At 70.1% G+C, this 115343-nt stretch carries 88 protein-coding genes (2 of these 88 only partly in view); 45 read left to right on the top strand and 43 right to left on the bottom strand.

Going from position 1 to position 115343, the window contains the following annotated elements; all coding sequences use genetic code 11:
* Both EBN03_RS02160 and EBN03_RS02155 read left to right on the top strand, forming a co-directional pair.
* Window positions 1–634, top strand: the 3' end of a protein-coding gene (locus EBN03_RS02160) for an MDR family MFS transporter (protein ID WP_122186743.1). Its footprint begins 1019 nt before the window's first position; the window shows 634 of its 1653 coding nt (coding positions 1020–1653); its start codon lies off the left edge, out of view; its stop codon occupies window positions 632–634.
* Window positions 635–778: 144 nt separating this feature from the next.
* Window positions 779–1033: a hypothetical protein gene (locus EBN03_RS02155; RefSeq protein WP_122186110.1), complete on the top strand. Its 255-nt coding sequence runs from the start codon at window positions 779–781 to the stop codon at window positions 1031–1033.
* A gap of 43 nt (window positions 1034–1076) precedes the next feature.
* On the opposite strand, the gene EBN03_RS02150 is transcribed toward EBN03_RS02155, so the two are convergent.
* Entirely contained in the window at window positions 1077–1871 is a 795-nt protein-coding gene (locus EBN03_RS02150; RefSeq protein WP_122186109.1) for an SOS response-associated peptidase, read from the bottom strand.
* Window positions 1872–1987: 116 nt separating this feature from the next.
* Here EBN03_RS02150 and aroA point away from each other — a divergent pair, with 116 nt between their 5' ends.
* From aroA to EBN03_RS02120, 6 genes are all read left to right on the top strand, one after another.
* Window positions 1988–3277 (top strand): 3-phosphoshikimate 1-carboxyvinyltransferase, encoded by a 1290-nt coding sequence (aroA, locus tag EBN03_RS02145; RefSeq protein WP_122186108.1) that lies wholly within the window; start codon window positions 1988–1990, stop codon window positions 3275–3277.
* On the top strand, window positions 3232–4278 hold the full coding sequence (gene rsgA / locus EBN03_RS02140; RefSeq protein WP_233608051.1) for a ribosome small subunit-dependent GTPase A: 1047 nt from the start codon (window positions 3232–3234) through the stop codon (window positions 4276–4278). Before aroA ends, rsgA begins: the two co-directional genes overlap by 46 nt.
* Window positions 4279–4906: 628 nt before the next feature.
* Window positions 4907–5566, top strand: a complete 660-nt coding sequence (locus EBN03_RS02135; RefSeq protein WP_122186107.1) for a transglycosylase SLT domain-containing protein — start codon at window positions 4907–4909, stop codon at window positions 5564–5566.
* A 117-nt stretch (window positions 5567–5683) separates the two neighbouring features.
* Window positions 5684–6001 carry a hypothetical protein gene (locus EBN03_RS02130; RefSeq protein ID WP_122186106.1) on the top strand — a complete coding sequence of 106 codons (318 nt, stop codon included), beginning with the start codon at window positions 5684–5686 and terminating at the stop codon, window positions 5999–6001.
* Between the two features lie 92 nt (window positions 6002–6093).
* Window positions 6094–6585 (top strand): transglycosylase SLT domain-containing protein, encoded by a 492-nt coding sequence (locus EBN03_RS02125; RefSeq protein ID WP_122186105.1) that lies wholly within the window; start codon window positions 6094–6096, stop codon window positions 6583–6585.
* A gap of 263 nt (window positions 6586–6848) precedes the next feature.
* Window positions 6849–7637: an SDR family NAD(P)-dependent oxidoreductase gene (locus EBN03_RS02120; protein WP_122186741.1), complete on the top strand. Its 789-nt coding sequence runs from the start codon at window positions 6849–6851 to the stop codon at window positions 7635–7637.
* A gap of 69 nt (window positions 7638–7706) precedes the next feature.
* Here the strand turns inward: EBN03_RS02120 and secA are convergent, their stop codons facing one another.
* Window positions 7707–10460: a preprotein translocase subunit SecA gene (secA, locus tag EBN03_RS02115; RefSeq protein ID WP_122186104.1), complete on the bottom strand. Its 2754-nt coding sequence runs from the start codon at window positions 10458–10460 to the stop codon at window positions 7707–7709.
* 113 nt (window positions 10461–10573) lie between these two features.
* Complete coding sequence (locus EBN03_RS02110) at window positions 10574–11095, bottom strand: Rv3235 family protein (protein ID WP_122186103.1); 522 nt, start codon at window positions 11093–11095, stop codon at window positions 10574–10576.
* A 172-nt stretch (window positions 11096–11267) separates the two neighbouring features.
* On the opposite strand from EBN03_RS02110, the gene EBN03_RS02105 reads away from it, so the two are divergent.
* The 6 genes from EBN03_RS02105 to bluB all read left to right on the top strand — a co-directional run bounded on the left by EBN03_RS02105 (window position 11268) and on the right by bluB (window position 18038).
* Window positions 11268–12686 (top strand): WS/DGAT/MGAT family O-acyltransferase, encoded by a 1419-nt coding sequence (locus EBN03_RS02105; RefSeq protein WP_122186102.1) that lies wholly within the window; start codon window positions 11268–11270, stop codon window positions 12684–12686.
* A gap of 13 nt (window positions 12687–12699) precedes the next feature.
* Window positions 12700–13281, top strand: a complete 582-nt coding sequence (locus EBN03_RS02100; RefSeq protein WP_122186740.1) for a DUF6912 family protein — start codon at window positions 12700–12702, stop codon at window positions 13279–13281.
* A gap of 118 nt (window positions 13282–13399) precedes the next feature.
* Window positions 13400–14548 carry a ferredoxin reductase gene (locus EBN03_RS02095; protein WP_122186101.1) on the top strand — a complete coding sequence of 383 codons (1149 nt, stop codon included), beginning with the start codon at window positions 13400–13402 and terminating at the stop codon, window positions 14546–14548.
* A 123-nt stretch (window positions 14549–14671) separates the two neighbouring features.
* Window positions 14672–15961, top strand: coding sequence for a fatty acid desaturase family protein (locus EBN03_RS02090; protein ID WP_122186100.1), 1290 nt, complete (start codon window positions 14672–14674; stop codon window positions 15959–15961).
* A 65-nt stretch (window positions 15962–16026) separates the two neighbouring features.
* On the top strand, window positions 16027–17289 hold the full coding sequence (locus EBN03_RS02085; protein WP_122186099.1) for a fatty acid desaturase family protein: 1263 nt from the start codon (window positions 16027–16029) through the stop codon (window positions 17287–17289).
* 110 nt (window positions 17290–17399) lie between these two features.
* The gene (gene bluB, locus EBN03_RS02080) at window positions 17400–18038 is read left to right on the top strand and encodes a 5,6-dimethylbenzimidazole synthase (RefSeq protein WP_407671067.1); all 639 of its coding nucleotides are present in this window, start codon (window positions 17400–17402) and stop codon (window positions 18036–18038) included.
* Window positions 18039–18047: 9 nt separating this feature from the next.
* On the opposite strand, the gene EBN03_RS02075 is transcribed toward bluB, so the two are convergent.
* Complete coding sequence (locus EBN03_RS02075; RefSeq protein ID WP_233608049.1) at window positions 18048–18437, bottom strand: winged helix-turn-helix transcriptional regulator; 390 nt, start codon at window positions 18435–18437, stop codon at window positions 18048–18050.
* Between the two features lie 115 nt (window positions 18438–18552).
* Between EBN03_RS02075 and EBN03_RS02070 the strand changes: the two genes are divergently transcribed.
* Complete coding sequence (locus EBN03_RS02070; protein WP_122186097.1) at window positions 18553–19494, top strand: zinc-binding dehydrogenase; 942 nt, start codon at window positions 18553–18555, stop codon at window positions 19492–19494.
* A 157-nt stretch (window positions 19495–19651) separates the two neighbouring features.
* Here EBN03_RS02070 and EBN03_RS02065 read toward each other — a convergent pair whose 3' ends face one another.
* The 7 genes from EBN03_RS02065 to EBN03_RS02035 form a co-directional block, all read right to left on the bottom strand.
* Window positions 19652–20950, bottom strand: a complete 1299-nt coding sequence (locus tag EBN03_RS02065; protein ID WP_122186096.1) for an acetyl-CoA C-acyltransferase — start codon at window positions 20948–20950, stop codon at window positions 19652–19654.
* 175 nt (window positions 20951–21125) lie between these two features.
* Window positions 21126–21851, bottom strand: a complete 726-nt coding sequence (hpf, locus tag EBN03_RS02060; RefSeq protein ID WP_407671066.1) for a ribosome hibernation-promoting factor, HPF/YfiA family — start codon at window positions 21849–21851, stop codon at window positions 21126–21128.
* A 211-nt stretch (window positions 21852–22062) separates the two neighbouring features.
* Window positions 22063–22707 carry a ComF family protein gene (locus EBN03_RS02055; protein ID WP_122186094.1) on the bottom strand — a complete coding sequence of 215 codons (645 nt, stop codon included), beginning with the start codon at window positions 22705–22707 and terminating at the stop codon, window positions 22063–22065.
* 137 nt (window positions 22708–22844) lie between these two features.
* Window positions 22845–24629: an MtrAB system accessory lipoprotein LpqB gene (gene lpqB / locus EBN03_RS02050; RefSeq protein ID WP_122186738.1), complete on the bottom strand. Its 1785-nt coding sequence runs from the start codon at window positions 24627–24629 to the stop codon at window positions 22845–22847.
* Between the two features lie 101 nt (window positions 24630–24730).
* Window positions 24731–26656, bottom strand: coding sequence for an MtrAB system histidine kinase MtrB (mtrB, locus tag EBN03_RS02045; RefSeq protein WP_122186093.1), 1926 nt, complete (start codon window positions 26654–26656; stop codon window positions 24731–24733).
* A 103-nt stretch (window positions 26657–26759) separates the two neighbouring features.
* On the bottom strand, window positions 26760–27437 hold the full coding sequence (mtrA, locus tag EBN03_RS02040; protein ID WP_122186092.1) for an MtrAB system response regulator MtrA: 678 nt from the start codon (window positions 27435–27437) through the stop codon (window positions 26760–26762).
* Between the two features lie 79 nt (window positions 27438–27516).
* Window positions 27517–28161: a dTMP kinase gene (locus EBN03_RS02035; RefSeq protein WP_122186091.1), complete on the bottom strand. Its 645-nt coding sequence runs from the start codon at window positions 28159–28161 to the stop codon at window positions 27517–27519.
* A gap of 137 nt (window positions 28162–28298) precedes the next feature.
* Here EBN03_RS02035 and EBN03_RS02030 point away from each other — a divergent pair, with 137 nt between their 5' ends.
* From EBN03_RS02030 to EBN03_RS02020, 4 genes are all read left to right on the top strand, one after another.
* Complete coding sequence (locus EBN03_RS02030) at window positions 28299–28763, top strand: hypothetical protein (protein ID WP_147471433.1); 465 nt, start codon at window positions 28299–28301, stop codon at window positions 28761–28763.
* 46 nt (window positions 28764–28809) lie between these two features.
* A complete protein-coding gene (locus tag EBN03_RS02025) occupies window positions 28810–29103 on the top strand; it encodes a hypothetical protein (RefSeq protein ID WP_122186089.1) in 294 nt (97 codons plus the stop codon).
* 142 nt (window positions 29104–29245) lie between these two features.
* A complete protein-coding gene (locus EBN03_RS35430) occupies window positions 29246–29380 on the top strand; it encodes a hypothetical protein (RefSeq protein ID WP_267899247.1) in 135 nt (44 codons plus the stop codon).
* A 111-nt stretch (window positions 29381–29491) separates the two neighbouring features.
* Complete coding sequence (locus EBN03_RS02020) at window positions 29492–29860, top strand: hypothetical protein (RefSeq protein ID WP_122186088.1); 369 nt, start codon at window positions 29492–29494, stop codon at window positions 29858–29860.
* A 137-nt stretch (window positions 29861–29997) separates the two neighbouring features.
* Here the strand turns inward: EBN03_RS02020 and ahcY are convergent, their stop codons facing one another.
* From ahcY to cofD, 9 genes are all read right to left on the bottom strand, one after another.
* Entirely contained in the window at window positions 29998–31473 is a 1476-nt protein-coding gene (gene ahcY / locus EBN03_RS02015; RefSeq protein WP_122186087.1) for an adenosylhomocysteinase, read from the bottom strand.
* A 101-nt stretch (window positions 31474–31574) separates the two neighbouring features.
* Window positions 31575–32645: an alkane 1-monooxygenase gene (locus tag EBN03_RS02010; protein WP_122186737.1), complete on the bottom strand. Its 1071-nt coding sequence runs from the start codon at window positions 32643–32645 to the stop codon at window positions 31575–31577.
* A gap of 370 nt (window positions 32646–33015) precedes the next feature.
* Entirely contained in the window at window positions 33016–33633 is a 618-nt protein-coding gene (locus EBN03_RS02005; RefSeq protein WP_233608048.1) for a TetR/AcrR family transcriptional regulator, read from the bottom strand.
* A complete protein-coding gene (locus tag EBN03_RS02000; protein ID WP_122186086.1) occupies window positions 33630–33812 on the bottom strand; it encodes a rubredoxin in 183 nt (60 codons plus the stop codon). Before EBN03_RS02000 ends, EBN03_RS02005 begins: the two co-directional genes overlap by 4 nt.
* A gap of 3 nt (window positions 33813–33815) precedes the next feature.
* Window positions 33816–33980: a rubredoxin gene (locus EBN03_RS01995; RefSeq protein WP_122186085.1), complete on the bottom strand. Its 165-nt coding sequence runs from the start codon at window positions 33978–33980 to the stop codon at window positions 33816–33818.
* Window positions 33980–35206, bottom strand: coding sequence for an alkane 1-monooxygenase (locus EBN03_RS01990; RefSeq protein WP_122186084.1), 1227 nt, complete (start codon window positions 35204–35206; stop codon window positions 33980–33982). The genes EBN03_RS01995 and EBN03_RS01990 overlap by 1 nt, the downstream gene beginning before the upstream one ends.
* A 132-nt stretch (window positions 35207–35338) precedes the next feature.
* Window positions 35339–35857, bottom strand: coding sequence for an NUDIX hydrolase (locus EBN03_RS01985; protein WP_122186083.1), 519 nt, complete (start codon window positions 35855–35857; stop codon window positions 35339–35341).
* Window positions 35858–35936: 79 nt separating this feature from the next.
* On the bottom strand, window positions 35937–37286 hold the full coding sequence (locus tag EBN03_RS01980) for a coenzyme F420-0:L-glutamate ligase (RefSeq protein WP_122186082.1): 1350 nt from the start codon (window positions 37284–37286) through the stop codon (window positions 35937–35939).
* Entirely contained in the window at window positions 37283–38281 is a 999-nt protein-coding gene (cofD, locus tag EBN03_RS01975) for a 2-phospho-L-lactate transferase (RefSeq protein ID WP_407671083.1), read from the bottom strand. Before cofD ends, EBN03_RS01980 begins: the two co-directional genes overlap by 4 nt.
* A gap of 698 nt (window positions 38282–38979) precedes the next feature.
* Here cofD and EBN03_RS01970 point away from each other — a divergent pair.
* Entirely contained in the window at window positions 38980–39231 is a 252-nt protein-coding gene (locus EBN03_RS01970) for a WhiB family transcriptional regulator (protein WP_122186734.1), read from the top strand.
* 115 nt (window positions 39232–39346) lie between these two features.
* On the opposite strand, the gene EBN03_RS01965 is transcribed toward EBN03_RS01970, so the two are convergent.
* Window positions 39347–39823, bottom strand: coding sequence for a metallopeptidase family protein (locus EBN03_RS01965; protein ID WP_199742564.1), 477 nt, complete (start codon window positions 39821–39823; stop codon window positions 39347–39349).
* A gap of 128 nt (window positions 39824–39951) precedes the next feature.
* Here EBN03_RS01965 and EBN03_RS01960 point away from each other — a divergent pair, with 128 nt between their 5' ends.
* From EBN03_RS01960 to EBN03_RS01925, 8 genes are all read left to right on the top strand, one after another.
* A complete protein-coding gene (locus EBN03_RS01960; RefSeq protein ID WP_122186732.1) occupies window positions 39952–40338 on the top strand; it encodes a DUF3499 domain-containing protein in 387 nt (128 codons plus the stop codon).
* 112 nt (window positions 40339–40450) lie between these two features.
* A complete protein-coding gene (locus tag EBN03_RS01955) occupies window positions 40451–41821 on the top strand; it encodes a phosphomannomutase/phosphoglucomutase (RefSeq protein WP_199742608.1) in 1371 nt (456 codons plus the stop codon).
* 91 nt (window positions 41822–41912) lie between these two features.
* A complete protein-coding gene (locus EBN03_RS01950) occupies window positions 41913–43121 on the top strand; it encodes a tobH protein (RefSeq protein ID WP_122186080.1) in 1209 nt (402 codons plus the stop codon).
* Window positions 43121–44347 (top strand): mannose-6-phosphate isomerase, class I, encoded by a 1227-nt coding sequence (gene manA, locus EBN03_RS01945; protein WP_122186079.1) that lies wholly within the window; start codon window positions 43121–43123, stop codon window positions 44345–44347. Before EBN03_RS01950 ends, manA begins: the two co-directional genes overlap by 1 nt.
* Before the next feature lie 74 nt (window positions 44348–44421).
* Window positions 44422–45351, top strand: coding sequence for a cation diffusion facilitator family transporter (locus EBN03_RS01940; protein WP_122186078.1), 930 nt, complete (start codon window positions 44422–44424; stop codon window positions 45349–45351).
* Between the two features lie 99 nt (window positions 45352–45450).
* A complete protein-coding gene (locus EBN03_RS01935) occupies window positions 45451–46032 on the top strand; it encodes a dihydrofolate reductase family protein (protein ID WP_199742562.1) in 582 nt (193 codons plus the stop codon).
* Window positions 46029–46391 (top strand): YciI family protein, encoded by a 363-nt coding sequence (locus EBN03_RS01930; protein ID WP_233608047.1) that lies wholly within the window; start codon window positions 46029–46031, stop codon window positions 46389–46391. Before EBN03_RS01935 ends, EBN03_RS01930 begins: the two co-directional genes overlap by 4 nt.
* Before the next feature lie 7 nt (window positions 46392–46398).
* Window positions 46399–47736 (top strand): RNA polymerase sigma factor, encoded by a 1338-nt coding sequence (locus EBN03_RS01925; protein ID WP_122186077.1) that lies wholly within the window; start codon window positions 46399–46401, stop codon window positions 47734–47736.
* A 283-nt stretch (window positions 47737–48019) separates the two neighbouring features.
* On the opposite strand, the gene EBN03_RS01915 is transcribed toward EBN03_RS01925, so the two are convergent.
* The 5 genes from EBN03_RS01915 to rfbD form a co-directional block, all read right to left on the bottom strand.
* Entirely contained in the window at window positions 48020–49471 is a 1452-nt protein-coding gene (locus tag EBN03_RS01915; RefSeq protein WP_122186076.1) for a phytoene desaturase family protein, read from the bottom strand.
* A 183-nt stretch (window positions 49472–49654) separates the two neighbouring features.
* The gene (locus tag EBN03_RS01910) at window positions 49655–50473 is read right to left on the bottom strand and encodes a hypothetical protein (protein WP_147471432.1); all 819 of its coding nucleotides are present in this window, start codon (window positions 50471–50473) and stop codon (window positions 49655–49657) included.
* A gap of 134 nt (window positions 50474–50607) precedes the next feature.
* A complete protein-coding gene (gene manB, locus EBN03_RS01905; protein ID WP_122186074.1) occupies window positions 50608–51693 on the bottom strand; it encodes a mannose-1-phosphate guanylyltransferase in 1086 nt (361 codons plus the stop codon).
* A 26-nt stretch (window positions 51694–51719) separates the two neighbouring features.
* Window positions 51720–52610 (bottom strand): glycosyltransferase family 2 protein, encoded by an 891-nt coding sequence (locus EBN03_RS01900; RefSeq protein WP_233608046.1) that lies wholly within the window; start codon window positions 52608–52610, stop codon window positions 51720–51722.
* A gap of 11 nt (window positions 52611–52621) precedes the next feature.
* The gene (rfbD, locus tag EBN03_RS01895; protein ID WP_407671082.1) at window positions 52622–53518 is read right to left on the bottom strand and encodes a dTDP-4-dehydrorhamnose reductase; all 897 of its coding nucleotides are present in this window, start codon (window positions 53516–53518) and stop codon (window positions 52622–52624) included.
* Between the two features lie 423 nt (window positions 53519–53941).
* Here rfbD and EBN03_RS01890 point away from each other — a divergent pair, with 423 nt between their 5' ends.
* Together EBN03_RS01890 and EBN03_RS01885 are read left to right on the top strand one after the other, a co-directional pair.
* Window positions 53942–55405: an LCP family protein gene (locus tag EBN03_RS01890; RefSeq protein ID WP_407671081.1), complete on the top strand. Its 1464-nt coding sequence runs from the start codon at window positions 53942–53944 to the stop codon at window positions 55403–55405.
* On the top strand, window positions 55393–56109 hold the full coding sequence (locus EBN03_RS01885) for a TIGR03089 family protein (protein ID WP_122186072.1): 717 nt from the start codon (window positions 55393–55395) through the stop codon (window positions 56107–56109). Before EBN03_RS01890 ends, EBN03_RS01885 begins: the two co-directional genes overlap by 13 nt.
* Window positions 56110–56173: 64 nt before the next feature.
* On the opposite strand, the gene EBN03_RS01880 is transcribed toward EBN03_RS01885, so the two are convergent.
* The 5 genes from EBN03_RS01880 to EBN03_RS01860 form a co-directional block, all read right to left on the bottom strand.
* A complete protein-coding gene (locus tag EBN03_RS01880; RefSeq protein WP_122186071.1) occupies window positions 56174–57781 on the bottom strand; it encodes a carboxylesterase/lipase family protein in 1608 nt (535 codons plus the stop codon).
* Window positions 57782–57888: 107 nt separating this feature from the next.
* Entirely contained in the window at window positions 57889–58158 is a 270-nt protein-coding gene (locus EBN03_RS01875; protein WP_122186070.1) for a SelT/SelW/SelH family protein, read from the bottom strand.
* 23 nt (window positions 58159–58181) lie between these two features.
* Window positions 58182–58577: a YchJ family protein gene (locus tag EBN03_RS01870; RefSeq protein WP_122186069.1), complete on the bottom strand. Its 396-nt coding sequence runs from the start codon at window positions 58575–58577 to the stop codon at window positions 58182–58184.
* 269 nt (window positions 58578–58846) lie between these two features.
* A complete protein-coding gene (locus tag EBN03_RS01865; protein ID WP_122186068.1) occupies window positions 58847–59227 on the bottom strand; it encodes a hypothetical protein in 381 nt (126 codons plus the stop codon).
* Window positions 59224–61605: an AAA family ATPase gene (locus EBN03_RS01860; RefSeq protein ID WP_233608044.1), complete on the bottom strand. Its 2382-nt coding sequence runs from the start codon at window positions 61603–61605 to the stop codon at window positions 59224–59226. Before EBN03_RS01860 ends, EBN03_RS01865 begins: the two co-directional genes overlap by 4 nt.
* Before the next feature lie 377 nt (window positions 61606–61982).
* On the opposite strand from EBN03_RS01860, the gene EBN03_RS34435 reads away from it, so the two are divergent.
* Complete coding sequence (locus EBN03_RS34435; RefSeq protein WP_199742561.1) at window positions 61983–64016, top strand: ADP-ribosylglycohydrolase family protein; 2034 nt, start codon at window positions 61983–61985, stop codon at window positions 64014–64016.
* Here EBN03_RS34435 and EBN03_RS01845 read toward each other — a convergent pair.
* Window positions 64013–66535, bottom strand: coding sequence for an ABC transporter permease (locus tag EBN03_RS01845; protein ID WP_122186724.1), 2523 nt, complete (start codon window positions 66533–66535; stop codon window positions 64013–64015). The genes EBN03_RS34435 and EBN03_RS01845 overlap by 4 nt on opposite strands.
* A gap of 203 nt (window positions 66536–66738) precedes the next feature.
* The gene (locus EBN03_RS01840) at window positions 66739–67536 is read right to left on the bottom strand and encodes an ABC transporter ATP-binding protein (RefSeq protein WP_122186067.1); all 798 of its coding nucleotides are present in this window, start codon (window positions 67534–67536) and stop codon (window positions 66739–66741) included.
* Between the two features lie 246 nt (window positions 67537–67782).
* Here EBN03_RS01840 and EBN03_RS01835 point away from each other — a divergent pair, with 246 nt between their 5' ends.
* On the top strand, window positions 67783–68508 hold the full coding sequence (locus EBN03_RS01835) for a phosphatase PAP2 family protein (RefSeq protein ID WP_158675506.1): 726 nt from the start codon (window positions 67783–67785) through the stop codon (window positions 68506–68508).
* Here the strand turns inward: EBN03_RS01835 and EBN03_RS01830 are convergent.
* Window positions 68496–69881 (bottom strand): serine/threonine-protein kinase, encoded by a 1386-nt coding sequence (locus tag EBN03_RS01830; RefSeq protein WP_122186065.1) that lies wholly within the window; start codon window positions 69879–69881, stop codon window positions 68496–68498. The genes EBN03_RS01835 and EBN03_RS01830 overlap by 13 nt on opposite strands.
* Before the next feature lie 153 nt (window positions 69882–70034).
* Between EBN03_RS01830 and EBN03_RS01825 the strand changes: the two genes are divergently transcribed.
* The 5 genes from EBN03_RS01825 to EBN03_RS01805 all read left to right on the top strand — a co-directional run bounded on the left by EBN03_RS01825 (window position 70035) and on the right by EBN03_RS01805 (window position 74680).
* Window positions 70035–70805, top strand: a complete 771-nt coding sequence (locus EBN03_RS01825) for a deoxyribonuclease IV (protein WP_122186064.1) — start codon at window positions 70035–70037, stop codon at window positions 70803–70805.
* A 37-nt stretch (window positions 70806–70842) separates the two neighbouring features.
* Window positions 70843–71409, top strand: coding sequence for a hypothetical protein (locus EBN03_RS01820; protein WP_122186063.1), 567 nt, complete (start codon window positions 70843–70845; stop codon window positions 71407–71409).
* Between the two features lie 96 nt (window positions 71410–71505).
* Entirely contained in the window at window positions 71506–72444 is a 939-nt protein-coding gene (locus EBN03_RS01815; RefSeq protein WP_122186062.1) for a TauD/TfdA dioxygenase family protein, read from the top strand.
* Window positions 72445–72530: 86 nt separating this feature from the next.
* Window positions 72531–73742 (top strand): CaiB/BaiF CoA transferase family protein, encoded by a 1212-nt coding sequence (locus tag EBN03_RS01810; protein ID WP_122186061.1) that lies wholly within the window; start codon window positions 72531–72533, stop codon window positions 73740–73742.
* Entirely contained in the window at window positions 73739–74680 is a 942-nt protein-coding gene (locus tag EBN03_RS01805) for a beta/alpha barrel domain-containing protein (RefSeq protein ID WP_199742560.1), read from the top strand. The genes EBN03_RS01810 and EBN03_RS01805 overlap by 4 nt, the downstream gene beginning before the upstream one ends.
* A gap of 10 nt (window positions 74681–74690) precedes the next feature.
* Here the strand turns inward: EBN03_RS01805 and EBN03_RS01800 are convergent, their stop codons facing one another.
* Both EBN03_RS01800 and EBN03_RS01795 read right to left on the bottom strand, forming a co-directional pair.
* Window positions 74691–75101, bottom strand: a complete 411-nt coding sequence (locus tag EBN03_RS01800) for a pyridoxamine 5'-phosphate oxidase family protein (RefSeq protein WP_122186060.1) — start codon at window positions 75099–75101, stop codon at window positions 74691–74693.
* A gap of 99 nt (window positions 75102–75200) precedes the next feature.
* Window positions 75201–75446, bottom strand: a complete 246-nt coding sequence (locus EBN03_RS01795; RefSeq protein ID WP_147471431.1) for a hypothetical protein — start codon at window positions 75444–75446, stop codon at window positions 75201–75203.
* Window positions 75447–75760: 314 nt separating this feature from the next.
* Between EBN03_RS01795 and EBN03_RS01790 the strand changes: the two genes are divergently transcribed.
* A complete protein-coding gene (locus EBN03_RS01790; RefSeq protein WP_122186058.1) occupies window positions 75761–76369 on the top strand; it encodes a hypothetical protein in 609 nt (202 codons plus the stop codon).
* A gap of 45 nt (window positions 76370–76414) precedes the next feature.
* Here EBN03_RS01790 and EBN03_RS01785 read toward each other — a convergent pair whose 3' ends face one another.
* From EBN03_RS01785 to EBN03_RS01775, 3 genes are all read right to left on the bottom strand, one after another.
* Entirely contained in the window at window positions 76415–77191 is a 777-nt protein-coding gene (locus EBN03_RS01785) for an FkbM family methyltransferase (RefSeq protein WP_122186057.1), read from the bottom strand.
* Complete coding sequence (locus tag EBN03_RS01780; RefSeq protein WP_122186056.1) at window positions 77188–101694, bottom strand: non-ribosomal peptide synthetase; 24507 nt, start codon at window positions 101692–101694, stop codon at window positions 77188–77190. Before EBN03_RS01780 ends, EBN03_RS01785 begins: the two co-directional genes overlap by 4 nt.
* A 629-nt stretch (window positions 101695–102323) precedes the next feature.
* A complete protein-coding gene (locus tag EBN03_RS01775) occupies window positions 102324–104135 on the bottom strand; it encodes a DEAD/DEAH box helicase (RefSeq protein WP_122186055.1) in 1812 nt (603 codons plus the stop codon).
* A gap of 62 nt (window positions 104136–104197) precedes the next feature.
* On the opposite strand from EBN03_RS01775, the gene EBN03_RS01770 reads away from it, so the two are divergent.
* Window positions 104198–105187 carry a carbon-nitrogen hydrolase family protein gene (locus EBN03_RS01770; RefSeq protein WP_122186054.1) on the top strand — a complete coding sequence of 330 codons (990 nt, stop codon included), beginning with the start codon at window positions 104198–104200 and terminating at the stop codon, window positions 105185–105187.
* Between the two features lie 23 nt (window positions 105188–105210).
* Window positions 105211–105852, top strand: a complete 642-nt coding sequence (locus EBN03_RS01765; protein ID WP_122186053.1) for a phosphoribosyltransferase — start codon at window positions 105211–105213, stop codon at window positions 105850–105852.
* A 6-nt stretch (window positions 105853–105858) separates the two neighbouring features.
* On the opposite strand, the gene EBN03_RS01760 is transcribed toward EBN03_RS01765, so the two are convergent.
* From EBN03_RS01760 to EBN03_RS01750, 4 genes are read right to left on the bottom strand one after another with little or no spacing between them, the layout of a single operon-like run.
* Window positions 105859–106788: an ESX secretion-associated protein EspG gene (locus EBN03_RS01760; protein ID WP_122186052.1), complete on the bottom strand. Its 930-nt coding sequence runs from the start codon at window positions 106786–106788 to the stop codon at window positions 105859–105861.
* Complete coding sequence (locus EBN03_RS33960) at window positions 106788–106925, bottom strand: hypothetical protein (RefSeq protein ID WP_158675505.1); 138 nt, start codon at window positions 106923–106925, stop codon at window positions 106788–106790. The genes EBN03_RS01760 and EBN03_RS33960 overlap by 1 nt, the downstream gene beginning before the upstream one ends.
* Window positions 106918–108186, bottom strand: a complete 1269-nt coding sequence (locus EBN03_RS01755; RefSeq protein WP_122186051.1) for a WXG100 family type VII secretion target — start codon at window positions 108184–108186, stop codon at window positions 106918–106920. The genes EBN03_RS33960 and EBN03_RS01755 overlap by 8 nt, the downstream gene beginning before the upstream one ends.
* On the bottom strand, window positions 108179–108607 hold the full coding sequence (locus tag EBN03_RS01750) for a hypothetical protein (RefSeq protein WP_122186050.1): 429 nt from the start codon (window positions 108605–108607) through the stop codon (window positions 108179–108181). The genes EBN03_RS01755 and EBN03_RS01750 overlap by 8 nt, the downstream gene beginning before the upstream one ends.
* Window positions 108608–108844: 237 nt before the next feature.
* On the opposite strand from EBN03_RS01750, the gene EBN03_RS01745 reads away from it, so the two are divergent.
* The 5 genes from EBN03_RS01745 to EBN03_RS01725 form a co-directional block, all read left to right on the top strand.
* Entirely contained in the window at window positions 108845–112258 is a 3414-nt protein-coding gene (locus EBN03_RS01745; protein ID WP_122186049.1) for a bifunctional RecB family nuclease/DEAD/DEAH box helicase, read from the top strand.
* A gap of 151 nt (window positions 112259–112409) precedes the next feature.
* A complete protein-coding gene (locus EBN03_RS01740; protein WP_122186048.1) occupies window positions 112410–112982 on the top strand; it encodes a DUF3558 domain-containing protein in 573 nt (190 codons plus the stop codon).
* Between the two features lie 49 nt (window positions 112983–113031).
* Window positions 113032–113547, top strand: a complete 516-nt coding sequence (locus EBN03_RS01735) for a hypothetical protein (RefSeq protein WP_122186047.1) — start codon at window positions 113032–113034, stop codon at window positions 113545–113547.
* A complete protein-coding gene (locus tag EBN03_RS01730) occupies window positions 113547–114695 on the top strand; it encodes a hypothetical protein (RefSeq protein ID WP_122186046.1) in 1149 nt (382 codons plus the stop codon). Before EBN03_RS01735 ends, EBN03_RS01730 begins: the two co-directional genes overlap by 1 nt.
* Window positions 114688–115343: the 5' portion of an ESX secretion-associated protein EspG gene (locus EBN03_RS01725; protein WP_122186045.1), read on the top strand. It continues 91 nt past the right edge of the window; only the first 656 of its 747 coding nucleotides appear in the window; its start codon is at window positions 114688–114690; the stop codon falls past the right edge of the window. The genes EBN03_RS01730 and EBN03_RS01725 overlap by 8 nt, the downstream gene beginning before the upstream one ends.

The raw sequence follows: 115343 nt of genomic DNA, 5'->3' as shown, positions 1-115343 counted from the left end.
CCTGCTGCACCTGCTCACCCCCGACACCCACATGTGGCTGGTGATGGTCTTCATGTGGATCACCGGTCTGGGCCTGGGCTGCATCATGCAGCCGATGACGGTGGCCATGCAGAACGCGTTGCCGCCCAAGGACATGGGCGTCTCGACCGCCGCGGCGACGTTCTTCCGGCAGATCGGTGGCACCCTCGGTGTGGCGGTGTTCCTGTCGATCCTGTTCGCGCAGCTGACCCCGAACATCACCGACGAGATGCACGCGGCCGCGAAGAACCCCGAGTACGTGCACTCGCTGGCCACCTCGACCAACCCGGCCGATATGGCGCTGGCGAAGTCGCTCGTGCCGCAGCCGGGCCAGGCGCCCGGGCAGGCCGCCGCGTCGGCCGGGCACGTGCTCAACGACAGCTCGATCATCCAGCAGCTGAGCTCTACCGTGGCACGGCCGTTCAAGGTCGGGTTCGCCGAATCGCTGTCGACGGTGTTCCTGTCCGCCATGGGCGCGGCGGCGCTGGCTTTCGTGCTGGTGCTGTTCTGGAAGGAAGTGCCGCTGCGCGCCGCCGGTGGGCTGCAGGCACAGGACAAGAAGAAAGACGACGAGGAAGAGGAGATCGGCTCGGCCGCGGCCGCGCATCTCGCCTGATCAGGTAACGAAAAGCCCGGCCCGTCCACGACACGCAGATACCACCGGAACCTCACACGGTTCTCTCAGGAAAGTGCGTTTACTGGACGGGCCAGCTTTCGTTCCGACCCCGAGGATGTGATGCGAATGTTCCGATCCCCGCGAGTGCGGACCCTGCTAGTCGCCGGTTGCGCCGGCGTGGCCCTGACCTTCGGCGCCGGGCCGGTGGCCCTCGGCGCACCCGACCCCGCCTATCCGTGGGGCACCCAGTCACCCGGCCAGGCGCCCAAGGACCGGACGCCGGAGAAGGCACAGGGCCTGGCCGGCGGAATCATCGGCACCGTCATCGATCTCGGCACCAACATGCTCAAATGTGGCCTGAACATGGCACTTCCGACGGTCAAGTGCCCCACCCCCTGATCGCCGGCGACCGGGCGGGATCGCTCCCGCCCGGCTCGCGGCCTCACAGCAGGCCGAGCTGCCCGCTCTGTTCGTCCACCCGGCCCAGTAGTTCGGGCCCGTTGTTGCGGACGCTGTTCACCAGCGTCGGCACCGGCCGCGCCACGATGGAGGACACCACCGCCGGATCGGGTGTTGCCAGCAGGCTCGCCGGCGCCGGATGGTCCGGATCCAGCCAGGCCGACCAGTGTTCACGCGGCATCGGCAGCGGCATCCGGTCGTGGATCCGGGTCAACTCCTCCCCCACCGCGTCGGTGGTCAGGATCGTGCACGACAGCAGCGGCGGCCGGTCGGGGGTGGCCGGATCGCGCCACACCGACCACAGGCCGGCCATGAACAGCGTGCCGCCGTCGGCGTCGGACATGTAATACGGCTGCTTGACCGTCTTCCCCGCGCCGGCCGGTTCGGTGAGCCACTCGTACCAGCCGTCCATCGGCACCAGGCAGCGCCGCTTCTTCACCGCGTCCCGGAACGACGCCGTGGTGGCGGCCTTGTCCGCACGGGCGTTGAACAGCGGCTTCCCCTTCGCGGGCAATCCCGGTTCACCGGGTTTGGTCCAGGACGGGACCAGGCCCCAGCGCATCCGGCGCAGCCGTAGGCGCGGGTCGTCGCCGGGGTGGTCGCGGTCGTGGCGTTCCACCACGGTGAGCACCTGGTTGGTGGGAGCGACGTTGTAGTCGGGGGCGCTCACCGCGTCGGCGCCCGCGGCCGCCGGTTCGGGCACGTCGGTCTCGTCGATCGCGTCGAGTTCGGCGGCCAGTCGGCCGGGGTCGACCGTGGTCGCGTATCTGCCGCACATATCTCCATCCCAGCACAGGGGTACGACACAAATCACGTACAAGATTCACGTATAGGCCAGTTGCCTGCCGACCGGCTCGGGGCCGACATGTCCCTCACTCGTGACAAGATGTTCGCGTGAACTTCTGGCCTGCCCCGCACTCCGACCGCCCAGTGGCCGCGACCGTCACCCTGCCCGGGTCGAAGTCCATCACCAACCGGGCCTTGATCCTGGCTGCCCTCGCCGATCGCCCGTCGACCGTCACCGGTGCGCTGCGCAGCCGCGACACCGAGCTGATGATCGCCGCCCTGCGTGCCATGGGCGTCGAGATCAGCGGTGACGGCGAGACTCTCACCGTCACCCCGGCCCAGGAACTGACCAGCGCGAGCATCGACTGCGGCCTGGCCGGCACGGTCATGCGCTTCGTGCCCCCGATCGCCGCGCTGGCCCACGGTGACGTGGCCTTCTTCGGTGACGAGCAGGCCCGCAGCCGCCCGCTGAGCACCGTCCTCGACGCGCTGCGCGCGCTCGGCGTCGACATCGACGGCGGCACACTGCCGTTCGTGGTGCACGGCAACGGCGCGCTCGACGGTGGCGAGGTCGTGATCGACGCCTCCGGTTCGTCGCAGTTCGTGTCCGGGCTGCTGCTGTCGGCGGCCCGGTTCCGCCGCGGCGTGACGGTGCGCCACCAGGGCGGCCGGCTGCCGTCCCAGCCGCACATCGACATGACGGTGCGGATGCTGCGCGAGGCCGACGTCGTGGTGCACACCCCCGCCGGCCCGCAGTCCGAGCAGACCTGGGTGGTGGAGCCGGGCCCGATCCACGGTGTCGACTGGATGGTCGAGCCGGATCTGTCCAACGCCACCCCGTTCCTGGCCGCGGCCGCCGTCACCGGCGGTGTGGTGACCGTGCCGCACTGGCCGTCGCCGACCGACCAGCCGGGCGACGTGATCCGCGAGATCCTGGTCCGGATGGGCGCGGAAGCCCGTCGCGCGCACGGCAAGCTGACCGTCACCGGCCCGAAGCGGTTGCACGGCATCGACATCGATCTGCACGATGTCGGCGAACTCACACCGACCGTGGCAGCCCTTGCGGCACTGGCGGATTCGCCGTCGCGCCTGCGCGGTATCGCGCATCTGCGCGGGCACGAGACCGACCGGCTGGCCGCGCTCGCCACCGAGATCAACCGGCTCGGCGGCAAGGTGACCGAGCTGGACGACGGCCTCGCCATCGACCCGGCGCCGCTGCAGGGCGGGCGCTGGCACTCCTACGCCGACCACCGGATGGCCACCGCGGGTGCCATCATCGGCCTGGCCGTGCCCGGCGTGGAGATCGAGGACATCGGCACCACCGCCAAGACACTGCCGAACTTCGTCGAACTGTGGGAGGCCATGCTCGCCGCGGACTCCACCGGAGCCGCGTCCTGAAACGGCGCGAATACGACGAGTCCGACGTCCGGGTCCGACCCGGGCGCCGCGGCTCCCGTCCCCGCACCAAGAACCGGCCCGAACATCTCGACGCGCAGAGCGCGATGGTCACCGCGGTCGACCGCGGCCGCTGGGGATGTGTGCTGGACGGCGACCCGGACCGCCGGATCGTGGCCATGCGGGCCCGGGAGCTGGGCCGCACGCCGATCGTCGTGGGCGATCAGGTGGACGTGGTCGGTGATCTGACGGGCAAGCCGGACTCGCTGGCCCGCATCGTGCGGGTGGCCGAGCGCACGACCGTGCTGCGGCGGACCGCCGACGACACCGACCCGTTCGAGCGGGTGGTGGTCGCGAACGCCGAGCAGCTGTTCATCGTGGTGGCGCTCGCCGACCCGCCCCCGCGCACCGGTTTCGTCGAGCGCGCGATGGTGGCCGCCTACGTCGGCGGCCTGCGGCCCGTGCTGTGCCTGACCAAGGACGACCTGGTGGCCGGTTCGGATTTCGCGGCCGAGTTCGCCGATCTGGACCTGACCATCGTGCACGGGGGTCGCGACGACCCGCTGGAACCGGTGCGGGAGCTGCTGCACGACTCACTGTCCTGCCTGATCGGTCATTCCGGGGTCGGCAAATCCACCCTGGTGAACCGCCTGGTCCCGGACGCGCTGCGGGCCACGGGCGAGGTCTCGGGCGTCGGCAAGGGCCGGCACACCTCCACCCAGTCGGTGGCGTTCCCGCTGCCCGATGGGGGCTGGATCATCGACACCCCGGGTGTGCGCTCGTTCGGTCTCGCCCACATCACGCCCGACGACGTGATCATGGCCTTCGCCGACCTGGCCGAGGCCATCGACGACTGCCCGCGCGGCTGCACCCACCTGGGCCCGCCGGCCGACCCGGAGTGCGCGCTGGACGGCCTGGAGGGGCGGCAGCGGCGGGTCGAGGCGGTCCGGCTGCTGCTGGTCGCGCTCAAATCCAACGATCCGTGGATGACCGGACACTCCTGACGCGGTCGCTGTCCAGTCCCCCGATCGACAGTCGACGGCTGCGTCGGATGGGCCGACACGGGAGCGTTACGAACGCCCTTCGAAGCACGCCTGCCGCGCCCCCGCAGACGCCGTTTTGCGGCAGGATTTTGCTCCAATCGTGATGTTGAAACATCTTTTTAGGTGATCCGAGTCACTCTGTAACGCTCATAAGAGCCCCCGGTAGCGACCAGGAGTTTGTTTTATTCGGAAGTAGCTGGGGGGTTTCCCTGCTCTTCGAACGGTGTTCGTTCACCTTCTGTTAACCTTCGGTGACCAACCTGTGATCTGTTGCCCCAACGGACAACGTTCGAAACAACGAGGAGTCGCTGAAGCAATGCGGAACACAGCCCGGAACGCAACGCCGCGAGGCGCCGCAGTCTCCGGTGCGCCCTCCGCAACGGCCGCGCACGCATCCAGCTGCGCCGCCGAACGACCCGGCAACTACTGAGTCCGGGCCCAGGGGAAATTTTCCACCCCTGCCAGCTCCGAACAATACATCCCAGCGCATCCGGCACATACCGGAGGTGAGCGCCGCTGTGCGCGCACCAGGAGTTTGTGTTCTCGCGCCGGCCGTCCGGCCGCAACATCAAGAAAGCGTTTATCTCTCATGGCGAATGCCCGTTCCACCACCCGAAAAACCTCGCGTCGCGCCGGCAAGGCCACGATGGCGACCGCCGCCCTGGCCGCTCTGGCCACGGTCGGCGTGGCGGGTGCTCAGCACAACTCCTCCTCGTCGCAGCAGGTCGCGTCCGCTTCGAAGATCTCGGTCGGCGCCGCCGCGACGATCGCGCCGAAGGACGCGCCGAAGCAGCAGGTCGCCCTGGCCGCCGACGTCCACAAGCAGGCCGCCCCGGCGCAGGACGCCGCGCAGCCGGTCGTCCCGCCGATGGCGCCCGCCCCGGCCCCGGCCCCCGCTCCCGCCCCGGCCCCCGAGGCGCCCCAGTACGCGGACAACCTGGACGGCTGGATCCGGCACTCGCTCGACATCCTGGGTGCCCACGGCATCCCGGCCAGCTACGACGGCATCTACCGCAACATCATCCGTGAGTCCTCGGGTGACACGCAGGCCATCAACCTCTACGACATCAACGCCATGAACGGCATCCCGTCGAAGGGCCTGCTGCAGGTCATCGACCCGACGTTCAACGCGTACCACGTCGACGGCACCTCCTGGAACATCTGGGACCCGGTCGCCAACATCACCGCGGCCTGCAACTACGCCGCCGCGCGCTACGGCTCGATGGACAACGTCTACTCGGCCTACTGACCCGGTCGTACTCGACCCCCCTGCCGGGATACGGCGCGGCGCGGCAACCCATGCCGCGCCGTATCTCGTTGGACACCAGAACAATTCGGCCTATCAGAGCGAACGAGGAGGTCCGCCGTGCACGAGCACACCGACGGTGAGATCCAGGGCCGCCCCTGCCGCCCCCAGCTGCGCTCGCCCGGCAGCACTCCCCCGGCCCGCGCCGCCGACCCGGCGCCGCCGCGGTCGCGGGAATGCCATCCCGATTTCGGCGCCCGCCTCGGCCGCAGCTTCGACGACGGCGGCGTAGACCTGCTCTCCGCGCTGATCGAACTGCTGACCGGAATCTGGAATCCGGACGAGGAAGTCCTCGAAGCTCCCCGCCCCCTCGAGGGCACCCGCCTGCGCCCGCGCATCGTCGCCAAGCAGGTCATCCACGGAAGCAACCCTTCCTGACCGGTCGGATCGTGTGCCACACGCCGTCATCTGCCTCGGCCTACCGGCCGAAACCTTGAGAAAGCGAAAGACGCGCCCAGAAAGCGAAACCCATGTCGAGTACCCAGACCCCGGTTCGGAAGTCCATCAAGCGTGATGCCGCCCTGGCGGCCGGCTTCGCGCTGACCGCGCTCGTGACCGTCGGCGTCGTCGGCGCGCACGGCGAGCCGGCCGCGCCGCAGATCGAGCCGGTGGCGATGTCCTCCAGCACGGCGCCGCAGTACCCGAACAACCTCGACGGGTGGATCCGGCACTCGCTGGACATCCTGCACGCCAAGGGGATTCCGGCCAGCTACGACGGCATCCACCGCAACGTCATCCGGGAGTCCTCGGGCGACACCCGGGCGATCAACCTGTACGACATCAACGCGCAGAACGGCATCCCGTCGAAGGGCTTGCTGCAGGTGATCGACCCGACGTTCAAGGCCTACCACGTCGACGGCACCTCGTGGGACATCTGGGACCCGGTCGCCAACATCACCGCCGCGTGCAACTACGCCCACGCCCGCTACGGCTCGATGGACAACGTCAACTCGGCCTACTGACCCCTCTCGTTCTCTTTCCCCCTGCCGACACGGCCCCGAATGGATTCCCGCACAAGGGATTTCATCTCGGGGCCGCTGTCGTTCGCCGTACCGGTCACCCGACGTGGACCCCACGCGCGTCGGCCACGCGAGGTCGCCGACACTGCGCCGGCACCGCGAAACGACCACCGGCGGTCGCGGGCACGCCGATCCGCGCTCATCGCAAATCCGGCTGCCGAGTTGTAGCGTCCGCTGTGCCGCAACCGTATCGGGAGGAGATCGTCGTGCTGATCGATCTGACCGGAAAGACCGCACTCGTGACCGGCTCCACCCAGGGCATCGGGCTGGCGATCGCCGATCGCCTGGCCGACAGCGGCGCCCGCGTGATCGTCAACGGCCGCACCGCCGAACGCGTCGACCGGGCCGTCGCCGATCTGCGTAGCACCGGCGCCGACGTCGCCGGGATCACCGCGGACGTCACGACCGAAGCCGGCGTCGCCGACCTGGTGCGCGAATTCCCCGCCGTGGACATCCTGGTCAACAACCTCGGCATCTTCGGCGCGGTACCCGCGCAGGAGATCACCGACGACCAGTGGCGGTCGATGTTCGAGGTCAATGTGCTGGCGGCGGCCCGGCTCATCCGCACCTACCTGCCCGGCATGATCGGGCGCGGTTGGGGCCGGGCGATCCAGATCGCCAGCGACTCGGCGGTGGTGATCCCAGTCGAGATGATCCACTACGGCGTATCGAAGACCGCGCTGCTGGCCGTGTCCCGCGGTTTCGCCAAGGAGGCCGCCGGTACCGGTGTCACCGTCAACTCGGTGATCGCCGGGCCGACCCACACCGGCGGCGTCGAGGATTTCGTCTACCAGCTCGTCGACCGTTCGCTGCCCTGGGACGAAGCGCAACGCGAATTCATGCGCACACACCGCCCGCAGTCGCTGATCCAGCGCCTGATCGAACCCGAGGAGATCGCCGACCTGGTCGTCTACCTCAGCTCACCCCAGGCCTCCGCCACCACCGGCGGCGCGCTGCGCGTCGACGGCGGCTATGTCGACTCGATCCTGCCCTGACCGCGAGGTGAGCGGAAACGACTGCGCCGCACCCCGATTCGGGGTGCGGCGCAGTCGTGGTACCGGGGACTACCGGCGGCGGCGGTCGCGGCGGTTACCGCCCTCGTCGCCGTACTCCTGACGGTCGTTGCGGACCGCGGCCTGGCCGCCCTCGTCCGGACCCGAGTAGGAGAACCCGGCCGGCTGCGGGCTGCTGTTCAGACCGCGCCCCTGCAACGCACCGTTGGCGGGCGCGTCCTGCGGGGTGGTGCGGCCGACCGGCGACTGCAGGCCCGGCGCCACCTGGACGCCCTCGGGCTGCGGCGGCTGGACCTCGACCTGCAGGTTGAACAGGAAGCCGACCGACTCCTCCTTCAACCCGTCGAGCATGCCGGCGAACATATCGAAGCCCTCACGCTGGTACTCGACCAGCGGGTCGCGCTGCGCCATCGCCCGCAGGCCGATGCCTTCCTTGAGGTAGTCCATTTCGTAGAGGTGCTCGCGCCACTTGCGGTCCAGCACGCTCAGCAGCACCTGACGCTCCAGGTTGCGCATGCTGCCCGGCCCGGCCAGCCCGTCGATCTCGGCTTCCCGTGCGGCATAAGCCTTGTGGGCGTCGTCGAGGATGGCCTCGGCCAGCTCGTGCTTGGACAGGTCGCCGATCTCGCCGTTCTTCTTCTCGCCGGTGAGTTCGCGGTAGTCGATGCTGACCGGGTACAGCGTCTTGAGCGCTCCCCACAGCTTGGCCAGGTCCCAGTCCTCGACATAACCCTCGGCGGTGGCGCCGTCGACGTAGGCGTTGACCACGTCGGAGATCATGTTCTGGACCTGGCCCTCCATGTCCTCACCGGCCAGGATGCGCTGGCGCTCGTCGTAGATGACGGTGCGCTGCTGGTTCATCACCTCGTCGTACTTCAGCACGTTCTTGCGGATCTCGAAGTTCTGCTGCTCGACCTGGGTCTGCGCGCCCTTGATGGCCCGCGACACCATCCCGGCCTCGATCGGCACGTCGTCGGGCAGGTTCAACCGGGTCATGATCGACTCCAGCGCGGCACCGTTGAAGCGCCGCATGAGCTCGTCACCCAGCGACAGGTAGAACCGGGACTCGCCCGGGTCGCCCTGACGGCCGGAACGACCGCGCAGCTGGTTGTCGATACGCCGCGACTCGTGCCGCTCGGTGCCCAGCACGTACAGGCCGCCGGCCTCGCGGACCGACTCCCCGTCCTCCTCGACCTGCGCCTTAACCTGGGTCAGCATCGGCATCCACGCCGCCTGGTACTCGTCCGGGGTCTCCACCGGGTCGAGCCCGCGCTGGCGCAGCGCCAGGTCGGCGATGATGTCGGGGTTACCACCCAGCACGATGTCGGTACCACGACCGGCCATGTTGGTGGCGACGGTGACCGCGCCGGGGCGGCCGGCGGTGGCCACGATCTCGGCTTCCTTGTCGTGGAACTTGGCGTTCAGCACGTTGTGCGGGATACCGCGCTTGGTGAGCAGCTTGGACAGATACTCCGAGCGCTCGACCGAGGTGGTGCCGACCAGCACCGGCTGGCCCTTCTCGTGCTTCTCGGCGATGTCGTCGGCGACCGCCGCGAACTTCGCCTCCTCGGTCTTGTAGATCAGGTCCGCCTGGTCGACGCGCTGCATCGGCCGGTTGGTCGGGATCGGCACCACGCCCAGGCTGTAGGTCTGGTGCAGCTCGGCCGCCTCGGTCTCGGCGGTACCGGTCATGCCGGACAGCTTGTCGTAGAGGCGGAAGTAGTTCTGCAGCGTGATCGTGGCCAGGGTCTGGTTCTCCGGCTGGATCTCGACGCCTTCCTTGGCCTCGATCGCCTGGTGCATGCCCTCGTTGTAGCGGCGCCCCACCAGGATTCGGCCGGTGAACTCGTCGACGATGATCACTTCGCCGTTGCGGACGATGTAGTCCTTGTCGCGGGCGAACAGCTCCTTGGCCTTGATCGCGTTCATCAGGTAGCTGATCAGCGGCGAGTTCGCGGTCTCGTACAGGTTGTCGATGCCGAGCTGGTCCTCGACGAAGTCGACACCGGCCTCGTGGATACCCACGGTGCGCTTCTTGATGTCGACCTCGTAGTGCAGGTCCTTCTTCAACAGCGGTGCGATGCGCGCGAATTCGGCGTACCACTTCGAGGAAGCGTCGGCCGGGCCGGAGATGATCAGCGGGGTGCGGGCCTCGTCGATGAGGATCGAGTCGACCTCGTCGACGATGGCGAAGTTGTGCCCGCGCTGGACCAGGTCGTCCAGCGAGTGGGTCATGTTGTCGCGCAGGTAGTCGAAGCCGAACTCGTTGTTGGTGCCGTAGGTGATGTCGGAGCCGTAGGCGACGCGGCGCTCGGCCGGGCTCATCCCACCGAGGATCGAGCCGACGCTCAGACCGAGGAAGCGGTGCACACGGCCCATCCACTCCGCGTCGCGCTTGGCCAGATAGTCGTTGACGGTGACCACGTGCACGCCGTCGCCGGAGATGGCGTTCAGGTACGCGGGGAGCACACAGGTCAGGGTCTTGCCCTCACCGGTCTTCATCTCCGCGACATTGCCGATGTGCAGGGCGGCGCCACCCATGATCTGCACCTTGTAGTGCTTCTGGCCGAGCACGCGCCAGGACGCCTCGCGCGCGGTGGCGAAGGCCTCCAGCAGCAGCTCGTCCAGCGATTCGCCGTCGGCGTAGCGCGCCTTGAACTCGTCGGTCTTGGCGATGAGCTCGGCGTCCGACAGCGCCGCGTACTCGTCGTCGAGGGCGATGACCTCGTCGGCCAGATGCGCGAGCCGCTTGACGGTGCGACCCTCACCAAAACGTAGCAACCTCGACAGTGTCAGCGCAGGCACGGGTCTCGTCAGTCCTCTGGTCGGTGGTGGTCGAACTTGTTGTCCATCCTAATGTCGCCACCATGGTAGGCGCGGGGGACTACCACATGGCCAGGAGTGCCCGCACATCTCGTTCACCGCAAGCGCAACGCGGTCAGCCGATGCCCGCCGCGACGGGCCACGATGCGCCCGGCGAGCGCGAACCGGCGGCCACCGCGCTCGTAACTCCCGCACACCTCGCAGACCCCTACCGCCACGGGCAGCACCCGCACCCCGGCCAATTGGGCCGGCCCGAGCCGCCGGGCCGGTGCTCCGGTACGCAGCAGTGTCTCCAGCGCCGCGACCACGGTGGGTTCGGCCAGCGGGCGCAACTGCGGTGCCGGGCGGCGGCCGTCGAGGACCTCCAGCACCATGCGCAGCGACCGCTCGGCGAATGCGATTGCTGCGGCGTCCGATTCGACGCCGTTGCCGTACGATGAGGAACGACCGTCGTGTGGCGTCCGGCGCCGCGTGGTAACCGCGTGCCGGCGGCCCGTACCGCTGCGGTCGAGCAGCGCTGCTCCGGGTGTCGTATCCGTTCCGGCCCGGGTCAGGGGTGGCTCGCAACTGGGTGCCGGCGACAACGACCGGCGCGTTCCGCCGCCGCGTTCGGACATGACAACCCCCTGCTCTCGGCTTTCTCCCGGGTCTCGATCGGCCCGAGCATGGCACGCCGGGCACCACGCGCGCAGCTCCCACCTGCGGTATCGGGCCAAAAGTCGCGCCGCGACGGCCACGCGGCCGCGCGGACCGCACAATAGCGAGATATCGGAAGGAGTACCGGCCAGCGTGATCATGAGACTCACACCGCAGGACGCGGCGTTCTACCGGCTCGAGTCGAGCAGCAATCCGATGCACATCGGTGCGCTGGCGATCGTGGGTGATCCCGAACCCGGCGCCGAAGGTCACGCACTGGACTACGACACCCTCGTCGACTTGGTCGAGAGCCGGTTGCCGCTGGTTCCCCGGTACCGCCGCAAGGTCCGTGAGATCCCGTTCATGTTGGGCCGCCCGGTCTGGGTGGAGGACAGCCGGTTCGACATCACCTATCACGTGCGCCGGTCCGCGCTGCCCGCCCCGGGTTCCGACGCACAGTTGCAGGAGCTGGTGGCGCGGCTGGCGTCGCGGCCGCTGGATCACACCCGGCCGCTGTGGGAGATGTATCTGATCGAGGGCCTGTCCGGTGGCCGGCGGGCGGTGTTCACCAAGTCGCATTCGGCGCTGGTGGACGGTGACGCCGCGCTCGAGATCGGTCATGTGATCCTGGACACATCACCCCAGCCGCGCATCGTGGCCACCGATTCCTGGACCGCGCACAAGGAACCCAGCGAGGTCGAACTGCTCGGCGGCGCCCTGCTCTACCTGGCCTCGCAACCCCGCGAAGCCGTCGACGTACTGCGCCGGGCCGGCACCAGCGCCTCCGCCATCGCCGGCGCCACCGGCAAGGTCGTCGAATCGGTGGTCTCGGCCGTGCGCAGCGCGACCCTCGGCGCACCGGACAGCACGCTCAACGCGCCCACCTCACGCAACCGCCGGTTCGACGTCGTGCGCACCGATCTCGACGACTACCGCCGGATCCGGCGCTGCTTCGACTGCTCCATCAACGACGCCATCCTCGCGGTGACCACCGGCGCGCTGCGCAACTTCCTGCAGGCACGCGGCGAAGTGCTCACCCAGTCGTCGGTGCTGCGGGCCGTGGTCCCGATGTCGGTGTACGTGGAGAGCCCGAACGGCGACCAGCTCACCGCGCCCAGCGAGGTGTCCTCGTTCCTCATCGATCTGCCGGTGGGCGAACCGAATCCGGTGCTGCGGCTCTCCCACATCAAGCACGCCAACGCCGAGCAGACCCGGCACCGCCGCAGCGTGCAGGCGCGCACCCTCGTGCACATGGCCGGATTCGCACCGGCGAGCCTGCACGCCATGAGCATGCGCGCGGCGAGTACCTTCGCAGAACACACGTTCAATCTGGTGATCACCAACGCTCCGGGCCCACAACAGCCGATGTACATCGGCGGGGCGCGCATGCTGGAGATGTACCCGGTGTCACCGCTACTGCGCAACCAGACCTCGAGCATCGGCATCACGTCCTACGACGGACAGGTGTTCTACGGGCTCAACGCCGATCGCGACGGCCTGTCCGACGTGGGCGTGCTGGCGGCGGCGGTACACGAATCGATGGAGGAGATGCTCGGTGCCTGCAGCCAGTGAATCGTCCGGCAAGATGCGCGTCTACGTTCCGGCGACGGTACCGATGCTGCGCGGCCTGGTCGACCACCGCGAGATCCGCGCCATGAACGACACCGCGTTCGCGGTGACCCCGGCGCTGCGCGAGGCGTACGCGGCCGGCGACGACGACGAACTGTCCGAGGTCGCCATGGCCGAAGCCGCGCGCGCGTCGCTGCGGCTGCTGGCCGACGAGCGCGAGCAGGCGCTGCGGTCCGGCGACGGCGACACCCCCGCCGAGGCGCCCGAGCCCGATCCGGACGCGCCCGCGCCGCCGGACACCTATCAGGCGCCGGTGTACCGCCGTGCGGTGATCGCCGCCGACGTCACCGGCGTGACGCTGCGGCCCGATCTCGACGACGCCGTGGTGCGGCTGTCGGCGCCGATCACCTTCCGGCAACTCGCCTCGGTGCACGTGGATCTCGCCGATGCCGAACCGGCCGTGGCGAAGGCGGTCGACGTGATCGACGAGGCCGATCTGGGCGACCCGGATGCCGAGTTCGTCCTGGGTGACGCCGAGGACCATCAGCTCGCCTGGTATGCCCCGCAGGAGCTCGCATTCCTGCTCGACCTGCTCTGACCGGGGTACGCCGCAAACCTACGGCACCGTTGGCCCCGAAACCTACGATGTCGTAACCTGGGCGGCAATGGCGCGGCACACTGCGCCCCGGAATTACAGGAAACGGGCGTCCTCGACAATGGTTCAGAAATCGGTTCAGGGCATCAAGGCGTGGCTGGAAGCGCCGGTCGCCGAGGCCAAGATGGCCGGGAAGACCCGGCTCGACGCCCTGCGTGGCGCGGCGGCACGGGTCACCACCCCGCTGCTGCCCGACGACTACCTGCACCTGGTGAATCCGCTGTGGTCGGCGCGTGAGCTGCGCGGCCGCATCGTCGAGGTGCGGCCGGAGACCGCGGATTCGGTGACCCTGGTGATCCGGCCGGGCTGGGGCTTCGACTTCAAGTTCACTCCCGGTCAGTACATCGGCATCGGTGTGCTGGTGGACGGCCGCTGGCACTGGCGCTCGTATTCGCTGACCTGCCCGCCGGACTGGACCGACGCCGGCAACCGCCGCAAGCGGCTGATCTCCATCGCGGTGAAGGCGATGCCGGAGGGCTTCCTGTCCAGCCACCTGGTCAACGGTGTTCCGGCCGGCACGATCGTGCGGCTGGCCGCGCCGCAGGGCGGTTTCGTGCTTCCCGAGCCGGCACCGGCGAAGGTGCTCTTCGTGACCGCGGGCAGCGGTATCACGCCGGTGATGGCGATGCTGCGCACCCTGGACCGGCGCGGCCAGTGGCCCGATGTCGTGCACATCCATTCGGCGCGCGCCGCCGAGGACGTCATGTTCGGCGACGAGTTGAAGGCGCTGTCCGCGGCGCACCCCAACTTCACCTCGCATCTGCACCTGACCGGCACCCAGGGCAAGTTCTCCCTCGCCGAGCTGGACACCCTGTACCCGGATTGGCGGGAGCGCGAGACCTGGGCCTGCGGTCCGGCCGCCCTGCTCACCGACATCGAAAATCATTGGGCCGCAGCAGGTGTCAGCGACAAGCTGCACGTCGAGCGGTTCGAGGTGGAGCGGGCGGCGAGCGGCGAGGGCGGCACCGTCACCTTCGCGCGCGCCGGTCGCTCGGTCGAGATCGACGGCGCCACCAGCCTGCTGCAGGCCGGTGAGCAGGCCGGTGTGCAGATGCCGTTCGGCTGCCGGATGGGCATCTGCCAGACTTGTGTGGTCACCCTCACCGAAGGCCACACCCGCGATCTCCGCAACGGTGCGGAACGGCAGGCCGGAGAAAAGATCCAGACCTGCATCTCGGTCGCGGCGGGCGACTGCACCCTCGACGTCTGACACTGCCGCGGCGCGTACGAGTCGCACCCTGCAGCGCGGTCGGCGCAGGTCAGCTACCCTCGAACTCAATCCCTCACGTCCACATCGGCCGTGCGTATCGCACCGAAATCGGAGAACAAAGTCATGGCCATCGCCGATATCGGTGCGTACGCGCACCTGACCGAGGCCGATATCGAAGCTCTCGGCCGGGAGCTCGACGTGATCCGCCGCGACGTCGAACATTCACTGGGGGCGCGCGACGCCAAATACATTCGCCGCAGCATCCGCGCGCAGCGGCTGCTGGAGGCGACGGCTCGCGCCACCCTGTTCGGCAGCCGCAACAAGTGGGCCTGGCTGGCGGGGACCGGCATGCTCGCGGTCGCCAAGATCATCGAGAACATGGAGCTCGGGCACAACATCAGCCACGGGCAGTGGGACTGGATGAACGACCCGGAGATCCACTCCACCACGTGGGAGTGGGACATGACGGGCACGTCGGGGCAGTGGAAGCGGGCGCACAACTACTCGCACCACACCTACACCAACATCATGGACATGGACGACGACCTCGGGTTCGGCATCCTGCGCATGACCCGGGACATGGAGTGGCGTCCGATCAATCTGGCGCAGCCGGTGGCGAACCTGATCCTGGCGGCCACCTTCGAGTGGGGTATCGCCCTGCACGACCTCAGTATCGAGAAGCAGCTGTCCGGCGTCCCGTCGGCGCAGTTGCTCTCCGAGCCGAACAAGCGGTTCTTCCGCAAGGCCGGCCGTCAGGTCGCGAAGGACTTCGTCATCCACCCGCTGCTGACCGGTCCGGCCTGGAAGCGGACGCTGCAGGCGAACCTCGCCGCGAATCTGATCCGCAACCTGTGGGCCTACGCGGTGATCTTCTGCGGCCACTTCCCCGACGGCGCCGAGAAGTTCACCAAGGATCAGTTCACCGACGAGACCCGGGCCGAGTGGTACCTGCGCCAGATGCTGGGCAGCGCCAACTTCGAGGCGGGTCCGGCCATGGCGTTCATGAGCGGCAACCTCTGCTACCAGATCGAGCACCACCTGTTCCCGGATCTGCCCAGCAACCGGTACCCGGAGATCTCGGAGCGGGTCCGGCAGCTGTGCGACAAGTACGACCTGCCCTACACCACCGGTTCGCTGGGTAAGCAGTATCTGCTCGCCTTCCGGACCATCCACAAGCTCGCGCTGCCGGACCGGTTCCTCAAGCGCACCGCCGACGATGCGCCGGAGACGGCGTCGGAACGCAAGTTCGCGGACCGGTTCCCGGCGGCGGCCGGCTTCTTCGCCGAGTACGAGCGTGGTCCGGTGGTCGATCCGGTCACCGGCCGGCGCCGCGGATTGCGGTCCGCGCTGGCCGAGGCCAAGGTCGCGCTGCGCGAGAAGGCACGGCACGCCCGAGATGCCCGAGTGATGTAGATCACCCGAATTTCCTTGCCGGGACCGTAACCTACACTTCCGTAACCTACGGTAGGGTAGCCGCCATGGCGATCTCGGACGTGAAGGAATACGCACACCTCACTCCGGAGGACGTCGAGGCGATCGGCATCGAACTCGATGCCATCCGCCGCGACATCGAGTCCTCCCGGGGCGAGCGTGACGCTCGGTACATTCGCAATGTCATCCGACTGCAGCGAGTGCTCGAGCTGAGCGGGCGTGGCGTGCTATTCGCGAGCTTCCTACCGCCGGCCTGGATCGCCGGCGTCGCCCTGCTCGGCACGGCCAAGATCATCGAGAACATGGAGATCGGCCACAACGTCATGCACGGGCAGTGGGACTGGATGAACGATCCGGAAATCCACTCCACCACCTGGGAATGGGACAACGTCGGCCCGTCCGAGCACTGGAAGATCACGCACAACTTCCTGCACCACAAGTACACCAACGTGCTGGGCATGGACGACGACATCGGCTACGGCCTGCTGCGGGTCACCCGCGACCAGCGCTGGGCGCCGTTCTACCTCGGCCAGCCGGTGTACAACCTGCTGCTGCAGCTGCTGTTCGAGTACGGCGTCGCGATCCAGCACCTGGAGCTGGGCAAGCTGGCGAAGAAGAAGTGGGCCAAGGACAGCCCCGAGTACAAGCAGTTCCAGGCCGACCGCACGATGGTGCTGAAGAAGATCGGCAAGCAGGCTGGCAAGGACTACCTGCTGTTCCCGCTGCTCACCGGCCCGGCGTTCCTGTCCACACTCACCGCGAACATCGCCGCCAACATCGTGCGCAACGTGTGGACCAACGCGATCATCTTCTGCGGCCACTTCCCCGACGGCGCGGAGAAGTTCACCAAGTCCGACTGCGAGAACGAGACGCAGGGCGAGTGGTACCTGCGCCAGATGCTGGGCAGCGCCAACATCACCGGCGGCCGCCTGATGCACTTCATGTCCGGCAACCTGTCGCACCAGATCGAACACCACCTGTTCCCCGACCTGCCGAGCAACCGCTACGCGGACATCGCGGTCCGGGTCCGGGCGCTGTGCGACAAGTACGACCTGCCCTACACCACCGGTTCGTTCGGGGCCCAGTACTTCAAGGCGTGGCGCACGATCATGAAGCTGTCGCTGCCGAACAAGTACCTGCGCCGCACCACCGACGACGCACCCGAGACCAAGTCGGAAAAGGCCTTCGGCGGCACCGCCACCTTCGACGCGGCCGGCAAGCGCCGCGGCCTGCGCTCGGCACTGGCTGCCGGGCGCAAGCGCACCGCAGCGGTCGCCAAGCGCGCGGCGCATCCGGTCTCGGTCGGATAGGCCAGTCCCGCAACAGTTTTCGTTACACACGAATCCGACACCGGCCCCACGTCATTACGACGCGGGGCCGGTGTCGTACTCGGGTCCGAGCGGCTGGTTCACTGTCTTACGTGTTGCTCGAGACCGATATCTACGATGTGATCCGCCGTCGGCGTGACGTCCGTGCCGAATTCACCGGCGAGCTCGTCGACGACGACACGCTGCTGCGCATTCTCGACGCCGCCCACCGGGCGCCCAGTGTCGGCAATTCGCAGCCCTGGGACTTCGTGATCGTGCGCGATCGAGCCAAGCTGGAATCCTTCGCCGCGCACGTCGCCACCAAGCGCCGCGAGTTCCGCGCGAGCCTGCCACCGGACCGGGCCGCGACCTTCGAGCCGATCAAGATCGAGGGCATCACCGAGAGCGGCACCGGCATCGTCGTCACCCACGACGACAGCCGCGGCGGCCCGCACATCCTGGGCCGCGCCAGCGTGCCCGAGACCGGGCTGTACTCCACGATCCTGGCCATCCAGAACCTGTGGCTGGCCGCCACCGCCGAGGGCATCGGTGTCGGCTGGGTCAGCTTCTACGACACCCCGGTGCTCGCCGACCTGGTCCGGCTGCCCGAGGGCGTGCGCCCGGTCGCGTGGTTGTGCGTCGGCCCGGTCGAGCAGTTCCAGGAGACCCCCGATCTGGAACGGTTCGGCTGGCGCAACCGCCGCCCGCTCACCGACGCCATCCACCATGAGAGCTTCGGCGCCGGCGCCTGACACCGGGCGTCAGGCAGTCAGGCGGGCGTCGAAGTGCGCCTGCGCGGCCGCGATGTCGTCCATGTGGTCGTAGGCCCAGCCACGCAGCGCCGAGACGGCCGCACACAGGCTGTGCCCCATCGGGGTGAGTTCGTATTCGACGGTCGCGGGCACGGTCGCGTACACCCGCCGCTCGACCATGCCGTCCCGTTCCAGGTTCCGCAGGGTCTGGGTCAGCATCTTCTGCGTGACGCCCTCCACCCGCCGGCGCAGCTCCGAGAAGCGCAGCGTGCCGGGTTCCAGCGCGAGCAGGATCAGCCCGGTCCAGCGCTCGCCGATGCGGTCGAAAACCTGCCGGCTGGGGCACTTCGCGGACAGTACGTCCCAGCCCGGAACACCGGTGAACTCGTTGGTTTCCACCAGGTACCTATACCACTGATTACTGCCTCCTTCCGGCGTGCTCGACCCGGTCATACCGTCGAATCCGCACGAAAGATCCTTCCCCGGTAGGGATCTCGATCGAACGGAGCAGGTAATGAAGGCATGGACCGCGACCGACGCGAAGCACGGCGCCGCACATCCGATCGAGCTCGCCGACGTGGCCGAGCCGGTACCGGCATCGAACCAGGCGGTGGTCGAGGTGACCGCGTTCTCGGTGAACCGTGGCGAATTCCTCGGTCTCACCGGCGCTTACGGGCCCGGCCGCACCGCGGGCACCGTCCCCGGCCAGGATGTCGCGGGCCGGGTGGTGGTCGCGGCGGCGGACGGCAGCGGCCCGCAGGCGGGTGAGCGGGTCGTCGCGCACCCGGACGGCGGCGGCTGGGCCGAGCGGGTCGCCGTCGCCACCGATCTCCTCACCACGCTGCCGGACCACGTCTCCGACGAGATCGCGGCATCGCTGCCGCTGGCCGGAATCACCGCGATCCGATTGCTGCGCAAGGCCGGAGACGTTACCGGCCGCCGGGTACTGGTGACCGGCGCGTCCGGCGGTGTCGGCCACCTACTGGTCGAGCTACTGGTCGCCGCCGGTGCCGCCGTAACCGCGGTCGCCGCCACGGCGGACCGCGGACAGCGGCTGGCGGCGTTCGGCGCCGAGTTCGTCACCGAGATCGCCCGCGACGGTGAACCTTTCGAGTTGATCCTGGAATCGGTCGGCGGCGCGACCTTCGCGGCGGCGCTGGCGCGGCTGGCGCCGGGCGGCACGGTGATCTGGTTCGGCCAAGCCGGTCTGGAACCGATCAGCCTGGACTTCTTCGAACTGATCGGCTCGACACCGTTGGCGCTGCACCACTTCCCGCACTGGGTGTCCGACCGTTCGGACGCCACCGACCTCGCCGAACTGGTGTCCGCGGTCGCGGCGGGCACGCTGCACCCCGAGCTGGGACGCGTCACCGACTGGGCCGAAACACCCACGGCACTGGCCGATCTCGCCGCCCGCCGCATCCGCGGCAACGCGGTACTCACCGTGCGGCGCTGAGGGATTCGCGCCTGCGGTCCACGCTCGGCGAGGACTGCGGCGGCCCCGATTCCGCCGGCACGCAGACCCGCCGCAGCGGAGGGGATGTGCCGACAGTCTCCGCTCCACCCGGGTCGCGGACCTGCGATCCGCACGGCGCGGACCACATAGGCTGCGATCAGATGCTTTCCAGCACCGCCGCGGCACCGATCCCACCGGCCGCGCAGATGCCCAGCAGCGCAGTGGATTTGCCGGTGATGGCGAGTTCGTTGGCCATGGTCGCGACCATGCGGGCACCGGTGGCGGCGAAGGGGTGGCCGAGCGCGACCGAGCCACCGTGCACGTTCAGGATCGCGGGATCGATCTCGCCCACCGCGGTGTCGCGGCCCAGCTTGGCCTGCGCCCATTCGTCGCTGGCCAGGGCGGACAGCACGGACAGGGTCTGGGCGGCGAAGGCCTCGTGGATGTCGACGAGGTCGATGTCGCTCAGGCTCAGCCCGGCCTTGTCCAGCGCGCGCGGCATCGCCACCGCCGGGCCGATGAGGACCTGATCGGCCGGATCCACGCTGATGTAACTCCAGGAGCGGAAGGCGGCCAGCGGCACGAAGCCCAGGTCACGGGCCCGTTCCTCGCTCATGATCAAAACCGCTGCGGCGCCGTCGGTCAGCGGGCTGGAGTTGCCGGCGGTGACGGTGCCGTCGGCGGCGAAGACCGGGGGCAGCCCGGCCAGCTTCTCGACACTGGTCTGCGGCCGGACCAGCCCGTCGGCGGTGATCGAAACACCTTCGGGGGTGACAACTTCGAGCACCTCACGGTCGAAGCGGCCGGAGGCGGCGGCCGCCGCGGCGCGGTGGTGCGAGCGGACCGCGAACTCGTCCTGGGCCGCGCGGGTGATGCCGTGGATGCGGGCCATCTTCTCCGCCGACTCCCCCATCACCTCGCCGGTGGTCCGTTCGGCGATCTTCGGCCGGGTCGGGAGCAGGTCGGTGAACGGCGCCAGTTGCGCGATCGCGGACAGATAGTCCTTGGTCTTCGGCTTGCCGAGCGCCAGCGGCGCACCCGCGTGCACCACCTTCTGCGGCAGTTTCACTTCGGCATTGCTGGTGGAATCGCTTCCGCCGGCGATCATCACGTCGTATTCGCCGCGCTCGATCGCCGCGGCCGCCGCGGTCACCGCCTGCAGGCCGGACGCGCAGGCCCGGGTCACTGTGTAACCCTCGCAGCCGGAGTCGACGCCCAGGTCCAGGTCGATGGCGATCTCGCGGGCGAGGTTGGGTGCCCCGCTCGGCAGAACCACACCACCCCAGACGACGGCCTGAACCAGCTCCTTGGGGAGGTCCACCCGGCTCAGCAGGCCGCCGACCGCGGCGTCGGCCAGGGCGATGGAATCCATGCGGGTGAAGTCGGTGAACGCGCGCAGGAACGGAGTCCGGGCTCCGGCGACGATGACAGCGCGACGGGCGGCGGTGGCGGCCACGGCAAATCCTTTCGAGGGCAGTACCGCCGACCAACTTACCGGACAGTAAGATCGGTCGGGTCGATATGCCCGGTTCGCCCCCCGAACGCGTTCCGCCGCACCGCATTTCGGCTGCGGAAACGGCTCGAGCAGGGCCCGGATTCCGGGACCTGCTCGAGATCAGGGGTAACGGCGCTCAGGCCAGTCGGATCAGGCCGTAGTCGAAGGCGTGCCGCCGGTACACGACCGAAGGCCGGTCGGACTCACGGTCGTGGAAGAGGAAGAAGTCGTGACCGACGAGCTCCATCTGGTACAGGGCGTCGTCGACCGACATGGGATTGGCCGGGTGGACCTTGGTCCGGACGATGTGACCGGGACCGTCGTGCTCGTCGGATTCCAGCTCACCGAGCCGCTCGGACCGGTGATCGTGCACGGACTCGCCGTCGAGGGCCGGAGAGGTGAGCGAGTCGTCGATCAGATCGGCGGTGGCCTCGGCCACCGAAACCGGCGTCTTCTCGCCATAGTGGACGCGACGGCGATCCTTGGTCCGGCGCAGGCGGCTCTCCAGTTTCTGGGCGGCCTGCTCGAGCGCGGCGTAGAAGCTGTCGGCGCACGCCTCGGACCGGACGACCGGGCCCTTGCCTCGCGAGGTGATCTCTATACGCTGACAACTCTTGCGCTGCCGACGATTTCGCTCGTGGAACAGCTCGACGTCGAACAGGTAGATGGAGGAATCGAACCGTTCGAGCCTCGACAATCGGTCGGCGACATGAATGCGGAAATGATCGGGAACTTCGACATTGCGGCCCTTCACCACAAAATCGGCGCCGGGGGTGCGAACCCCCTCGGTGAACTCCGCTCCGTTGACGTTCGGTGCCGCCGGGGGCTCTCCGAAACGGACCGGGGTCTCTGCATCTTTCACTGAAGGACGTGAAGTCGTCACGCGTACCTCCCGGATCTGGCCACACACTCGACGCATGCGCGGCGGAAATCGGTCGCACCGGGTGAGACCGCCCGGCACGAAGTCGGACGAGGCGCCACCTCCAAACTCTGGGTTCGGGTGTCTATCGCTCCGAACGCCACGCTATCCCCATGACGTGCGGTCCGCCAGTATTCACGCAATATTCGCCTGATCACACAGCGCAGGTCACCACCACGGCGCGGACGTCGATCCCGGCCGCACGCAGTGCGCGCGTCGACTCGGTCGCGGTCGCGCCGGTGGTCAGCACATCGTCCACCAGCACCACCTCGGCATCCGGTGTCAGTCCGGCCCGAGCCACGCGTCTCGGTACCGTCACGATCCGGCCACGCAGGTTGAGCAGCCGCGCGCGGGGACCCAGGCCCACCGAATCCCGCACCCCGGGTCGCATGCGTAACAACGGTGCACTGCGACACCCGGCCAGCGAACTCGCGGCGATGCGCGCCACCCGCGCGACCGGGTCACCGCCGCGGCGGCGGGCCGCCGCACGGCGGCTCGGCGCGGGCACGATAACCAGCGGCCGGTCGCGGGCCCGCAATCGATCCAGCCCCCGAGCCAACGCCACCCCCAGCGGCACCGCCAGGTCGCGCCGACCGTGTTCCTTGGCCGCGATCACCGCCCGCCGCCGGGCACCGGCGTAACTGCCGATCGCCCAGCACGGCACCCCCGGATCACTGCGCGGCCGCACCCGGACCGGCCCGGTCCGCAGCTCCCCCGCGCACGACGGGCACCAACCCGTCCCCGGCTCGTCACATCCCCCGCACAGCTGCGGCAGGACCAACTCCAGCAACGTCAGCATGCGGGCAGTATGCGCTCGAGCTCCGACACCGAACCGCAGCCGCACACGCCTCGACGGCGCACCGGTCCGGCCGCACGCGTCCGACAGCCGGGCGCCCGACCATGCCGTTGCACCGAGTGCGGCACAGTCGGCCCAGCTCAGCCGGGCAGTACCGGACTCACCGACGGCCCGGTCAGCCCCGGCACCTCCCGCCAGAACCGATCACTGCTCGGCTCCGAGGACTGCAGCTGCAACACCGCGCGGGAATCCGCCACGTACTGCACATCCGGCGTGGCACTGACCACCCGCAGCGGCGGCGTCAGGTTCTGGCTCGGTTCGACCGTCCAGTCCGAGCCGTCGATCGAATAGGTCTGCACCGGATCCACACTGCCCTCGCGGGTGAGGATGATGGTGTCGGCGGTGATCCAGTCCAGGGAGACGGCGTTGGTGCTCAACCCCACCGCGACCGGCTCGGGCGCGGTCAGGGCATAGGTGCCGTCCGGCCGCACCACCACCACCGCGATGTATACCCGCCCGCCGGCGATCAGCGCCGCCCGCGCCCCGGAATGGGAGACCCGCAGCTCGGTGATCGGCGCCCGCGACGCCTGGACCGAACCCACCTGCGGCGCGTCGACGATCGCCGTGGCGTCGACGTCCTGCACCGACACATTGCCGGTGGTGTGGTCGTGGACCGCGCGGATCACATGCTCGCCGTCGATCACCGCCCACGCCGAGCCGCCGTCGAACGTCCACGACGGCCGGGTGATCGTATTCCCTTGCGCCACCGGGAAGAAGGTGCCGTCGTAGCTGCCGACCAGCAGGGTGTGCGCCGGTTCCGGCGCGGGACGCCCGCTGTCGGCGACCGCGGCCACCAGCTGCCCGTCCTGCGACAGCGCCACCGACTGCAGATTGTGCGAGCTGCCGAAATAGCCGGGTGCCGGGGTGATCGAGCCGTTGTCGTCGACCGACACCAGCCCACCGTCGCGCAACGCGTGCAACCCGACCCGGCTGTGCTCGCCGGTCGCACTGCTCAGCGAGTTCACGTCCGACACCGACCAGCCGGTGACCGCGTACCGCTCGTCGAGCGGTTTCCCGTCGGCCAGTAGCAGGTACGGTCCCAGCACCTCGGCACCGGCCAGCGTCAACACCACTTCCGCGGCCAGCAGTTCCTTGCTGTGCGGGTCCAGGGTGGAGGCCCCGGTGAAGTCCAGCTGGATTCCGCCGAGGCCGACACCGACCTCGGTGGGATCACCGTTGGCCTTGGTGACGGTGCCCTTCAGCGAGATCGGCGGGGCGAGCATGTTGCGGACGGCCGGCGCCAGAGCCGGCGGCGGTCCCTGCTGCAGCATGGCGACCAGCCGCCCGGCCAGCTGCTCCTTCGGGGCGGCGACCCAGCGCAGGTCCGGAACCACCGTGGTCCCGGCCAGATTGGGGAAGTACAGCGTGTAGCGCCGGTACGACTTGGCGAACGCCGTGCGTTCGATGACCACGCCCGGTTCCAGGACCGCGATCCGCCACTCCGAGCCGACCTTCGCCATGTCGATCCGGGTCTCGACGGTGCCGTCGGCGGCGTGGTACGACCCGTCGGGCGCGAGTTGCCCGATCTTGTGGGCGCGGACCACGTAGGTGGCCGCGTCCGCGGTCCGGGATTCGCGCAGTGTGTCGGGCTTCTCCACGATCACCGTGTCGGCGTGGTCGTCCCAGGCCGAGGCCGCGTCGGGGGTGAGGTACTGCCGCGCGGTCTGGTGGTTTCCGGTGGGGTCGGCGGTGGCCTGCAGGAAGTCCCGCAGCAGCAGATCGGGGTCGCGGCCCAGGGTGGGCGGCGGCGGCCCGGCCGACGTCGGCGCGCGGTCGATCGTGCCCAGTGCCTGCGGCGCCGAGGAGTCCGGCAGATTCGCGCAGCCGGAGGCGATCAGGCAGCCGGTCATCAGCACCAGCAGCATCCGCAGCCGCCGGGACAGCCGCACCGGCCGGCCGGCCGCGCGCTGCCGCACAACCGATCCACCCGGGCGGAAGGTACGTTCGGCTCGCTCGCGAAGCTCGCTCACCGCTGTGCACCTCCGGGCTCGTCCTCGTCGCCGGCGGCCGGGGCCGCCGAGTCCGTCTCGTCCCCCGTCGTTTCCGTGTCGTCGTGGTCCTCGTGCGCCACCGGCCGCGTGGGCTCGGTGCGCTCCGACTCGCCGGCGTAGTCCCCCGCCGCGAAATCGTCCGCCGCCCAAGCAGTTCCGCCGCCGAGTGGCGTATCACCGTCGAGCTCACCAGGCCCCGATTCGCCGGAACCACCGAGCGGCGTATCGCCACCGAGGTCCGACTCGGCACCGGTGTCGTCTCCGCCGCCGAGCGCCCCGGCACCCGTGCCGCCGAGTTCCGCCGCAGTGTCGTCCACGGGCGCCGGAATGTCCACCACCACATGTCCGTCCCGCTTGGGCGGTTCCAGCGACAGCGGGCTGGGCCCGAGCTTACGCCCGCGCACCAGGGGCAGCGTGAGCCGGAAGCTCGCACCCACCCCGAGTTCGCCCCACGCCTCGAGCCGGCCGTTGTGCAGGTTCGCGTCCTCGACGCTGATCGACAGGCCGAGCCCGGTGCCGCCGGAGCGGCGCATCCGGGACGGGTCCGACCGCCAGAACCGGTTGAACACCAGCTTCTCTTCCCCGGGCCGCAGGCCGATGCCCTGGTCGCGTACGACGATCGCGACCGCGTTGGCGTCGGTGTCGCCGCGCATCCGGATCAGCACCGGCTTGCCCTCGCTGTGGTCGATCGCGTTGGCGAGCAGATTGCGCAGCACCCGCTCGACGCGGCGCGGGTCGACCTCGGCGACCAGCGGCTCGTCGGGGATATCGCTGATCACCTCGATACCGGCCTCCCGGGCCAGATGCCGCACGGTGGAAATAGCGGCCCGCGCGCACATCCGCACGTCCAGCGACTCGATCTGCAGTTCGGCCACACCGGCGTCGTGCCGGCTGATCTCGAGCAGGTCGTTGAGCAGGCCCTCGAACCGGTCCAGTTCGGTGACCAGCAGTTCCGAACTGCGGGCCAGCGCGGGATCGAGATCGTCGCTGGAGCCGTGGATCAGGTCGGCGGCCATGCGGACCGTGGTGAGCGGGGTCCGCAGTTCGTGGCTGACGTCGGAGGTGAACCGGCGCTGCAGATTGCCGAACTCCTCGAGCTGGGTGATCTGTGTCGACAGGCTCTCGGCCATCTCGTTGAACGACATGGCCAGTTTCGCCATATCGTCCTCGCCCCGGACCAGCATGCGTTCCTTGAGCCGGCCGTCGGCGAACCGGCTCGCGATCCGGGCGGCCGACCGGATCGGCAACACAACCTGGCGGGTCACCAGCGCGGTGATCGCGGCCAGCAGCACGAGCAGCACGATCCCGCCGATCAGCATGGTGCCGCGCATCAGGCTGAGGCTGCGCTGCTCGTTGGTGAGCGGGAAGATCAGGTAGATCTCCAGCGACGGCACCTCGGCGCTCGGGCTGCCGATGATCAGCACCGGGCCGTGGTAGCCGTCGATGGTGGACACCGTGGCGAACTGGTAGCTCACCTGGTTCTGCTGCACGAAACGGCGCAGCTCCCCGGGGATCTCCTGGATCGGCCCAGCCGAGATCTCCTGTTCGGAGTCACCCACCATGGCCAGCGCGGTGTCGAAATTGCCCGCCGCGCCGCTGGATTGGGCCGATCCGCCGGAGGACAGCGCATTGCGCGCGGTCTCGAGCTGGGCCAGCTGGGTGCTCGAATCGTGCACGCCGGTCAGCTGACTCTCGACGGTGTTGCGGGCGCGGCCCATCTCCTCGACCGCCGCGTTGATCTTGGCGTCGAGCAGACGGTCGGTGATCTGGCTGGTCAGCACGACGCCGAGAATGGTGATGACGATCAGCGACAACGTCAGCGTCGACACCACGACACGCAGCTGCAGCGAACGCCGCCACAGATGGCCCAGCGCCTCACCTACGGCCTTGGACCAGGCCATCACAGCCGCCAGTAGCCGCTCGACACGGCCCCTGGAGCTATCGGTCACGTCATGCCCTCGCCGGTGCTCGAGCATGCCGCGACGGATACCGTGCCGCACTCGATCACGGCGGTCCGGCCTTGTAGCCGACGCCGCGGACGGTCAGCACGATCTCCGGGTTCTCGGGATCCTTCTCGACCTTCGCGCGCAACCGCTGGACGTGCACATTGACCAGCCGGGTGTCGGCGGCGTGCCGATATCCCCAGACCTGTTCGAGCAGCACCTCGCGGGTGAACACCTGGCGCGGCTTGCGGGCCAGCGCCACCAGCAGGTCGAACTCCAGCGGGGTGAGCGAGATCTGGTGACCACCCCGAGTCACCTTGTGGGCCGGGACGTCGATCACGATGTCGGCGATCGACAGCAGTTCGGCCGGCTCGTCCTCGGTACGGCGCAGCCGGGCACGCACCCGGGCGACCAGTTCCTTGGGCTTGAACGGTTTGACGATGTAGTCGTCGGCGCCCGACTCCAGGCCCAGTACCACGTCGACCGTGTCGGTCTTGGCGGTGAGCATGACGATGGGAACACCGGAATCGGCCCGTAGCACGCGGCATACGTCGATGCCGTTCATGCCGGGCAGCATGAGATCCAGCAGCACCAGATCCGGGCGCAATTCCCGGACCGCGCTGAGCGCCTGTGTGCCGTCACCGACCACATGGGGATCGAAACCCTCACCGCGCAAGACGATCGTCAGCATCTCGGCGAGCGCCATATCGTCGTCGACGACCAGAATCTTCGGCTTCATAACAACTATGGTGTCATCTCTCCGAGTCGGGGCGGGCAATTCAGGCGAACACAGATACGTTTTCGTCGTACATCCAACACTATTCCGATGCCGAGTACAGCAGGCGCGCCGTAAGTTCGGCCGCCCCGTCCGGACCGCAGACCCACCAGGGGCCGTGCCAGTCACGCTGCGCCAGCTCGCGATAGACCTGCGCGGTGCGGCGCTGGAGTTCGGCGTCACGCTCGTAGGCGTCGAGCGCCCGGGCGTCGTCGAGTTGCCCACGACGACGAGCCCGTTCGGCGGCGAGCTCGACGGGCACATCGAGCAGCACCTGAATGTCGGGGTGCGGCAACGAGAATCGCGCGAACTCCAATTCCGCTACCCAAGTTGCCATTTCACCATCGGCGCTCTGGCCGAGCCGAGCCGCGTTGTAGGCGGCGTTGGAGGCGACATAGCGATCCAGCAGCACGATGTCGTTGTCGGCCAACAGTTTCGCGATGTCGTCACGGGCGTCGGCGCGGTCCAGCGCGAACAGGGTCGCCATGGCGTTGACCGATGTCGCGAGGTCGCCGTGCCGGCCGCGCAGCGCCTCGGCCGCGAGGTCGGCGTGGACGGAGATTCCGTAGCGCGGGAAGGCGAGGGTTTCGACGGTCCGGCCCTTCGCTCGCAGGCCCGCCGCGACGGCATCGATCAGGGTGCGCTTGCCCGCCCCGTCGAGTCCTTCCACCGCCACCAATACACCCATGCCGTGCAGGCTACCCGTGCGAAAGAAAATCTTGATCCGTGGTTCCGTTCGGCGGGTCGCGGTCGAATCCGACCGGCGGGTAACCGGACCGCACAGAAGTGGCCTACGGACATTTCTGTTCGGTTACGATGACCCGCATGCTCGACACGCACTCCAAGCCTCTGCGCTACGCCGCCGCCACCGCGATGCTGGGCACCGCTATCGCCGCGGCCGCGGTGACTGCCACCGCCGACTCCGGTTCCGGCTCGATCGCCCTCGGGCCCGCCGCACCGACCACCACGACCGGGGCGTTCCCGTACGTCGACGGTGGTTCCTCCACCTCCGGCCAGGGTTGGTCCTACATCGCGGCCGCCGCGAACTTCGTCTCCTGCATGGCGCAGGCGCCGCAGCTGATCAACAACTTCAACTGGAGCACCGGCAACTGCGGCGGCGGGGTCACCGTCCCGTTCCCGTCCGGTTCGGTGTTCGGGCCGAGCGGCACCGCCACCCCCACGTGGCTGACCACCACCGCCGCCGCGCCGACCACCACGACCGCCGCCGCGCCGACGACGACCGTCCCGGTGACGACCATCCCCGCGACCAGCACCACACCGCACTCCTGAGTGGTAGCCGGCACGTACTCCGACCGGACCCGCTAGATTGCCGGGCATGACCGACACGAAGTCTCTGTGCACGCGCACCGCGCTGGCTACCGCGGCCGTGGGCGCGGCGCTGGCCGGTGCGGCCGGTACCGCGGCCGCCGCCCCGCTGGCCCTCTCCCCGTCGACGCCGGGGACCACCACCACGAATCCGTCGACCACGACTTCGTCGCTGTCCGCGCAGGTGGTCGGCCCGATGATCGGGCAGCTGCAGTGCGAGATCCAGACGGTCACGACCACGACGACCTATTGGTGGGACCCGAGCACCCAGAGTTGCGCGGTGTACGTACCCCCGGCCGTCTGACCTGGTCGTTTGACCAAATAGCCCAGTCGAGACACGCGGGGGCGACACGCCGCGCGCCGGCCTACCTGGCCGCAATTTCGCTGTGGTCCACCGCGATCCGGGATTACTCTTCCGCCATTACCCGGATCGGAAGTGAACCACCATGTTTCAGAAGATCGTTCGCGTTTTCATCGCCGCAGTGGCAGTAGTCGGCGCGCTCACCATCGCGAGTGCGCCGTTCGGTGCCCCGACTCTGCAGTCCCACGACCCACAGCGGTTGTCGGACTACAACTTCTGAGCGGTCGCACCACCGCGGGGTCCGCCGTGCCGTGTATCGGCGGACCCCCAGGCGGGATCGAACGATCCGAACCGCTACCGTTTCGGCCTGGATACCAGTAGATTTCGTTCCGTGATCTCCCGGAAGTACCTTCGCGTCGCCCTCGCCACCGTCACCATCGGATCCGCTCTGGCCGCCGGTACCGCGCACGCTCAAGGCCTCGCCTCGGGTCCCACCGGAAGCGCCCTGGTCGACGGCGGCAGCACCGCGGTAGGTACCGGCAGCAGCGCCCTCACCAGCGCCAGCGGCGCGATCATGCGCACCCTGCCCACCGACCCGAACGGCAACGTCTTCGCCTTCCCCGGCCTGATCTTCGCTCTCCCCCTTGCCATCTCGTCCGCCCCGGTCAACCAGCTCCTGTGCGGCGACGCCGGCAGCAGCGCCGGCGAACTGTTCTACGACTGGACCTCCCAGACCTGCCAGGTCGTCACCGCAGGCTGACGCGCCGTTTCACCTGATCACGAACAAGCCTGTCGCACCGGGCCGTTCATATTCCCGCTGAACAGGACCCCGACCCGAAACGGCCTCCGCCAGGGCTCGAAAGCCCTGACGGAGGCCGTTTTACAGTGCTCGGTAACTCAGTACCGGTAGTGCTCCGGCTTGTACGGGCCGTCCACGTCCACGCCGATGTACTCGGCCTGGTCCTTGGTGAGCTTGGTCAGCGTGCCGCCGAGCGCCTCGACGTGGATGCGGGCGACCTTCTCGTCCAGGTGCTTGGGGAGGCGGTAGACCTCGTTGTCGTACTCTTCGGGCTTGGTCCACAGCTCGACCTGGGCGATGACCTGGTTGGAGAAGCTGTTGCTCATCACGAACGACGGGTGGCCGGTCGCGTTGCCCAGGTTCAGCAGGCGGCCCTCGGAGAGCACGATGATGGACTTGCCCGACTTCGGGAACGTCCACAGGTCGACCTGCGGCTTGATGTTGAGCCGGGTGGCGTCGGAGGACTCCAGCGCCGCCATGTCGATCTCGTTGTCGAAGTGGCCGATGTTGCCGAGGATGGCCTGGTTCTTCATCGCCCGCATATGGTCGAGGGTGATGATGTCCTTGTTGCCGGTCGAGGTGACCACGATGTCGGCGTCGCCGATCGCCTGCTCGACGGTGACCACGTCGAAGCCGTCCATCAGCGCCTGCAGCGCGTTGATCGGGTCGATCTCGGTGACCTGGACACGCGCACCCTGGCCCTTGAGCGACTCGGCGCAGCCCTTGCCGACGTCACCGTAACCACAGATCAGCACCTTCTTGCCGCCGATCAGCACGTCGGTGCCGCGGTTGATGCCGTCGACCAGCGAGTGCCGGGTGCCGTACTTGTTGTCGAACTTGCTCTTGGTGACCGAGTCGTTGACGTTGATGGCCGGGAACACCAGTTCACCCGCGGCGGCGAACTGGTACAGCCGCAGCACGCCGGTGGTGGTCTCCTCGGTGACGCCCTTGATCGAGTCGGCGATCCGGGTCCACTTGGTGTTGTCGGCCGCGATCGTCGAGCGCAGCAGGTTGAGGAACACCTTGTATTCGGCGGAGTGGCTCTCGTCCTCGGGCGGCACCACGCCGGCCTTCTCGAACTGGGCGCCGCGCAGCACCAGCATGGTGGCGTCACCACCGTCGTCGAGGATCATGTTGGCGGGCTCGCCAGGCCAGGTGAGCATCTGGTCGGTGCACCACCAGTACTCCTCCAGCGTCTCGCCCTTCCAGGCGAACACGGGCACACCCTTCGGCTCGTCGACGGTGCCGTTCGGGCCGACCACGACCGCGGCGGCCGCGTGGTCCTGGGTGGAGAAGATGTTGCAGGACGCCCAGCGGACCTCCGCGCCCAGCTCCACGAGGGTCTCGATGAGGACCGCGGTCTGCACGGTCATGTGCAGCGAGCCGGAGATGCGCGCGCCCTGCAGCGGCCGCACCTCCGCGTACTCGCGGCGCAGTGCCATCAGACCGGGCATCTCGTGCTCGGCCAGCCGGATCTCCTTGCGGCCGAACTCGGCCTCCGACAGGTCCGCGACCTTGAAGTCGATTCCGTTGCGGCTTTCGGCGGTCGGGGTGCTGCTCACTGCAGTCGTCATGTGCCTCTCCTGGTCGGCGGGTACCAGAAGAGCCTAACGCGTTCCTTGCGTACGCGGTACGCAACCCGGTGCGCGAGCGGCCCGGCCCGGGTAAGCCCAGGTCAGACGGTCGCGTACGCGGCCAGGATGCGCTCGCGCTTGCGCGGCGAGATATTGCACCGGGTGATGTCACCGTCGTAGTGCGCCAGCACCTTCGGATCCATCACCGAACGCCAGATCCACGGCACCAGGGCCAGCACGACCATCGAGGCGTACCCGCCCGGCAGCTGCGGCGACTCGTCGGTGGTGCGCAGGGTCTGGTAGCGGCGGCCGGGGTTGGCGTGGTGGTCGCTGTGCCGCTGCAGATGGAACAGGAACACGTTGGTCACCAACCGGTCGGAGTTCCAGCTGTCGGCCGGCGAACAGCGCGCCCAGGAACCGTTGGCCTTCTTGGCCCGCAGCAGGCCGTAGTGCTCGATGTAGTTCACCGTCTCCAGCAGCGCGATGCTCAGCACGCCCTGCAGCAGCAGGTAGGGCAGGATCGCCCAGCCGAAGCCGATCAGCAGCCCGCCGATCAGCACCACCGACACCGCGTACGACTGCAGCATGCTGTTCTGGTAGGTCCACCAGCCCGAACCCTTGCGCCGCAGGCGATCCCGCTCCAGCTCGACGGCCGAGCGGAAACTGCCGATCACGGTGCGCGGGAAGAAGAACCACAGCGACTCGCCCAATCGAGCGCTGGCCGGGTCGTCCGGCGTCGCGACCCGCACGTGGTGGCCGCGGTTGTGCTCGACGTAGAAGTGGCCGTAGAGCGACTGTGCCAGTGCGATCTTGGCCAGCCAGCGCTCCAGTTCCTCCGAGCGGTGCCCCAGCTCGTGCGCGGCGTTGATGCCGATCCCGCCCGCCAAGCCGACCGAGGTCGCCAAGCCGATCTTGTCGATCACGCTCAGTTCGTGGTGCGCCCACAGCCAGCAGGCGATGATCAAGCCGATCAGCTGCACCGGCAGGAACAGGAAAGTCAGTGCCCGATAGAACTTGTCGTTGGAGAGGCGCTCGTAGTCCTCGTCGGCCGGATTCGTACCGTCCTCGCCCACAATCCAATCCAGGAGCGGGATGATCACGAGGATGACGACCGGGCCGATCCACCAGAAGACGCGCATCCCGGTCCATAGCACCAATTGCGAAGGCAGCATGGAGCAGCCCGGCGCGATCAGCCCCAGCGCCCACAGGTACTTCCGCTCAACCGTCGACCCGTTGTTTCGACCCAACTGCTTCACCGCGCGCTCGCGACCTTTCTGACCGATGTCCGGATCCGCGTTCGGCCCCGGGCTCCAGCTCGGAGCAAAAGGTACCAGCAGCTATCCAGATGCGCCGGACGTTCTCCAGCTAGCCATTTGTGACCCAAACCACGGCTTACTCTGAGCAAACACCGTGTGCGGAGCAATAGCCACCACACCGGGTCGATCGTCGCACGGAGACTCCGGACTCCTTGGAGGCCACGCCGATCGGCGCCAATAGTCGTGCATTCGGTGGCGATTCGCAAATGGCGAGCCCCCGGCACGGTCATTCCGGACTGATTGCCCCGCGTGTCGCCATCGACACTTCGACATAGGGTCCGAGCAGCAAACTCAATTCCTCCGGCGCGTCGCGATGCAACGATGCGGGCGCGGTGATGTAACTAACCGCGATTCGGACCACCGCATGGGCGAGCACATCGGCCTCGGCCGCGGTGGCGCGCAACCAGCTCGTCTGTAACGCAGCCGACAAGCGATCGGAGGCGTGCTCGATGAGCGGGCCGGCATCGAGGGTCACCAGGCGGAGCAGATCGATCTTCGGCGCACCGGAGATCAGCGACAGCACCAGCGGATCGATGGCGATGTCCAGGATGAAGTTCGACAGCCCGGCGCGGAACGCCTCGCGCGCGTCGCCCTCGAATTCGGCCACGCCGACCACTACATGGTCGACGAGCTGGTCGGCGAGGCGCAGCGCGTAGGCCCGCGCGAGCCCCTGCCGGGAACCGAACTCGTTGTACAGCGTCTGCCGGCTGATTCCGGCGTGGGCCGCGATATCACCGAGGGTGATCTTGGCCCAGTCCTGCTCGACGAGCAGCTCCCGCATGGCATCCAGAACGGTGGCGCGCAATCGCTCGCGCGCCACCTCCTGATACTGCGGACGACTCACGAACGTTCGATCTCGACCATAAAGAAGTCGGCCTTCGCCGCGCCGCAGTCCGGGCAGGACCAGTCGTCGGGAATGTCGTCCCAGCGGGTGCCGGGGGCGATGCCGTCTTCGGGCCAGCCCTTGGCCTCGTCGTATTCGAAGCCGCACTGGATGCACTGGTAGAGCTTGTAGTCGTTCATGTTTCAGGAAACCTCTTCGAAGTCGATCTTCTCGCGGACACCACAGTCGGGACAGCACCAGTCGTCGGGAACGTCGCTCCAAGCCGTGCCGGCCGGAAAACCTTCCCTGGGGGCACCTTTGGACTCCTCGTAGACGTACTCACAGACGGGACACCGATAGGAACTCATCACGCCCGCCCGTACTGCTCGATGATCGCCGCCTCACGGCCCGGCCGCAAATTCGCCTTGCTGATGTCGCCGCCGTAGTGCGCGAGCACCCGCTTGTCCATCACGCGCCGCCACAGCGGCGGGACGTAGGCGAGCATGATCATGCTGGCGTAGCCGCTGGGCAGGTTGGGCGCGCCGTCCCAGCTGCGCAGGGTCTGGTAGCGGCGCGTCGGGTACGCGTGGTGGTCGCTGTGCCGCTGCAGGTGGTACAGGAAGATGTTGGTCACGATGTGGTCGCTGTTCCAGCTGTGTTCGGGCAGCGGCCGTTCGTACCGCCCGGATGGCGTGTGCTGCCGCAGCAGGCCGTAGTGCTCCAGATAGTTGACCGCTTCGAGCAGGCTGAAACCGACCACGGCCTGCAGCACCAGATACGGCAGCACCTGGATGCCGAAGCCGGCGACCAGGGCGCCGAACAGCACCACCGACATGGCCCATGCGCTCAGCACGTCGTTGTGGTAGCTCCACGGCGAGCGGTTCTGCCGCGCCAGGCGCACCTTCTCCAGGTGCCAGGCCGACTTCAGGCTGCCCCACACTGTCCGCGGCCAGAACGACCAGAAGGTCTCGCCCACACGGGAACTGGCCGGGTCCTCGGGGGTCGCGACCCGCACGTGGTGACCGCGGTTGTGCTCGATGTAGAAGTGGCCGTAGCACGACTGGGCCAGCGCGATGCGCGACAGCCAGCGCTCGAGTTCGACCTTCTTGTGCCCGAGTTCGTGCGCGGTGTTGATGCCGATGCCGCCGACCATGCCGACGGTGAGCGCCAGGCCGATCTTGTCGGCCACCGCCAGCCCGCCGGAGATGCCGAGCCAGCCGATGTGCGGTGCCGAGATCAGGTAGCAGACCAGGATCAGGGTCGCATACTGGAAGGGCAGGTAGGCGTAGGTCAGGTACCGGTAGTACTTGTCGTTCTCGAGGTAGGCCATCACCTCGTCGGGGGGGTTGCTGCCGTCCGGGCCGAAGAGCAGGTCGGCGGCCGGGATGACCAGGTAGATCAGGATGGGGCCGAGCCAGTACGGCACGTGCGCGAGTGCGTGCAGCCCGAGGTGGTTCAGCCCCCAGATGGCGGGCAGTCCGATCACGAACATCCCTGCCGGAGCGAACAGGCCCCACAGCCAGAGATAGCGCTTGGGATCCCGCCATGCGGGCGCCTCGGTGCGCCCGACCACAGCGTCGGATTCGGTGGACATCGTCGTCTCCCGTCGTTCTGAGATGCACTTCACCTATGTGATGCGCATTACCCCACTGATTGGACAATAACCCCAACCGTGTCAGACGTCTAGACAAAGACCCCACTTTTGTAAAGTTGTGGCCCGACGGGCTCAGTACAGCAGCACCTCCGCGTCCACGGGCAGCCCGTCGACCGGCCACCAGCACAGATCCGTCGATTCGGCGCTGCGCACCGGCACCGCGCCGGCCGGCGCGTGGATCTTGAACAACAGATCCAGGTGCCGGGTCGGCTGCCCCAGCGAACAGGTGATCGGATGCGCCTGGGCGCCGTAGAGACCGGGCACCACCACCAGATCCGGGATCCCGGACTCCTCGGTCGCCTCCCGCAGCGCGGCGGCGACCACGGTCTCGTCGGACTCCTCGCAGTGCCCGCCCAGCTGGATCCAGCGCCCGACCTTCGGATGCAGGGTCAGCAGCACCTCCTTCTCGTCGGGCGAGAAGACCACCGCCGAGGCGGTGATGTGCCCGGGCGCGTGCTCGCGCAGGCAGCCGCGCGGCGCCGAACCCAGGAAGGCCAGCATCGCCTCGCGCAGTGAGCGATCCGGACCGGTCGGCGGAACCCACGATTCGAGCAGTTCCGTCGCCGAGGCGTGCAACGATTCCGCGCTCACCGCGACACCTCGCGGTTCCGCGAGTTCCCCTCGCAAGCAATCACTTCAGCTGCGGTCGTGGCGTGCCGCCGCACCCGGCTCACAGCTCCACCAGCCCGGAACCCGGATCGCGGGCCGCGCGCGGGGCAAGGTCCTCGAGCGGGTACCCGATCGCGATCGCGCCCAGCGGACTCCAATCGGCTTCCAACGCGAGTTCCGCACGAGCGACCTCCGGCGCGAAGATCGTCGAACCGATCCAGCAGGAACCCACTCCGCGCACCGCCAGACCGACCAGCAGCGCCTGTACCGCCGCGCCGACCGCCACGGTGAACATCGTCGACTCGGCCGCGGTGCGCCGGGCGTCGGGATAGTCGTGCGCGCCGTCGGGCACACAGAACGGGATGATCACTTCCGGTGCGGCGGAAAGGATCCCGCCGCGCGCGATCCGCCGCTCCACCCGGTCGGCGGGCAGGCCGTCGGCGGTCAGATCGTCCCGCCAGACCTGCGCCATGGCGGCCAGCAGCCGCTCGCGCAGCTCCCGGTCCCGCACCCAGACGAACCGCACCGGACGGGTGTGGTGCGGGGCCGGCGCGGTGAGCGCGTCACCGACCGCCGCCCGGATCAGCTCCGGATCGACTGGGAGATCAGCGAATTGCCGCACCGAGCGCCGCAGCAACAGCGCCTCCCGCCGGCCGCGGTCGATGGCCTCGGCGGTGCCGAGCCAGAACAGATCCTCCTCGCCGCGCCGGATCAGATCCGCTGCGCCCGAACCGTCGTCGACGGGTTCGAGGCCGCGCACCACCGCCACCGGAACGCCACCGAGCTTGCCCTTCGCCAGATCCGCCGCCGCCGCGAGCTCGTCGGCGACCGCGACCTGGGTGACGTGCAATTCGTTGCCCTGACCGTCGACGGCACCGGCGTAGTCGTGCACCACGGTCAGGCCGGCGGCGCCGATTGCGGTGTCGGTCTGCCCGATTCGCCATGCCCGGCCCATTGTGTCGGTAATCACCACCGCCACCGTCACCCCGAGCCGCTCGGCCAGTCCGGCGCGCAGCGCGCGGGCGCTGGCGTCGGGGTCGACCGGCAGCAGGACCAGTTCTCCCGGTTCGACATTCGAGCCGTCGATCCCCGAGGCGGCCTGCACGATGCCCAGTTTGTTCTCGGTGATCAGGGTGCGGCCCTTGCTCGCCAGTACCCGAACCGCCTCGGCCCGCACCAGTTCCCGGCGCAGGTCGTCGCGCGCCTGCGGGTCGGCCGGCGCCGCGACCACCCGCCCCTCCGCCTTCGCGACGATCTTGCTGGTGACCACCAGGATGTCGCCGTCGGCCAGCCAGGGCGCCTGTGCCGCAATGTGTTCGGCCAGATCGTCACCGGGCCGGAACTCCGGCAGACCCGGCACCGGGAGCAGGCGGATCTCCCCGCCGGGCGCGTGATCGCCTGGGGCACTCATGCTTTCACCCCCGCCAGATCGAGAGCCGCACGGACCATTGCCGCCGTGGCCGCCGGATCGGTCATCAGCAGTGGGACACTTCGGACTTCGACGCCCGGGATGTCCGCGGTGTCGGTCTCGTGGATCAACCAGCCGTCGAGCAGTCCGTTACCGGAACGGGCGCCGTAGTGGGCACCGATCGCGGCCGCCGAGGTCTCCACGCCGATAACCGACAGGCACTCATCGGCCATGCCGCGCAACGGTTTACCGTCGATGACCGGAGACAGCCCGATGACCTTGCCGCGCGCGGTGCGCAATGCGCCCCGAATACCTGGAACCGCCAGGATCGCCCCGATGCTCACGACGGGATTGGAAGGAGCCAGCAACACCACATCGGCCGTCTCTATGATTTCCGTCACACCAGGCCCTGGATTGGCCTGTTCCGCACCGATTGTGACGAATGCATGGGTCTCGATCTCCGCGCGATAGCGTACCCACCACTCTTGAAAATGAATCGCGCGGCGTTCGCCAGGGTTCTCCGGGTCGCTGATCACGACATGTGTTTCGCATCGATCATCGGTTGCCGGGAGCAGATTCACACCGGGCTGCCACCGGTTGCACAGGGCCGCGGTGACCGCCGACAACGGGTAGCCGGCACGCAGCATTTCGGTGCGGATCAGATGGGTCGCGATATCGCGGTCGCCGAGTCCGAACCAATCCGGCTGCGCACCGTATTTCGCGAGCTCTTCCTTTGCATTCCACGTCTCGTCGCGATGCCCCCAGCCGCGCTCGGGATCGATCCCGCCGCCGAGTGTGTACATGCAGGTATCCAGGTCCGGACAGATCTTCAGACCGTGCATCCACACGTCGTCGCCGACGTTGACCACGGCGGAAATCTCGGCGGCGGGCAGTAGTTCGCGCACGCCCATCAGGAAACGCGCGCCACCGACGCCACCAACCAGTACCGCGATCTTGCGGCCCGCACCGGGTGCGTCGCCGTCTCGTTCTCCAGTCACAGCAGAACAGCCTAGAGCGGTCCGATGTCGCGGTTCCGGGACGCCGGTACCCCACGGCTGTTGCGGCACCCCGGCATCGCCGCCGAGCAATCCCGCGGCCCCATCCCAGACACGCACACTTCACCTCGGATAACGGCGCCGCCCCACCGGCACAGCCCGATTCGATGTGTATTTGCTATTCATTTGCTACTGTCTGTTACCGACCCGAACCGAACAGGGCAGCGGATAGTAACGGAATAGTGTCGGCGGCTTGACCATCGCAGCGACCGGCGTGTCTAATCACAGACATGTCATTCCGGGCCGGCGCGAGACATCAAGGCGCAGGCCGCAATTCGAACAGCTGTTCGGACGGGGTGGTGAGCTAGGGGATTCCCGCGAGACTACGTCGCGGTGTTGGGCCGTCGGGTGGGCAGATCGGTTCCGACGGATAAATCTTCTGCGCTAATACACAGTGAGGAGGCGGAGCGATGGCCGAGCAACTGGCCCCGTCGGTCTTTCCAGGCGACGAGACGCACACCGATTCCACCGCAGTCGCAGCACCTCGCGCCTGCACCGAGAGCACGATCGACGAGCAGACACGATCTGCCGATCCCGACACGGTGAGCCGGCCGGCCACACCGCAGGGCGGGCAGTGGCCACGCGCCCAACGCAAGCCCGAGGCCCCGCGGCTGACCCTGGTGGTCACCGATTTCGACAGTATGTTCAGCACGGTCGGCGCGGGCGCGCTCGAGGCCGAGCAGTGGCAGGAACGCGCGCTCTGCGCACAGACCGACCCGGAGGCGTTCTTCCCCGAGAAGGGCGGTTCGACCCGGGAAGCCAAACGGATCTGCATGGGTTGCGAGGTCCGCGACGAGTGCCTGGAGTACGCGCTCGCCAACGACGAGCGGTTCGGTATCTGGGGCGGCCTGTCCGAGCGGGAACGCCGGCGCCTCAAGCGCGGCATCATCTGACGGCAGCACCAGCTACAGACCGGAGCCCCGCTGGTGGTCGCGCATCCGCTCGCGCGTCCCACCACCGGCCGGCCCGGCGAGCGTCGCCCGAGCCGGACAACGGCGGAGTTGCGACTCAGTCCTCGGGATCTATGACGTCCGGATCCACACCCAGATAGGTGGCGATCTGCTGGACCAGGATCTCGCGGAGCAGATCCAGCATGTCGTCGGGATTACCGGCCCGCAGCTCCAGCGGCTTACGGAACAGCACCACCTGCGCACGGGTCGCGGCACCGAACCGGTCGACCCCGACCGGGATCAGCCGCGACAGCGGCACCGGCCCGTCGGCCACCACCTCGTCCGGCCAGGTCACCGAATCCGGGTGCAGCGGGAACATTCTCGGCACGTCGTCGACCGAGATGTCCAGCTTGGTGAGGCGGTCGTACCAGCGGCTCTCCAGCGGCGCGAAAGCCTCCATGACCAGCCGGTCGAACTCCTGTCCGCGCGTACGCCACGCGGGGACCGTCGACGGCAGCACCGGGCCGCGCACACCGCGTCCACGCCGACTCACCGACCGCGCCGTCGGCGGCCTTCTCCTGCGGGAACGAGTCATAACTAGACCCTAACCATCGAGTGCGGCGTTCGTGTCGCCCGCCCACACGGTCGGAAAGGCGACAAAGCTCCGCGCGTGTCTGCCTGCGTCGAAACCACCTGAGGGTTACCCTGCTTGGCGTGATCCCCATGCGTCGTTGCTGCCGACCAGGCTGCAAGAATCCGGCTGTAGCGACGCTGACCTATGTCTACTCGGACTCGACGGCCGTTGTCGGCCCGCTGGCCACCGTCGCCGAACCGCACTCCTGGGACCTCTGCGAGACCCACGCCTACCGGATCACCGCGCCCAAAGGCTGGGAACTGGTCCGCCACGAAGGCGGCTTCGCGACCAGTTCACCCGACGACGACGATCTGACCGCGCTCGCCGAGGCGGTGCGGGAGGCCGGGATGCGCCGCCGGGCACCGGAACCCGACCAGCGCGGCTACCCCGAACAGCCCGCACCCCAGCGCACCGGTCGCGCGGGCCGCACCGGGCGCCGCGGCCACCTGCGAGTTCTCCCCGACCCGCCCAGCTGAGCGGTCGCCCACGCACCTCCGCGTTCGCTGTGAGCGGACGACATTCGCCGGTCCGGGCCGGGACCGCATTCGGCGCGCTACCCACTCTCACACTAGTGTGGTGCCCATGACAGTGGCCCGAACCGCCGAGTCCGTACAAGCAGTTGTCAAGGCGTACGACGTGCGGGGCATCGTCGGCGAACAGATCGACGCGGACTTCGTCCGGGACACCGGGGCATCCTTCGCCCGCCTGATGCGCGCCGAAGGGGCCGACCGGATCGTCGTCGGGTACGACATGCGCGACTCCTCTCCCACCCTGGCCGCGGCCTTCGCCGAAGGCGTGCGCGCGCAGGGCCTGGACGTGGTGAACATCGGCCTGGCCTCGACCGACCAGCTGTACTTCGCGTCCGGCCGGCTCGGCTGCCCGGGCGCGATGTTCACCGCCAGCCACAATCCGGCCCGCTACAACGGAATCAAGCTCTGCCGCGCGCACGCGCTGCCCGTCGGGCAGGACACCGGCCTGGCCACCATCGCCGCCGAACTGGTCGACGGCGTCCCCGCCTACGACGGCACACCCGGCAGCTCCAGCGCGGAGAACCTGCTCGAGGCGTACGCCGAGTTCCTGCGCGACCTGGTCGACGTCAGTGCCGTGCGGCCCTTGAAGATCGCCGTCGACGCGGGCAACGGCATGGGCGGGTACACCGTCCCGGCCGTGCTCGGCCCGGTCGAGGCGCTCACCATCGCGCCGCTGTTCTTCGAACTCGACGGCTCCTTCCCCAACCACGAGGCCAACCCGCTGGACCCGAAGAACCTGGTCGACCTGCAGCGGTTCGTCCGCGAGAGCGGTGCCGACATCGGGCTCGCGTTCGACGGCGACGCCGACCGCTGCTTCGTGGTCGACGAGCGGGGCGAGCCGGTCTCCCCCTCCGCGATCACCGCGCTGGTGGCCGAGCGCGAACTCGCGAAAGAGCCGGGCGCCACCGTGATCCACAATCTGATCACCTCGCAGGCCGTGCCGAAGCTCGTCACCGAACTGGGCGGCACGCCGGTGCGCACCCGGGTCGGGCACTCGTTCATCAAGCAGCAGATGGCCGCCACCGGAGCGATCTTCGGCGGCGAACACTCGGCGCACTACTACTTCCGCGACTTCTGGGGTGCCGACTCGGGCATGCTGGCGGCGCTGCACGTGCTGGCCGCGCTCGGCGAGAAGGACCGGCCCATGTCGGAACTCGCCAGCACCTACAACACCTTCGCGGCGTCCGGGGAGATCAACTCGACGGTCGCCGACGCGCAGGAGCGCGCGGCTGCGGTGCTCGCGGCCTTCGAATCTCGCGCGGTCGAGGTGGACCGGCTGGACGGGCTGACCGTGCGGCTGGCCGACGACGCCTGGTTCAACCTGCGCGCTTCCAACACCGAGCCGCTGCTGCGGCTCAATGTCGAGGCACGGGCCCCGCAGGAAGTAGACGCACTCGTGACCGAGATCCTGGGCATCGTCCGCAACTGACTGGAATAGTGGAATCACAGAGCGGGAATTCGCTCATACGAACAGGTTCACCCAGCCCGGTGACCAGCTCGAGGGGAGGTGGCTACGCCCGATGATCGCAGGGACACCGTTACTGGACCTCGACGACGTCGCATCGGTGGAGGCCGCCGATTCCGGCGGAATCCTGCGTTCGGCCGCCTCCGGCGGCGCGCAGGTCCGGGCCACCGCCGCGGCGGTCGCCGAGGACGCGCTCGTCCGCCTGCACGATCTTCGCCCGCGCAGCCTGGTGCTGGTCTCCGGCAGCGGATCCGCGGCCCGCGCGGCAGGTCTGCTGATCGCCACCCTCGCCGACCGCGCGGGGCTGCCGATCGTGGCCACCTCCACCGTCCCGCCCTGGGTGGGACCGCTGGACGTGGTGCTCGTGGCCGGCGACGACGCGGGCGACCCGCGCCTGATCGACGCCGTCGACCGGGCCCTGCGCCGCGGCGCGGAAGTCGTGGTCGCCGCACCCGACGAGGGTCCGCTGCGGGCCGCCGCGGCCGGCCGGGCCGTGGTGCTCGCGCCGCGCGTGCCGGTCCTCGACCACAACCGGATGCTGCGCTACCTGGCCACCGGGCTGGCGGTGCTGGCCGCCGTCGACCCGGGGCGCGGCGGCGCACTGATCCCCGATCTCGACCGGCTCGCCGAGGTCCTCGACGCCGAAGCACTGCGCGACGGCCCGGCCAACCAGGTCTTCCACAACCCGGCCAAGAGCATGGCCGCGCGCATGCAGGCCCACCGGCTGATCCTGGCCGGTGACTCGCCGGCCGCCGACCAGGTGGCCCGGCACGGCGCCGAGGTCCTGCTGTCCGCCGCCGGTGAGATCGCCGCCGCCACCACGCTCGGCGACGCGGTCGCCGCCCACACCCGCCTCAACGACGCCGCCGGCGCGGGCGCGCCCGGCTTCGACCCGCTGTTCCACGACGAGGAACTCGACGGTCCGGCGCCGGTGCAGCGGGCCCGTGTCTTCGTGCTCAGCACCGACCCCGACCAGTCGGCCGCGCGGCGGCGGCTCGCCGTATTCGGGGTCGGCGGTCTGGTCGACGCCGACCTCGTGGCGGTCGACGCCGATCTGGCGGCCGCCGAACCGGGCGGCGCCCCCGCGCCGCAACCGCCGGACGGTTACGGTACCGGCGGCGGAGTTCCCGCGCGCGGCAACGAGATCGAGCTGCTCGCCGTCCTGGCGCTCCGGCTGGAGATGACCGCCGCGTACGTCCGGCTGCTGGGCGGTCCACCCGCGGCGGCCGAGCACTCCGCGCACTACGATGGGGGACATTTCTAGTGCACGAACTCGTAGGTGCGTTGCGGTCCTACGCCTGGGGCTCACGCACCGCGCTCGCCCAGCTGTGCGGCCGCGAAGTACCGTCGGCGCACCCGGAGGCCGAGCTGTGGTTCGGCGCGCACCCGGCCGACCCGGCCCGGGTCGTCCTCGCCGACGGTTCGCGATCCCTGCTGGACGTGGTGGCCGACGATCCGGAGCGGGAACTCGGTTCGGTGGCACCGGCTTTCGGTGACCGGCTGCCGTTCCTGCTCAAGATCCTCGCCGCCGAGGAACCGCTGTCGCTGCAGGCACACCCCAGTGCCGAACAGGCGGCCGCCGGATTCGCCTGGGAGAACAAGGCCCAGGTGCCGATCGACTCACCGATGCGGAACTACCGCGACGACAGCCACAAACCGGAACTCGTGGTGGCGCTGGACCGGTTCGAGGCGCTGGCCGGATTCCGGTCGCCGCTGCGGACCGTCGAACTGCTGCGCGCACTCGACGTCCCCCAGCTCACTCCGTACGCCGATCTGCTGGCCGCACAACCGGATTCGGCCGGGCTGCGGACTCTGTTCACCACCTGGATCACCCTGCCGCAGGCCGCGCTGGCCGCCCTGCTGCCCGCTGTACTGGACGGCTGCGTGCGCTACCTGGCCGCCGGCAAGGGCACCACAACGGAATTCGCGGGCGAGGCACGGACCGCGCTCGAACTGGCCGAGACCTACCCCGGCGACGCCGGCGTGCTCGCCGCGCTGCTGCTCAACCGGCTCACCCTGGAACCCGGTCAGGGGCTGTTCCTGGCCGCCGGGAACCTGCACGCGTACCTGCGCGGGGTCGGGGTCGAGATCATGGCCAACTCCGACAACGTCTTACGCGGCGGCCTGACCCCCAAGCACGTGGACGTGCCGGAACTGCTGCGGGTCCTCGACTTCGAGCCGCTCGACGTGCCGGTGGTGACCGCCGACGCGACCGGCGAGACGGTGTACCGATACCCCACGCCCGCACACGAATTCGCGCTGAGCCGCTACGAGCTCGCCGAAGGTGCCGCGCCGGTGCCGATTCCGCACACCGGACCGGCGATCCTGTTGTGCACCGCGGGTACCGTGACCCTGCGGCAGGACGGCGAGCAGCTGCGGGTCCGAGCCGGACACGCGGCCTGGATCTCGGCCGCCGACGCCGAAGTGGTCGTCGCCACCGCGACGGACGGGCCCGCCCAGGTGTTCGCGGCGTCCGTCGGATCGTGCTGAGCGCGTGGACGAGTTGGGCACTGCGGTGAGCAGTGCGTCGGGGCCGGTGGGGCTTGATGTGATCGGGAGTGTGGATGTCCGCTGAAGGCGGGAAGAAAGCGATCCTCGCGGCGCTGGCCGCCAATGCAGGGATCGCGGTGGCGAAGTTCGTCGGTGCGGCGATCACCGGGTCGGCGTCACTGCTGGCCGAAGCGGTGCACTCCTGCGCGGACACCGGCAACGAGGCGCTGCTGCTGCTCGGCCAGAGCCGGGCCGCGAAAGACGCCGACGAGCTGCACCAGTTCGGGTACGGGCGCAACCGGTACTTCTATTCGTTCGTGGTCGCGCTGGTGCTGTTCACCCTCGGTGCGATGTACGGCGTGTACGAGGGTGTGCACAAGATCCAGCATCCGGCGGAGCTGGAATCACCGCTCGTCGCGATCGTGATCCTGGGCATCGCCGCCGTCCTGGAAGGGTTCAGCTTCCGTACCGCCATCCGGGAATCCCAGCAGCTGCGCGGCAACCGGACCTGGTGGCAGTTCATCCGCCACACCCGCAGCCCGGAACTGCCGGTGGTCCTGCTCGAGGACACCGGTGCGCTGATCGGTCTGCTGATCGCGCTGGCCGGTGTCGGCCTGACCATGCTCACCGACAACCCGGTATTCGACGGCATCGGAACCCTCGGCATCGGCCTGCTGCTCGGGATCATCGCCGTCATCCTGGTGGTGGAGATGAAGAGCCTGCTGATCGGCGAGGGCGCCACCCCCGCCGAGTACGAGAAGATTCGCGGCGCACTGGTCGACGGGCACCGCATCGACCGGGTCATCCACCTGCGCACCGAATACCTGGGCCCCGAGGAACTGATGGTCGCCGCCAAGGTGGCCGTCGCGCCCGGCCTGGACATCGCGGCGATCGCCGCGGCCATCGACGAGGCCGAGGCCCGCGTCCGGGCGGCGGTACCGGTCGTGCGCCTGATGTACCTGGAACCGGACCTCTACCGCGCGAGTATGGCCGGACAGTCCTGAGCGAAATATTTTTTCGCCGCCATGTCTAGTTCGAGCCTCGCCCGTTCGACGGTTGGGTGAAGGGGCCGAACAGCGGTCCCGCGACCCGAAGGACGGGACATGCGAAAACTGGTGGCTCTGGAACACGTGACCCTCGACGGCTATGTGTCGTCGCGGCGCAATCTCGGGTTCGAGTGGACCTGGCGGGCCTACAGCGAGGAGCTCGCCGCCTACGGTGACGAGCACATCCGTGCCGACGTGGACACCGCCGTCTACGGCCGGGAAACGTACCTGGGCATGTACGAATTCTGGGGTGGGCGGCCGAACGCCGAGAGCAACGAGCACGAGCGGGCCCACGCCGACTGGGTGAACGCGGTGGACAAGATCGTCTGCTCGAACACGCTCACCACCGCCGACTGGAACAACACCCGGGTGATCGGCGGCGACCTGGCCGCGGAGTTCGGGCGGCTGAAGGCGCAACCCGGCGGCACCATGAGCGTGTACGCCAGCCCGACCCTGGTGCACTCGCTGATCGAGCTCGGGCTGATCGACGAATTCCGGCTGATCGTGCACCCGGTGGTGATCGGCTCGGGAACCTCGCTGTTCCCCGACAAGAGCGAGCTGACGTTGGACCTGTTGGAGTCCAAGGCCTTCGCTTCCGGCGCGGTCTACACCCGCTACCGGATCGCCCAGGAAGGATGAGCACCATGCGCTATCTCATGCTGATTCGCCTCGACCCCACTACCGCGCCCGTATCCGGCCCGGACCCGGCCCTCGAGCAGGACATGGGCAACCTGATCGAGGAGATGACCAAGGCCGGAGTCCTGCTCGACACCGCCGGCCTGAAGCCGATCGAGGAGGCCACCACCCTCCGGCTCGCGAACGGCAAGCAGACCGTCGTGGACGGGCCGTTCACCGAATCCAAAGAGGTGATCGGGGGCTACTGTCTGCTGCAGACCCGGACGAAGGAGGAGGCCGTGGAATGGGCTTCGCGCTTCGCACGGCTGCACGGTCCGGAGTGGACACTGGATCTGGAGATCCGGCAGCTGGATCAGCCCTGATCGGCCGATGAGCTGCGCGCAGCCACCCGGTGAGGACGATTCGGCCCGGCCGGGCGGGTACAAATCCGCCGCACGCGCTCGCGGCGCGGTCGAGGCCGCGTGGCGGATCGAATGGCCCCAGCTGGTGGCCGGATTGACCCGGGTCACCGGCGACATCGACACCGCCGAGGAACTCGCGCAGGATGCCCTCGTCGCGGCCCTGGAACAGTGGCCGCGCGAGGGGATTCCCGCGAAACCGGGCGCGTGGCTGATGGTCACCGCGAAACGCCGTGGGATCGACCGGATCCGGCGCGACGCGACCTTCGCGCGCAAGCTCCCGCTGCTCGGGCACGATCTGCTGACCGAGGAGCAGACGGTGTACGAGACACCGGGTGCCAGTGCGGAACTGGGGATTCCCGACGATCTGCTGCGAATGATGTTCACCACCTGTCATCCGGCGCTGTCCCAGCAGGCTCAGGTGACGCTGACCCTGCGCATGGTCGGGGGCCTGAGCGTCGAGGAGATCGGCCGCGCCTACGTGGTGCCCGCCGCCTCGGTGGCGCAGCGGATCGTGCGGGCCAAACGACAGATCCGGGAGCAGCGGATTCCGTACGAGGTGCCCGAAAGTTCCGAGCTGGCAGCACGATTGACCGCAGTGCTCGAGGTGCTGTACCTGATCTTCAACGAGGGATACGCGGCCACCTCGGGCGACGACTGGGTGCGGGTCGAGCTGTGCGACGACGCGGTCCGGCTCGCCCGGATCCTGAGCGGGCTGCTGCCCGCCGAACCCGAGGCGCACGGGCTGACCGCCCTGCTGGAACTCCAGTCGTCGCGGGTGCGGGCCCGCAGCGACGAGTCGAATCGCCTTGTCCTGCTGCCGGATCAGGACCGCACCCGCTGGGACCGACTGTTCGTCCGCCGCGGGTACGCCGCCCTGGGCCTGGCCCACAACGCCGCCCTCCGCCGCGGCGTACCGCCCGGCCGCTACGCCCTGCAAGCGGCCATCGCGGCGACCCACTCCATGGCCACGAGCGCCGCCGACACCGACTGGCGGCGCATCGCCGGCCTGTACGCGATTCTGGCGCAACGGTTCCCGTCACCGATCGTGGAACTCAACCGCGCGGTCGCGGTCGCCATGGTGCACGGGCCCGCCGCCGGCCTGGAGCTCGTGGACGCGATCGTGGCCGGCGGCCAGCTCGACGGCTACCACCTGCGGTACGCGGTGCGCGGCGATCTCCTGGTGCGGCTGGGACGCCGGGAGGAAGCGCGGACGGAGTTCCTACGCGCCGCGGAACTGACCGCGAATGCGGCTGAGCGCCAGCTGTTGTCCGATCGCGCCGCGGACTGCGCCGACGACGTCGGCTGAGCGGAAGTCCGGGTCCGTCGAAACCGCGTGTCGACCACCGTCCTCCGGGTCGAGGCGCGCGGTCGCCGCTGGGTGTGAACTGTCGAGGCGTGCGATCGCCGCCGGGGGTGGACTGTCGAAGCGTGTGATCGCCGCCGGGGGTGGACTGTCGAGGCGTGTGGTCGCCGCCGGGGGTGGACTGTCGAAGCGTGTGATCGCCGCCGGGGGTGGACTGTCGAAGCGTGTGATCGCCGCCGGGGGTGGACTGTCGAAGCGTGTGATCGCCGCCGGGGGACTCTAGAACTTAAGGGCCGCTGAGTAGTTCGAGGGGGTCGGTGCGGATACCCAACTGGCGCAAGGCATGCCGTGCGGCGTACAGGCCGTTCATGCCGTGGACGCCGGGTCCGGGCGGTGTGGCGGACGAGCAGAAGTAGACGCCCGGAAGTGGTGTGGCGAAGGGATTCCAGGCGGGGGTGGGGCGGAAGAGGGTCTGGCGCAGGGTCATCGCGCCGGCGGCGATGTCGCCGCCGACGTAGTTGGCGTCGTAGGCCGGTTGCTCGGCGGCCGTGCGGACGTGGGTGGCCAGGACGAGGTCACGGAAACCGGGGGCGAAGCGTTCGATCTGGGCGGTGACCTCCGCGCTGACGTCACGGGTGGAACCGTGCGGCACATGGGCATACGTGTACAGGGTGTGCGCGCCGGCGGGGGCCCGGGTCGGGTCGACCACGCCGGGCTGGATGGCGAGCACGTAGGGGCGGGCGGCGTGTTCGCCTGCGGCGACGGTTTTTTCGATCGCGGTCAGTTCCGCGCGCGTGCCGCCGAGGTGCAGGGTCCCGGCGCGGTCGCAGCCGGGCGCCTGCCACGGAACCGGGCCCGACAGCGCGAAATCGACCTTGCAGGCGGCGGCGCCGTAGCGGAACTTGCGCAGCCGCTCGGCGTAGCGGGCGGGCAGGCGGTCACCGGCCAGGCCCAGCAGTGCGGTCGGCGCGGTATCCAGCACGATCGTCGGCACCGCACCGAATTCGGCCAGCGACTCGACGGTGTGTCCGGTGACGATCCGGCCGCCGTGAGCGGCGAGATCGGCGGCCAGCGCGTCGACGATCGCTTGGCTGCCACCGCGCGGCACCGGCCAGCCCTCGGCGTGCGCGAGGGTACCGAGGAGCAGTGCCGCACCGGCGGGCGCCACGTTGCGCGGCGGCATGATCGCGTGCGCGGAGACACCGGTGAACAGCGCTGGCCCGGCATCCCCGCGGAACCGCAGATTCCACAGCGGCCCGGCCTGTTCCAGCAACCGCCGCCCGAAACGGGCCGCGGTCAGCGGGGTACCCGGTATCCGGCGCAGATCCGACATCGCGGTGCCGACCACCCCCGGCCAGTCCCGGACCAGCGGTCCGAACAGCCGCCGCCACGCGTCCCCGTCCCGGCCGAGCCCGTCGACCGTGCGCGCCAGATCCCGCCATGCGACCGCGGCCCGCCCACCGTCGAGCGGATGCGCGTACGAGGCCTCCGGCGTCAGCAACTCCACCCCGTGCGCGGTCAGATCGAACGCCTGGAACACCGGTGACGCCACCGCCATCGGATGCGCACCCGCGCACACGTCGTGCCGGAACCCCGGCAGCGTGTACTCCGCGGTCCGGCAACCGCCCCCGACGGTGTCGCGGGCCTCGAACACCTCGACCGACAGCCCGGCCCGAGCCAGGATCACCGCCGCGGTCAGCCCATTCGGCCCCGCCCCAACGACTACCGCGTCCGACATGAGTCCACTGTAGTTCCGGCCCGGACCCCGAGGCCGGGTCCGTCGCCAACGGACGCCGTCCCGCCTGCGACGCAGCGAGCTCGCTGCGGTCAGCGGCCGATCGGATCCCCGGAACAACGGCCGGAGCGCACGATCATCGCCCCGATCAGGCAAAATCTGCCCGCCGAATATCGAATATCGAGGCTACTGCTGCGGCGGGACCGGTTCCCCTGTGGACCACGAATTCTTTACCGGTACTTCAGCATTCACAGTCGGCGCACCCTCCGGCACCGCATCGCCGCCACCGGGCTCCGGAGCGGGTGCAACGTACTGCCCCGGCACGGGAGCGCCGTACTGCTGCGGAGCCGGTCCGGGCGCCGCCGGTGCACCATACGGACCCGGAATCGTCGGTCCGTAAGGCGGGGCCGGTGGGTATCCGTACGGCCCGGCCGGTGGGTAGCCGTACGGCCCGTAGACCGGGGGCCGGGGGGCGAAGTAGGGCCGGGAATCCTTGTGCCACAGCTGGATGACGGCGCCGAGGCCGGCCACCCACATGAGCGCGCTGACCGAGGCCGACAGGCCGGTCACCGAACTGCTCGGCGCCAGCGACGTCACGGCCAGCGACATCAGACCGACGAGGGTGGACAGGGTGCTGATCCCGAAGAACACGGTCGACGTCACCCGCGCCCAGTTCTTTCCGGCCCTGTTGGCGAACGCCATCCAGATCCACAGCCCGACCTGGAGTACGCCCATCACCACCGCGGCAGCGGCCGACACATAGGCGATGTCGTGGACCGCTCGATGGTCCAAGGGTTTCGTCCCGGTCTGAAGGCCGGCGTTTTTCACTGCCCGGTCGATGGTCTGCGGCATCTGGATCACCGTGACCACCACGCCCACCGCCGACATCACCGCACCGGCCAGCATGGCGTAGAACGCCCGCCGCACGGTCGCGGGCACGGGCCGCCGCGACGCCGCGACGACGACATCGGCCGCCGGACGACCGGGATATTGTTCGTCAGACACGTGTGTCCCCTCCCCTGTACAACCGCGCGCAGCATAACCGGGCCACCCGGTCGGTGCGCGCACGAGGTGTGCACCCGGCGAAAGACGCCGCCGCGGCACACCCGTGGATGTCCCGCGGCGGCGGTTCGGAAGAACTACACGTCCGTGGAGAAGCGGATCCCGCCGTCCGGAATGTCCACACCCGGCCACACCCGCGCACCACGCAGCAGCTCGCAGCGTGCTCCGACGCTCGCGCCGTCACCGATCACACCGTCACGGACGAGCGCGCGCGGACCGATCCGGGCGCCGAAACCGACGATCGACCGCTCCACGGTGGCACCGGCCTCGACCCGGGCGCCGTCGAACAGGATCGCGCCGTCGAGGCGGGCGCCGGCGCCGACCTCCACACCGCGGCCCACGACCGTGCCGCCGATCAACACCGCGCCCGGCGCGACCCCGGCACCGGCGTGGACCAGCGATTCACCGCGCTGACCCGGCAGGGCCGGGGACGGCGCGATGCCGCGGACCAGGTCGGCGGACCCGCGCACGAAGTCCTCCGGGGTGCCCATGTCCCGCCAGTACGAGTTGTCGACGTGGCCCTGGATGTGGGCGTTCTCGGCGAGCAGTGCCGGGAACACCTCGCGCTCGACCGAGACCGGGCGCCCGGCCGGGATCTTCTCGATGTACTCGCGGCGGAACACGTAGCAGCCGGCGTTGATCTGGTCGGTCGGCGGGTCCTGGGTCTTCTCCAGAAACGCTGTGACCCGGCCGTTCTCGTCGGTCGGCACGCAACCGAACGCCCGCGGGTCGCTGACCCGGACCAGGTGCAGGGTGACGTCGGCCTTGGTGTCGTGGTGGGTGTCGAGCACGGCGCCCAGATCGGCGCCGCCGAGCACGTCACCGTTGAACACCAGCACGGTGTCGGCGCGCAGCTTGGGCAGCACGTTGCGGATACCGCCGCCGGTGCCCAGCGGCTCGGTCTCGGTGACGTACTCGAGTTCGAGACCCAGCTCGGATCCGTCACCGAAGTGCTCCTCGAACACCTCGGCCTTGAACGAGGTGCCCAGCACGACGTGGGTGATACCGGCGGCGGCGATCCGGGCCAGCAGGTGCTGCAGGAACGGCAGCCCGGCCACCGGCAGCATCGGCTTGGGCGCCGACAGCGTCAGCGGCCGTAGCCGGGTCCCCTGTCCCCCGACCAGGATCACCGCATCCGTCGTGGAGCTCCGGTTGTCCGACATATCACTAATCCCCTGTCCGGATCGTGTCACGCTGCGAGATTCGCGCGCTCTCGCAGCGCCGATCGAACCGCAAGCTTGCAGCGAATCGCAAGTCCGACGCGCAGCGCCAGCCGCAGCGGTGCCTGCCACCAGTGCGGATGACGGTCGGCCTGGAACCGATAGGCCGACGCGTGGTGGGCCGGCAGCATGGTCTCGGGGTGGCGGCCGGCAGCGTGCCCCTTGGCATGGGTGACCGCCGCCGAGGGCACGAACACATTGTGCCAGCCGGCCTTGCCCATGCGGTCGCCGAAGTCGACGTCCTCCATGTACATGAAATACCGCGAGTCGAAGCCGTCGATGGCGTCGAACGCGGTCCGCCGGACCAGCAGGCACGAGCCGGACAGCCAGCCGACCGTGCGCTCGGTGATCTGCTCGTCCTCCTGGCGGTACCGCCGGGTCCACGGGTTGGCCGGCCACAGCGTGCCCAGCACCGCGTGCCCGGCGCCGTCGAGCAGGTTGGGTACCCGGCGCGCGGACGGGTAGATGCTGCCGTCGGGCTCGTGGATCAGCGGGCCGATCGCGCCGGCGCGCGGCCAGCGGCGGGCGGCCGCCAGCATGATGTCGATGGCGTCGGCTTCCCAGCGCACGTCCGGGTTGGCCAGGACCAGGAATTCGATTTCCGGGTCGATCTCGGCGACGGCGCGGTTGATGGCGCCGCCGTAGCCGATGTTGCCGCCGGTGCGCAGCAGTCGCACGTGCTCGTTGGATTCGGCGGCCAGTTCCGGGGTGCCGTCGGTGGAGCCGTTGTCGGCCAGGATGACCTGGGGCTTCTCTCCGGTGGCGAGGGCGAGCGTGCTGATGAAGTGCTCGAGGTGCTCACCGGGCGAGTATGTGACCGTGACCACGGCCAGTGTGGGGCGTGCGACTGAATCGTTCACGGAGAGGCAGCCTAACCGTCGTGGCCGGCGCGTGCGCCGGGACGGGCAGCCAGGACCGCCGCGTGCACGGCCGCGCGCCAGTCCCGCAGCGGGGTGAGGCCGGCGGCGGACCAGGCCCGCGGGGACAGCACCGAATATGCCGGGCGCCGAACGGGACTCGGGTATTCGTCGCTGGTGCAGGGCCGGACCCGGCCGGGATCGGCCCCGAGTTCGGTGAATACGGCCCGCGCCAGCTCGTACCAGCTGGCACTGCCGCCGTTGGTGGCGTGCAGGATCGGCGGGATCGGGTGTGCGCGACCGGGCAGGCGGGCGGCCAGTTCCAGCAGTCCGGCCGCCAGATCCGGTGCGTACGTGGGTGATCCGATCTGGTCGTCGACCACGGTCACGGTGTCGCGCTCGCCTTCCAGCCGGCGCATGGTGGCGACGAAATCCCGCTGGTCGCCGGTGTACACCCAGGCGGTGCGGACCACGACGGCCGCGGGGGCGAGGGCGAGCACGGCCTGCTCCCCCGCCAGTTTGGACCGGCCGTAGACGCTGGTCGGCCCGGTCGGATCGGACGGTTCGTAAGGAGCGGTCCCGGTCCCGTCGAAGACGTAGTCGGTGGAGACGTGGATCAGGTCGGCGCCGATCTCGGCGCAGGCGGTGGCGAGGACCGCCGGTCCGGTCCCGTTGACGGCGAACGCTGCGGCCGCCTCGGTCTCGGCGCGGTCCACGGCGGTGTACGCGGCGCAGTTGATCACCACGTCTCCGCGGCGCAGCAGCGCGGCGGCCGCGGCGGGATCGGTGATGTCGAGGTCGGCGCGGCCCAGCGCCAGCACCTCACCGGCGCCGGCCGCCGGCGCCGCCGCGATCAGGGCGCGGCCGAGCTGACCGGCCGCACCGGTTACGACCAGACGCGGGTACTGCACAGCATTCACGGCGGCAAGTCTGGCACGGCACACCGGCCGAGGTTGCCCGGCACCGGGGCCGACAGTGATTAGCCTCGAGGACGGGGAGGATCGCGCGGGCCTGCACGTCGTCGAGCCCGCACTCGGTGAACAGCTTGTGCCCGCACTCGACGAGTGCATTCCGGAGGTCGCGGCGGTGCCGTGGCGCGGTGGAAAGGACGTGTCGTGCCGGTTCCGAGCAGTGACAGGACCTCGACCCGGCCACGCCGGACCGGCAGCCGCCCGGCCGGTGCCACCGGCTCGGCGTCCCGGGCGCGGACCGGCCGGGCGACCCGCACCCGGGTCACCGAACGGCGCCCGCGCCTGGTGGACCGGTTCGGTGCGCGGGTTCGCCGGCTGGCCCGCGAGGTGCGGGGCGTGGTGCGCGCCGCGGATCTGCCGTCGGTGCTGCGCCCGGCCGCGCTGCTCGACAGCGTGCGCCACGGCGACCGGCGGCAGCGCGGCCGGTTGCTCGCCGCGGGCACGGCGGCGGTGGTGCTGCTGGTCACCGGCGTGGGCTGGCACAGTGTGGCCACCATCGTCTCCAGCATCGACCGGATCTCGAACCTGGGTTTGGGTGGCGCGGACGACGGTTCGACCGACATCCTTCTGGTCGGGGTGGACAGTCGTACCGACGCGCACGGCAATCCGCTCAGCGACGCCGACCGCATCCGGTTGCACGCCGGGGACGATGTCAGCACCAATACCGACACGATCATCCTGCTGCGGGTGCCGGGCGACGGCCGGTCGGCGACCGCGCTGTCCATCCCCCGCGACACCTATGTCGACATTCCCGGCGTCGGCATGGGCAAGATCAACTCGGCGTACGGCACCACCAAGGAGGCCGCGCGCAAACAGCTGGTGGAACAGGGCATTTCGGAGGCCGAGGCCGAGCGCCGCTCCACCCTGGCCGGACGGCAGGCGCTGATCAAGACGGTCGGCCAGCTGACCGGCGTCACCGTGGACCACTACGCCGAGATCGGCATGCTCGGCTTCGCGCTGCTCACCGACGCCGTCGGCGGGATCCCGGTGTGCCTGAACGCGGCGGTGGACGAGCCGATGTCGGGCGCCGACTTTCCGGCCGGACCGCAACGGCTCAACGGCGCACAGGCCTTGAGCTTCGTGCGGCAGCGGCACGAACTGCCGCGCGGCGACCTGGACCGGATCGTGCGCCAGCAGGTGTTCATGGCGGCGCTGGTCCACCAGATGATCAGCGCGCAACTGCTCACCAGTCCCACCCGGCTGCAACACCTCAGTGACGCGCTCGGCCGTACCGTGGTCCTCGACGACGGGTGGAACGTGCTGTCGTTCGCGCGCGAACTGCACGATCTCTCCGGTGGGCAGGTCAAATTCGAGACCATCCCGGTCACCGATATCAACTACATGACCGACGCGGGCCAGTCCGTGGTGCGGGTCGATCCGGACGCGGTTCGGGCCTACGTCTCGGCCACCACCGGCCGGACCGCGGGCGGGCTGGATCCGGCGTCGGTCAGCGCCGACGTGTACAACGCCGGTGGCGTGCCGGGACTGGCCGGGCAGGTGGCGGAGGTCCTGGCCGGGCACGGTTATCGCACCGGCACCGTGGACAACTGGATCGGCGGCCCCGTACCGGGCAGCCGGGTGCTGGCCGCGAACCGCGACGACCCGAAGGCCCAGGCCGTCGCGAAGGCCCTCGGCGGACTGCCGGTGATCGCCGATCCCGGCGCGGGGCAGGGCGCGGTGCGGGTAGTGCTCACCGGTGACTACTCTGGTCCGGGCTTGCCCGCGGCCACACCGGTCGCGTCGTCCGGGAGTGAACCGTCGGCCGTCCCGGCACCGGCGCCGCCGCCCTTGGACGCCGGCCAGAACGGACCGAAATGCGTGAACTGAACCAGACTCTGACCGATGCCCTGCTGCAGCCGATCCTGGCGCGCGACGGCGCCGGACCCCGCATCACCTGGTACGACGATGCCACCGGCGCCCGGATCGAGCTGTCCGCGATTACCCTGGCGAACTGGGCGGCCAAGACCGCCAACCTGATTCGCGACGAGTTCGGCCTGCTGCCCGGCGCCCGGGTCGCGGTACTGCTGCCCGCGCACTGGCAGACCGCGGCGGTCCTGCTCGGATGCTGGTGGGCCGGAACGGATGTGGTGCTCGACCCCGACCCGGACGCCGAACTCGCGCTGGTGACGGCCGACCGGATCGACGACGCGGATCAGATCCCCGAGATCGCCGCCCTGTCGCTGGACCCGATGGGTCTGCCGGTCCGCGGACTGCCGGTGGGTATCACCGATTACGCCACCTCGGTCCGCGTGCACGGCGACCAGTTCGCCCCGTCCGGTACCGGGCCCGCCTTGGCCGGCCGCCCGGTGTCCGACATCCTGACTGCCGCCACCGAATCCGCTGCGCGCCAAGGCTTCACCGCCGAAGATCGGGTCCTGTCCACCGCCGCGTGGGACACGGCCGAGGAGCTGATCGACGGCCTGCTCGCGGTCTACGCCGCCGGGGCCTCGTTGGTCCAGGTAGCCAACGAGGACCGCGCCGGCCGGGACCGCCGCATCGCGAGCGAACGGATCACCACGACCCGCTCCTAGCGGTCGAAACCCGACCGCCTTGTGCCACAGGCGTACTCGCGAACCCCCGGGCTCGAGCGGAACTTCAACTGAAGCCGACCACCCGGTCGCCCCACGCGTGCTGCAGATCCCGGTCCGGATCGTCGACGACGGTGTCCACCGCGTCCAGCAGCATCGTCGTGCGGGTGTACTGCCGGTACGGCGGCCAGTGTTTCGACCCGTCCAGCGCGGCCGGTACCCCGTGGGCGGCAAATGCCAACCACCGCCGCATGATTCGACCCGACACCTCGGTGGCGGCCTTCCGCCCGCCCAGCCAGAAGGTCGGGTCGTGCGGGAACGAATCGAAATTGCCGAAGACGTAAGGCAATTCGGTCGCATGCCCGGCACCGACCCGAGCCGCGCGCAGCATCGGAGTGGCGTGGTCGAACCGGTACATCCAGGTGCGCGAGTGCCGGGAGTGCGCGTCGGCGACCCAGTGCGCCGGCATCCGGAATGCGGCATCGGTGGACATGGCGAGCGCGCCGCGCGTGGTGGCCAGATCCGGGTAGGCGGCGGTGATCTCGGCGATCCGCTCCGGTGACAGACCCGGGTGGTCGGCCGCCACCGCGGCCAGCATGGCGTTCACCGCCTCCGGCGTGACCGGCAGGATCGGCGACCGGAACAGCCGGAACAGTGACGCCTCGTCACGATTGGTCCCGATCAGCAGCGGCACCCGGTGCGAACGCCCCTGCTGGAACCGGTCCACCGGGAACGCGGGCAGCAGATCGCCGTCGACGACCGGCATCGCGGCCAGCCGGCCGGGGTTCTGCAGCGGCACCTCGTCGAGCAGCACGGTCGCCGCGTCCACGATCCGCTCGATCGGGCATTCCAGCAGCTCGCCGACCCGGTTCCAGGGCAGCTCGACCAGTTCCAGGAACCGGCGCGCGACGCCGGCCGCGCGATCCTGGCCGGAGACAGTGGTGGCCGGCGGGCTCTGCGCGATGGCCCGGTGGAACAGCCCGGCCGCACGCGGCGAGGTCAGCAGCGCGGTCACACAGCCCGCGCCGGAGGATTCCCCGAACACGGTCACATTGCCGGGGTCGCCACCGAAGCCCTCGATATTGTCGCGGACCCACTCGAGGGCCGCGATCTGGTCGTGCAGACCGAGATTGGGGACGAACGCCGGATCCAGCGACGACAGATCGAGGAAACCGAGCGCGCCGAGACGGTAATTGACGCCGACGACCACCACGCCACCGGTCTCGGCCAGTTTGCGTCCGTCGTAGATGGCCTGAGCGGCGGTCCCGAGGCAGTAGGCGCCGCCGTGCAACCACACCATGACCGGCCGGGGTTCGGTGGTGTGCTCGGCCGGTGACCACACGTTCACCCACAGGCAGTCCTCGCCCATTTTCAGGGCCGGATCGATGGGGACGGTGTCGCCCAGATTCTGCGGGGAGATATCGCCGAAGGTGGTGCACTCGCGGATGCCGTCCCACGGCGCCTTGGGCACCGGGCGGGCGAACCGGAGCGGACCGGCCGCGGCCTCGGCGTAAGGAATGCTCCGCCACACGTCGACCGTGCCCTGGCGTAGGCCGCGCACCGTCCCGGTGACGGTCTGCGCGATCGGGCCGGGTCGGCCGCTACTGCCCGCCGGCTCGGCGATCGGCGGGCTGGTCGGGACACCCGATTCCACCTCGAAGAACTGAGCGGTCATCGTGCACCTCCTCGCAATTCCTTGGAATCGAGAGTACGTGTTCGATGATCGCCGGCGACCGGATCGAGGTCACGCCACGGACGCGATTTCGCGCGCGAAACCCGAGGTCAGCGGTCGATATGCCCGAGGTCACGGCCGGGTGCGACCCGGTCGCGTACCCGCTGTTTCAGAATTGTGATCTCCGGGAAGCCGCCGTCGGCCTTGCGCTCCCAGATCTGCTCGTCGTCGACGCTGATCCGGAAGACGCCGCCGGTACCCGGGAGCAACGCCACCTCGGTCAGGTCGGTGCCGAAGGTGTTCAGCAATTCTTGAGCCATCCAGGCGGCACGCAACAGCCACCGGCACTGGGTGCAGTATTCGATCGCGACACGAGCCATGCCCGCACCCTAGCCGGGTTCGGTCAGGCGAGCAGGTCGCCGTCGACGTACACCCAGGCGCCGTCCGCGCGTCGGAAGCGGCTGCGTTCGTGTAGTTCTGCGCGGCCGGCGGCGTCGCGGTAGTGGGCCCGGAATTCGACGACGCCCGCCTGGTCGAACGGGCCGCCCGCCTCGGTGGCGAGTACTTCCAGGAACAGCCAGCGCTGGGCCGGGTCGAGTTCGAGGGTCGCGGGCCGGGTGCGCGGGTCCCAGCTGCGCAGCAGATAGCCGGTGTCGCCGACGGCGAAGGCCGTGTACCGGGATCGCATGAGCGCCGCGGCGGTCGGCGCCGGGCCGGAACCGTCCAGCCGGGGCGCGCAGCAGGCGGCGAACTGCTCGCCGCTTCGACAGGGGCACGGATCGTTCGGGGCACTCGGCACCCCGTGATCATTCCTCGAGCGGGTGGCGCGGGTTCAGAACGCCCCGAATCCGCCGAACACCCCGAGGAGATCGTTGGCCAGCTGGCCGAGGCTCGAGATCACCGACGAACCGTCGTTCACTACTGCCGATCCGGACGAGGAGAGACCCATGCTGACCAACCCTTCCGCGCGGTTCAGGTCTAAACGGACAATTCGGCACCGAAGACGCTACCGGTAAGCGCGGTCGGCAACCCGGAAGGAATGCGGCGCGGCGGAATCGGGTGCGGCGGTCAGGTCGTGCGGGCGAGTGCGGCCACGAGTTCCGTGGTCTCGGTGTACCAGCCGCGCAGTTCCGCCGCGGTCGGCGCGAGTTCGAAGTCCTGGTGGTGGCCGGCGCGCGACAGATTCGCCCACAGGGCCGATACCCGGTCGGCCAGGCGGGCACCGGTGTAGGGCGCGAGGGCGAGCAGTTGCGCGCGCATGCTGCAGCGGGCCAGGTCGGGCGCGACCTGCCACCAGAGTTCGTCGAGGGCCTGTTCGACGGTGAGGCGCAGGATCCAGACGGTCGCCCGCGACCACAGTCCCCCGGCGTCGGTGACCTCGCCGTCGAGCAGGTCCGCGGCTGCGGCCAGCCGCTCCTCGACGGTCACGAGCGGGCGCTGGGTCCTCATCGGTCCAGCCAGGCGACGACTCGGCGGGTGCCGGTGAGCAAATCGGCGGGGTCACGGTCGATGCGAATGTGCGCACCGGCGGCCGCATCTCGCACGATCTGCCGCACCCAGCGGTGCTCGGCGTCGAGGTAGTCGTTGAGTTCGTCCACCTGGTCGGCGGCACCGAGTTCGGCCAACGCCAGTTTCTCCCAGACGGTTCGGGCCCGATCGATGCGGCGCTGCACCTCCGCGTGCGCGATCCCGGCGCCGATCAGATCGCGGCGGATCCGGGCCAACGCGGCCGCCTCGATCGCCGAACGGCAGCAGGTCACCACCAGTTCCACCGCGATATCGCGCGGCAGCTGCCGGGTCCGCAGCAGGGCGTTGGCGTCGGCGAGGTAGCGGCGCACCGGATCCTCCCCGGCCCGCACCTCGACCCGGGACCCCTCCCGCCGCTGCACTTCGCGGATGGTCGCCGGAAGCCGCAGTCGCCGAACGGATTCCGCGAGCCGAGCGTCGTGGGTGAACACCACCACCTGTCGGCCGCTGCGCGCGGCCGCGGCCAGGACCCGCGCGAGCCCGTCCACCTTGGCCGGATCCATCGCCTGCACCGGATCGTCGATGAGCAGGAAGCCGAAGGGACTGTCCGGCACGGTCGCTCGCGGCAGGAACAGCGACAGCCCGAGCGCGTGCAGCTCGCCCTGGCTCATCACTCCCAGCGCGGTACCGCCGGCGTCGTCGACGGTCACGTCCAGGACCACCCGCCGCCCCGCGTTCGCGGTGCCCTGCAGGCGGATCGTGCCGAGATCGACATTGCTCTGCTGGCGCAGGCCGGTCCAGATCCGCCGGGCGTGGTCGGCCAGCGGTGCCATGCGCTGTTCCCGCAGGTCGGCCGCGGCCGTCTTCAACCATTCCTCGGCTCGCCGCACGGTCCGCAGCTCGGCGTCGGCGACGGCCACGGTGGTCGCCGCTTCGAGCCAGGCGCGCAGCCGCGGCAGCAGTGGCGCCCACACCGCGTCGATCCGGTCGAGTTCCTTGGTGGCCGCGTGCCGCAGACTGCGCAGGGCCAGTTCGGTTTCCGCGTGCGCCGCCGGCAGCCGGCGCGCCAGCTCCGCCGGGTCGTGGGTGTCGTGGGCGCAGGCGGCCCAGCCCGCCCACGCGGCGGCCGCGGGCGCCGGGTCCACCCCGGCGGTCGGCGGCTGCCACGAATCCAGCTCGGCCGGAACTGGTTTCACCAGATCGCCGGCGGCACGCAGCGCACGGTCGAGGTCGGCGCGGGCCGTGGTGAGCGCGGACCCCGCCTGGGCCAGCCGGTCCATCTGCTCATCGGCCGCACGCCGCCATTGGGCGTCCAAGGTTCCCTTGCCACAGACCGGACACGGGCAGGCATCCGGCTCCGCCGCGGCGAATTCGCCTGCGCGGCGCAGCAGTTCGAGTACCCGCAGATCGGCCTCGGCACCGGAGTGCCCGCTCAGGTCCTCGGCCCGCGCGACGAGGTCGGCGGCCGCGGCGGCGACCACGTCCGCCGCCGGCAATTGCAGCGCGACGATCCCGAGCAGGCGGTCGATACCGCCGGGATCCTTTCGCACGGTGTCGATCTCGGCCGCCACCGCGGTCAGATCCGGATCGGGGGCGCCGAGCAGGGCGGCCACCCGGATCGCGCGCTCGTCGACCAGCCCGCCCAGGGCGGCGGCCAGCGCCGCCCGCTCCTCGCCGACCGCCCGTGCCGCACGTTCCAGCTCGAGCCGCCGGGCGCGCAGCCGTTCCTGCGCCGCGGTCAGCTGGTCCAGCCCGAGCAGCCGGTGCAGGGCGTCGAACAGATCGGCCGGCCGGCCGTCGACCAGGGCGCCGAGCTCGCTGTAGGAGAGGAAGGGACGGTAGAGCTCCAGCGCCGCCGCCCACTCCTGCGGCCGGAACGGGCCGGGTGGCCGACCGTGCCGCTGCTCGGTCCAGGTGCCGTCGGCGAACTCCGCGGTCTCGGTCCATTCCCGGGTGATCCGCAGTTCGGGTTCCCCGGCCGCGACCAGCTCCAGCTCGATCCGGGTGTCGTTGCCCTCGTGCAGGTTTCGCCAGCCGTCCCGCCAGACCGCCGCCCGCCCGGACCAGCGGCGGGTATCGCCGGTCAGCGCCAGTTCGGCCGCCTCCGCGAAGCTGGACTTACCGGAACCGTTGCGGCCCACCACGAGTGTGAGGCCCGGGCCGGGATCCAGCTCGAGCGCGGCGGCCGGGCCGATCCCGCGGAATCCGCGTACCCGGATGGCGCGCACGAAGATTCCCGATCCCGGCGACTGCTCGTCGGCGGCGTCCTCCGCGCCCAGTGCCGCGCGCACCGCGGCCGCGACCTCGGGCGTGACCGCCGGATCGGCCGCCAGGCGCTCGGCCCAGTTGGTTCGCGTCACGGCGGCATCCTCCCGATCGACACACGCGCGGGCAGCGGCCCGCCGCCTGCCGAAGCTACCGGACCGCGCGAAACACCGCTCGGACAACATCTCCGGCCGGGTGAACCGGCCCGGCGGGACGGAAATGGTCATCGGAAACGGCCGGCCCGGCCCCGATGACCACCCCTCGACCGTCCCGGCCGGGCAGTTCGTCGGACACCCACGGAAAGGGATGGTTCGGACGGAGCCGAACATTACAGAATCCCAGAACATTCCGGCCCGCGCAAACGGAAGCGAACATACGGACCGGTCCGAACCCACTGTCGCCGAGGAACTCCCGCGCGCGAGCGGAGCGGTAGCATGCGAAAGTCGGCTCGGCGGGAGGGAAACGGCCAGAGATGTTGCGCCACGGTGAGGTGTTCGCCGGCTACGTCGTCGAGCGGGAACTGGGCCGCGGCGGGATGGGCTCGGTGTTCGCGGCCCGGCACCCGCGACTACCCCGTCTGATCGCGCTGAAGCTGCTCAACCGCAACCTGTTCGGCGACGAGATCACCCGCACCCGGTTCGAGCGCGAAGCCGATGTCGTCGCCCAGCTGGATCATCCGAACATCGTCACCGTCTTCGATCGTGGTACCGAGGACGAACAGCTCTGGATCGCCATGCAATACGTCGACGGCACCGATTGCGCGTCCATCGACCCGGCGGGCCTGGCGCCGGAACGCGCGGTGCAGATCGTGCTCCAGATCGCCGACGCCCTCGACTACGCCCACAGCCGCGGCGTGCTGCACCGCGACGTCAAGCCCGCCAACATCCTGCTGTCCCGATCCGCCGGTGCCGGTGTGGGATTCGGGGAACGGGTGCTGCTCACCGATTTCGGCATCGCCCGCGTCGTCGACGACAACCAGCATCTGACCCGCACCGGAACCTTCAACGCCACCATGGCCTACTGCGCCCCGGAACAGCTGACCGACGGCCCGGTCGACTTCTACGCCGATCAATACTCCCTGGCCTGCACCCTGTTCCGGCTGCTCACCGGCGCTGGCCCGTTCGACGCCGACAGCCTGGGCGCGGTCATGCTCGGCCATATGCAGCAGCCGCCGCCCCCGTTGAGCTCGCGCCGCAAGGGCCTGCCACCGGTCCTGGACCAGGTGCTGGCCCGCGCGCTGTCCAAACAGCCGGCCGACCGCTATCCCTCGTGCAGCGAATTCGCGCAGGCCGCGTGGCGGACCTTCAGTGGCCCGGTCGGCCCGCTCAGCACCGCCTTGCGCACCCCGCCGGCGATCCGGCAGGCCCGCACGCACCCGTCGCTGTCGCTGCGCGACGTCGTGCACGGCGGGCTGCTCGGCGGCGCGGTCGGCGACGCGCTCGGCGCGCCCGTCGAGGCGATGCTGCTGGCCAATATCGTCCAGCGCTACGGCCAGGAAGGCGTCACCGGCGGCCGGAACTCGTTCGAGGGCCGCATCTCCGAGGAAACCCAGCTGACCTTGTTCCTCACCGAGGCGCTGATCCGCAGCTCGGTGCGGGCGCGGGCGCGCGGGATCGGCACCACCCTGGGCCTGGTCCAGGAAGGCTTGCTGGTCTGGTTGCGTGGCCAGGGGCAGCCGCTGCCCGAGCAGTCGCATCCGCTGTTCAGTTCGCTCGAGCGGTACCCCGAGCTGATGAGCAACCGCGGACCGACCAGCTCCACCACCAAGGCCATGCGCCTGGTGGCGGCGCGCGGCCAGCCGCGTATCCCGCTGGGCACCCGTACCGCGCCGATCACCGATTCCAAGGGCTGTGCCGCCACGGTCCGCTCGGCGCCCTGCGGTTTCGGCCGCACACCCGAGCACGCCTTCGAATTGGGGTGCGACACAGCAGCACTCACGCACGGCGACCCGAGCGGCTGGCTGCCCGCCGGTACTCTCGCGGCGATCGTGGCCGGCCTGGACAGCGGGCTGACGACCGCCGCCGCGGTCGACCGGGCCCGCGCCATCCTCACCCGGCACCCGGCGCACCTGGAGACCTCGACCGCGCTCACCACCGCACTGCGGCTCGCCGACGAGATCACCCGGCACACCACCACCGTGCCACCGGTCGGCGCGCTGAAACCGCTCGGCTTCGGCGTCATGGGCCCGGAGGCCCTCGCGCTGGCGGTGTGCGCGGCGCTGACCGCCGAGGCGGCCGGCGGCACCCCGACCGAGATCTTCCGCGCCGGAGTCCTACTCGCGGTGAACCATTCCGGTGACAGCGATTCCACCGGCTCGATCGCCGGCACGATCCTCGGCGCCCGCCACGGTGTCGCCGCGATCCCGGCCGAATGGCGCACCGCGCTGGACGCGGCCCCGATCATCGAGCACCTCGTCGCCGACTTCTGCCAGGAGTTCGGGCCGAACCCGCCCGCCACCGCGGTCGGGACCCCCACCGACGAGTGGTTCGCCCGCTACCCCAGCTAGAGGTCCGCGATCGCGGCCAGCGGCGGTGTGCGGGCCGCCCGCACCCCCGGCCACAGCGCGGCCAGCACCCCGACCACACCGGAGCCGATCAGCATCGCGATCACCTGCGACCACGGCACCACGATCGTGCCCAACCCCAGATCACTGAGCGTGCTGAGGAAGCCGAAGCCCAGCGTGAGCCCCAGCGCCACCCCGACCGCGGCACCGAACACCGCGATCAGCATCGACTCCAGATAGATCGTGCGCCGAACCTGCTTGCGCTGCATGCCGACCGCGCGCAACATGCCGATCTCGCGGCGGCGTTCCACCACCGACAACGCGAGCGTGTTCACGATGCCGAGAATGGCGATGACGACCGCCAGCGCGAGCAACCCGTACAGGATGGCCAGGATGGTGTTGATCTGCTTGCCCTGCTGACCCTTGAACTGCTCGCGGTCGTCGACCTGCACCACGCCGAAGGCCTTGACCGCGTCCTCCAACTTCGGCCGCAACGCCGCCGCGTCGGTGCCCGGGGCGGCCTTGACCAGCACGATGATGTCGGCGCGCAACGCCAAGCCCATCATCTGCTGGTACACCGCGTCCGGCACGACCAGCGGCCCGAGCAGCGGGGTGTCCTTGTAGACACCGGCGACGGTGAAGGTGAACTGCTTGCCGTCCACGTTGGTCAGCCCGACCCGCTGGCCGGCGTGCCAGTTGTATTTGCCCGCTTGGGTTTCCGAGACCATGATGTCGTCGGCACCGAGCCGGGACACACCGGAGGACAGGCTGAAGTCGATCACGTGGTCCATCGGGCCGTCGGGCGAGATGCCGCCGATCGTGTCGTCGCCGACCTTCGCCGCCACCCCGCGCATCGAGACCGCTTCCGCCACACCGGGAACGGTCTTGACCGCCTGGGCGGTACCCAGCGGCAGGACCACCAGCGCGCCGCCCTGCGGTCCGGCGAGAATGTAGTCGGCCTTCACGCCCTGATCCACGACGGAACCGACACTGGCCTTCGCCGAGGCGCCCAGCATGCCGATGGCCGTCACCAGCATCACCCCGAGGGTGAGCGCGAACGCCGTCGCGGCGGTGCGGCGCGGATTGCGAATCGCGTTGTTGCGCGACATGTTCCCTATCGCACCGAACGGCCGCACCAGCACGCCCAGCACCGCCACCACCGGACGCGACACCCACGGCGACACCATGAGCGCGGACAGGATCAGAGCGAACGAGCCGATCCCGACCACGATCGCGGCCGACTTCCCGGTGTGCTGCGCACCCAGCGCGACCAGCACCGCACCCGCGACCCCGAGCACGGCACCGCCGACCGTCCGCCACCGCAATGTGTCACCGGTGGAAGCGAATTCGGCCCGCATGGCCTCGACCGGCGGGGTCTTCGCGGCCCGCCGGGCCGGCACGTAGGCGCTGGCCACGGTGACCACGAGCCCGACCAGGATCGCCACCACGAAGGTCCGCGGCAGCACCTGCAGCGCCCCGGTCGGCAGCCCCAGCGAGAACGCGTCGAGCAGCGCGGACAACCCGAACGCCAAGCCGATCCCGCCGATCAGACCCAGCGCACTGCCGAGCAGGCCGATCACCGTCGCCTCGGCGATCACCGAGTTGCCGACCTGGCTGCGGCTGGCGCCGATCGCCCGCAGCAACGCCATCTCGCGCAGCCGCTGGGCCACGATCATCGAGAAGGTGTTGTAGATGATGAAGGTGCCCACCACCAGCGCGATCGCCCCGAACGCGAGCAGGAAGTAGTTCACGAACTTCAGCGCCTGGCCGATCTGTGCCTTGAGATCCGCGCGGACCTGGTCACCGTCGAGCACCTTGAAGTTGCTCGCGTTCGGCAGGTCTTTCGCGATCCGGTCCCGCAGGGTGTCCGGCGGAACCCCGGGCTTCGCCGCGATGTCCACGTACGCCACGTGCTGGCCGTCGGTGAACAGCTGCTTGGCCTGCTCGGCCGGGAACAGCATGCCGATATAGCCGCCGCTGTCGGACGCCAGGTCGTAGAGGCCGGTGACGGTCACCTCGACGGTGCCGTGCGAGGGGATCAGCACCTTGACGTGGTCGCCCACGTGCAGCCTGGCGTGGTCGGCGCCGCCGTTGTTGACCGCCACCTCACCGGTCGCCGCGGGCGGCGTGCCGGCGACGAACTTCTTGGGCGCCGCGATGGACTGCTCGGGCGGCAGATAGGACATGCCGAAGCTGGGCGCGCCGCCGGTCTGCACCGGTTTGCCGTCGCGCAGCACCACGATCGGGCCCTGCTCGGCCGGCGCCACCGCGCGCACGCCGTCGGTGGCGGCGATCCGGTCGACCATGTCCAGCGGGACACCCAGGGACTGCATCTGTTTCGGCTGCACCCGGACGTCGACGCCCTTGGCCTGGTCGGCGAAGATGCCGTCGAAGGTGTGCTGCAGGGTGTCGGTGAAGACGAAGGATCCGGCCACGAAAGCGGTGCCGAGCACGACCGCCAGCAGGGTCAGCGCCAGCCGCACCTTGTGCGCGGCCAGATTGCGCAGCGCCACCTTGCGCATGGGCTTGCCGGATCGCTCGGACTTCCGCTGCGTCACCGCCTCCGGCCGGTGCCGGCCGGTCGAATGATCCTGCCCGGCAGTGACTTTCGCGGCCTCGGCGGGATCGCCGTCCACTTCCGCCCGCAGCCGGGCCGCGATCTCGGCCGCCGGTACGGGCGCGTCGGCGTGGTCGTCCGCCGCCGGACTCCCGGGCGTATCCCCCATTACCGGTTCTCCAGCTTCTTCATCCGGTCCAGCACGCTGTCGGCGGTCGGGTTGCGCATCTCGTCGACGATCCGGCCGTCGCTGAGGAACACCACTCGGTCGGCGAAGGAGGCGGCGTGCGGCTCGTGGGTCACGATCACGACGGTCTGGCCGAACTCGTCCACGGCGGCCCGCAGGATCGACAGCACCTCGTTGGACGAGTGGGAGTCCAGGTTGCCGGTGGGCTCGTCGCCGAAGATGATGTCGGGCCGGCCGGCCAGGGCCCGCGCGCACGCCACCCGCTGCTGCTGGCCACCGGACAGTTCACTCGGCCGGTGCGACAACCGGTCCCGGATCCCGAGCCGGTCGACGACCGTGTCCAGCCACTGCTGATCGATGGACCGGCCGGCGATGTCGAGCGGCAGCGTGATGTTCTCCAGGGCGGTGAGCGTCGGGACCAGATTGAACGCCTGGAACACGAAACCGATCCGGTCGCGGCGCAACTGGGTCATCTGCTTGTCCGACAGGGAGGTCAGATCGGTGTCGCCGATGGCGACGACGCCGGAGGTGGCGGCGTCCAGGCCCGCCAGACAGTGCATGAGCGTCGACTTGCCGGATCCGGACGGGCCCATGATGGCGGTGAACTCGCCGCGAGCGAAGTCCACCGATACCGCGTCCAGCGCGGTGACCTGGGTGTCGCCGGACCCGTAGAGCTTCACCAGATCGACGGCGCGGGCGGCCACATCGGTGGTCGCCGCGGTGCCGTCCGTCGGCACGGGGACGTCGGCGGGCGCGGTGACCGGAGCATCGGCTGTCATGGTGTCCAGTTTTGCCGTTCCGGGCGCGCTACGCCATCAGGATGTTCCCCCATCCGCCGGACGTGGGGTCCGACCGGCGCGGCGTGAACGCGACAGCTCCGGCGCGCCGCGAGTGTCGCCGCCGCGTCCGGGCGGTCCCGCCGGTTGCCGGTGGGCTGCCCCCGATCCCACCGCGGCGGGCCGCCGATGCCCTGATCAGGACGTCGCACGGGCACGACCACGCGTGCCGTCCCTATGCTGGGCGCCGTGCTCCTGCTGATATGTGCCCTGTTGATCGGATCGGCCGCTGCCGTGCTGGCCCGCCGCGGCGTGCTGCGCTGGGCGGGCGCCGCCGCACTCACCACTGTGGCGTTGCTCACAGCCGGGATCGTCGAGTTGACCGATGCCGTGGTCGAACACGACGGCGCCACCCGGATCGACCAGCCGGCCGTAGACTGGGTGCTGCCGCATCGGACCGGCTGGCTGACCCGCCTCGCGGTCGCGATCAGCGATCTCGGCGACACCACCACGATGGGCGCGGTGGCGCTGGTCGCCTGCGCCTGGTTCGCCTACCGCCGGCGCTGGCCGCAGTTCGCGGTGACCGCGGCCGCGGCGGCCGGTGCCGGGCTCGTGGTGGGGATCCTCAAGATCGCGGTGGGTCGCGCCCGGCCGCCGGTGGTCGACCATCTGGTCACCGAGACGAACCAGTCCTTCCCGTCCGGGCACACCATGGGCTCGACCGCGGTGGTCGGGGTGCTGACCGCGCTGACCGTATTCGCGCTGCGGCGCCGGGCGGCCCGGGTGGCGGTGATCGCCGCGGCGGCGGTGTTCGTCGTCGCGGTCGGGCTGTCGCGGCTGTATCTGGGCGTGCACTGGCCCACCGACATCATCGCGGGCTGGGCGCTCGGCACGGTGGACCTGATCCTGTGCCTGACCCTGTATCTACGGTTCGTCCGGCACACCGAACCGCGGATGGTCGCTCAGCCGGCGTAGGTGGCGAGGTGCGCGCCGATCAGGGAGTGCACCTGGGCCGGGGGCGCCATCGACGACGAGTTCGACGTCGCACCGATGATCATCAGGACGACGAGCAGCACGATCACCGCCACGATGATCAGACCGATGATCAGACCCGTGTTCGACTTGCGCTGTGGGACGGGCGCGCCGCCGATCCGCGGCGGCATCCCCTGCTGGTACGGATAGGTCGGCTGCGGCGGGTACGAGGTCGGCGGCTGCTGATACACCGGCTGCGGGGTGGGCGTGGCCGGCCGCGCGACCTGCGGCATCTGCCCCTGCGTGGGCTGCGGGAACTGGCCCTGGGTCGGCTGCGGCAGCTGGCCCTGGGTCGGCTGCGGGAACTGGCTCTGCGTCGGCTGCGGGAACTGGCCCTGCGTGGGCTGGCCGTAGGTGGGCTGCGGCATACCGGTGCGCGACGGCTGGTTCTGCAGCGGATTGGCCGGGCCGGTGGCGGGCCGGACGTTCGGCATCGGCGGCGCGGTGGCCGGACGGCCCACCAGCGGCATGGCGGGCGCGCTGGGCGAGGCGAACGCCCGGCGGGCGGCGGCCGCAAAGTCGGCACAGCGCGCGAAGCGGTCGTCGGGCCGCTTGGCCATGGCCTTGGCCAGCACCGCGTCCAAGGCGGGCGGCAGCCCGGCACGCACGGTGCTCAACGCGGGCGGCGGGGACTGCAGATGGCCACGGATGACCGCCGCCGGGTTCGCGGCCGGGAACGGCCCGGTGCCGGTGAGCAGCCAGAACAGGCTGCACGCCAGCGAGTACTGGTCGGCGCGGCCGTCGAGAGAGGCACCGGTGAGCTGTTCGGGCGAGGCGTAGGCCAGGGTCGCGGTAAAGGTACCGGTCTGGGTGAGGTGGCCGCCGTCGTCGCGCAGTCGCGCGATACCGAAGTCGGTCAGGTACACCCGCTCGCCCTTGCCGCCGGTCGAGCGCGCGAGCAGCATGTTGGCGGGTTTCACGTCGCGGTGCATGACACCGTTGCCGTGCGCGTAGTCGAGGGCGTCGGCGACCTCGGCGATGATCTGCACCGCGCGTTCGGGCGGCAGCGCCTTCGGGTCGACGCTCGCCCCGTCGATCCCGTCGATGTACTGCATCGAGATCCAGAGCTGGCCGTCCTCGAGACCGCGGTCGTACACGGTCACGATATTGGGGTGGTCGAGCTGGGCGACCAGGTCGGCCTCGCGCTCGAAGCGGGCCCGGATCTCGGCGTCGGCGACCATCTCGTGGTTGAGCAACTTGAGCGCGGTCATCCGCGGCAGCCGAGGGTGCTTGGCCAGATAGACCGAACCCATCCCGCCGCGCCCCAGCTGGCGGTCGATGACGTAGCCTGCGAAGACATCCCCGTCGGAAACCATGCGTGCTCTCACTTTCCGTGTCGCGCACCGGGAACCATAGCAGCCGGGAACGACCGCCACACTGATGCCGGTTCAGGCCGTTATCGCGCCGGGCGGCCGGTCGGTTATCACGGCGGCCGCGATCGTGTCGGTGCCTGCCTATACCCTCGGTGCATGCGTATTGGAGCTCACGTCCGGCAAGACAGTGACCCGATCGGCTGGGGCGAGCAGCTGGGGGCCGAGGTCATCCAGATGTTCGTGGTCGACCCGCAGAGCTGGGCCAAACCGGAGCCGCATCCGCTGGCCGAGCAGATCAAGGCCAGCCCGATCGACGTGGTGGTGCACTCCTCGTACCAGATCAATGTGGCCTCCACGAACAACCGGCTGCGGATGCCGTCGCGGCAGGCCGTGGCGCTGCAGGCGCAGGCCGCGGCCGAGCTGGGCGCGTTCGGCCTGGTCGTGCACGGTGGTCACGTGCGTTCCGATGCCGAGCTGGCGGCCGGAGTCGACAACTGGCGCAAGTTGTTCGAACGCCAGGCCGACAAGGGCGGCTTCGCGGTGCCGATCCTGATCGAGAACACCGCCGGCGGAAACCACGCCATGGCAAGGCATTTCGACGCCATCGGCCGATTGTGGGATGCCGTGGGCGAATTCGGTGCCGGCTTCTGCCTCGACACCTGCCACGCCTGGGCGGGCGGCGAGGACCTGGTCGGCATCGTCGACCGGATCAAGGGCATCACCGGCCGCATCGACCTGGTCCATCTGAACTCCTCCCGCGACGAGTTCGACTCCGGCGCCGACCGGCACGCTAACTTCGCCGACGGCACCATCGACCCGCAGCTGCTGGCCGAGGTGTGCCGCACGGCCGGCGCGCCGGTGATCCTGGAGACCCCCGCCGAGGGCGTCGCCGACGACCTGAAGTACCTGCGCGAACATCTCGGCTGAGCTTCCACCCAGCGGTGCTCACTTCTAGACTCCTGCTGTGACTCTGACGCTCGCCGATCTGGTCGGTTACACGGATCGGACGCTCGACGCCGATCTGGCCCGTTGGTTCCCCGACGCTCCGCTGGTGGAGGTGCCGGCCGACACCCGCCCGGTGACACCGTTTCTCGCTCGCCTGGCACCCGCGGACGCGGCGGCTCTGGCGGCGCTCGACCGGCGGGTGCGATCCGGGCGGATGCCGCAGTTCCTGGATGTCTTCTCCTGGTCCTACGGTTTCGACTTCGCCGGAAACGATTGCGGCATCCTCGATTCCGACTACGAGACGGTGGTCGGCGACGACGAGGTCTACTCGATCGGCGCCGACGGCGGCGGCAATCTGTACGTCGTCATGACCAATGGTCAAGTGGCGGTGTGGTTCCACGAGGAGGAGGTGCTCGAGGGCGGCACCCGCTTCGACAACCTCGACGTCTTCCTGTGGTCGTTCGCGCGCTATCGCGCGGTGCGGGACGGACGCCTGCCGCTGGCCGAGGTGGAGGCCGACTTCCGCGCGCTCGGCCAGGACGGCGCGCTCGAACCGGGTCTCGGGCTGCTGCGACTCATGCGGTAGCCGCCGATGTTGCGATCCCGCCGATTCTGATCCTGGCCGGACGCCGGTGCCGATGGTGTGCTGAGAACACCCCGATCCGCCGGCGAAAGGCCCAGCATGTCAACCATTTCCACCATCGAATCGGCCACCCTCGCCCCGGCCACCGTAACGGTGACCAAGCTCGGCAAGCACATCGGCGCGCGGGTCGACGGTGTACGGCTCGGCGGCCGGCTCGACTCCGAGACCGTCGCCGCGATCCGGGAGGCGCTCAACACCCACAAGGTGATCTTCTTCCGCGGCCAGCAGCACCTGGACGAGGAGGGCCAGTACGCGTTCGCGGAACTGCTGGGCGCCCCGACCACCCCGCACCCGACGGTGACCTCGCACGGCACCCGGACCCTGGCCATCGATTCGAACTGGGGCCGCGCCAACAGCTGGCACACCGACGTCACGTTCGTCGACCGAGTGCCCAAGGCCTCGATCCTGCGCGCGGTCACCCTGCCCGCCTATGGCGGCACCACGACCTGGGCGTCCACGGTCGCCGCGTACGAGGCGCTGCCGGAGTCGCTGCGTCTGCTGGCCGAGTCGCTGCGCGCCCGGCACACCAACCAGTACGACTACGCGGCCACCGAGCCGGCCCGGGACGAGAAGGTGACGGCCTACCGGGCCGAATTCGAGGGCACCCGGTACGAGACCGAGCACCCCGTGGTTCGGGTGCACCCCGAGACCGGTGAGAAGGCGCTGCTGCTCGGACATTTCGTCACCCAGCTGGTCGGCCTGTCCAAGACCGAGTCGCAGGCGGTGTTCCGGATCTTCCAGGACCGGATCACGCGCCTGGAGCACACGATCCGCTGGGACTGGCAGCTCGGTGACGTCGCCATCTGGGACAACCGCGCCACCCAGCACTACGGCGTGGACGACTACGACGCCGCCGATCACCGCTACCTGACCCGGATCACCCTGGCCGGTGACATCCCGGTCGGCGTGGACGGCCGGCCCAGCACGGTCGTCGAGGGCGACGCCTCGCATTATTCGATCGTCGAGCAGGCGGCCTGACCCGAATCCGTCGCGCTCCGCTGCCGTTGCTGTGCGGCTGTGTGCTCCCGGCACTGCGCGGCCGGGCACTGTGACAGCATCGGAGCATGACGGATTTGCCACTCGCCGGGGTTCGGGTGCTCGAGCTCGGCAATTACATCGCGGCGCCCACCGCGGGCCGGATCCTGGGCGACTTCGGGGCCGACGTGATCAAGGTCGAGCGGCCCAAGAGCGGCGACGAACTGCGGAACTGGCGGCTCTACGGCGGCGACACCTCGATGCTGTACCGCACGGTCAACCGCAACAAGCGCTCGATCACGCTGGATCTGGGCGCCGAGTCGGGGCGGGCCGTGGTGCTGGAGCTGATCCGGCACTGCGATGTCCTGCTGGAGAACTTCCGCCCCGGCACCTTGGAGAAATGGGGGCTGGGTCCCGAGGAGCTGAACGCGGTCAATCCGGATCTGGTCGTCACCCGCATCTCCGCCTACGGGCAGACCGGGCCGCTGAGCAGCCGGCCCGGGTTCGCGGCCGTGGCCGAGGCGGTCGGCGGCCTGCGGGAACTGGTCGGCGACCCGGACCGCCCGCCGGTCCGGGTCGGGGTGTCGATCGGTGATTCCATCGCCGGGATCTACGCGGCCTTCGGCACGGTCATGGCCCTGTTCCAGCGGGAGCGCAGCGCGGATCGGATTCCGTTGCCGCAGCGCGTCATCGACGTGGCGCTCAACGAGTCCATTCTGTCGGTGATGGAGTCGCTGGTGCCCGACTATCTGGCTTACGGCATCGTGCGCGAGCGGGTCGGTGGCCGAATGGAGGGCATCGCCCCGAGCAACGCCTATCCGTGCCGCGACGGCCGCAGCATCATCATCGGCGGCAACGGCGATGCCATCTTCCAGCGCTACATGCAGGTCATCGGCCGCCCCGATCTGGCCGCCGACCCCGAACTCGCCGACAATGCCGGCCGCTGGACCCACCGCGACCGGCTGGACGCCTCGATCGCGGAGTGGACCCGCACCCTGGACAGCGCCGAGGCGCTGCGCCTGCTGGAGGCCGCCGGCATCCCGTGCGGCCCGATCTATACCGCCGCCGATATCGCCGCGGATCCACAGTTGCGGGCACGCAACATGATTCAGGATTTCCCGGTCGATGTCGGCGCGCCGGAACCGAAATCGGTGGGCTTTCCCGGGATCGTCCCGGTGCTGGGTGGTCGGTCGCTGCCGATCCGCAGCGTGGGCCCCGACCTCGGCGAGCACACCCGCGAAGTGCTCACCGAACTCCTGGGCATGTCCGACACCGAGATCGACGAGCTGGTGACCCGATGAGCGCCCCGGTCACTCCCCCGTCGGCCGTGCTGTTGCGCGATGTCACGCTGCGCGACGGCCTGCAGCTGACCGGCAAGCTGCTGCCGGTGGATCGCAAGGTCGAAGTGGTACGCACCCTGCTGGCCGCCGGCGTGCCCGCGCTGGAGATCGGTTCGATGGCCCGCCCGGATCTGGTTCCGCCCATGGCCAACACGATGGAGCTGGTCGCCGCGCTCACGCCCGCGGAACTCGAACGCTGCTGGCTGTGGGTGGCCACCCCGCGGCACGTGGAGAAGGCGGCGGCGGCCGGCGTTCGGAACTTCCAGTACTGCTTCTCGGTCTCGGATGCCCACAACCGCGCCAATATCGGCCGCGACACCGAGGCCAGTGTGGCCGCCATGCCGGAGGCGATCCGGCTGGCCCACGCGGCGGGCGGATCGATCCAGCTCTGCCTCGCAACGGCTTTCACCTGCCCGTTCACCGGCGCGGTCGATCCGGCGCGCGTGCTGGCGATCGCGAACGACCCGCGGACCGACGGCGCCGCCGACATCGTGCTGGCCGACACTCTGGGCCAGGCGTATCCGGCGCAGGTGGGCGCCCTGGTGCACGCGGTGCGGACCGGAAGTCCGCGGCGCCGCATCGTCTTCCACGGTCACGACACGTGGGGGCTGGGAGTGGCGAATTCGCTGGCCGCGCTCGCGGCGGGCGCGGAGATGGTGGACGGCGCGCTCGGCGGCCTGGGTGGCTGCCCGTTCGCCCCCGGCGCGAGCGGCAATACCGCCAGCGAGGATCTGCTGTTCGCCACGCGCCCGGGCTGGTTCACGCCCGGGACGCTGGCCACCCTGGTCGGCCTGTCGGAGTCGCTGCTCACCGAACTGGGCGAACCGGGCCGGTCCCGCACGGCCGAGGGTGCCCGTTCGAAGGCCGATGCCTTCGAGTGGGTGATTCCTGGCTCCTAGCCGGGCGGGCTCACCAGCGTTGGACGAGTTCGATTCCCGTGATCAGGTCCGGTTCGATCCGGACCAGACGCGACCGGGAGCCGGGTAACCAGGGGTCGATCAACTGCTCGTAACGGCGCAGCTCGAGCGGCTCGTCGATCGGTTCGGCGGTGCCGGTGAGGATCACGCACCAGCCGAGCTGGGTCGCGTGGCTGATGGTGTCGGCCTCGTAGGCCACCACTTGGCGGCCGGTGGGCACCGGCACCAGGTTCAGGTTGGCGTAGATGATCAGCTGGTCACCGTCCACCAGGTGGTTGACGGGACGGATCATGGGCCGGGTGTGCCGGGTGAAGACGACCCGGCCGAAGCGCACGGTGGCCAACAGGCGTAGTGAGTCCGGATACGACAGCTCGCGAATTTCGCGTCGGCCCTGGACGTCCATACCCCATTATCGGCCGTTCCAACCGAAAGCGCTTGCGCTCTACCCACATACGTCGCAGTGATCACGAACCGACCAGCCGGGCCGGTAAATCCGCTGAGACTAGAGCTTCGCGTCGGCGCGCAGCTTGAGCAGGATCAGCGCGGCGGTACAGGCCAGGATGAGCCCGGCGACAGTGAGTTCGACTTTCAGTCCGGCCACACCGACTCCCGCGCCGGCCAGACCGCCGAGGAGGATCAGCCACGCGACCACACGCGCGACCACCGTCCATACCGGCCGTTCGGTACCCGTCCCCGACGACCCGTGTTGCTCCACGGTCCCGGAGGTGGATGTCGAATGGATTGCCATCATTCACTCCTCGAAGGCGCCCGGCCGTTGAGAGTTCGGCTCAGTCGGGAACGCGCCTACACCACTGTGCGGTTACTCGGCAGCTCCGGCAATTCGGAGCACCGATCATGTAACTTTGCTCACACGGTACGGGTTCGTTGCCGAATCTCCATACGACACGTCCGGGCAACACGCCGATGTTGCCAATTCGATATCTGAATAACAACTTTTTTACAAGGTTGCGGGTATTTTGCGCACTCTCGCTCCACGTCGCGTGGTAGGGCTCCCCTGGATTAAGGTGAGCCCCAATTGGACCCGGACGAGGAGACGCCGCCATGAGCGACCGTTATGAACGATTCGTGTGGCGTCGCGAATCGGAGGACAGTGCCGAGGCCGAGCAACGCGCGATAAAGCGCCGCGTCCAGGGCCTGGCCGGCGCCGCCGGGGCGATCTCGGTGGGCATGGTGCTGCTCGGCGCCTGCGGATTACGCCAGCACGACACCTACGTCCCGCCGCCGCCCCTGTCCGCGGACACGACCGGGGTGCCGGCGGCCGCCGCCCGGCCGGCCGCGCAGAAGACCACCACCGCCGCGGTTGTGATCCCGCCGTCCCCGTCGTGGAAGATCGCGCCGGTCACGGTGCCGCGGCACACCACCACGGACGCGCCGCCGCCCACCGGACTGCCGCCGGTCCCGGCACCCGACGACCAGCAGGTGGGGGCGATTCCGCCGCTGGCGGTCCCCGCACCGCCGGCGGAAACGCCGGTCGCACCGCTGACGACAGCACCGCTGTCCTCGCGGGTCCCGAACCCGGTGACGGTCACCGTCACCCGGGTGCCGGTGGTCACGACGACCTCCACACCGCCGACGACGACCGCCACCACCCCCACCGGTGCCGGGACCATCGCGACTACCGGCACCGGCACCGGGACCGACCTCAACTGACGCGACTCCGGTACAACTTTCCGCGCACCATTTCGTGCGCGCGGTTCACCGGCGGGTAGCGAAGACCTCGTGTAGTTCGGTGCCGGCCAGGGCCGGATCCTGCCGGGTCTCCGGTTCCAGTCCGTACCGGCGCAATTCGGCGCAGAACCGGTCGAGGCGGCCGTCGATATCGTGCACCTCGGCCACCACTGTGCGGATCCGCGGCCAGATCGCGGCCGGGATCCCCATCAGCACATCGAATTCGGCCCGTTCGACATCGATCTTCAGCACGCCGATCGGGCGGTCGGGGCCGTACCGGGCCACCAGGGCGGCGACGGTGGTCACCTCCACATCGATCTGTTCGCCGTCGTGCAGCCCGCTGGTGATCATGTCGATGGCCACGTCGGCCAATCCGCTGTTGCGCAGGAAGATCCGGGTGGACTCGTCGTCGGCGGCCCGGTCGGCATACAGTCCCGAATTCGCCGTCGCGCGCGGGTACCAGGTGAACGGCAGCACACCGGGTTCCGCGCCCACGGCCACCTCGACGGCCGTGCCGTCCGGCACATACGTGGACAGGTTGCGCTGCAAGCAGTCGAAGACGATCGGTGCCGGTTCGGCCGCGATCACCGCGATTCCCGGGCAGCTGTCGGCGAACATCATCGCGCTGAGGCCGATATTGGCGCCGATGTCGACGACCAGGTCACCGGCCCGCAGTCCGGCGGCGGCCTGCCGGTAGAACCCGGCGATCGACATTTCCGACCACAGCATCCGCGCTTCGGCGGGGCTGGTGCACGCCACGGTCCGGCCGTCGTCGAGCCGAAGTTGGTGGAGTGTAGTTCTCATGCGGTGAGGAACCTTTCGAGGAGCGGGCCGATCTCGGCCAGTGCGAACGGATGGGTCAACTCGAGGTGCCGTGCGTCGACGACATTGTTGTGCACGGAACCGGTGATGTGCGGGACCCAAGCGTCGGCGAGCGTATCCGGGTCGTCCCGATCGTGACCCGCGGTGAAGAACAGCAGGTCCCCGTCGAATACGTCCGGGCGGTGAGCATCGGCCAAACCGGCGGCAGACTCGAAACTGTGCATCACCCGGTCGACCTGTTCGCCGGTGAACAGGCCGGTACCGATGATCTGATCGCGGATCACCGCCCAGGCTTCCTCGGCCGAGGACGCGGTCACCGCGTCCCCGAGCTCGAACAACTCCCGCCAGCCGCCCAGCAGGTCGGCCAGCCGATCACCCACGGCCACATCGGACTCCGGCACCTGCACCGCCGCGGTGCCGGGCGCGCTGTCCATCATGGCCAGCAGGGCCACCGTCGCGCCGTCGCGCTGCAGCCGGGTGGCCACGGCGTGCGCGATCTGGCCACCGAGGGACCAGCCGAGCAGGTGGTACGGACCCTCGGGCTGTGCGGCCCGGATCTCGCGGACGTACCGTTCGGCGAGCTCCTCGATGGACTCGGCGCTCGGCTCGCCCGCGACCACGTGCGGGTCCTGCAGGCCGTAGACCGGCCGGTCGCTGTGCAATTGCGCGGCCAGCCCGCCGTAGAACCAGGCCAGTCCACCGGCCGGGTGGATCGCGAACAGCGGGGCCAGATCTCCGCCGGGCCGCAGCGGCAGCAGCACCGACATCCCGGATCCGCCGTCGGTCTCGTCGGCGCGGCGGGCGAGGGCACGCGGGGTGGCGTCCTCGAACATCCACGGCAGTTCGATCCGCACGCCGCGCGCCTGTAGTTCGGTGACCACCATCGTGGCCAACAGCGAGTTACCGCCCAGGTCGAAGAATCCGTCCAGGGCACCGACCCGCTGCACCCGCAGCACCTCGGCGTAGACCTCGACGATGGTCGCCTCGGTATGGTTGCGCGCCGCCTCGGTACGGCCATCGCGAGCGTCGAAGTCGGGTTCCGGCAAGGCCTTGCGGTCCAGCTTGCCGTTCACGGTGACCGGCAGCTCGGGCAGCACCATGATGGCCGACGGCACCATGTAGCCGGTCAGGACCCGTCCGGCCAGCTGCGCGACGTCGCCGGAATCGACCGAACGACCCGGTGCGGCGACGACATAGCCGATCAGCTGGTCGACGCCGCTCTCGTGCCGGCGCACCGTCGCCGCCGCGTGCGCGACATCGGGGTGCCGCAGCAGTGCCGCCTCGACCTCGCCGAGTTCGATGCGGAAGCCACGCAACTGGATCTGCGCGTCGGCCCGGCCCTGGTATTCCAGTTCGAGGCCGTCGGCGGTGCGGCGCCACCGGCCGACGTCACCGGTGCGGTACATCCGGGTTCCGACCGGTCCGAACGGATCCGCCACGAATCGGCCCGAAGTCAGTGCCGCCGCACCGAGATAACCGCGCGCGAGCTGCGCACCGGAGACGTACAGCTCGCCCGCGACGCCCGCAGGCACCGGCCGCAACCGGTCGTCGAGCACATGGACGGTCATGCCGGGCAGCGCGGAACCGATTCCGCCCGTGCCGTTCTCGTCGAGTTCGGCGTAGCTGACGTGCACCGTGGTCTCGGTGATGCCGTACATGTTGACCAGCCGCGGCGAACCCGGTTCGTGGGTGTCGAACCAGCCGGTCAGCTTCGAGGTGTCGAGTGCCTCACCACCGAACACGACGTAGCGCAGCGCGAGATCGTCGGGGCGCGCGGTGATGTCGCCGGTGCCGGCCTCCAGGCGGCGCCGGTAGGCGTCGGCGAATCCGTAGAACGCGGACGGTGTCTGGCTCAGGACCGTGACCCCTTCGCGCGCGACGAGCTCCACGAAAGCGTCCGGGGTGCGCGTGGTGTCGTAGTCGACCACCACCACCCGGCCGCCGGAGAGCAGGGCGCCCCAGATCTCCCAGACCGCGAAGTCGAAGGCGTACGAGTGGAACATCGTCCACACGTCGTCCGGGCCGACGTCGAAATTGCGGGCGGCGTTGACGAGCAGCGTGACCACGTCCCGGTGGCTCACCGCGACCCCCTTGGGGCGGCCGGTGGATCCGGAGGTGTAGATCACGTAGGCGACATTGTCCGGCCGGGCCGGGACCGGGGGCGCCGTGCCGTCGCCGGCGTCGTCGAGAAGTACCACCGGAACATCGAATTCGGGCCGGATCTCGGTGAGCGAATTGCTGTCGCCGATCACCTCCGGCAGGGTCAGCAGCGCGGCCGGCGCGGCGTCGGCCAGCATGAAGCGCAGCCGCTGCGCCGGGTAGCTCACGTCCACCGGCAGGTAGCCCGCGCCGGACAGCGTGACCGCGAGCAGTCCGACGATCAGGTCGGTCGTGCGCGGAAGTGCCACCGCCACCAGTGATTCCGGGCCGACACCACGTTCGGCCAGCCGGCCCGCGACCTGCGCGGCCCGCTGGTACAGCTGCGCGTAGGTCAGCCGCTCCCGGCCGTCGGACACCGCGGTGGCGTCCGGGGTGGCGGCGGCGCGTTCGGCGAACAGGCTGCCGATCGTGGCCTCGGGGACGAGCGCGCCGGGGCGGCCCGCCGCGGCGAGCACCTCCAGCCGTTCGGCGGCGTCCATGAATTCGATGTCGCCGACCGCGAGCTGGGGATCGGCGACCACCGCGCCGAGGATCCGCACGTACCAGCGGGCGAACCGTTCCATCGAGTCCGCGGCGAACAGGTCGGTGGCGTAGGTGAACCGGCAGGTGATGCCCAGTGCCCGGCCGTCGGCGTCGAACCGCTCGACCAGTTTCACGTTGAGGTCGGAATGCGCGGGCTCGTAATAGTTCTCGATCGGTTCCACCCCGATCCCGGGCAGATCGAGGGCCGCCCGGTCGAGGTTCTGATAGTCGATCGTCACCTGGTACACCGGCAGGTGCGCGGTGGAGCGGACCGGATCGAGCGCCTCGACCACCCGCTCGAACGGCACGTCCGCGTGCGCCAGGGCGCCCAGGTCCGTCTCGCGCACCGCGGCCAGCAGCGCGGCGAACGGCTGGTCGGCGTGGACCGCCGAGCGCAGCGCGACGGTGTTGACGAACATGCCGATCAGGTTGTCCAGCTCGCGTTCACCGCGCCCGGACACCGGGGTGCCGACCGTGACGTCGTCGGTGTGCGCCAGCCGCGCCAGCAACACGACCAGTGCGGCGTGCACCACCATGAAGGAGGTGGCGCCGTGCGCGCGGCCGAGCGCCTCCAGCTGCTCCTGCACGACCGCGGGAATCTCGAACTCCACCGACCGGCCCCGCATGGACGCCACGGGCGGGCGCGGCAGATCGGTGGGCAGTTCCAGCAGCGGCGGCGCACCGCGCAGCGTGTCCTCCCAGTAGCGCAGCTGCCGCGACAGCAGCGACTCGGGATCGTTTTCGTCGCCGAGCAGCGCGCGCTGCCACAGCGCGTAATCCGGGTACTGGACGGTCAGTTCCGGCCATTGCGGGGTGGTCCCCGTGGTCTCGGCCTGGTAGGCGGCGGCGACGTCGCGGGCCAGCGGCATCATCGACTGCCCGTCGGCGCAGATGTGGTGCACCGCGATCACCAGAACATAGTCGGTGCTGCCGATTTCGAACAGCTCCGCGCGGATCGGCGGCGCCTGGGTGACTCGGAAGCTCTCCGCGACCACGGTCGTGGCGGCCTTGGCGAGCAACGTCTCGTCGATCCGGACCGGGCTCAGGGCCGGCAGGACCTCGTCGACGTCGACCACCACCTGCCGCGGCGCCCCGTCCACCACGGGGAACTTGGTGCGTAGCGATTCGTGGCGCTCCAGGACCGCGCGGCAGGCGCGCCGCAGGGCGGGAATGTCCACCGCACCGCGCATCCGGATCACCAGTGGGACGTTGTAGGCGCCCACCGACGAATCCAGCTGGTTGAGGAACCACATGCGCTGCTGGGCGGGTGACAGCGGCACCGGCTCACCCGGCACGCGCCGGGCCAGCGGCGGGCGGTCGACGCGCTCGAGCAGGGTGAGCCGGGCCGCGAGATCGGCCAGCAACGGCGCCTCGAACAGATCGCGCACCGCGACCCGTACCCCGAGCGCGGAGCCCAGCCGGGCGGTCAGCCGAGTCGCGGTGAGCGAGTTGCCGCCGAGGTCGAAGAAGTCGTCCCGCATACCGGCCCGCTCCAGCTCGAGCACCTCGGCGCACAGGTCGGCGACCAGCTGCTCGGTCGCGTCACGGGGCGCGAGATACTCTGCGGCCGTCGCGAATTCGGGTTCGGGCAGTGCGGCCCGGTCCAGCTTCCCGGTCACGGTCAGGGGCAGCCGGTCCAGCACCACGCAGGCCTCGGGCACCATGTGGGCCGGCAGCCGCCGGCGCGCGGCGGCCCGGACCCGATCGGGGTCGAGCTCGCTGTCGCCGGTGCCGACCAGATATCCGACCAGCCGGTCGATGCCGCGCTCGTCGGTCCGCAGCAAGGTAACGGCATGTGCGACGGCCGGATCCGCCTCGAGGACCGCCTCGATCTCGGCGAGTTCGAGCCGCTGCCCGCGCAGCTTGACCTGGTGGTCGGCGCGGCCCAGGTATTCCAGGGTGTGGTCGGCGGTCCAGCGCACCCGGTCACCGGTGCGATAGAGCCGGGCACCCGGGTCGTAGGGGTCGGCGACGAACGCGGCGGCAGTCGCGGCCGGGCGGCCCAGATAGCCCTGGGCCGGGCCGACCCCACCCACGTACAGTTCGCCGATCACACCGACCGGCACCGGCCGCAGCCGCGAATCCAGCACCACGGCAACGGTTCCGCGGATCGGGCCACCGAGGGTGACCGGACCGTGCGGGGGCAGCGGATCACTGATCGCGACCATGATGGTCGTCTCGGTGGGCCCGTACCCGTTGTGCAGCCGGCGGCCCGGCGCCCAGGTGGCGGCCAGTTCCGCGCTGACCGCCTCACCACCGGCGACCAGCACCCGCAGGCACTCCAGACCGGCCGGTGACATGGTGGCCAGTACCGATGGCGTGAGGAAGGAGTGTGTGACGCCCTGCGACCGGATCAGGTCCGCGAGTTCGGGACCGGCGTAGGTGTCGGCGGGCGCCACCACCAGGGTCGCGCCGTTCGGGTGCGCCATCAGGATCTCCAGCATGGCGGCGTCGAATCCCGGTGCGGCGACCTGCAATACCCGCGACTCGGTGTCGACCGCATACCGTTCCCGTTGCTCGGCGGCGAAATTCGCCAGCCCGGCGGTGGTCAGTGCCACGCCCTTCGGGGTTCCGGTGGTGCCCGAGGTGTAGATGACGTATGCCGGGTCGGCGGCCCGGATCGGGCGCGACCGCTCCACCGCGGTCGAGGGCTGGGCCGCGATCCGGCGTGCGGTCTCCGGGTCGTCGAGCATGAGCCGCAGCCAGTCACCCTCGGGCACAACGTCTTCCACCTCGGACAGGGTCAGCACCACCCGGGCGGCGCAGTCGGCCAGCATGCCGGCCAGCCGGTCCACCGGGTTGCGCGGATCGAGCATGGCTGCCACCGCGCCGGTCTCGGCCACCGCCCAGACCGCCGCGATCAGCGAGACCGAGCGCGGGAGCACGAGCGCGACGGTGTCGCCCGCGCGCACCCCCGCCGCGAGCAGGCGGTGGGCCAGCCGGTGGGCCATGTCGTCGAGTTCGCGATAGCCGACCCGGGTGGACCCGTGCACGACGGCGTCGCCGTCGGGACGCAGCGCCACCCCGCGGCGCAGCAGATCACTCAGTGCCACAGGCGGTTCCGCCAACCGACCGCGGGCCGGTACCAGCGCCGCTCGCTGGTCCGGCGGGACCAGATCCACGCGGCCGAGCAGGGTGTGCGGCTCGGCCGCGATCCGGCCCAGCATCGCCTCGACCCGGGCGGCCAGCGCGGCGGCCGACGCCGGCTCGATGCGCTCCGGCTGGTACCGGACCCGGACGTGGACCGCGCCGTCGACGTCGTCACGGTGGGCCTGCACGGTGATCGGGTAGTGCGCGGCGTCGGTTCCGCGCACATCGGTCACGCGGACGCCGTCGATCTCCGCTTCGCCCAGCCCGCTGCTGTCGACCGGATAGGACTCGTACACCACGAGTGTGTCGAACAGCTGCCCGGCACCGACCGCGCCCATGATCGCCGACAGCGGGACGTGGTGGTGGTCGACCAGCCGGGCCTTGTCGCCCTGTAACCGCCGAATCGCCTCGGCGAGAGTCGATTCCGGGTTCAGGTCCACCCGGACCGGCAGCGTGTTGATGAACAGGCCGATCATCTGCTCGACGCCCGGCAGCTCGCCGGGCCGCCCGGACACCGTCTCACCGAACACCACGTCGTCGCGGCCGAGCTGACCGGCCAGCACCGTGGCCCAGGCGAACTGCAGGATCGTCGACATCGTGACGCCCTGTGCCGCGGCGAATTCCGTGAGCGCGGCAGTGACCTCGGAGCCCAGGTCGACGGTGAGGTCGACCGGGACCTGGACAGTGGCGTCGGGCCGCGTGCCGGCCAGCAGGGTGGGTTCGAGCCCCTCCCCCAGCACGTCGCGCCACACCGCGACGTCCGCCGCGTCGTCCCGCTCGGCCAGCCACCGCAGGTAGCTGCCGTAGGAGGTGGTGGCGGGCAGGGCGGCGGCGTCGCCGCGCACCGCGTACAGCCCGACCAGCTCGCGCAGCAGCAGCGGCAGGGACCAGCCGTCGAGCAGCAAGTGGTGCGCGGTCAGGACCAGCTGGTATTCGTCCGGTCCGACGGTCACCAGGACCAGCCGCAGCAGTGGCGGCTCGGCAGCGTCGAAGGGCCGCTCGCGTTCGGCCTCGAGTACCCGGGCCAGTGCCGACGGCGCCTCGCCGGACAGGTCGACGGTGCGCCAGGGCAGCTCCACGTGTTCCGGCACGACCTGCGCGATCCGGCCCGCGCCGGTGCGGGGGAAGGCGGCCCGCAAGTTCGGATTCCGTTGCAGCAGAGCGTGAGCCGCGTCCCGGAGCCGGTCGGCGTCGACCGGCCCGGTCAGCGTCAGCTCGGCCTGCGCGGTGTACACGTCGAGCGCGCCGGCGGCGAGTTCGGCGTGGAACAGCAGCCCGGACTGCAGCGGCGCCGGTGGCCAGACCGCGGTCAGCGGGCCGTAGGCCTGCGCGAACCGGTCCAGATCGTCCTGGGTGACCTCGACCAGCGGCGCGTCCGACGGGGACAGGCCCCAGTCCGCGGTCCGCTCGGCCGCGGCGGCGATCTCGACCAGGACGGTGCCCCATTCCCGGGCCAGCTCGCTGACGTCGGATTCATCGAGAATCCTTGTCGCGTAACCGATTCGGGCATTCATCTCCGGGCCGTCCGGGGTATCGGTGATCACCGCGTCGACGGTGAGCGGCGCCGCCGCCGGCATGGCGGGATCGATAGCGAGCCGCTGGTCGAAGTCCTCACTCGCCGGCACCCAGGCCACGTCGGAGAGGGCCGCGACGTCGACGCCGGCCCGGCCGAGGTTGTTGAACGCGATCTGTGGCTCCGGCAGTCCGGCGAGCCGGGCGGCGGTGTCGGGGCGCCGGTAGCGCAGCAGGCCGTAGCCGATTCCCTTGTCCGGCACCGCCCGTAGCTGATCCTTCACCGCGAGCACCGCGGCGGCCGGATCGTCACCGGCGACCTCGAGCACCACGGGATAGGCGCTGGTGAACCAGCCGACCGTCCGGGACAGATCGGCACCGGGCGCGATCTGCTCCTCACGGCCGTGGCTCTCCAGCAGGATCCGCGCGCCGTCGTGCTCGATACCGCGCCGGCGCCGCCAACGGTTCAGTGCCACAACCAGTCCCGCGAGCAAGGCGTCGTCGATGCTGCCGTGCGCGGCGCGCGGCACCGAACCCAGCAGCGCGGTGGTCACCGCGACCGGGACGGTCAGGGTGAGCTGCTCGACCGTGGCGGTCGTGTCCACGGCCGGGTCGAGGGCGGCGCGGCCGAGCAGCGGCTCGGTGTACTCGCCGACGCGCTCCCACAGTTCCACTTCGCCGTCCCGCCCGGCGGCCGCGTCGGTCAGGGCACGGGCCCAGCGGCGCATCGAGGTGCCCACCGCCGGCAGGCCGGCCGGGTCGCCCGTGGTGATCCGCTGCCATGCGGTCACGAAGTCCGGGATCAGGATTCGCCAGGACACACCGTCCACGGCCAGGTGATGGATCACGATCAGGGCGCGTCCGGTGGCGGCGACACCGGGTTCCGGCAACAGGCACACCACCCGCAGCAGATCACCGGTGGCCGGGTCGAGTTGCGCGGCCGCCTCGTCGAGCGCCGCGTCGAGCACCGCCGTGAAGCCGGAGCTGCCCGGGACCGCGTCGGCCCCGAAGGTCCGGACCAGCACCGCGGTCGCGGCGGCCGCGCCGCCCGCGGGCGGCACCTCCAGTCCGTGGGCACCGAGCCGGGCCCGCAGCATGTCGTGCCGGTCGAGGACCGCCTGCACCGTGGCCTCCACGTCCGCGCGGCGGGCGTCGCCGGGCAGACCCACCAGCAGCGTCTGAGCGAACCGGGACACACCCGCGAGCCGCTCCAGATACCAGGACACGATGGGCGTGAACGGGATGTCGCCGACACCGCCACCCGGCAGTTCGGTGAGCTCCGCGCGCCCGGCCGCCTGCGCCGCCGCGGCCAGACCGCGAACCGTCTTGTGCTCGAAGATGTCTCGCGCGGTGATCGGCACACCGGCCGCCTTCAGCCGGGCCGCGAGCTGGATCGACATGATCGAGTCACCGCCCAGCGCGAAGAACGACCCGTCGACCGCGACCCGGTCCAGACCCAGGACCTCGGCGAAGATGCCGCCGATCCGGTACTCCAGCTCGGTCTCCGGCACGGCGACCGAATCAGGCAGCACCGCAATGGGTTCGGGCAGCGCGCGCCGGTTCAGTTTGCCGGTGGCGGTGAGCGGCAGCTCGTCCAGCACCATGATTGTGGTGGGCACCATGTGGTCGGGCAGGGTCCGCGCGATCCGCTCCCGGATCGTGTTGGGGTCCAGCGACTGCCCCTCGGCGGCAACGACATACGCGACCAGGACGGTCTGCCCGGCGCGGCCGGGCCGACTCACCGTCACCGCCGCGCCCACCTCCGCGCAGGCCAGCAGTGCCGCGTCGATCTCGCCGAGCTCGACGCGCTGACCGCGGACCTTGACCTGGAAGTCGGCCCGCCCCACGTATTCCAGGGCACGGGACGGACTCCAGCGGACCAGGTCGCCGGTGCGGTACATCCGGAATCCGGGCTCGTACGGCGAGGCGACGAAGGCCGCCGCCGTCGTGACCGGGCGGTTGAGGTAACCACGGGCCAGATGCGTTCCGGTCAGGTACAACTCACCGGTCACACCGACCGGCACCGGCCGCAACCGCTGATCCAGCACCAGAGCCTGCATGCCGCAGAACGGGTGGCCGATGGTGATCGGGTCGCCGGGCCGCAGCGGGCCGGTCACGGTCGCGGCGATGGTGGTTTCGGTGGGGCCGTACACGTTGTGGAACCGGCGCCCCGGCGCCCAGGCCGCCAGCAGATCCGCGGGCATCGCCTCACCACCGATGGTCAGCATCTGCAGGTGGGACATGCCCTCGGGTGACATGGTGGCGAGCACACCCGGCGTCATGAACGAGTGCGAAACCCTGTGCCGGCGAATCAGTTCCGCGAGTTCCGGTCCGGCGTACACCTCCGGAGGCGCGACGACGAGGGCCGCGCCCGCATCGCAGGCCATGAGCAGTTCCATCATGACCGCGTCGAAAGCCGGTGCGGAGACCTGCAATATCCGCGACTTCGCGGTGATCAGATAGTGCGTACTGCCCTCGGCCGCGAAGCTCGCCAGACCGGCATGGGTGACCACGACGCCCTTCGGCGTCCCGGTCGAACCGGAGGTGTAGACCACGTACACCGCGTCCTGCAGGCGCAGCGGGCGGCGCCGGTCGGCGTCGGTGATCGGGCCCTCGGACCAGGCGTCCCGCTGCGCGATCAGCGCCGGGTCGTCGAGCTCGAGCCAGGACACCGTGTCGGGCAATAGGTTTCCGTCCCGCGCCGAGGTCAGCGTGACGCCCAGGCGCACGCCGGAGTCCTGTACCACGTGCGCGATCCGTTCGGCCGGATAGCGCAGATCGAGCGGTACGAACGCGGCACCGGTCTTGGTGATCGCCCACAGCGCGACGTGGTAGCCGGCCGAGCGCGGCAGGGCCAGCGCGACGAACGTGCCCGGGGCGGCCCCGGCCGCGATCAGCTGCCGCGCCAGCTGGTTCGACCGCCGGTCCAGCTCGCCGTAGGTGAGGGTCTCGTCCGCACCGATGAGGGCGGTTGCGGCCGGGTCGGCCGCGGCACGGGACAGCAGCTCCGGCAGGACGGCGGGAGCCACGTAGGCGGGCCGGCCGGCGGGCAGCAGGGTCGCCGCCTCCTCCGCGTCGAGCAGGCTGATCCTCGCGACCGGCCGAGCCGGTTCCGTCGTGATCGCGGTCAGCACGCGGATCAGGCCGTCGGCGAACCGGCGGACCGTGTCCGGGCCGAAAAGGTCGGTGGCGAACACGATCTCGCCGTCGATCCCGCCCTCGGTGCGCTCGGCGAGGAATACCGACAGATCGGTCTTGGCCTGTGCCACACCGGGATCCAGCACCTCCACATCGATCCCGTCCAGGTCGAAGCGAGGCGCGCCGGCATTGCGCAGCGTGAACATGACTTGGTAGAGCGGCGAATAGGCGGTCGACCGCGTGGGCGCCAGCAGGTCGACCAGCCGCTCGAACGGTACGTCCGCGTGGGCCAGCGCCTCGAGGTCGGCACCGCGCACACCGGCGAGGAAGTCGGTGAACGACAGGTCCTCGTCGATCCGGGTGCGCAGCACGACGGTGTTGACGAACATGCCGACCAGGTCGTCGAGTTCGGGGCGGCCGCGGCCGGCGACCGGCGTGCCGATCGACACGTCCCCGGTCCGGGCGATCCGGCCCAGCAGCAGCGCCAGCGCGGCGTGCAGCACCATGAACACCGTGACACCCTCGCGACGCGCGAGGTCGGTGACCGCACTGTGCAATTCGGGGTCGACCGCGAAGACGATGCGGTCACCCGCGGTGGACAGCACGGCCGGGCGGGGCCGGTCGAGCGGCAGCTCCAGCAGTTCGGGGGCGTCGGCGAGTGCCCGCTGCCAGTAGGCGATCTGGCGGCCCGCCAGCGACGCCGGGTCGTCCTCGGCACCGAGCAGCTCGTGCTGCCACACCGCGTAGTCGGCGTATGTGACCGGCAGCGGCTGCCACTGCGGCGCGAAGCCACCGAGGCGAGATCGATAGGCGGTGAACACGTCTCGGGCCAGTGGCGGCATGGACGCGCCGTCGGCGGCGATGTGGTGGACCACCACCAGCAGCACGTGCTCGTCCGGACCGGTGTGGTACAGCCAGGTCCGGACCGGACCAGCCTGTGCCACATCGAAACCCGCGGTCGCGGCGGCCCGCATGTGCTCGGCCAGGTGCGCGGGATCGACCTCGTCCTCGATCAGCATCGAGCTCTCCGACGCGGGCCGCAGCACCTGGCGCGGCTGCCCGTCGATCGCCGGATACACCGTCCGCAGCGGTTCGTGCCGGGCCACCACGTCGCCGTAGGCGGCACGCAGCGCGTCCACGTCCAGCGGGCCGGTCAGGCGCGCGGCGAAGCAGATGTTGTAGGCGCCCGAGGCCGGATCGAGCTGGTCGAGAATCCACATCCGGCGCTGTGCGGCGGCCAACGGCACCGGCGCGTGCCCGGTGCGGCGAACCAGCGGGACGCTGGTGTACCGCTCCCGCTCCGCGACGCGCTCGGCCAGCGCGGCGACCGTGCGGGCCTCGAACAGATCCCGGATGCCGACCTGGACCCGCAGCCCGGACTCGGCGCGGGCGGCGATCTGCGCGGCCGACAGCGAGGTCACGCCGATTTCGAACAGATCCGCGGCCGTGCTGACCCGGTCCACACCGACGACCTCGGCGACCACCTTGGCCAGCACAGCCTCGGTGTCGGTGCGCGGCGCGACGTACTCCTGGGCGTCGTCGGCCACCGGGGCGGGCAGCGCGGCGCGGTCCAGCTTTCCGTTCGCGTTGAGCGGCAACGATTCCAGCACCCGCACCGCGCCGGGCACCAGGTAGGCGGGCAGCAGGCGGGTCAGTTCGCGGCGGAGTTCGCGCCCGTCCGGTGCGGCGCCGGGGGCCGGGGTCACATAGGCCCAGATCCGGTCCGAGGTGACGACGGCGACCGCTCGCGCGACCGAGTCGATCGTGTGCAGCGCGGCCTCGATATCGCCGGGCTCGACCCGCTGGCCGTGGAACTTCACCTGGAAGTCACTGCGGCCCACGAACTCCAGCTGCCCGGACCTGGTCCACCGGGCCAGATCGCCGGTGCGGTAGAGCCGTTCACCCGGACGGCCGAAGGGGTTCGCGAGGAATGTCGTGGCGGTCAGGTCTTGGCGGCCGTGATAGCCGCGGGCCAGCTGCGCACCAGAGACGTAGAGCTCGCCGACCACCCCGGCCGGCACCGGTCGCAGCCGCGAGTTCAGCACCCACGCCGCCATACCCGTCACCGGCTCACCGATCGGAACTGTCACGCCCACATCGGAATCGGCGGCATCGCACCGGTAGGCGGTGACCACCTCAGCTTCGGCCGGGCCGTACCAGTTGACCACCGCCGCGTTCGGGAACAACCGCAGCGCTCGGTCCGCGGTGCGCCGCGACAGCGCCTCACCGGCCGGGAACACGTGGCGCACCCGGGAAAGGGCTGCGGCGCCGGACTGTTCGAGCAGCACCTCCAGCATCGAGGGCACGAAGTGCACGGTAGTGACGGGCTCGGCGGCCAGGATCGCGGCCAGGTAGCCCGGGTCCCGGTGGCCGTCGGGGGCGGCGACCAGGATCTGCGCGCCGGCGCGCAACGGCCAGAACAGTTCCCACACCGCGATGTCGAAGGTGGTCGGCGTCTTGTGCAGCACCACATCCGAGGCGTCGTGCGGGTATTCGCCCTGGGCCCAGGTGAGTTGGTGGTCGGTCGCGGCGTGCGTCAGTGCCACGCCCTTCGGCGCGCCGGTCGACCCGGAGGTGAACAGCACGTACACGATATTGTCCGGCCGCAACGGCATTCGCCGTTCCGCGGCCCCGATCGGCTCGCCGGACAGCGCCGAGAGGTCCAGGCCGTCGAGCCGGACCCGCTCGATCTCACCGGGCAGCGCGCTCTCGGCGCCGGAGGTGGTGACGATCAGCAGCGGCCGGGCCGCAGCGGTCACATGGGCGATGCGGGCGGCGGGGTGGTCGGGATCGATCGGCACGAACGCCGCGCCGGCCCGCACCACGGCATAGATGGCCACCACCGACTCGAGCGAGCGGCGAATCGCCACGGCCACAGTGGTTTCCGGCCCGGCGCCGCAGGCGATCAGGTACCGCGCGAGCCGGTTCACCTCGGCATCGAACTCCCGGTAGGTCAGCGCACGCCCACCGGGTACCCGCACGGCCACGGCGTCGGGGGTGCGGGCCACCTGCTCGTCGAAGGCCTCGAGGAGGGTCCGGGCCGGCGGAAGCACCACGTCGGACACCCGGTTCAACCCGGTGTCGACCAGATCGATGTCGCCCACCACGACGTCCGGGTCGGCCACGGCCGCGGCCAGCACCCGGACGAACCGGCAGAGCAGCCGATGCGCCGTGTCCGCCTCGAACAGATCGGTGGCATAGGTCAGCCGCAGGCCCAGACCGGTGGGCTCGTTGCGGGGACCGCGCTCCTCGGTCACCATCAGCAGCAGATCCGCGATCGCGGCATCGGCGCCGACGTCCAGCGCGGTCACCGCGAGACCGGGCAGTTCGAGGCGCGCGCGTTCCATGTTCTGGTAGGCGAGCATCACCTGGAACAGCGGCGAATGTGCCGTCGACCGAACCGGATCGAGCATCTCCACCAGCTGCTCGAACGGGACGGCGGCGTGGTCGAAGGCTTCGATGTCGGTGCGGCGGTTCAGATCCAGCAGGTCGGCGAACCGCTGGTCGGGCCGCACCCGCGTGCGCAGCACCAGCGTGTTGACGAACATGCCGACCAGCCGGTCCAGGGTGCGGTCGCCGCGTCCGGCGTGCGGCACACCGATGGTGATGTCGTCGCCGCCGGACAGCCGGGCCAACAGCACCGCGAGCGCGGTGTGCACGACCATGAAAGTGGTCACCCCGCTGCGGCGGGCCAGCGTCTCGAGCCCCGCCGCCACCTCGGCCGGAACGGCCAGCGAGACGGTCGCGCCGTGATGCGACTGCACGAGCGGGCGGGGACGATCGGCAGGCAGATCCAGCAGTTCCGGGATCCCGGCCAGCTGGCTGTGCCAGTAGGCGATGTCGCGGCCGGACAGCGACTCCGGGTCGTCCGGTGATCCGAGCAGATCCCGTTGCCACAGGGCGTAATCCGCGTACTGCACCGGCAGCGGCGCCCAGTCCGGGATCCGGTCGGCGCGGCGCGCCGCGTAGGCGGTGAGGATATCGGCGGTCAGCGGTGCCACCGAGAAGCCGTCGCAGCTGATGTGGTGCACCGCCAACGCGAGCACGTGCGTGGTGTCCGACAACCGGAACAGGGCGATGCGCAGCGGCGGGGCCTGGACCACATCGAATCCCGTGCCGAAGAAGGCGGTCAGTTCCGCCGGCAGGTCCGCTTCGGTGGTCGTGCGCAGCCGCAGGTCACAGCTCGCCACGACGTCGGCGGCGGGCAGGATCACCTGCGCCGGAACGCCGTCGATCGCGGGGTAGGTGGTGCGCAGGATCTCGTGCCGGTCCAGCACGTCGCCCAGCGCGGATGCCAGTGCGGCGGTGTCGAGCTCGCCGTCGAGCCGGACCGCGAGCGGCACCACGTAGGTGGCCGTGTCGGATTCGATCCGGTTGAGCAGCCACATCCGATGCTGGGCGTGCGACAACGGAATTCGTTCGGGTCGCGGACCGGCCACCAGGGCGGGCAGACCGGCCGCGTCGGTGCGCAGGCGCTCGACCCAGCCGGCCAGTTCGGCCACCGTGGGTGCTTCGAAGATGGCGCGCACCGGGATCGACACGCCGAGCACGTCACCGACACGGGCCAGGGCCCGGGTGGCGAGCAGCGAGTTCCCGCCCAGTTCGAAGAAGTTGTCGTCGGCGCCGACGGCCGGGTGCCCGACCAGTTCGCCGATCACCTCGGCGATCGTCTGCTCGGTGATCCCGCTGGGTGCCCGGTAGTCGGTGGCGGCGGCGGTGGGATCCGGCGCCGGCAAGGCCCGATAGTCGATCTTGCCGTTGGTGGTGAGCGGCATCGCCGGGATCCGGATCACCTGCGCGGGAACCATATACGCGGGTAGCCGCTCGAGCAGGAAGGACCGCACGGCGCGGCTGTCGAGGGCGTCGTCGTCGCCCACGATGTAGGCGGTGAGGATCTGCTCCCCCGCCACCGCCCGCACCCGCGCGACCGCGGTGCTGATGTGCTCGTGGGCGAGCAGTGCCGCCTCGATCTCGCCGAGTTCGACGCGCAGGCCGCGGATCTTGACCTGGAAGTCGCTGCGGCGCAGGTACCGCAGCCGGCCGTCGGCGGTCCAGCAGACGAGGTCGCCGGTGCGGTAGAGCCGGTCACTCCGGAGAGCGGACTCTGGAACACTGCGGGCTCGAGCCGTGCTGTGCGCGGACCCGAACGGGTTTGCGACGAAACGCTCCGCGGTCAGTCCGGGGCGGCCGAGATAGCCTCGGGCCAGCTGAATTCCGCCCAGGTACAGCTCGCCGGTCACGCCCGGGGGCACCGGCCGCAGCCGCTCGTCGAGGACGTGCACGGTGACGCCGGCCTCGGGCGCGCCGATCGGGACGATCGGGGTGTCGAGGGCGTCGATCTCGCCGGCGGTGACGCTGACCGCCGCCTCGGTGGGGCCGTACAGGTTGTCGACCCGGGCGCCGCTGATCTCGCGCAACCGCGCCACGGTGCCGCGGTCTAGTGCCTCACCGATGCACAGCACCTGACGCAGCGCGCTCAGGTCGTAGGTATCCGGTTGGGCCGCAACCACATCGGCGAAGACGGACAGCAGCGACGGCACGAAGTCGGCCACGGTCACGCGGTACCGGGCGCACAGCCGCGCGATCGCGCTCTGGTCGACGTGATCGTCACGCCCGGCGACCACCAGGGACGCGCCGGACACCAACGCGGAGAACAACTCCCACACCGACAGGTCGAAGGTGACCGGGGTGCGCAGCAGCAGCGTGTCGGCGGAGCCGAGGCGGTAATGCATACGCATCCAGCACATCTGGTTCGCCACCGCCGCGTGCGGCAGGGCCACGCCCTTGGGCACGCCGGTCGAACCGGAGGTGAAGATGATGTACGCCAGGTCCGCGGGCCGCAGCGGGCGCGACCGCTCGGCGTCGGTGACGGGCGCGGTGCTCGTGCCCGCGGTCACCGGTTCGCCCAGCTCCCAGGCGGTTACGTCGGCGGGCAACTCGACGGTGTCACCGGCGCGGGTCAGCACGGCGGCCGGGCGCGCGGCGTCGAGCACCGTGCGCAGCCGGTCGGCCGGATGATCCGGGTCCAGCGGCAGATACGCGGCGCCGGCCGCGTGGATCGCGTACAGGGTGCGCAGCAGGTCGACCGACCGCCGCATCGCCACCGCGACCACGTCACCCGGGCCGACACCGCGCCCGATCAGCACCCGGGCCAGCGCGTTCACCTCGTCGGCGAACTCGCGATAGCTGCGCCGGACACCGCTGTCGGCGTCGATCACCGCGACGTGATCCGGGGTGGCCGCCGCCTGGGCGGCGAACAGGTCCGGCAGCGTCGAGCCGGCCGCGGACGGCACCGGTCCGTGTTCCCACCGTTCCAGGTCGGCGCGCTCCTGCCCACCGAGCAGCGCCAGATCGCCGACCGGGCGGCCCGGTTCCGCGATCGCCCCGCGCAGCACCCGCGCGAACCGCTCGAAGAACGACCGGACCGTGGTCTCGTCGAACAGGTCTGTCGCATAACCGAATTCGACCCGAATCGGGCCGGGCAGGCCGTCGGGCCCGAGGCTGTCGACCAGGTTGAGGTGCAGATCGTATTTGGCGACACCGGGATCCACCAGCTCGGCCGCGGCCCGCAGGCCGGCCAGCTCGACACTGGGCACCTCGATGTTCTGGAACGAGAAACCGATCTGGGTGAGGGGCGCGTGCGCGGTGCTGCGCGGCGGATTCACCACCTCCACCAGGCGTTCGAACGGAATATCGGCGTTGTCGAAGGCACCCAGGTCGCAGGTGCGAGTGCGGTCCAGGATCTCGGTGAACGGCGCCTGCCCGTCGACCCGCACCCGCAGTACCAGGGTGTTGACGAACATCCCGATCAGTGGGTCGAGGTCCGGTTCGCCGCGGCCCGCGATCGGGGTGCCGATCGCGATGTCGTCGGTGCCGGACAGCCGGGCCAGCAGCACCGCGAACGCGGCATGGGTCACCATGAACACCGTCGTGCCGCGGCTGCGCGCGAAACTCACCAGATCCTGGTGCAGATCGGCGGGCAGGGTCGCCGACAGCATCGCACCGCGCAGCGACTGCTGGGCCGGGCGCGGGCGGTCCGCCGGCAGATCGAGCACCTCGGGCAGCTCGGCCAAGGCGGCCAGCCAGTACCGGATCTGATCGGCGCTCACGCTGTCGGGATCGTCGTCGGTGCCCAGGAATCCGTGCTGCCACAGGGCATAGTCGGCGTACTGCACCGGCAGTGGTGTCCACGCCGGGGCCGTGCCCCGGTGCCGGGCGTCGTAGGCGGCGCCCAGATCGGCGGCCAGCGGCGCCAGCGACGAGCCGTCGATGGCGATGTGGTGCACCACCAGGAGCAGAGTGTGCTCGTCGGAGGCGGTGCGCAGCAACGTGACCCGGAACGGCACCTCGGTCCGGACGTCGAAGCCGGCGGCGGCCTCGGCATCGATTCTGGCCTGCAACAGTTCCGCCGCGACCATCTCCGGAATCAGCTCGGGTGCACAGTCTTCGGCGGCGAGGATCTGCTGGAACGGGCCGGTATCGCTGTCGGGGTAGCGGGTGCGCAGGGTCTCGTGCCGGAGCACGACGTCCGCCAACGCGGCGCGCATGGCGTCGATGTCCAGCGGTCCGGACAGCCGGACCACCACGGGCACGTTGTACACGGCCGAGCCGGTGTCGAACTGGTTCAGGAACCACATGCGGGCCTGGGCCGGCGACAGCGGGATCCGCTCCGGGCGCTGGGCCGGGCCCAGCGGGAGGCGGCTGCCGCGGGTGCCGCTGGTGTCGATCGGCACCGAATCCAGGTGGCGCGCCAGCGCATCCACGGTCGGGGCGTCGAACAGCACGCGTACCGGGACGTCGATGCCGAAGGCGCTCGACAGCCGAGCCGCCACCTTCGTGGCGGTCAGCGAATTACCGCCCAGGTCGAAGAAGTTGTCCAGCGCGCTCACGTCGGTGGCACCGAGCACCTCGCCGTAGATCTCGGCCACGACCCGCTCGTTCGCGGTGCGCGGCGCGATGTCGCCGGCGGTGCGGGTGAACACCGGCTCGGGCAGGCGGGCCCGGTCGAGCTTGCCGCTCGCGGTGAGCGGCAACCGGTCCAGGACCAGGCAGACGTCCGGCACCATGTGCGCGGGCAGCAGGCGGCGGGCCTGCGCGCGCACCGCCTCGGCGTCCACGTCCGCCCCGCCGACCAGATATCCGACCAGGCGGCCCGCGCCGGTGCCGCCGTCGGCGACCGTCACGACCGCGTGGGTCACGGCCGGATCCCGCGCCAGGACGGCCTCGATCTCGCCCAGTTCGGTGCGCTGACCGCGGATCTTGACCTGGTTGTCGGCGCGGCCCAAGTAGTACAGCTCGTGGTCCGCGGTCCAGCGCACCAGGTCACCGGTGCGGTACATGCGGGCGCCCGCGACGTACGGGTTGGCGACGAAACTGGCCGCCGTGGTGACCGGACGCCCGACGTAGCCGCGCGCCAATTGCACACCGCAGATGTAGAGTTCGCCGGCCACGCCGGTGGGTACCGGCCGTAGTCGATGGTCGAGTACGAGTGCCGCGACGCCGCGGATCGGGCCGCCGATGGTGACCGGCCCGGCCGCCGCGAGCGCGTCGCTGATCGCGACCATGATCGTGGTCTCGGTGGGCCCGTACCCGTTGTGCAGCCGCCGGCCCGGCGCCCACGCCGCGGCCAGGTCGGCGGTGAGGGCCTCACCGCCGGCGACGAGTACTCGCAGGCAGCCGAGCCCGTACGGCGACATCGACGCCATCACCGTTGGGGTGAGGAAGGCGTGCGAAACCCCGTGCCGCCGAATCAGATCGGCGAGTTCGGTACCCGCGTACACCTGTTGCGGCGCGACCACCAGCGTGGCACCGCCTGGGTGCGCCATGAGCAGCTCCAGCAGGACGGCGTCGAAACCCGGTCCGGCACCGAGCAATACCTTCGCAGTCGGCGTCACCCGATACCGATCCTGTTGTTCGGCAGCGAAATTCGCAAGACCGCTGTTGGTGACGGCCACGCCCTTGGGCACACCGGTGGTCCCGGAGGTGTAGATGACGTAGGCCACGTCCTCGGCGCGCACCGCCCGGCCGCGCTCGGCGTCGGTCACCGGTGTCGCCGGGTAGCCCGCGATCTCGGTGCGGACCGCCGGGTCGTCGACCACCAGGCGCAACCAGTCGCCCTCCGGCACGAGTTCCTCGGTGTCGGTGAGCGCCAACACGACTCGCGGTCCGCAGTCGTCGAGCATGGCACGCACCCGGTCGCGCGGATTGCGCGGATCGACCAGCACCAGGCTCGCGCCCGACTTGGCGACCGCCCACACGCAGCGCACGAAATCGACCGAGCGCGGCAGCACCATGGCCACCACGTCGCCGGGACCGGCGCCGGCGGCGAGCAGCCGGCGTGCGAAGCGGTCGGACAGCTCGTCCAGTTCGTCGTAGCCGATGCGGCGGTCGCCGCACACCACAGCCGCCGCGTAGGGCGAGATCTCGGCACCGCGGGCAAGCAACTCCCACAACGGAATTCCGGGTACCGCCGGGGCACCCCGGCGCGGCAGCAGTTCGGCCCGTTCGAGCTCCGACAGCAGCGGCACCTGGCCGACCCGCACGTCCGGGTCCGCCACCACGGCGGCCAGGATCCGGTTCAGCCGGGCGGCGAGCGCCTCGGCGGTGGACTGCTCGAACAGATCGGTGGCGAAGTTGATCCGCAGCGCCACATTGCCGCCGGGGGCGGTGTTGCCGGCCACACTGATCACCAGGTCGACCTTGGCCGGTTCCGGGCCCGGATCGACCACCTCGGCGGTCATGCCCGGCAGTTCCAGGCGCGGCAGGTCGGTGTTGTCGAAGGCCAGGTACACCTGGCACAGCGGGGCGTGCGCCAGCGAACGGTGCAGGTGCAGCTCGTCCACGACCCGATCGAAGGGGACGTCACCGTGCGCGAAAGCGTCGAGATCGACGTCCTTGACCCGTTCCAGCAGGGCGCTGAAGGTGTCCTCCGTCGATACCGGTGTGCGCAGCGCGACCGTGTTGACGAACATGCCGACCAGCGGTTCGAGATCGCGTTCGCCGCGACCGGCCACCGGCGCGCCCACGACGATGTCGGCACTGTCGGACATCCGGGCCAGCAGCAGGGCCACGGCCGCGTGCACGACCATGAACGCGGTGACATCGGCGGCCCGCGCGAGGTTTTCGACCGCCGCGTAGACGGGAGCCGGGATCACGGTGTCGACGATGCCGCCGCGCAGCGAGGCCCGGGCCGGGCGCGGCCGGTCCGTGGGCAGCTCGAGCACCTCCGGCGCGCCGGCCAATTGCGCTGTCCAATAGCGCAACTCGCTGCCGAGCAGGGCGTCGGGATCGTCGTCGGCGCCGAGCAGCCGGCGGTGCCAGACGGCGTAGTCGGCGTACTGCACCCGCAGCGGCGCCCAGGCCGGTGCGGTGTTCTCGGTCCGGGCGGCGTAGGCGATCGCGAAGTCGGCGGCCAGCGGGCGCAACGACGCACCGTCACAGCAGATGTGGTGCAGCACCAACACCAGCACGTGCTCGAGCGGATGGCCGGTCGACAGCAGTTCCGCCCGGATCGGCGCCCGCACCACGAGATCGAAGCCCGGCAGGATCAATTCCCGGATCCGGTCGGCCAATTGGGCCGGCTCGACCGGCTCGGGAATCAGCGGGAACTGGGCCAGCACCGCTTCGGCGGACAGGATGTCCTGGGTGCCGTGGCCGTCGACCGCGGGATACCGGGTGCGCAGCGCCTCGTGGCGTTCGAGCACGTCGCCCAGCGCGGCCCGCAGATCGGCCACGTCCAGGGTGCCGCTCAGCCGCAGGACCAGTGGAATGTTGTAGGCCGCGGAGTCGGGATCCGCGCGGTTCAGCAGCCAGATCCGGTTCTGCGCGGGCGCGAGCGGGACGGCACCGTGCCGGGGCTCGGCGGTCAGCGGCGGGCGCACCCGGCGCCGGGCCCGGCCGACACACTCGGCCAGTTCCGCCACCGTGGGATGGGCGAACAGATCACGCACGGACAGTTCGCATTCCGCGGCCTCGGCGATCCGCACGACGGCGCTCGCGGCGGTCAGCGAGTTGCCGCCGGACTCGAAGAAGCTGTCCGCGGCGCCGACCCGCTCGACGCCGAGCAGGTCCGCGAAGACCGCCGCGACGATCCGTTCGGTCTCGGTGCTCGGCGCCACGTACTCCGCCGCCACGATCGGGGCGGGTTCGGGCAGCGCGCGGGTATCGAGCTTGCCGTTGACGGTGAGCGGAAGTTCCTGCAGCACAGTCAAAGTCGTGGGGATCATGTACTCCGGCAGTACGGTGCCGGCCTGGGCGAGGATCGCGGCGGTATCGCAGACGGCGCCGTCCACCGGTACCACGTATCCGTCGAGCCGGGCGGACTCGGTGCCCGGCGCGTGCACCACCACCGCGGCGGCCGCCACCGCCGGATGCGACAGCAGTCCCGCCCGGATCTCGTCCAATTCGACTCGGAAGCCACGCAATTGGACCTGCTGGTCGGCGCGGCCGCGATACTCCAGCCCGCCGTCGTGCCGGCGCCGGGCGACGTCACCGGTGCGGTACAGGCGGCCGCCCGGCACCCCGTACGGGTCGGCCACGAACCGGGCCGTGGTCAGATCCGGGCGCCCCAGGTAGCCGCGGGCCAATTGGGTTCCGGACACGTAGATCTCGCCCCACGCGCCGATCGGCACCGGCCGCAGCCGGCGGTCCAGGACGTAGGTGCGCAGACCGGGCAGGGCCGCTCCGATGATGCTCGGCGCCCCCGGCGCCGCGTCCGCCGGGCCGAGCTCGGTGTGCGTGACGAACACCGTGGTCTCGGTGATGCCGTAGCTGTTGACCAGCACCGGCACCTCGGGATGGTCGGTGTACCAGGGTGCCAGGGCTGCCGGCTCCAGGCCCTCACCCGACAGCACCACCAGCCGCAGCGCGAGGTCGCCCACCTCGTCGCCCGACCGCAGTCGGCGGTGCTGGGCGGCGGCGAACTGATAGAACGCCGACGGTGTGTGGCTGAGCACGGTCACTTGCTCACGCGCGACCAGCCGCACCAGATCGGCGGGGGCGCGGGCGGTCATGGCGTCGACCACGACGATCCGGCCGCCGCTGACCAAGGGGCCGAAGATCTCCCAGATCGAATAGTCGAAGGCCATCGAGTGCAGGAAGGTCCACACGTCGCCGGGCCGGATCCCGAAGGTCTGGTTCGCGTTGGCCAGATAGGTGACCACCGCGCGGTGACTGATCACCACGCCCTTGGGCCGTCCGGTCGAACCGGAGGTGAAGATGACGTAGGCGGTGTCGTCCGGGTGCAGGGGCGCGCGGCGGTCGGCGTCGGTGATCGGCTCGACCGGCTCGCTGCCGCGCAGCGCGGCCGAGTCGACGACCAGCCGGCGCGCGGGGTCGGCCGGAACCCGGTCGCGGGTCTCGGCATCGGTCAGCACCGCCACCGGATCGGCTTGGCCCAGAATGTATTCCAGTCGTTCGGCCGGATGGGTCACGTCCAGCGGCAGATATCCGGCGCCGGACTTCAGCACCGCGAGCATGGCGGTGATCAGCTCGATGCCCCGCGGCAGCGCTATCGCCACCAGCACACCGGGTCCCGCACCCCGCGCGATCAGCTGCCGGGCCAGCCGGGTCGAGGCCTTGTCGAGTTCGCGGTAGGTGATCGTGGTGGTGCCGTCGGCGATCGCGACCACGTGCGGCGACGACTTCGCCTGGCGCGCCAGGGCATCGACGAGGGTGCCCTGCGGTGTCAGGCCGTCTTCGCCGGCCAGCGGGCCGAGTACGAGCTCCTCCTCGGCCGCGGCGATCAGGCGCAGATCCCGCACCTTCGCTTCGCCGGGGGTGACGAGAAAGCGGTGCAGGAATTCGACGAATCCGTCCGCGTGCGCGTCGATTTCGCCCTGTTCGTACAGATTCTCGTTGCCGTGCAATTCCAGCAGGATCGGTGCGTCCGGTCCGGATCGATAGAGGTTGAGCTGAAGATCGTCGAGCACACCGGAGGTGAGCGCGCGATAGCTGCCGACCGCTTCACCCAATCGGATATCACTGTCGAAGAAGACGATATTGATCACCGGGCCGAACGAATTCGCGGCCGGGTCGATCGCCGACGATTCCCGGCGCAGATCCTCGAACCGGTAGCGCTGATGCCGAAGTGCCGAGACGAGTTCGGCGCGCGAGGATCGGACCAATTCCTCGACCGTGGTGTCCGCGTCCACCCCGAATCGAATCGGGACCATATTCGCGAGCATCGCCGAAGCATTGCGCAATTTCATCGTCACGCGGGCACTGACGGGTACCGACAACACCACGTCCTCGGTGCCGGTCATCCGGGTGAAGAATGCCGCGAATGCCGCCACCACCACCTGTGCGGCGGAGGCATCGAGTTCGGCGGACCGGCCGTCGAGCAGCGCGCGCAGTTCGGCCGGGAATTCCCGCGTCGCGACCCGGTCCTTGCTCCCGGGTCGCGCGGACCGGCCGGAGAGGCCGATCGGAGTGGGCAGACCCGCGACCTTGTCCAGCCAGAATTCCCGGTCGGCGACGAAGCGGGAACTCGACCGATAGGCCTGCTCCTCTTCGGCCACCTCGCGCAGGTCGGCGGCGACCAGTCGCGCCACGGGCCGGCCCTGCAGCATGGCGGTGTAGTGCTCGGCGACGCGGCTGAGCAGGTTGAAGGCGCCGTAGCCGTCGATGACCAGGTGGTGGGCGCGCGCGTACCACAGGTGCAGATCGGTGCCGATCCGGATCAGCCGCGTGGTGGCGAGCTGATGCTGGTTGATGTCGACCGGCCGGGTGTAGTCGTTGTGCATCCATTCCCGGGCCGCGGCGAGCGGATCGGGCTCGCCGCTGAGATCCAGGACCAACTCGTTGAAGCTGATGCTGCGGTCGACCACCTGATAGGGCCGCCCGTCGTGTTCGACGATGCGGACCTGCATGGACTCTGTTTCTTCGGCCGCCTCGCGGACCGCTTTACTGAACGCGACGACGTCGAGTGGACCGGCAATTTCGACATACTGCGCGATATTGGTCGCCGATCCGCTGTGCGCGCTGTCGGCGAACCACATGCCGTATTGCGCGGCGGATAGCGGAATCAGATCACGCTCGTCGATGTTGCGACCGAAAGAATCCATGGCTGTAGCCCTCTCCCTTGCTCCAGACCCGCGACAGACGTAGAAGTCCGCGCGTTTTCCCACCTGATGTCAGTGCGTACACACGGCACACAGGCCCCGAAAGGGCGTAGATCTACTCCAAAACGGGTGCAGCAGGGAGATCGTGGTTCGAGACCGGGGTAACGACGGCGAGGCAGTTGTTACGACTGTGCATGAACATCCTTAGCCATCAAGGGCGGGCAGACATCGCTCCTGGACGTCGGCCCTACCGCGTCTGAAATGTGTAAGCGACAACGTTGTCAGCAAATTGTGAGCATACCCGCTTGAAAAGCACACGCTCGTAACAATTCGGTCAGACTTCTCAGACCACACCAGCCGGGCAGGAAGTTTCGATGTGGCGTTGTTCAGGACACCATCAATCAACTTTAACGCCAAAAAACAAACCGACCGCCGGTTATAACGCCTGCGGTTCGCACTTATTACCCGGACGGGACGAATCGCTGTCCGGCGCGTCGAGGGTTTCATCGCAGGACGATCGGCGGTGGTTACACCCGCCGCCCGCGCCCCCGCGACGCCCATCGGCCCCCACATACGGAGACGGGAGCCGTCGGCCGTAACCGGCCGACGTGCTCCCGTCCTCGATGAAACCGCTACGTACGCGGCTTGCGGTGCGCCGGTCGCTTGGCGAACTCGCGCCGCGGCGCCCGGCTCATGCTGCGATGCGCCGGCGGGCCCTGATCCAGCTGCAACTGGATCAGCTGACCGCTGATCCGGGTCCGCCGCAGGGCGTCCAGCGTCTCCGGCGGCAGATCCGCCGGCAGCTCGACCAGGCTGTAGTCGGGCCGGATGCTGATATGGCCGAAGTCACTGCGCTGCAGGCCGCCCTCGTTCGCGATCGCACCCACGATCGCGCCCGGGACCACCCGATGCCGCTTGCCCACCGCGATCCGATAGGTCGCCATGTCGGCGTCGGTGTCGCGGTGCCGCGAACGGGCCGGACCCCGGTCGTAGTCGTCGCGGCGCTCGTACCGGTCGTCGTCGCGGCGGCGGTCGTAACCGTCCTCCCGGCGCGGCCGTTCCCGGCGCACCGGCTCCGGATCGGGCTCGAGGAAGAAGTTGTTGCCGTCGTGCGAACCGACCGCCAGCGCCGCCGCGATATCGGCCAGCGGGATATTGTGCTCGGCCTCGTAGTCCTCGATCAGCTTGCGGAACAGTCCCAGGCTGTCCGAGGACAGGTTCTCGGTGATGGTGTCGCCGAACTTCACCACGCGCTGCGCGTTGACGTCGTCGACACTGGGCAGCCGCATCTCGGTGACGGTCTGCTTGGTGGCCCGCTCGATCGCGTCCAGCAGCCGGCGCTCGCGCGGCGCCACGAACAGCAGCGCGGTACCCGTACGGCCGGCGCGGCCCGTGCGGCCGATGCGGTGCACGTAGGACTCGGTGTCGTGCGGGATGTCGTAGTTCACCACGTGCGAGATGCGGTCCACGTCCAGACCGCGCGCCGCCACATCGGTGGCGACCAGGATGTCGAGCGTGCCGGCCTTCAGCTGGCCGATCGTGCGCTCCCGCTGGTTCTGCGCGATGTCACCGTTGATCGCCGCCGCCGAATAGCCGCGCGCACGCAGCTTCTCGGCCAGCTCCTCGGTGGCCTGCTTGGTCCGCACGAACATGATGATCGCCTCGAACGGCTCCACCTCGAGGATGCGGGTCAGCGCGTCCAGCTTGCGCTGATGCGACACCAGCACCCAGCGCTGATCGATATTGGTGTTCGTGGTGGTCTTGGTCTTGACCGTGATCTCGACCGGATCCTTCAGATACTGCTTGGAGATCCGGCGGATCGTGGTCGGCATGGTCGCCGAGAACAGGGCCACCTGCTTGTCGGCGGGCGTATCGCGCAGGATGCGCTCGACGTCCTCCTGGAAGCCCATCTTCAGCATCTCGTCGGCCTCGTCCAGGACGAGGTAGCGCAGCTGGGTCAGGTCCAGGGTGCCGCGCTCGAGGTGATCGATGACGCGACCGGGGGTACCGACCACCACCTGCGCGCCCCGGCGCAGGCCGGACAGCTGCACCGCGTAGTTCTGGCCACCGTAGATCGGCAGCACGTGCACGCCGGGCAGGTGCTGGGAGTAGCGGCCGAACGCCTCGGCCACCTGGATCGCCAGCTCACGGGTGGGTGCCAGCACCAGTGCCTGCGGCGCCTTGCTCCGGCCGGGCTCGATACCCATCAGCACCGGGATCGCGAAGGCCGCGGTCTTACCGGTACCGGTCTGGGCCAGACCCACTACGTCGTGGCCGTCCAGCAGCGGCGGGATGGTGGCCGCCTGGATCGGCGACGGGGATTCGTAACCGACATCCTTGATCGCGGTCAGGATGCGGTCGTCGATACCGAGATCGGAGAAGGACGGGCCCGATGCGTCCCTCGTATCGGCAAGGGCTGCGTCGTCGGCCGGTGAGGTGCTCATTGACAACCAGCTTAATGCCTGCAGGTAGCCGACTCGGCCATCGGCCCAATACCGTGAGACGTATGCAACCGCAGCAGCAGTCCGAGACGCCGGTCACCGGCGCCGAATCGGGCGTTCCGACCGAGCAACCTCCGATAGCGGACACCGGCTGGACCTCCGCCGTAGCGACGCCGTCCGGCCCCGTCGGAACCGTGGTGCTCGATACGGTTCCCGCGCCCGCCACGCAGCCGGTTCCCGCCGGTCCGAGTCCGGTCGAGGTGGCGGTGGTGCAGTTCGATCCGCACACCGATGTGAGCGCCAATCTGGCCGCGCTGCGCGAGCATGTGCGGACCGCGGCGGAGCTGGGTGCCCGGGTCGTGGTCGCGCCCGAGTACTCGATGTTCGCGGTGTCGCGGCTCGACGAGCGGATGGTGGCGGTGGCCGAACCGCTGACCGGGCCGTTCGTGTCTGCGCTGCGCGGGATGGCGGCGGAGTTCGGCGTCCATCTGGTGGCGGGCGTGGTCGAAGAGGCACCCGATGCCGGGCCCGGGCGGGTCTACAACACGCTGGTCGCCGCCGCGCCGACCGCCGAGTTCGCCGCCGTCTACCGCAAGGTGCATCTCTACGACGCCTTCGGAATGCGGGAATCCGACATCGTCGCGCCCGGCCCGATCGCCGAGCCCGCGGTGTTCACCGTCGACGGACTCGTCTTCGGCATGCAGACCTGCTACGACCTGCGCTTCCCGGAGGGCAGCCGCCGCTTGGCCGCGGCCGGTGCCCAGGTGATCGCGCTCGCCGCCCAGTGGATGCCGGGTCCCGGCAAGGTCGACCAGTGGACGACGCTGCTGCGGGCGCGCGCGATCGAGAACACCGTGTACGTCGCGGCTTCCGATCACGCCACCCCGCGCGCGGTCGGCGCGTCGATGATCATCGACCCGGCCGGCGCGGTGCTCTCCGAACTCGGTGACCAGCCCGGAATCGCCACCGCCCGGATCGATCCGGCCGTGCTGGACCGGGTCCGGACCGCGAATCCGAGCCTGTCGCTACGCCGATTCGAGATCGCCGCCCGCTGACCGGCTGCCCTAAACTGGCACTGATGCACTATCCCGATCGGTTCGCGGCCGGTCGCACGCTGGGCGGGCTGCTGCTGCACCTGCGCGGGATCGACCCGCTGATACTGGGACTGCCGCGCGGCGGTGTCCCGGTAGCCGCCGCGGTGCGCGCGTTGATCGGCGGCGATCTCGACATTCTGCTGGTCCGCAAGCTCGGCGTCCCCGGTCAGCCGGAGCTGGCGATGGGTGCGATCGGCGAAGGCGGTGTGCGCGTATTGAATTCCGACGTGCTGCGCCGGGCCCGCGTCACCCCCGAGGAGCTGGCGCGGGTCGAGCGGGCGGAGACCGCCGAACTGTCCCGCCGCACCGAGTTGCGCGGCGAGCTGCCGCCCCGGCTACCGCTGACCGGCCGGACCGTGGTGCTGGTCGACGACGGCATGGCCACCGGCGCCACCGCGGCGGCCGCGGTCGCGGTGGCCCGCGCCCAGCGGCCCGACCGGATCGTGGTGGCGGTACCGGTGGCGTCCGGCGAGGCGTTGGACCGGTTGCGGGAAGTGGCCGACGAGGTCGTCTGCCCGTACGCGCCTGCCGATCTGGGCGGCGTCGGGGGTGCGTACGTGGACTTTCATCAGCTCACCGACGGCGAGGTGGTGGAACTGTTGACCGACGCGAACAGTGGCGGGTGATTAGTCTCACCAGCCGGCGGTGGGCCGCAGGCGGACCGTGTCGGCGGTGATGCGCTCGGCGGCGGCGAGCGGGGTGCGGAGCAGGTCCGCGAAGGCTTCCGCGGTGACCGGGGTGATCTCCACCTCGGTGCGGGTGTGGACGGCGTAGCGGCCGTCGCCGCGGACGTCGATCCAGCACAGGACGGCCAGGGGGCGCAGCGCGCCGGTGTCGCGGCGGGCGGAGATCACCATTTGCCCGAGGCCGTCGCGGGGGCGGGACAGGAGGCGGCGGACGGCGGCAGCGGGGGACGGTTCTTCGGGGACTGCGGCGCCGAGTGGGCCGGGCGCGGGTGCCGGGCCGGGGATGGCGAAGGGGCTCGTGGGAGCGGGGGAGATCGCGGGTGGCTGCCGGTGCGGCGCCTTCGGCGCGGCCGCCGGGCCGGGGGTGGCGAAGGGGCCGGCGGGAGTGCCTGGAGCCGTGGGCATTCGGTGCGGGGCGGCGGGGCGGTCGGTGGCCTTGACCTGGTCTACCGGCGCGCTCAGGCGCGGCCCGGAGCCGGGCGGCATCTCGGGGAGGAATGAAACTATCCGAGCTGCAAGGGTTTTCATCGTGCCAGTGACAAGTATGACGTCGGCGCCGCGGTCGGCGCGCGGGCCGGGCTGCTGGGCGGCGACGACCGTGACCGCACCTGCGGCCACGCCCAGCACCCGCACCGGATGCGGGCCGGCGGTGCCGTACACCTCGACTCGGATGTCGGGGCGGGTCAGCACGCGCAGGGCCGCGGTCAGGTCCGCGTCGAGTTCGGTTGCGCACCAATCCAGCAGGGCCGGGAGCTGAGCGGCGCGCTCGGCACTGTCGCGGGCCGAGCGACGGACCGCGAGCGGGTAGGGGATACGGTCACCGTCGATCCGTTCCCAGGCCAGGGCGAACCGGTCCGGTGTCAGGGTCCACCTCATCAGGCGCGGACCACACCCGCGAGTCGCCCCGACCACCCCTCGACCACGACGACACCACGAGTATGGGCTCGCCGCGACCGGTCGCCCGCAGCGCGGTGCCCGAGATCCGGCACCATCGCGTCCGAAACCTCAGTCATCGTCGGACCATTCGCCCAGGACCGCGGGGCCCGGCGGGGTGAGTTCGCCGATCAGATCGTGCGGAGGCTCCGGGAAATCGGGATCGAAGTCGTAGTCGTACTCGTCCTCGTCGGCACGGTCCCGGCGCACGGGGGCGGCCGATGGTCCGGACGCGCGATGCGCAGCGTCGTCGGCCACGAAGACGCCGCCGGCCAGGCCGCCGACCATGCCCGCGCCGACCCCGGTCACGGTGTCGGTCGTGCCCTGGTCGGTGTCGCGATGGGCGTCCTTGCGCCGGGCGTCGTCGGAGTTCGCGGCGTCGGCGGCCCGGGTCCGCACGGCCCGGGTGCCGGGTGTACCGGTGCGCGTATCAGGTTGCGACACAGGCGATTCGGTGAGGGCATCGGCTCGCCGCAGCGCCGCGGGATCCGTCGCGGCGGAGGCGGGCGCGGGCGCACCAGGCGCCATCGCGGCAGGCGCGACGCCGCCCGGCGCCGAGCCGAGACCGGTCCCCTGCTGCGGCAGATCGGGAGTCGCCGCACCGGGCGCGACGTTCGGGACGTTGGGAATCTGCGGGCCCGGCGCCGCCGTGGGCCCCGGAGCTTCGGACGCCGCGATCACCGGCGCACCGGCATCGGGCGGACCACCGGTGACCGGCTGCCCGGGCGCCGGATGCCGCGGCCCGGCCGATCCCATCCGGGTGATCGGCGCGGTGGTCGCCGAATCGTCCGGGCCGTCGATGAACGCCGGCACCCCGGACCCGCTGGCCAGGAACGCACCCACATAGACGCTGTTCATGATCCGCACCAGGTCCTGGCGCTGATCGTCGCTGACCTTCTGCGCGTCGGTATTCGCCACCGCCTGTTTCGGATCCAGGAGCGCACCGTCGAGATCCGGCTGCGCGGACGATGGTTCGGCGACCGCGGACCGCAGATTCTCGGCCGCGTCGTTGGCCTGCCCCAGCCGGGTCGAGACCTCGCCCATCACATCGGCCAGATGCCGGCCCCAGCGTTCGAAGTCGGTGATCGCCTGCGCCGCGGTGTCCGCCGCGGTCCCGCACCAGCCGCCGTCCAGCGCACCGCGAATATCGTTGTGCGCCTGCTGAACCGCGGCCGCCAGACCGGCCGAGGCCTGCTGCCAGGCCTGCGCGCCGGCGGTGATCTCGCGCGGGTCCAGGGCCGCGACACCACGATGGATGTCGGCGGCGGTGAGGTGATCGAATTCCTCGGCCACCGGGGCGTAGTCGGGGTCGGCCGCGTCCGCGCCGCTGATCCTATGCATGGGGGCCGTCGTTTCCGGCGCGGCCGAGCGCGCCCGCCATCTCGTCGTCGTGCTGGGCGTAGGCCTTGGCCGCGAGCCGCAGCGCGAACGCCAGCTTGCGGGCCGCCACGCTGTAGTCGTTGAGCAGTTGCAGGGCGTCGCCGGCCTTCTTCGCGAAGCCGCGGCGCAGATCGTCACCGGAGGCGAAACCTCCGGCGGCCACACCGCCGAAGCCGGTCACGTTCAGTGCCGCCGCCAGCACGTCGATCTGCTGGTCGATCTGATCGGCCAGTGTCTCGTAGCTGGTCGCGCAGCGCTCGGGTGTCCCGTCGCGGACCAGTACCCCGTTCATCCACAGCCGGCCGTCGTCGACGGCCTGCAATACCGCGGCGACCTCACCACCCGCGTCGATATCCGTCGCGTCCCCGCCGTCGTCCACCATCGAAGCCCCCTTCGCACGCGAGTCCCGTCTGAACCTATCCCCGTCTGCCCCACCGGGTCCAGCCGGTGACGCCCCTGCGCCGCCCGCGCCGGCCGCGGGACCGGCCGGCCGACACGCGTCCCGGGTGGGCCCCTCGGGCCCGGTGCGGCCACGGCGACTGATTACCCTGATGGCGTCGGCGCGCACGGAGGCGGGGCCGGAACTACGGGGCGTGTCCGAAACACAGGAGGGCCGCGATTGAATCTGTTCGGTGATCGTGTCGTGTGCTGCACCGCGGACCTGGTGGCGGCCGCCCGCTGCGAGTTCGCGCTGCTGCGTGCCCTCGACGCCGAACTCGGTCTGGTGCCCGCGGTCGTGGTCGCGCCGGCCGTCACCGCGGATCCGCACGGCGACCTGCCGATCGACCTGGCCAACACCGGTTCCGGCCGGGTGGTCCGGGTGGACCCGCCCGGGTCCGGGTCCCTGACCGCGCTGCACGACGCGCAGGAGCGGACGCTGGCCGCGCTCGGCGAGGGCGCGGACGTGATCGTGGGCGCCACCTTCTTCGACGGTTTCTTCGTCTCCTCCGGTGTGCTGCTGACCCGCACCGCGCCGCTCGGTGACCGCCGGCCCGGACCCGAGGTCACCGAACACACCGTCGTGGTGGCCGGCGACGCCGGCGAACCGGTCTCGGACCCGGCGGCGGTCGGCCTGCTCGACGGCACACCCGCGGGCCCGACCCGCTACGAACTGCGGCGCCGGATGACCACCGACTCGCTGGTCGCCACTCTGACCGAACTCGCTGCCTGTGCGGATGCCATGCAACGCAACGGTTTCCAGGTATCACCAGAACTGCGTGTGCTGAACTCCGACGATGTCGACCAGGTGTATCAGCTGGCGGAACCGGCGGCGGTCTACTCGGCTCGCCGGCGCCGCCTCGCCGCCATCCTGGAGGCGAAACAGAACGAGCTGCTCCCGGTGCAGTGGGGCGATCGCCGCTACCTGGCCTGCGGCCACTGCCCCACCTGCACGGCCGCGCTGTCCACCGGCCGCGACCTGCTGCTGATCGCGGGCCTGCGCCCGGCGCTGCGCGCCCAGCTGCGCGACGCCGGGATCACCACCATCGACCGGCTCGCGCACACCACGACCGCGGTGACCGGGGTCGCCGACCGGACGCTGAAACTGGTGCAGCGCCAAGCGGAACTGCAGCTGCGGCGCGAACGCACCGGCCAACCCGCCTACGCGATCACCGAGCCGGAGGCGCTGGCGGCGCTGCCGGTGCCCACCGCCGGCGACGTGTTCCTGGCCGTGGACACCACCGCGGCGACGTCGGGCCGGGTCGACGCGATCGGGGTCGCGGTCCTGCCCGCCTCGGTCCCCGAGGACGGCGGCGAGTCCCCGATCCTGTTCCACGCCTTCGAGATCGACGACGATCCGGCTGCCCTGCCCGAATACCTGGCCGACCGCCGGCGGCGGTATCCGAACCTGCGGATCTACCACTGCCACACCCCGGCCCGGCAGCTGCTCGCCCAATTGTGTTCGCGCTGCGACAACGGCGACGAGATCACCGCCGACCTGCTCGGCGCCCTGATCGACCTGCATCCCATCGTGTGCACGGCGCTGGTCATGGGCGAACGGTCCGCCGGCCCCGCCGATCTCGTGGTGGCGCTGGGCGGCGAGCCGGATCCGGTGACCGCCGGCAACACCGAGCCGGACCTGGAGTCGGACTGCGTCAATACCCTGATCCTGCGAGATCGGTTGTACGAGTTCGCCGTCGAGCACGAAATCCAGGCCGCGCCGCCGCCGCCCGACACCGGTACCGAACTTCCGTCGGCGGTGGAGGCGGCGCTGCGCGAGTACGCCGCCGACGACCGCACCCCGCCCGCGGCGGCCGAGACGGCGGCACGCACGGCGGCGGTGCTGGGCTATCACCGGCGCGAGCGCCTGCCGCTGCACTGGGCGCACACCGACCGGCTGCACCGGCCGGTGGCCGAATGGTCCGATACCGCAGGAGTTCTGGCCGCCGACCGGGGTGCGGTCGACACCGACTGGCACAGCACCGGCGAGGGACCGATGCGCCGCTACCTGACCCTGACCGGCCGGCTCGGCACCGGCAGCGTGCCGCCGCCGGGTACCGCGGTGCTGACCCTGTACGACCACCCGGTGCCCGGGCTGCGGTCGACCCCCGGGCGGCGCGGCTTCGCCCGCGCCACCGTCCTGGGGTCGGCGCTGGACGCGGACTTCGCCGACACCGTGCGCGTGGTCGAGCTGCTGCCGGCCGGCTGCGAGCCGTACCCGCAGCTGCCGATCGCGATCGTGCCGGGACCGCCGGTGCCGACCGAGCATATCTCCGCCGCGCTGGAGGAGACGGCGCACCGGCTGCTGGTCAGCCTGCCGGAACGGCCCGCCGACGCCGCTTTCGACCTGTTGGCCCGGCGTCCGCCGCGACTGCTGTCGGGCGGTGCGCTGCCCGAGGTGTGCGGCGATCACGCGGCCGCGGTGACGGCGGCGGTGCTGGATCTCGACGATTCCTGGCTGGCGGTGCAGGGGCCGTCGGGCACCGGCAAGATCGATGTGATCGGGCGGGTGATCGAGCGGCTGGTGACCCGCAACCGGTGGCGGGTCGGCGTGGTCGCGCAGTCGCACGCCGCGGTCGAGCGCATCCTCGACGAGGTGGTGCGGGCGGGGGTACTACCCGAGCTGGTGGCCAAGTCGGATGCCAATACCGTTGCGGCGGAATGGCTCTCGATCGACATCGAGCGGTATCCCCGGTTCCTGGACAATGCGGTGAACGGCTGCGTGATCGGCGGCCTGCCCGAGGCCTTCGCCGACCCCGAGTGCGTGGCGCCGGGTGCCCTGGACCTGCTGGTGATCGCCGACGCGGGCCGGCTGCCGCTTGCCGACACCGTCGCGGTCGCCGGCTCGGCCCGGAACCTGTTGCTGCTGGGCGACCCGGTCCCGCTCGACCCGGGCCGCCCCGCGGGACCCGGCCTGCACCCGGAACCGGTGCACTGCTCGGCGCTGGGTTGGCTGCTCGGCGAAAGCCCGACGCTCCCAACGGAATTCGGCTACTTCCTGGACCGCACCTGGCGGCTGCACCCCACCCTGTGCCGCCCGGTATCACGGCTGCGCTACGGGAACCGGCTGCGCTCCAACGAAACCGTCACGCTCGCAAGGGATCTGGACGGAGTGCCGGCCGGGGTCGCGATGGTGCCGGTCGAACACCACGGCAACAGCACCGAATCCGCCGAGGAAGCCCGCGAAATCGTGCGCCAGGTGCGCGGCCTGCTGGGCCTGCAGTGGCGGCAGGGCGCGCTCACCCGGCGACTGCACCCGCACGACATCCTGGTCATCACCCCCTACCACGCCCAGCAGGCGCGGATCCGAGCCCTGTTGTCCCGGGCCCGGATCGAGGACGTGATGGTCGGCACCCCGGACCGATTCGCCGGCCGGGAAGCCGCGGTGGTGCTCATCTCCATGGCCACCTCCTCCCCCAGCGACGCACCGCACGGGATCGGGGCGCTGCTGTCCCGGCACTGGATCGGCACCGCGGTGTCACGGGCGATGTGGACCGCCGTCATCGTCGGTTCACCGCTGCTCACCGCGTATCTCCCCGAGACACCCGAGCAGCTCACCGATCTCGCGGCCTACCTGGAACTGGGCGCGCAGTAGAGCTCGCTGACCGGCAGCACCGGGTGTGCGACCGGCCTGCGCCCGCGCTCCGGAGACAAGACCGGAGATTCGGGGTGGGGTACTGTTTTTCCGGATATCCGTTCGGGGGCGAGCCGGTCCGTGGGGCGGCCGGCTGGTGAGAGGATGTGCGATGGGCTGGAAGCGGACAGTGTCGGCGGTGGCCGGCGGGGTCGGGGTGGCGCTGGTTGTGGCGGGGTGCGGGACCGATGGAGGGAGTTCGGGGGGCGCGGCTGTGTCGACGACGACTTCGGCGTCGATGGCGGCGAATGCGCCGACCGCGTTCGATCCGTGCAAGCTGCCCGCATCGGTTATCGCCGAGGAGGGGTTCAAGAACCAGCCGTGGAATGCCGACTCGGATGGGAACGGCGGGATCCACTGGCGGGGTTGCGGATGGCTGGTATCCAACGGCTACAGCGTCAGCATTCTCACCACCAACGTCACGCTGGCGATGATTCATGCGAATCACAATTTCACTGTGTCCGAGGAGTTCGCTATCGCCGGCCGTCCGGCCCTGACCTACCAGCAGACCGGCCAGACGGACACCCACGGGAACTGCCTCCTGGAAGCGCAGATGACGGGCGGCAGCTTGGAGTTGCAGATCGACAATCCACCGTCGGCCGATCTGACAGCCAAGACACCAGCCTGCGATATTGCGAAGAAGCTCGCACAAGATCTGATCGCAACATTCCCACCCAACGCGTAAAGGCCAGACATCGGCACGGCCGATCATCCAGAGGGGGAGGCTCCACACGATGTCGACAGACGACACACCTGCGCCGAAGCCGGGCCCGCTAGCGAACCTGATTCAAGAGGCCCGGAACGGCTCGCTGACGGTCAGTTTCGGCTCAGACCTGACCGTCAACGCCGATGAGTTCGCCTACATCGAACGCGACTGCCAGGCATTCATGGATCAGATACGGTCGATGCAACAAATCGCCAAACGAATTTCGGACCAGACATATTGGGGCCTGGGCGAAAAAACCGATGGCCTGGATTCAGCCAAGGCGGTGGTCAGCTGGTTCCGGGGCAAGGCTGCGATCGCCGATCCGACTCGCGACACCGCGAACAACGTCTGGGACATCCTGGAACAGCATTACCAGATCATCAAAGACATCCGCGATCTCCACCACACGATCGCGCAGAAGTACGTCGAGTCCGACGCCGAGTTCGCCGCCGAATACAACCGAATCAAGGCGAACATGCCCGACAGCCCGATCGGCCCCAATAACATCCCCGCCCGTGTACCGACCCTGGGACAGTCCGGATAATGGCCGACGCGAAAGAACCGCAACGCAACCCGCACCCTGAGCACACGGACAAATGGGACCACTGGCCGATCTACCGTGCGTTCAACCCGCTCGACACCACCGACGCGCACAATGCCGCCAAGCTGTACCTTCAGATCTCCACCGACTGGTGGCAGAACGTGAACTTCTTCGTCGCCCGGCTGCGCCAGTCCAGTTCGGCGGCCTGGCAGGGTGCGGCCGCCGAGGCGTCGCGGAAGGCGATCGGGGACTACGCACAGAAGGCGCTGGATCTGTCCACCTCGCTGGAGGATCTGCAGGCTCTCGTCAACCAGACGGTCGACGGGATCAACCAGATGAAAACCGTTCCCGAGCCGAAGAATTCGACCACCGGTCTCGCTGTGCTCTGGCATCCGAGCGCGTGGCCGGGGAACTCCCGGTCGTTGAAGGCGATCAACGACGCAGCGAGTCAGGCCCGCGAGGATATGCAGAAGTACTACGTCGACCCGTTCCAGCAGGTCGACCAGAACATTCCGGTCCTACCTGTGCCGAACAGCCCGACCGATCCGATCAACACCTGGAATCCGCCGGGCGGCCCCGGTGGGAGCCAGCCGCCGGGCGGCCCCAACTCCGGCCTGCCGACCGGCCCGGGTGACCCGAATCAGCCGTCGACGCCCGGTGATCCGAACCAGCCGTCCACTCCGGGGCAGCAGCAGCCCACCGATCAGCAGACCCCGCAGAACACCCCTGGCACCCAGCCGACCGGAACCAGCCCCGCTCCAACCGACCCGGGGGCACCGGGTGGTCCCGCGAACACCACCACGGCCGGATTCCCCTCCGGCCCGGGCGATCCGAGCGGACCCGGTATGCCGAGCGGACCCGGTATGCCGGGCAACCCCAACACACCCGGCGGCCCGGGGTCGGTCACGCCCGGCTCCCCGACGGGCAGCGCGCCCGGCGGTCCGGGCCGGATCCCCGCCGGTACCCCCGGTGTGGCCGGCATGCCCGGCATGGGCCAGCCCGGTCGTGGGTCGAAGGAAGAGGACGAGAAGACCCACGAGATCCCGGATTGGCTGCGGACCATGGAGAACACCGACGAACTGCTCGGGCCGCTGCCACGCACCCTGCCCGACGGTGTCATCGGCCGGAACCCTGAGCCCCGCAATGGCTGAATGGTCCTGGGAAACAGACGATTTCGCGGCGTTCTGGTACAGCGACGCCAACGATCGCTTTCCCTACCCGATCGCCTACACCAGCCGCTTCGCCACCGCGGACGCCGCGGCCGCGCACCGTGCGGCGGTGCGGGCCCGCTACGACGCCGACCAGACCGAGCTGATCCAGCTCGCCATGGATACCGTCACCGCCTCGGACGTGCACATCGAGATCGTGGGCAGCTCGACCACTTTCGGCAACGGTTCGCCGCGGGAATATCGAATGCTGGGCGCTCGCACCATGTCCCATGCGGTCCTGCTGACCCAGGCCGCCGACGACGGTGTGCACGGCGCGATCCGGTGCCGGTTGTTCCCGAGCGAGCAACTCGGCCGGCGGCTGGGCGACGTGCTGCCCGCGGCGAAACCGGGCAGCGGCCGGACGGAAACCTTCCATCTCGCCGACCTGCAGCCTGACGCGCCGGATTCCCGTGCCGCACAACGCTTCGAGCAGCTCGGTCGACGACGGTTCGACGGCTCCGGCCAGGCCGCCCTCTATACCGGAAACATTCACGCCCGCCCCGACGCGTGGTTCGAGACCCGCTGGGTGGATGTCACCGGTGACGGCCGCTACCTGCAGCAGCTCAACGGCGAACATCTGACCCTGCGCCC

The sequence above is a fragment of the Nocardia stercoris genome, from assembly GCF_003696265.1.
Taxonomy (GTDB): domain Bacteria; phylum Actinomycetota; class Actinomycetes; order Mycobacteriales; family Mycobacteriaceae; genus Nocardia; species Nocardia stercoris.
Note: the sequence above shows the minus strand (reverse complement) of the source record. Positions and strands in the feature narration are given on the sequence as shown.

Coding starts and splice junctions, on each gene's coding strand:
- mtrB (WP_122186093.1), bottom strand. CDS start 26,656: ATGGCCTGGTCCAAGGCCGTAGGTGAGGCGCTGGGCCATCTGTGGCGG.
- EBN03_RS02010 (WP_122186737.1), bottom strand. CDS start 32,645: ATGCTGCCTTCGCAATTGGTGCTATGGACCGGGATGCGCGTCTTCTGG.
- EBN03_RS01995 (WP_122186085.1), bottom strand. CDS start 33,980: ATGAGTTCCTATCGGTGTCCCGTCTGTGAGTACGTCTACGAGGAGTCC.
- EBN03_RS33960 (WP_158675505.1), bottom strand. CDS start 106,925: ATGACTGAGGTTTCGGACGCGATGGTGCCGGATCTCGGGCACCGCGCT.
- EBN03_RS02035 (WP_122186091.1), bottom strand. CDS start 28,161: ATGGGTGTATTGGTGGCGGTGGAAGGACTCGACGGGGCGGGCAAGCGC.
- EBN03_RS01735 (WP_122186047.1), top strand. CDS start 113,032: ATGTCGACAGACGACACACCTGCGCCGAAGCCGGGCCCGCTAGCGAAC.
- mtrA (WP_122186092.1), bottom strand. CDS start 27,437: ATGAAGCCGAAGATTCTGGTCGTCGACGACGATATGGCGCTCGCCGAG.
- EBN03_RS01790 (WP_122186058.1), top strand. CDS start 75,761: ATGAGCGACCGTTATGAACGATTCGTGTGGCGTCGCGAATCGGAGGAC.
- EBN03_RS02055 (WP_122186094.1), bottom strand. CDS start 22,707: ATGCTGACGTTGCTGGAGTTGGTCCTGCCGCAGCTGTGCGGGGGATGT.
- EBN03_RS02125 (WP_122186105.1), top strand. CDS start 6,094: ATGTCGAGTACCCAGACCCCGGTTCGGAAGTCCATCAAGCGTGATGCC.
- EBN03_RS01875 (WP_122186070.1), bottom strand. CDS start 58,158: ATGGCTCGTGTCGCGATCGAATACTGCACCCAGTGCCGGTGGCTGTTG.
- EBN03_RS02000 (WP_122186086.1), bottom strand. CDS start 33,812: ATGAACGACTACAAGCTCTACCAGTGCATCCAGTGCGGCTTCGAATAC.
- EBN03_RS01805 (WP_199742560.1), top strand. CDS start 73,739: ATGAGCGCCCCGGTCACTCCCCCGTCGGCCGTGCTGTTGCGCGATGTC.
- EBN03_RS01940 (WP_122186078.1), top strand. CDS start 44,422: ATGTCCGCTGAAGGCGGGAAGAAAGCGATCCTCGCGGCGCTGGCCGCC.
- EBN03_RS02110 (WP_122186103.1), bottom strand. CDS start 11,095: ATGTCCGAACGCGGCGGCGGAACGCGCCGGTCGTTGTCGCCGGCACCC.
- EBN03_RS01800 (WP_122186060.1), bottom strand. CDS start 75,101: ATGGACGTCCAGGGCCGACGCGAAATTCGCGAGCTGTCGTATCCGGAC.
- EBN03_RS01785 (WP_122186057.1), bottom strand. CDS start 77,191: ATGAGAACTACACTCCACCAACTTCGGCTCGACGACGGCCGGACCGTG.
- EBN03_RS01885 (WP_122186072.1), top strand. CDS start 55,393: ATGCGTGAACTGAACCAGACTCTGACCGATGCCCTGCTGCAGCCGATC.
- EBN03_RS01755 (WP_122186051.1), bottom strand. CDS start 108,186: ATGCATAGGATCAGCGGCGCGGACGCGGCCGACCCCGACTACGCCCCG.
- EBN03_RS01765 (WP_122186053.1), top strand. CDS start 105,211: ATGCACTATCCCGATCGGTTCGCGGCCGGTCGCACGCTGGGCGGGCTG.
- EBN03_RS01970 (WP_122186734.1), top strand. CDS start 38,980: ATGTTCAGCACGGTCGGCGCGGGCGCGCTCGAGGCCGAGCAGTGGCAG.
- EBN03_RS01935 (WP_199742562.1), top strand. CDS start 45,451: ATGCGAAAACTGGTGGCTCTGGAACACGTGACCCTCGACGGCTATGTG.
- EBN03_RS01950 (WP_122186080.1), top strand. CDS start 41,913: ATGATCGCAGGGACACCGTTACTGGACCTCGACGACGTCGCATCGGTG.
- EBN03_RS01815 (WP_122186062.1), top strand. CDS start 71,506: ATGTCAACCATTTCCACCATCGAATCGGCCACCCTCGCCCCGGCCACC.
- EBN03_RS02030 (WP_147471433.1), top strand. CDS start 28,299: ATGCTCGACACGCACTCCAAGCCTCTGCGCTACGCCGCCGCCACCGCG.
- EBN03_RS02135 (WP_122186107.1), top strand. CDS start 4,907: ATGGCGAATGCCCGTTCCACCACCCGAAAAACCTCGCGTCGCGCCGGC.
- EBN03_RS02090 (WP_122186100.1), top strand. CDS start 14,672: ATGGCCATCGCCGATATCGGTGCGTACGCGCACCTGACCGAGGCCGAT.
- EBN03_RS01830 (WP_122186065.1), bottom strand. CDS start 69,881: ATGGTTTCCGACGGGGATGTCTTCGCAGGCTACGTCATCGACCGCCAG.
- EBN03_RS02150 (WP_122186109.1), bottom strand. CDS start 1,871: ATGTGCGGCAGATACGCGACCACGGTCGACCCCGGCCGACTGGCCGCC.
- EBN03_RS01925 (WP_122186077.1), top strand. CDS start 46,399: ATGAGCTGCGCGCAGCCACCCGGTGAGGACGATTCGGCCCGGCCGGGC.
- EBN03_RS01750 (WP_122186050.1), bottom strand. CDS start 108,607: ATGGTGGACGACGGCGGGGACGCGACGGATATCGACGCGGGTGGTGAG.
- EBN03_RS01845 (WP_122186724.1), bottom strand. CDS start 66,535: ATGCGCAAGGTGGCGCTGCGCAATCTGGCCGCGCACAAGGTGCGGCTG.
- EBN03_RS01915 (WP_122186076.1), bottom strand. CDS start 49,471: ATGTCGGACGCGGTAGTCGTTGGGGCGGGGCCGAATGGGCTGACCGCG.
- EBN03_RS35430 (WP_267899247.1), top strand. CDS start 29,246: ATGTTTCAGAAGATCGTTCGCGTTTTCATCGCCGCAGTGGCAGTAGTC.
- EBN03_RS02100 (WP_122186740.1), top strand. CDS start 12,700: ATGCGCGTCTACGTTCCGGCGACGGTACCGATGCTGCGCGGCCTGGTC.
- EBN03_RS01780 (WP_122186056.1), bottom strand. CDS start 101,694: ATGGATTCTTTCGGTCGCAACATCGACGAGCGTGATCTGATTCCGCTA.
- EBN03_RS01740 (WP_122186048.1), top strand. CDS start 112,410: ATGGGCTGGAAGCGGACAGTGTCGGCGGTGGCCGGCGGGGTCGGGGTG.
- manB (WP_122186074.1), bottom strand. CDS start 51,693: ATGTCGGACAACCGGAGCTCCACGACGGATGCGGTGATCCTGGTCGGG.
- EBN03_RS01810 (WP_122186061.1), top strand. CDS start 72,531: ATGACGGATTTGCCACTCGCCGGGGTTCGGGTGCTCGAGCTCGGCAAT.
- EBN03_RS01880 (WP_122186071.1), bottom strand. CDS start 57,781: ATGACCGCTCAGTTCTTCGAGGTGGAATCGGGTGTCCCGACCAGCCCG.
- EBN03_RS02025 (WP_122186089.1), top strand. CDS start 28,810: ATGACCGACACGAAGTCTCTGTGCACGCGCACCGCGCTGGCTACCGCG.
- EBN03_RS01865 (WP_122186068.1), bottom strand. CDS start 59,227: ATGAGGACCCAGCGCCCGCTCGTGACCGTCGAGGAGCGGCTGGCCGCA.
- ahcY (WP_122186087.1), bottom strand. CDS start 31,473: ATGACGACTGCAGTGAGCAGCACCCCGACCGCCGAAAGCCGCAACGGA.
- EBN03_RS01760 (WP_122186052.1), bottom strand. CDS start 106,788: ATGAGGTGGACCCTGACACCGGACCGGTTCGCCCTGGCCTGGGAACGG.
- EBN03_RS34435 (WP_199742561.1), top strand. CDS start 61,983: ATGTTGCGCCACGGTGAGGTGTTCGCCGGCTACGTCGTCGAGCGGGAA.
- EBN03_RS01775 (WP_122186055.1), bottom strand. CDS start 104,135: ATGAGCACCTCACCGGCCGACGACGCAGCCCTTGCCGATACGAGGGAC.
- lpqB (WP_122186738.1), bottom strand. CDS start 24,629: ATGCTGCTGGTGCTGATGACCGGCTGCCTGATCGCCTCCGGCTGCGCG.
- EBN03_RS01990 (WP_122186084.1), bottom strand. CDS start 35,206: ATGTCCACCGAATCCGACGCTGTGGTCGGGCGCACCGAGGCGCCCGCA.
- EBN03_RS01980 (WP_122186082.1), bottom strand. CDS start 37,286: ATGAGTGCCCCAGGCGATCACGCGCCCGGCGGGGAGATCCGCCTGCTC.
- EBN03_RS01825 (WP_122186064.1), top strand. CDS start 70,035: ATGCGTATTGGAGCTCACGTCCGGCAAGACAGTGACCCGATCGGCTGG.
- EBN03_RS01840 (WP_122186067.1), bottom strand. CDS start 67,536: ATGACAGCCGATGCTCCGGTCACCGCGCCCGCCGACGTCCCCGTGCCG.
- EBN03_RS02095 (WP_122186101.1), top strand. CDS start 13,400: ATGGTTCAGAAATCGGTTCAGGGCATCAAGGCGTGGCTGGAAGCGCCG.
- EBN03_RS01730 (WP_122186046.1), top strand. CDS start 113,547: ATGGCCGACGCGAAAGAACCGCAACGCAACCCGCACCCTGAGCACACG.
- EBN03_RS01770 (WP_122186054.1), top strand. CDS start 104,198: ATGCAACCGCAGCAGCAGTCCGAGACGCCGGTCACCGGCGCCGAATCG.
- EBN03_RS02085 (WP_122186099.1), top strand. CDS start 16,027: ATGGCGATCTCGGACGTGAAGGAATACGCACACCTCACTCCGGAGGAC.
- EBN03_RS01965 (WP_199742564.1), bottom strand. CDS start 39,823: ATGACTCGTTCCCGCAGGAGAAGGCCGCCGACGGCGCGGTCGGTGAGT.
- EBN03_RS01930 (WP_233608047.1), top strand. CDS start 46,029: ATGAGCACCATGCGCTATCTCATGCTGATTCGCCTCGACCCCACTACC.
- EBN03_RS01960 (WP_122186732.1), top strand. CDS start 39,952: ATGCGTCGTTGCTGCCGACCAGGCTGCAAGAATCCGGCTGTAGCGACG.
- EBN03_RS01795 (WP_147471431.1), bottom strand. CDS start 75,446: ATGGCAATCCATTCGACATCCACCTCCGGGACCGTGGAGCAACACGGG.
- EBN03_RS02070 (WP_122186097.1), top strand. CDS start 18,553: ATGAAGGCATGGACCGCGACCGACGCGAAGCACGGCGCCGCACATCCG.